The 115343-nt window shown below is 62.7% G+C and carries 96 protein-coding genes, 6 rRNA genes and 1 pseudogene (2 of these 103 running past the window's edge); 51 read left to right on the top strand and 52 right to left on the bottom strand.

Features of this window, described 5'->3' with window-relative positions; genetic code table 11:
• Positions 1-180, top strand: partial view of a PucR family transcriptional regulator gene (locus tag JMY29_RS18565; RefSeq protein ID WP_189076916.1) — the final stretch only. Its footprint begins 1287 nt before the window's first position; the window shows 180 of its 1467 coding nt (coding positions 1288-1467); its start codon lies off the left edge, out of view; it ends in the stop codon at positions 178-180.
• A gap of 92 nt (positions 181-272) precedes the next feature.
• Here JMY29_RS18565 and purU read toward each other — a convergent pair whose 3' ends face one another.
• The 7 genes from purU to glyA are packed head-to-tail and all read right to left on the bottom strand — an operon-like array spanning position 273 to position 9155.
• Positions 273-1169, bottom strand: coding sequence for a formyltetrahydrofolate deformylase (gene purU, locus JMY29_RS18560; protein ID WP_026267513.1), 897 nt, complete (start codon positions 1167-1169; stop codon positions 273-275).
• A 2-nt stretch (positions 1170-1171) separates the two neighbouring features.
• A complete protein-coding gene (locus JMY29_RS18555; protein ID WP_039243272.1) occupies positions 1172-2575 on the bottom strand; it encodes an L-serine ammonia-lyase in 1404 nt (467 codons plus the stop codon).
• A complete protein-coding gene (locus tag JMY29_RS18550; RefSeq protein ID WP_018780321.1) occupies positions 2575-3228 on the bottom strand; it encodes a sarcosine oxidase subunit gamma in 654 nt (217 codons plus the stop codon). Before JMY29_RS18550 ends, JMY29_RS18555 begins: the two co-directional genes overlap by 1 nt.
• Positions 3221-6166: a sarcosine oxidase subunit alpha family protein gene (locus JMY29_RS18545; protein ID WP_189076917.1), complete on the bottom strand. Its 2946-nt coding sequence runs from the start codon at positions 6164-6166 to the stop codon at positions 3221-3223. Before JMY29_RS18545 ends, JMY29_RS18550 begins: the two co-directional genes overlap by 8 nt.
• A 2-nt stretch (positions 6167-6168) precedes the next feature.
• On the bottom strand, positions 6169-6573 hold the full coding sequence (locus tag JMY29_RS18540) for a sarcosine oxidase subunit delta (protein ID WP_018780319.1): 405 nt from the start codon (positions 6571-6573) through the stop codon (positions 6169-6171).
• A 21-nt stretch (positions 6574-6594) separates the two neighbouring features.
• Positions 6595-7815 carry a sarcosine oxidase subunit beta family protein gene (locus JMY29_RS18535; RefSeq protein WP_039243264.1) on the bottom strand — a complete coding sequence of 407 codons (1221 nt, stop codon included), beginning with the start codon at positions 7813-7815 and terminating at the stop codon, positions 6595-6597.
• Complete coding sequence (gene glyA / locus JMY29_RS18530) at positions 7812-9155, bottom strand: serine hydroxymethyltransferase (protein ID WP_018780317.1); 1344 nt, start codon at positions 9153-9155, stop codon at positions 7812-7814. Before glyA ends, JMY29_RS18535 begins: the two co-directional genes overlap by 4 nt.
• Positions 9156-9305: 150 nt before the next feature.
• On the opposite strand from glyA, the gene JMY29_RS18525 reads away from it, so the two are divergent.
• The 4 genes from JMY29_RS18525 (at position 9306) to JMY29_RS18510 (ending at position 14454) form a co-directional block, all read left to right on the top strand.
• Complete coding sequence (locus JMY29_RS18525; protein ID WP_018780316.1) at positions 9306-9977, top strand: GntR family transcriptional regulator; 672 nt, start codon at positions 9306-9308, stop codon at positions 9975-9977.
• 915 nt (positions 9978-10892) lie between these two features.
• Complete coding sequence (locus JMY29_RS18520) at positions 10893-12266, top strand: MFS transporter (RefSeq protein WP_026267512.1); 1374 nt, start codon at positions 10893-10895, stop codon at positions 12264-12266.
• Positions 12267-12294: 28 nt separating this feature from the next.
• Positions 12295-13551 (top strand): aminopeptidase P family protein, encoded by a 1257-nt coding sequence (locus tag JMY29_RS18515; RefSeq protein ID WP_018780314.1) that lies wholly within the window; start codon positions 12295-12297, stop codon positions 13549-13551.
• An 87-nt stretch (positions 13552-13638) separates the two neighbouring features.
• Positions 13639-14454 (top strand): IclR family transcriptional regulator, encoded by an 816-nt coding sequence (locus JMY29_RS18510; RefSeq protein WP_189076918.1) that lies wholly within the window; start codon positions 13639-13641, stop codon positions 14452-14454.
• A 78-nt stretch (positions 14455-14532) separates the two neighbouring features.
• On the opposite strand, the gene JMY29_RS18505 is transcribed toward JMY29_RS18510, so the two are convergent.
• The gene (locus JMY29_RS18505; protein WP_374757942.1) at positions 14533-15717 is read right to left on the bottom strand and encodes an IS30 family transposase; all 1185 of its coding nucleotides are present in this window, start codon (positions 15715-15717) and stop codon (positions 14533-14535) included.
• A gap of 222 nt (positions 15718-15939) precedes the next feature.
• On the opposite strand from JMY29_RS18505, the gene JMY29_RS18500 reads away from it, so the two are divergent.
• On the top strand, positions 15940-17988 hold the full coding sequence (locus JMY29_RS18500; RefSeq protein ID WP_189076769.1) for a glycoside hydrolase family 28 protein: 2049 nt from the start codon (positions 15940-15942) through the stop codon (positions 17986-17988).
• 159 nt (positions 17989-18147) lie between these two features.
• Here the strand turns inward: JMY29_RS18500 and JMY29_RS18495 are convergent, their stop codons facing one another.
• The gene (locus JMY29_RS18495) at positions 18148-18627 is read right to left on the bottom strand and encodes a DUF4383 domain-containing protein (protein ID WP_018779978.1); all 480 of its coding nucleotides are present in this window, start codon (positions 18625-18627) and stop codon (positions 18148-18150) included.
• A gap of 157 nt (positions 18628-18784) precedes the next feature.
• On the opposite strand from JMY29_RS18495, the gene JMY29_RS18490 reads away from it, so the two are divergent.
• The 3 genes from JMY29_RS18490 to JMY29_RS18480 all read left to right on the top strand — a co-directional run bounded on the left by JMY29_RS18490 (position 18785) and on the right by JMY29_RS18480 (position 20686).
• Complete coding sequence (locus JMY29_RS18490) at positions 18785-19756, top strand: hypothetical protein (protein ID WP_189076768.1); 972 nt, start codon at positions 18785-18787, stop codon at positions 19754-19756.
• 94 nt (positions 19757-19850) lie between these two features.
• A complete protein-coding gene (locus JMY29_RS18485; protein ID WP_018779976.1) occupies positions 19851-20222 on the top strand; it encodes an ArsR/SmtB family transcription factor in 372 nt (123 codons plus the stop codon).
• On the top strand, positions 20219-20686 hold the full coding sequence (locus tag JMY29_RS18480; RefSeq protein ID WP_018779975.1) for an SRPBCC family protein: 468 nt from the start codon (positions 20219-20221) through the stop codon (positions 20684-20686). Before JMY29_RS18485 ends, JMY29_RS18480 begins: the two co-directional genes overlap by 4 nt.
• Here JMY29_RS18480 and JMY29_RS18475 read toward each other — a convergent pair.
• Complete coding sequence (locus tag JMY29_RS18475) at positions 20683-21333, bottom strand: LysE family translocator (protein WP_018779974.1); 651 nt, start codon at positions 21331-21333, stop codon at positions 20683-20685. The genes JMY29_RS18480 and JMY29_RS18475 overlap by 4 nt on opposite strands.
• A 101-nt stretch (positions 21334-21434) precedes the next feature.
• Between JMY29_RS18475 and JMY29_RS18470 the strand changes: the two genes are divergently transcribed.
• Positions 21435-21890 (top strand): Lrp/AsnC family transcriptional regulator, encoded by a 456-nt coding sequence (locus JMY29_RS18470; protein ID WP_082010247.1) that lies wholly within the window; start codon positions 21435-21437, stop codon positions 21888-21890.
• 16 nt (positions 21891-21906) lie between these two features.
• Here JMY29_RS18470 and JMY29_RS18465 read toward each other — a convergent pair whose 3' ends face one another.
• From JMY29_RS18465 to JMY29_RS18455, 3 genes are all read right to left on the bottom strand, one after another.
• Positions 21907-22542: a hypothetical protein gene (locus tag JMY29_RS18465; RefSeq protein ID WP_189076767.1), complete on the bottom strand. Its 636-nt coding sequence runs from the start codon at positions 22540-22542 to the stop codon at positions 21907-21909.
• Positions 22539-24026 carry a WXG100 family type VII secretion target gene (locus JMY29_RS18460; RefSeq protein ID WP_189076766.1) on the bottom strand — a complete coding sequence of 496 codons (1488 nt, stop codon included), beginning with the start codon at positions 24024-24026 and terminating at the stop codon, positions 22539-22541. The genes JMY29_RS18465 and JMY29_RS18460 overlap by 4 nt, the downstream gene beginning before the upstream one ends.
• A 91-nt stretch (positions 24027-24117) precedes the next feature.
• Entirely contained in the window at positions 24118-24576 is a 459-nt protein-coding gene (locus JMY29_RS18455) for an Lrp/AsnC family transcriptional regulator (protein WP_026267476.1), read from the bottom strand.
• A 362-nt stretch (positions 24577-24938) separates the two neighbouring features.
• Here JMY29_RS18455 and gluQRS point away from each other — a divergent pair, with 362 nt between their 5' ends.
• Both gluQRS and JMY29_RS18445 read left to right on the top strand, forming a co-directional pair.
• Complete coding sequence (gene gluQRS / locus JMY29_RS18450) at positions 24939-25826, top strand: tRNA glutamyl-Q(34) synthetase GluQRS (RefSeq protein ID WP_189076765.1); 888 nt, start codon at positions 24939-24941, stop codon at positions 25824-25826.
• A gap of 25 nt (positions 25827-25851) precedes the next feature.
• Positions 25852-27012 (top strand): serine hydrolase domain-containing protein, encoded by a 1161-nt coding sequence (locus tag JMY29_RS18445; RefSeq protein WP_079582908.1) that lies wholly within the window; start codon positions 25852-25854, stop codon positions 27010-27012.
• A gap of 26 nt (positions 27013-27038) precedes the next feature.
• Here JMY29_RS18445 and JMY29_RS18440 read toward each other — a convergent pair whose 3' ends face one another.
• The gene (locus JMY29_RS18440) at positions 27039-27677 is read right to left on the bottom strand and encodes a TetR/AcrR family transcriptional regulator (RefSeq protein WP_189076764.1); all 639 of its coding nucleotides are present in this window, start codon (positions 27675-27677) and stop codon (positions 27039-27041) included.
• Between the two features lie 117 nt (positions 27678-27794).
• Here JMY29_RS18440 and JMY29_RS18435 point away from each other — a divergent pair, with 117 nt between their 5' ends.
• Together JMY29_RS18435 and JMY29_RS18430 are read left to right on the top strand one after the other, a co-directional pair.
• Complete coding sequence (locus JMY29_RS18435) at positions 27795-28586, top strand: SDR family NAD(P)-dependent oxidoreductase (RefSeq protein ID WP_039243241.1); 792 nt, start codon at positions 27795-27797, stop codon at positions 28584-28586.
• Positions 28587-28670: 84 nt separating this feature from the next.
• Entirely contained in the window at positions 28671-29207 is a 537-nt protein-coding gene (locus tag JMY29_RS18430) for an HD domain-containing protein (protein ID WP_018779965.1), read from the top strand.
• A 63-nt stretch (positions 29208-29270) separates the two neighbouring features.
• Here the strand turns inward: JMY29_RS18430 and JMY29_RS18425 are convergent, their stop codons facing one another.
• Both JMY29_RS18425 and JMY29_RS18420 read right to left on the bottom strand, forming a co-directional pair.
• A complete protein-coding gene (locus JMY29_RS18425) occupies positions 29271-30515 on the bottom strand; it encodes a low temperature requirement protein A (RefSeq protein ID WP_189076763.1) in 1245 nt (414 codons plus the stop codon).
• Positions 30516-30666: 151 nt separating this feature from the next.
• A complete protein-coding gene (locus JMY29_RS18420) occupies positions 30667-31959 on the bottom strand; it encodes an ATP-binding protein (RefSeq protein ID WP_189076762.1) in 1293 nt (430 codons plus the stop codon).
• Between the two features lie 159 nt (positions 31960-32118).
• Between JMY29_RS18420 and JMY29_RS18415 the strand changes: the two genes are divergently transcribed.
• Positions 32119-33285 carry an FG-GAP repeat domain-containing protein gene (locus JMY29_RS18415; protein WP_189076761.1) on the top strand — a complete coding sequence of 389 codons (1167 nt, stop codon included), beginning with the start codon at positions 32119-32121 and terminating at the stop codon, positions 33283-33285.
• 15 nt (positions 33286-33300) lie between these two features.
• Here the strand turns inward: JMY29_RS18415 and JMY29_RS18410 are convergent, their stop codons facing one another.
• Positions 33301-34053 (bottom strand): SDR family NAD(P)-dependent oxidoreductase, encoded by a 753-nt coding sequence (locus JMY29_RS18410; protein ID WP_055975373.1) that lies wholly within the window; start codon positions 34051-34053, stop codon positions 33301-33303.
• A 10-nt stretch (positions 34054-34063) separates the two neighbouring features.
• The gene (locus JMY29_RS18405; protein WP_189076760.1) at positions 34064-34975 is read right to left on the bottom strand and encodes a fumarylacetoacetate hydrolase family protein; all 912 of its coding nucleotides are present in this window, start codon (positions 34973-34975) and stop codon (positions 34064-34066) included.
• Positions 34976-35114: 139 nt separating this feature from the next.
• Between JMY29_RS18405 and JMY29_RS18400 the strand changes: the two genes are divergently transcribed.
• From JMY29_RS18400 to JMY29_RS18380, 5 genes are read left to right on the top strand one after another with little or no spacing between them, the layout of a single operon-like run.
• Positions 35115-36419, top strand: a complete 1305-nt coding sequence (locus JMY29_RS18400) for an L-fuconate dehydratase (RefSeq protein ID WP_189076759.1) — start codon at positions 35115-35117, stop codon at positions 36417-36419.
• A complete protein-coding gene (locus tag JMY29_RS18395; protein ID WP_189076758.1) occupies positions 36416-37768 on the top strand; it encodes an alpha-L-fucosidase in 1353 nt (450 codons plus the stop codon). Before JMY29_RS18400 ends, JMY29_RS18395 begins: the two co-directional genes overlap by 4 nt.
• Positions 37761-38075 carry an L-rhamnose mutarotase gene (locus JMY29_RS18390; RefSeq protein ID WP_039243256.1) on the top strand — a complete coding sequence of 105 codons (315 nt, stop codon included), beginning with the start codon at positions 37761-37763 and terminating at the stop codon, positions 38073-38075. The genes JMY29_RS18395 and JMY29_RS18390 overlap by 8 nt, the downstream gene beginning before the upstream one ends.
• Positions 38072-39019, top strand: coding sequence for an aldo/keto reductase (locus tag JMY29_RS18385; protein WP_189076757.1), 948 nt, complete (start codon positions 38072-38074; stop codon positions 39017-39019). Before JMY29_RS18390 ends, JMY29_RS18385 begins: the two co-directional genes overlap by 4 nt.
• Positions 39016-39885, top strand: a complete 870-nt coding sequence (locus tag JMY29_RS18380) for an amidohydrolase family protein (protein WP_189076756.1) — start codon at positions 39016-39018, stop codon at positions 39883-39885. The genes JMY29_RS18385 and JMY29_RS18380 overlap by 4 nt, the downstream gene beginning before the upstream one ends.
• Here JMY29_RS18380 and JMY29_RS18375 read toward each other — a convergent pair.
• The 13 genes and pseudogenes from JMY29_RS18375 to JMY29_RS18315 all read right to left on the bottom strand — a co-directional run bounded on the left by JMY29_RS18375 (position 39882) and on the right by JMY29_RS18315 (position 56379).
• Positions 39882-40553, bottom strand: coding sequence for a FadR/GntR family transcriptional regulator (locus JMY29_RS18375; RefSeq protein ID WP_079582886.1), 672 nt, complete (start codon positions 40551-40553; stop codon positions 39882-39884). The two genes, JMY29_RS18380 and JMY29_RS18375, sit on opposite strands and share 4 nt — an antisense overlap.
• A 144-nt stretch (positions 40554-40697) precedes the next feature.
• Complete coding sequence (locus JMY29_RS18370; protein WP_018779954.1) at positions 40698-42206, bottom strand: amino acid permease; 1509 nt, start codon at positions 42204-42206, stop codon at positions 40698-40700.
• 147 nt (positions 42207-42353) lie between these two features.
• Positions 42354-43769: an aspartate ammonia-lyase gene (aspA, locus tag JMY29_RS18365; RefSeq protein ID WP_189076755.1), complete on the bottom strand. Its 1416-nt coding sequence runs from the start codon at positions 43767-43769 to the stop codon at positions 42354-42356.
• Between the two features lie 13 nt (positions 43770-43782).
• A complete protein-coding gene (locus JMY29_RS18360; protein ID WP_374757538.1) occupies positions 43783-44811 on the bottom strand; it encodes an asparaginase in 1029 nt (342 codons plus the stop codon).
• Positions 44808-45536, bottom strand: a pseudogene (locus JMY29_RS18355) (FadR/GntR family transcriptional regulator). The gene JMY29_RS18360 and the pseudogene JMY29_RS18355 overlap by 4 nt, the downstream one beginning before the upstream one ends.
• 81 nt (positions 45537-45617) lie before the next feature.
• The gene (locus JMY29_RS18350) at positions 45618-46496 is read right to left on the bottom strand and encodes a GIY-YIG nuclease family protein (protein WP_189076754.1); all 879 of its coding nucleotides are present in this window, start codon (positions 46494-46496) and stop codon (positions 45618-45620) included.
• Complete coding sequence (locus tag JMY29_RS18345; RefSeq protein ID WP_189076753.1) at positions 46496-49894, bottom strand: DEAD/DEAH box helicase family protein; 3399 nt, start codon at positions 49892-49894, stop codon at positions 46496-46498. The genes JMY29_RS18350 and JMY29_RS18345 overlap by 1 nt, the downstream gene beginning before the upstream one ends.
• Positions 49895-49964: 70 nt before the next feature.
• On the bottom strand, positions 49965-51230 hold the full coding sequence (locus JMY29_RS18340) for a HipA domain-containing protein (RefSeq protein WP_189076752.1): 1266 nt from the start codon (positions 51228-51230) through the stop codon (positions 49965-49967).
• Positions 51231-51253: 23 nt separating this feature from the next.
• On the bottom strand, positions 51254-51478 hold the full coding sequence (locus JMY29_RS18335) for a helix-turn-helix domain-containing protein (protein ID WP_167510528.1): 225 nt from the start codon (positions 51476-51478) through the stop codon (positions 51254-51256).
• A gap of 89 nt (positions 51479-51567) precedes the next feature.
• Positions 51568-52509 carry a restriction endonuclease gene (locus tag JMY29_RS18330; RefSeq protein WP_189076751.1) on the bottom strand — a complete coding sequence of 314 codons (942 nt, stop codon included), beginning with the start codon at positions 52507-52509 and terminating at the stop codon, positions 51568-51570.
• Entirely contained in the window at positions 52509-53666 is a 1158-nt protein-coding gene (locus JMY29_RS18325; RefSeq protein WP_209783748.1) for a restriction endonuclease subunit S, read from the bottom strand. Before JMY29_RS18325 ends, JMY29_RS18330 begins: the two co-directional genes overlap by 1 nt.
• A gap of 5 nt (positions 53667-53671) precedes the next feature.
• Positions 53672-55168: a type I restriction-modification system subunit M gene (locus JMY29_RS18320; protein WP_189076749.1), complete on the bottom strand. Its 1497-nt coding sequence runs from the start codon at positions 55166-55168 to the stop codon at positions 53672-53674.
• 95 nt (positions 55169-55263) lie between these two features.
• Positions 55264-56379: a thermonuclease family protein gene (locus JMY29_RS18315; RefSeq protein ID WP_189076748.1), complete on the bottom strand. Its 1116-nt coding sequence runs from the start codon at positions 56377-56379 to the stop codon at positions 55264-55266.
• Positions 56380-56587: 208 nt separating this feature from the next.
• Between JMY29_RS18315 and JMY29_RS18310 the strand changes: the two genes are divergently transcribed.
• From JMY29_RS18310 to JMY29_RS18300, 3 genes are all read left to right on the top strand, one after another.
• Entirely contained in the window at positions 56588-57094 is a 507-nt protein-coding gene (locus JMY29_RS18310; protein ID WP_079582882.1) for a hypothetical protein, read from the top strand.
• A 69-nt stretch (positions 57095-57163) separates the two neighbouring features.
• The gene (locus JMY29_RS18305; protein ID WP_055975336.1) at positions 57164-57781 is read left to right on the top strand and encodes a hypothetical protein; all 618 of its coding nucleotides are present in this window, start codon (positions 57164-57166) and stop codon (positions 57779-57781) included.
• A 65-nt stretch (positions 57782-57846) separates the two neighbouring features.
• Entirely contained in the window at positions 57847-58308 is a 462-nt protein-coding gene (locus JMY29_RS18300) for a DUF3817 domain-containing protein (protein ID WP_110506099.1), read from the top strand.
• 314 nt (positions 58309-58622) lie between these two features.
• On the opposite strand, the gene JMY29_RS18295 is transcribed toward JMY29_RS18300, so the two are convergent.
• The 5 genes from JMY29_RS18295 to JMY29_RS18275 form a co-directional block, all read right to left on the bottom strand.
• On the bottom strand, positions 58623-59441 hold the full coding sequence (locus JMY29_RS18295) for a hypothetical protein (RefSeq protein WP_229778702.1): 819 nt from the start codon (positions 59439-59441) through the stop codon (positions 58623-58625).
• Positions 59442-59593: 152 nt separating this feature from the next.
• Positions 59594-60232: a DUF6318 family protein gene (locus tag JMY29_RS18290; RefSeq protein WP_229778701.1), complete on the bottom strand. Its 639-nt coding sequence runs from the start codon at positions 60230-60232 to the stop codon at positions 59594-59596.
• Positions 60233-60445: 213 nt separating this feature from the next.
• Entirely contained in the window at positions 60446-60823 is a 378-nt protein-coding gene (locus tag JMY29_RS18285; protein ID WP_055975330.1) for an RNA-binding S4 domain-containing protein, read from the bottom strand.
• A 148-nt stretch (positions 60824-60971) separates the two neighbouring features.
• Positions 60972-62075, bottom strand: coding sequence for a sulfite oxidase (locus JMY29_RS18280; protein WP_189076747.1), 1104 nt, complete (start codon positions 62073-62075; stop codon positions 60972-60974).
• A 163-nt stretch (positions 62076-62238) separates the two neighbouring features.
• The gene (locus JMY29_RS18275; protein ID WP_018779943.1) at positions 62239-63273 is read right to left on the bottom strand and encodes an aldo/keto reductase; all 1035 of its coding nucleotides are present in this window, start codon (positions 63271-63273) and stop codon (positions 62239-62241) included.
• A 277-nt stretch (positions 63274-63550) separates the two neighbouring features.
• Between JMY29_RS18275 and JMY29_RS18270 the strand changes: the two genes are divergently transcribed.
• Entirely contained in the window at positions 63551-64042 is a 492-nt protein-coding gene (locus tag JMY29_RS18270; RefSeq protein ID WP_189076746.1) for a flavin reductase family protein, read from the top strand.
• A gap of 15 nt (positions 64043-64057) precedes the next feature.
• Here JMY29_RS18270 and JMY29_RS18265 read toward each other — a convergent pair whose 3' ends face one another.
• Entirely contained in the window at positions 64058-64831 is a 774-nt protein-coding gene (locus JMY29_RS18265; RefSeq protein WP_189076745.1) for a hypothetical protein, read from the bottom strand.
• 185 nt (positions 64832-65016) lie between these two features.
• Here JMY29_RS18265 and JMY29_RS18260 point away from each other — a divergent pair, with 185 nt between their 5' ends.
• Positions 65017-65424 (top strand): YchJ family protein, encoded by a 408-nt coding sequence (locus tag JMY29_RS18260; RefSeq protein ID WP_189076744.1) that lies wholly within the window; start codon positions 65017-65019, stop codon positions 65422-65424.
• A gap of 1 nt (position 65425) precedes the next feature.
• Here JMY29_RS18260 and JMY29_RS18255 read toward each other — a convergent pair whose 3' ends face one another.
• Positions 65426-67390: an acyl-CoA dehydrogenase family protein gene (locus JMY29_RS18255; RefSeq protein WP_189076743.1), complete on the bottom strand. Its 1965-nt coding sequence runs from the start codon at positions 67388-67390 to the stop codon at positions 65426-65428.
• 62 nt (positions 67391-67452) lie between these two features.
• Positions 67453-67755 (bottom strand): hypothetical protein, encoded by a 303-nt coding sequence (locus JMY29_RS18250; protein ID WP_018779938.1) that lies wholly within the window; start codon positions 67753-67755, stop codon positions 67453-67455.
• Between the two features lie 291 nt (positions 67756-68046).
• Here JMY29_RS18250 and JMY29_RS18245 point away from each other — a divergent pair, with 291 nt between their 5' ends.
• The 3 genes from JMY29_RS18245 to JMY29_RS18235 are packed head-to-tail and all read left to right on the top strand — an operon-like array spanning position 68047 to position 73866.
• The gene (locus JMY29_RS18245) at positions 68047-69504 is read left to right on the top strand and encodes a DUF3375 family protein (RefSeq protein WP_026267467.1); all 1458 of its coding nucleotides are present in this window, start codon (positions 68047-68049) and stop codon (positions 69502-69504) included.
• Positions 69497-70396, top strand: coding sequence for a DUF4194 domain-containing protein (locus JMY29_RS18240; protein WP_189076742.1), 900 nt, complete (start codon positions 69497-69499; stop codon positions 70394-70396). Before JMY29_RS18245 ends, JMY29_RS18240 begins: the two co-directional genes overlap by 8 nt.
• Complete coding sequence (locus JMY29_RS18235; protein ID WP_189076741.1) at positions 70393-73866, top strand: ATP-binding protein; 3474 nt, start codon at positions 70393-70395, stop codon at positions 73864-73866. The genes JMY29_RS18240 and JMY29_RS18235 overlap by 4 nt, the downstream gene beginning before the upstream one ends.
• Before the next feature lie 77 nt (positions 73867-73943).
• On the opposite strand, the gene JMY29_RS18230 is transcribed toward JMY29_RS18235, so the two are convergent.
• Positions 73944-74444 carry an FBP domain-containing protein gene (locus JMY29_RS18230; protein WP_079582523.1) on the bottom strand — a complete coding sequence of 167 codons (501 nt, stop codon included), beginning with the start codon at positions 74442-74444 and terminating at the stop codon, positions 73944-73946.
• 432 nt (positions 74445-74876) lie between these two features.
• Here JMY29_RS18230 and JMY29_RS18225 point away from each other — a divergent pair, with 432 nt between their 5' ends.
• The 7 genes from JMY29_RS18225 (at position 74877) to JMY29_RS18195 (ending at position 82037) form a co-directional block, all read left to right on the top strand.
• On the top strand, positions 74877-75947 hold the full coding sequence (locus JMY29_RS18225) for an iron-siderophore ABC transporter substrate-binding protein (protein WP_055975300.1): 1071 nt from the start codon (positions 74877-74879) through the stop codon (positions 75945-75947).
• A 5-nt stretch (positions 75948-75952) separates the two neighbouring features.
• The gene (locus JMY29_RS18220; RefSeq protein WP_189076740.1) at positions 75953-77068 is read left to right on the top strand and encodes a FecCD family ABC transporter permease; all 1116 of its coding nucleotides are present in this window, start codon (positions 75953-75955) and stop codon (positions 77066-77068) included.
• A gap of 122 nt (positions 77069-77190) precedes the next feature.
• Complete coding sequence (locus JMY29_RS18215; RefSeq protein WP_229778703.1) at positions 77191-78174, top strand: FecCD family ABC transporter permease; 984 nt, start codon at positions 77191-77193, stop codon at positions 78172-78174.
• 1 nt (position 78175) lies between these two features.
• Positions 78176-79000 (top strand): ABC transporter ATP-binding protein, encoded by an 825-nt coding sequence (locus tag JMY29_RS18210; RefSeq protein ID WP_189076738.1) that lies wholly within the window; start codon positions 78176-78178, stop codon positions 78998-79000.
• Positions 78997-80052 (top strand): siderophore-interacting protein, encoded by a 1056-nt coding sequence (locus tag JMY29_RS18205; RefSeq protein WP_018779928.1) that lies wholly within the window; start codon positions 78997-78999, stop codon positions 80050-80052. The genes JMY29_RS18210 and JMY29_RS18205 overlap by 4 nt, the downstream gene beginning before the upstream one ends.
• A gap of 321 nt (positions 80053-80373) precedes the next feature.
• Entirely contained in the window at positions 80374-81210 is an 837-nt protein-coding gene (locus JMY29_RS18200) for an SGNH/GDSL hydrolase family protein (protein WP_055975292.1), read from the top strand.
• Complete coding sequence (locus tag JMY29_RS18195; RefSeq protein WP_189076737.1) at positions 81207-82037, top strand: SGNH/GDSL hydrolase family protein; 831 nt, start codon at positions 81207-81209, stop codon at positions 82035-82037. The genes JMY29_RS18200 and JMY29_RS18195 overlap by 4 nt, the downstream gene beginning before the upstream one ends.
• Here the strand turns inward: JMY29_RS18195 and JMY29_RS18190 are convergent.
• Positions 82013-82300, bottom strand: coding sequence for a YciI family protein (locus JMY29_RS18190; RefSeq protein ID WP_018779925.1), 288 nt, complete (start codon positions 82298-82300; stop codon positions 82013-82015). The two genes, JMY29_RS18195 and JMY29_RS18190, sit on opposite strands and share 25 nt — an antisense overlap.
• Before the next feature lie 69 nt (positions 82301-82369).
• On the opposite strand from JMY29_RS18190, the gene JMY29_RS18185 reads away from it, so the two are divergent.
• Both JMY29_RS18185 and JMY29_RS18180 read left to right on the top strand, forming a co-directional pair.
• Positions 82370-82849 (top strand): MarR family winged helix-turn-helix transcriptional regulator, encoded by a 480-nt coding sequence (locus JMY29_RS18185; protein ID WP_018779924.1) that lies wholly within the window; start codon positions 82370-82372, stop codon positions 82847-82849.
• Positions 82850-82912: 63 nt separating this feature from the next.
• Positions 82913-83680 (top strand): SGNH/GDSL hydrolase family protein, encoded by a 768-nt coding sequence (locus tag JMY29_RS18180; RefSeq protein ID WP_189076736.1) that lies wholly within the window; start codon positions 82913-82915, stop codon positions 83678-83680.
• Here the strand turns inward: JMY29_RS18180 and JMY29_RS18175 are convergent, their stop codons facing one another.
• From JMY29_RS18175 to JMY29_RS18165, 3 genes are read right to left on the bottom strand one after another with little or no spacing between them, the layout of a single operon-like run.
• The gene (locus JMY29_RS18175; protein ID WP_189076735.1) at positions 83681-84472 is read right to left on the bottom strand and encodes an FAD:protein FMN transferase; all 792 of its coding nucleotides are present in this window, start codon (positions 84470-84472) and stop codon (positions 83681-83683) included. It lies immediately after the preceding gene.
• Positions 84456-84935 carry an FMN-binding protein gene (locus JMY29_RS18170; RefSeq protein ID WP_055975281.1) on the bottom strand — a complete coding sequence of 160 codons (480 nt, stop codon included), beginning with the start codon at positions 84933-84935 and terminating at the stop codon, positions 84456-84458. The genes JMY29_RS18175 and JMY29_RS18170 overlap by 17 nt, the downstream gene beginning before the upstream one ends.
• Positions 84932-86392, bottom strand: a complete 1461-nt coding sequence (locus JMY29_RS18165; RefSeq protein WP_189076734.1) for a ferredoxin reductase family protein — start codon at positions 86390-86392, stop codon at positions 84932-84934. The genes JMY29_RS18170 and JMY29_RS18165 overlap by 4 nt, the downstream gene beginning before the upstream one ends.
• A 383-nt stretch (positions 86393-86775) precedes the next feature.
• Between JMY29_RS18165 and rpmB the strand changes: the two genes are divergently transcribed.
• The 6 genes from rpmB (at position 86776) to rrf (JMY29_RS18135) (ending at position 94081) form a co-directional block, all read left to right on the top strand.
• On the top strand, positions 86776-87012 hold the full coding sequence (rpmB, locus tag JMY29_RS18160; protein WP_011776361.1) for a 50S ribosomal protein L28: 237 nt from the start codon (positions 86776-86778) through the stop codon (positions 87010-87012).
• On the top strand, positions 87012-87179 hold the full coding sequence (rpmG, locus tag JMY29_RS18155) for a 50S ribosomal protein L33 (RefSeq protein WP_003798558.1): 168 nt from the start codon (positions 87012-87014) through the stop codon (positions 87177-87179). Before rpmB ends, rpmG begins: the two co-directional genes overlap by 1 nt.
• Positions 87180-87183: 4 nt before the next feature.
• On the top strand, positions 87184-87489 hold the full coding sequence (rpsN, locus tag JMY29_RS18150; protein ID WP_011776360.1) for a 30S ribosomal protein S14: 306 nt from the start codon (positions 87184-87186) through the stop codon (positions 87487-87489).
• 1115 nt (positions 87490-88604) lie between these two features.
• A 16S ribosomal RNA gene (locus JMY29_RS18145) occupies positions 88605-90123 on the top strand.
• A 545-nt stretch (positions 90124-90668) separates the two neighbouring features.
• A 23S ribosomal RNA gene (locus JMY29_RS18140) occupies positions 90669-93812 on the top strand.
• A 152-nt stretch (positions 93813-93964) separates the two neighbouring features.
• A 5S ribosomal RNA gene (gene rrf, locus JMY29_RS18135) occupies positions 93965-94081 on the top strand.
• Together the 16S, 23S and 5S rRNA genes form the textbook arrangement of a ribosomal RNA operon.
• 94 nt (positions 94082-94175) lie before the next feature.
• Here rrf (JMY29_RS18135) and JMY29_RS18130 read toward each other — a convergent pair.
• Genes JMY29_RS18130 through JMY29_RS18120 form a run of 3 tightly spaced genes read right to left on the bottom strand, consistent with a single transcriptional unit; the run spans position 94176 to position 96257 of the window.
• Positions 94176-94949, bottom strand: coding sequence for an ABC transporter permease (locus tag JMY29_RS18130; protein WP_064723917.1), 774 nt, complete (start codon positions 94947-94949; stop codon positions 94176-94178).
• Positions 94946-95695 (bottom strand): ABC transporter ATP-binding protein, encoded by a 750-nt coding sequence (locus JMY29_RS18125; RefSeq protein ID WP_189076930.1) that lies wholly within the window; start codon positions 95693-95695, stop codon positions 94946-94948. The genes JMY29_RS18130 and JMY29_RS18125 overlap by 4 nt, the downstream gene beginning before the upstream one ends.
• Complete coding sequence (locus JMY29_RS18120; RefSeq protein WP_064723915.1) at positions 95688-96257, bottom strand: TetR/AcrR family transcriptional regulator; 570 nt, start codon at positions 96255-96257, stop codon at positions 95688-95690. The genes JMY29_RS18125 and JMY29_RS18120 overlap by 8 nt, the downstream gene beginning before the upstream one ends.
• Positions 96258-96836: 579 nt before the next feature.
• Between JMY29_RS18120 and JMY29_RS18115 the strand changes: the two genes are divergently transcribed.
• From JMY29_RS18115 to rrf (JMY29_RS18105), 3 genes are all read left to right on the top strand, one after another.
• A 16S ribosomal RNA gene (locus JMY29_RS18115) occupies positions 96837-98355 on the top strand.
• A gap of 545 nt (positions 98356-98900) precedes the next feature.
• Positions 98901-102044: ribosomal RNA gene (locus tag JMY29_RS18110) — 23S ribosomal RNA — on the top strand.
• 149 nt (positions 102045-102193) lie between these two features.
• Positions 102194-102310, top strand: a 5S ribosomal RNA gene (gene rrf / locus JMY29_RS18105).
• A gap of 62 nt (positions 102311-102372) precedes the next feature.
• Here rrf (JMY29_RS18105) and JMY29_RS18100 read toward each other — a convergent pair.
• Positions 102373-103425, bottom strand: coding sequence for a patatin-like phospholipase family protein (locus JMY29_RS18100; RefSeq protein WP_189076337.1), 1053 nt, complete (start codon positions 103423-103425; stop codon positions 102373-102375).
• Between the two features lie 201 nt (positions 103426-103626).
• On the opposite strand from JMY29_RS18100, the gene JMY29_RS18095 reads away from it, so the two are divergent.
• The 4 genes from JMY29_RS18095 to JMY29_RS18080 all read left to right on the top strand — a co-directional run bounded on the left by JMY29_RS18095 (position 103627) and on the right by JMY29_RS18080 (position 109007).
• Positions 103627-104187, top strand: coding sequence for a GNAT family N-acetyltransferase (locus JMY29_RS18095; RefSeq protein WP_189076336.1), 561 nt, complete (start codon positions 103627-103629; stop codon positions 104185-104187).
• Between the two features lie 214 nt (positions 104188-104401).
• On the top strand, positions 104402-104689 hold the full coding sequence (locus tag JMY29_RS18090) for an HU family DNA-binding protein (protein WP_011776355.1): 288 nt from the start codon (positions 104402-104404) through the stop codon (positions 104687-104689).
• Positions 104690-104811: 122 nt separating this feature from the next.
• On the top strand, positions 104812-107034 hold the full coding sequence (locus tag JMY29_RS18085) for a cytochrome c oxidase assembly protein (RefSeq protein WP_055972984.1): 2223 nt from the start codon (positions 104812-104814) through the stop codon (positions 107032-107034).
• Positions 107034-109007, top strand: a complete 1974-nt coding sequence (locus JMY29_RS18080) for an NHL domain-containing thioredoxin family protein (RefSeq protein WP_018778111.1) — start codon at positions 107034-107036, stop codon at positions 109005-109007. Before JMY29_RS18085 ends, JMY29_RS18080 begins: the two co-directional genes overlap by 1 nt.
• 181 nt (positions 109008-109188) lie before the next feature.
• On the opposite strand, the gene JMY29_RS18075 is transcribed toward JMY29_RS18080, so the two are convergent.
• From JMY29_RS18075 to JMY29_RS18060, 4 genes are all read right to left on the bottom strand, one after another.
• Positions 109189-110181, bottom strand: a complete 993-nt coding sequence (locus JMY29_RS18075; RefSeq protein WP_179128412.1) for a hypothetical protein — start codon at positions 110179-110181, stop codon at positions 109189-109191.
• 151 nt (positions 110182-110332) lie between these two features.
• On the bottom strand, positions 110333-112060 hold the full coding sequence (locus tag JMY29_RS18070; protein ID WP_055972978.1) for a helicase HerA-like domain-containing protein: 1728 nt from the start codon (positions 112058-112060) through the stop codon (positions 110333-110335).
• Positions 112061-112063: 3 nt separating this feature from the next.
• Positions 112064-112582: a GNAT family N-acetyltransferase gene (locus JMY29_RS18065; RefSeq protein WP_026267222.1), complete on the bottom strand. Its 519-nt coding sequence runs from the start codon at positions 112580-112582 to the stop codon at positions 112064-112066.
• Positions 112583-112661: 79 nt separating this feature from the next.
• Entirely contained in the window at positions 112662-114605 is a 1944-nt protein-coding gene (locus JMY29_RS18060; protein ID WP_189076335.1) for an FAD/NAD(P)-binding protein, read from the bottom strand.
• A gap of 288 nt (positions 114606-114893) precedes the next feature.
• Here JMY29_RS18060 and JMY29_RS18055 point away from each other — a divergent pair, with 288 nt between their 5' ends.
• Positions 114894-115343: the beginning of an amino acid ABC transporter permease gene (locus tag JMY29_RS18055; protein ID WP_018778116.1), read on the top strand. 516 nt of this gene lie beyond the right edge of the window; the window shows 450 of its 966 coding nt (coding positions 1-450); its start codon is at positions 114894-114896; the stop codon falls past the right edge of the window.

Genomic DNA, 115343 nt, shown 5'->3' with positions numbered 1-115343 from the left:
ACCTTGGCTGTCTGGTTGGATACGGGCTGCAACACGGCCCAGGCCGCCCGGGAATTGCACCTGGAGCGGCAGTCCTTGCACCACCGTCTTCAGCGGATCTTTGAGCTGTGCGGAGGAGATCCCCGGGGATCGGGGCGGCTTGCAGCGTTGCATTTGGCTACCCGGTTGGAGCGGCTGTAGCTCCTTAAACACCAATTCGCGGGTCCACTGACCACTTCGCCGTTGCGGAACGGCGAACGTGCAGCGGACCCGCGATCTCGGCGCAGCTTGGCTTACTTCAACACAATCGTCCTGTTCCCATTGAGGATGATCCGCCCTTCGCAGTGCCAACGAACGGCGTTGCTGAGGGCCTTGCATTCGGTGTCCCGACCGGCGGCTACGAGATCGTCCGGCCCGAACGTGTGGTCCACCTCCACTACCTGCTGGGCGATGATGGGTCCTTCATCCAGCTCGCCGTTCACGTAATGGGCGGTGGCACCCACGGTTTTCACGCCACGCGCGTATGCCTGGTGGTAGGGCTTGGCGCCCTTGAAGCTCGGCAGGAACGAGTGGTGGATGTTGATCGCCCGGCCGTCAAGCTTCCGGGCGAGGTCGTCGCTGAGGACCTGCATGTAGCGGGCCAGCACAATGAGTTCCACGTCGAGTTCGTCGATGATTTCCAGCAGGCGCCCCTCGGCAGCGGGCTTGGTGGCGGCCGTGACCGGAACGTGGAAGAACGGGATTCCGTGCCACTCGGCCAGACCCTGGTGGTCGGTGTGGTTTGAAACAACGCCCACCACGTCGATGGGCAGCTCACCGATCCGCGCCCTGAACAGGAGGTCGTTCAGGCAGTGCCCGAATTTGGAGACCATGATCAAAACCCGGCGCTTGGAACCCTGGCGCTCAAGCTGCCAGTTCATGGAGTATTTTTCTCCCACCGGGCAGAAAGCGGTACGCAGGGTGTCCAGCGTGGACTCGTCTCCGGAGGATGCGAAGTGCACCCGCATGAAGAAGTGGCCCTCGGCGCGATCACCGAACTGCTTGTTGTCGATGATGTCGCAGCCATTTTCCAGCAGGAAGCTTGATACCGCGTGGACGATCCCGGGTCCTTCGGGGCAGTCCAAGGTGAGGACGTGTTCAACGGTGGTCTCGGAAGAAACAGCGGCGGTTTCGGTTTGGATGGCAGTCATGGTCAGCACTCCACTACGTTGACGGCGAGGCCTCCACGGGAGGTCTCTTTGTACTTGGATTTCATGTCCGCGCCTGTCTCGCGCATGGTCTTGATGGCCTTGTCCAGCGATACCTTGTGGCTGCCGTCGCCATGCAGGGCAAGGCGGGCGGCGTTGATTGCCTTGACGCTGGCAATCGCGTTGCGTTCGATGCAGGGGATCTGCACCAGTCCGCCCACGGGGTCGCAGGTGAGGCCCAGGTTGTGCTCAATGCCCACTTCAGCGGCGTTTTCAACCTGCTCCGGTGTTCCGCCGAGGACTTCGCAGAGCCCGGCAGCAGCCATGGAGCAGGCAGAACCCACCTCGCCTTGGCAGCCCACTTCGGCGCCGGAAATGGATGCGTTGATTTTGAACAGGATCCCGACGGCGGCCGCCGCGAGCAGGAAGCGCACGACACCGTCGTCGTTCGCTCCCGGAACAAACTTTGTGTAATAGTGCAGCACCGCAGGCACAATGCCGGCCGCGCCGTTGGTGGGGGCGGTGACAATCCTGCCGCCCGCGGCGTTCTCCTCATTCACGGCCAGGGCGAACAGGTTCACCCATTCCATGGCGAGGAGGGGGTCCGAGGGATTGGATGCAGCCCCGTCGGCCTTGTTTGCGGCGTCGGTGGCCGCGAGCGTCTTGAACAACGACGGCGCCCGTCGCCTGACCTTCAAGCCTCCAGGCAGGATGCCCTCGGCGGAGCAGCCGTTGTCCACGCATTCCTGCATGACGGCCCAGATTCCCAGCAGCTTGTCGCGGAGTTCTTCCTCTGAGCGCCACACGAGCTCGTTGGCCAGCATGATGTCGGAGATGGACTTGCCTTCGCGCACGCAGATGGCCAGCAGTTCATCAGCGGTGGTGAAGGGGTACGGAAGCACGGTGTCGTCCGCTACGACTTTGTCGGCCCCGGAGGCGTCCCCGTCCACCACGAAGCCGCCGCCGATGGAGTAGTAGCTGCGCTCACGCAACACTGCCCCGGTGTGGTCAAGTGCGCGGAACGTCATGCCGTTGGGGTGGGCCGGAAGCGACTTACGGCGGTGCAGGACCACGTCCTCGTCCCAGTTGAAATCCACCCGGTGGTTCCCGCCCAGGCGCAGTTCGGCGTCGAGCGCGGCGGCGGCAACCTGGTCGTCAGCCGTGGCAGTGTCCACAGTTTCGGGGGAGTGGCCTTGCAGCCCAAGCACCACGGCCTTGTCGGAACCGTGGCCCCGGCCGGTGGCGCCCAGGGAGCCGAAAAGCTCAGCTTGGACGCGCACCGTGGCCGGGAGCTGGCCGGATGATTCAAGACCATCCGTGAACTGCTTCGCCGCACGCATCGGGCCCACCGTGTGTGACGATGACGGCCCGATGCCCACAGAAAACAGATCAAGCACACTCAGTGCCATTACGGGACCTCAGGAGAAGCGTATTCACGCATGGCATCCAGGAGCCAACGTCCCAGGAAATCGGCAAAGGACGCCCGGGGAAAGATCCGGTAGCTCTCATCCGAGGTCTTCCAGAGCATCACCGGAATGTGGGCAAGCTCGGTGGAGACAGCCGTGCCGGCCTTGAACACCCGGGGGTGCAGGTCCAGCGAGCACGTCTTCTCCAGCACTGCGCGGGCATGGCTGCCGGTGAGCTCAAACGTGGTGCGGTTGGCGGACAGATCCACCACCTGGCCGGCGTCGCTTCCCAGGGCCGTGGTCAGGTCGCTGACCAGGGAGCCGCCGAGGGAGTCGTGGGCTTCTTCCGGTGCGACCACCAGGAACTCGGTGGGCCCGAGCCACAAGGTGTTGACGGAACCCTTGTCCGCAACGGCGGCGACCGTCACCTCACCGCAAGCGGCGGGCAAGCCGCCGGTCACGGACGCAACGCGGGCACCGGCGTCGGACGTCCGGTCAACCCGGATCCCCACCATGGCCTGGTACGGGATTTCGGTGAGCGTCACCGTGCCCGGCACGGAGCCGGAGGTGAAGGCGTCAGCCAAGTGCTCGGCGGGGCTGCGGCGGGCGCCCCGTACGCGGTTGACGGTTTCTGATGGTGTTGCTGTTTCAGCCATCTTTGCGGGTCCCTTCAGCATCGAAAAGTACGGTTTCGCTAACAACCACGTCCACCAATTGGTCTCCCAGCGAGGCCACGAGGGTCTCGCCGATGCGGTTGCGGCCGTTCTGGATGAGCGCCAGGGCGAAGGAGCGGCCCAGGGCGGCGCTATGGTAGCTGGACGTCACGAAGCCTTCCATGGGGACAGGTCCGTTTGCCGGGTTGACCGGGATGCCCTTCTCCACCAGCTGCGTGCCTTCGGGCAACCGCAGCGCGTGGTCCACAGGGAGGACGCTCACCAGGTGTTTGCGGTCCTCGCGGCTGGCGTCTTCCCGGAGGTAGGAACGCTTGCCGATGAAGTCCTTGGCCTTGGAAACGATCCAGTCCATGCCGGCGTCCTGCGGGGTGACCGTGCCGTCGGTGTCCTGCCCGACGATCGGGTAGCCCTTCTCGGCGCGGAGCACGTGCATGGTTTCGGTGCCGTACGGGGTGATGTTGAACTCTGCACCTGCGGCAGCGACTGCTTCCCAGGTGTTGAGTCCGTACCAGGAGGGCACGTTGATTTCGTAGGCCAGTTCGCCGGAGAAGGAGATGCGGCAAACGCGTGCCTGCACTCCTGAGGCCAGCGTGGTCTCGCGGAAGGTCATGAACGGGAAGGCCTCAGCATCGAGGCCGCCATCCGCGGCCAGCTGCGGTGCAACCTTGGCGAGCACGGCGCGGGACTTCGGGCCGACGACGGCGATGGTGCTCCACTGCTCCGTGACGGAGGTGAAAACAACGTCAAGGTCCGGCCATTCAGTCTGGTGCCATTCCTCCAGCCAGTCGAGGACCTTCGCTGCGCCGCCCGTGGTGGTGGTCATGAAGTAGCGGTCATCGTCCAGGCGGAGGGTCACGCCGTCATCGAAGATCATGCCGTCGAGGGTGCACATGACGCCGTAGCGGGCCGAACCCGGGGCCAGCTTCTTGAACGCGTTGGTGTAGACGCGGTTCAGGAATTCGCCCGCGTCCTTGCCGCGGATCTCGATCTTGCCCAGCGTGGTGGCGTCCATGAACCCCACGGAATCGCGGACCGCCGCGCATTCGCGCAAGACTGCCGTATCCATGTCTTCACTGCCCTGCGGGTAGTACCAGGGGCGCTTCCACTGTCCAACGTCTTCGAACAGGGCGCCCTGGGCAACGTGCCAGGGGTGGATGGACGTGACCCGGGCGGGGTCGAAGAGCTCGCCGCGCTGGCGTCCGGCCAGGGCTGCGAAAGCCACGGGCGTGAACGGCGCACGATAGGCGGTGGTGCCGATTTCGCCGACTCCCGGAACGCTCTCCGCGCCGCCGAACTTCAACGCGGCGGCGATGACGCCGATTGCGTTGACGCCGGAGGTCTTGCCCTGATCGTTGGCGGTGCTGATGGACGTGTACCGCTTCACGTGCTCCACCGAGCGCATGCCGGCACCGGTGGAGCGGAGGACGTCCGCCACGGACTGGTCGCGCTGGAAATCGACGAAGTGGTGGTGCCATTCGCCGGGCTCACCGGACTGGCCGGGAACCAGCCACAGCTGGCGGCTCGGTGCGCTTGCCACAGGGGCCTGCAGTTCCACCGGGGTGGTTGCGGATTCGAAACCGGCGGCAATGGATGCTGCTGCTCCGGCCGAGATTCCTTCAGCCAGGCAATCCTGCAATTCGTAGCTGCCACGTCCTGCGCCGACAACCTGCTGGTCACGGACCGGGGCTGCGGGGATGAAGGCGGCAAGTTCGTCGTCCCAGCGCAGCTTGCCCTGGCGCTGGCTGTGGAGGTGGACCACCGGGCTCCAGCCGCCGGAAACGGCGAGCAGATCGGCAGCCAACTGTTCGACGCCCGAGGTGAGTTCGCCGTCGTCGTTGATGCTCCGGACGGTGACGCCGTTCAGGCGGCCGTTCTCATCCGCGGACGTGTCGGCCACGGCGCTGCCGATGAGGACCCGGATACCGGACTCGACGGCGGCGGCTGCTTTCGCGCTGATCTGCGGACGGGCGTCGACGACGGCGGCAACCGCCACGCCTGCTGCCTTCAGGTCCGCGGCGAGTGCGTAAGCGGAGTCGTTGGTGGTGCTGATGACGACGCGCGAACCGGCGGCCACAGCGTAGCGGTTCAGGTAGGTGCGGGCAGCAGAGGCGAGCATGATGCCGGGGCGGTCGTTGTTCTCGAAGACCAACGGACGCTCGTGGGCACCGGGGGCCAGGACAACCTGCTTGGCACGGATGTGCCAAATACGCTGGCGGGAGACGCCTGATGCGGCCGGGACGCTCAGGTGGTCCGTGCGGTTCTGGGCCGCGATGAAGTAGTTGGAGTCGTAGGAGCCGAAGGCGGTGGTGCGGTTCAGCACCGTGCACTCTGCTGCCGAAACCAGTTCAGCTTCAACATCGGCAACCCATTCGAGGGCCGGCTTGCCTTCGATCTGCTCGGCAAGCTCTGGCGTGGTGGAACCGGAGAGCAGCGAGCCCCCGAGTTCGGGCTGGTCGTCGATCAGGATGACGCGGGCGCCGGTGCGGACAGCCTCGCGGGCTGCTGCCAATCCGGCGATACCGCCGCCGACCACCAGGACATCCGTGTGGACGTACTTCTTGTCGTACTCGGCCTTGTCCTCGTTGGGGTCAAGTTTGCCCAGGCCGGAAAGGAGTTCGATGTTCATACCGTCCACCAGCGAAACCGCGGTGGCAGGGAGCATGGATTCGGCAACGTGGCCGGGGAAGCGCGGAGCGATCTTCACCAGGGCGTTGGACTCTTCCACGCCGGCGGCCATGATGCCGCGGGGGCGGTCCTCGTAAAGGGAGTTGCCTGCATTGATGTGGCCGTTGGCCAGCAGCGCGGAGGCGATGGTGTCACCCGGGTGGCCGGTGAATTCCCGGCCGTCCACGGTGAAGCGCCAAGCGATGCTGCGATCGATGCGTCCGCCGGTGGCGAGGCGTGCGTTCTTGCTGGTCACTTTCAGACTCCTTCCGAGGTGGTGGGGGCGGTGGCTGTGCCGGGGGCGAGGCCTGGTTCGCCGGCCTGGCCGTAAGCGCCGCTCTGGGTGAATTCGCCTGGCTTCTCCGGTGCGGCCTTGGGGCTCGACGCGGTGATATCGGGTCGGGGTTGGCCCATTGCGTAGATGGAGTGGATTTCGTAGCTCACGGTGTCGCGGAGCATGTTGAACCACTGCCGGCAGCCCGTGCTGTGCACCCAGCGTTCAGCGAAAGTGCCCTTGGTGTTCTCGCGGTAGAACAGGTACTCGGCCCATTCGCGGTCGCTGAGGTCGTTCGGGTTTTCGGGGTAGGCGATGTGCGCCTGGCCGCCGTAATGGAATTCGGTTTCATCGCGTGGCCCGCAGTTGGGGCATGAAATGAGGAGCATGTCTTTCCTGTCCTGTCCTGGCTAGTGGGCCACGGCTGCTGCGCCGTGTTCGTCGATGAGTGCACCGGTCTCGAAGCGTTCCAGCGCGAAAGGCTTGTTCAGCTGGTGCGGAGCACCCGTGGCGATGGTGTGGGCGAAAGTCAGGCCGGCAGCAGGGGTTCCCTTGAAGCCACCGGTTCCCCAGCCACAGTTGACGAACATGTTCTCTACCGGGGTGAGCCCGACGATCGGCGAAGCATCCAGTGTGGTGTCCACAATTCCGCCCCAGGTGCGGAGCACATGGGCCCGGGCGAAGATCGGGAAGAGCTCAACAGCTGCTGCCATCTGCTCCTCGATCACGTGGAACGAGCCGCGCTGGCCGTAGCCGTTGTAGGAGTCGACGCCGGCGCCCATCACCAGTTCGCCCTTGTGGGCCTGGGAGACGTAGACGTGGACGTGGTTGGACATGACCACCGTGGGGTGGACAGGCTCGTGCAGTTCCGACACCAGGGCCTGCAACGGGTGCGACTGGATCGGCAGGCGGAAACCGGCCATTTCGGCCAGCACGGAGCTGTGGCCGGCAGCGCAGAGGCCCACCTTTTCGGTGTTGATGGTGCCGCGCGTGGTCTGGACACCGGTGACCTTGTTGCCGTCCTTGATGAAGCCGGTGACTTCGCAGTTCTGGATGATGTCCACACCGAGTTCATCGCACTTCCGGGCGAAGGCCCAGGCGACGTGGTCGTGCTTCGCGATGCCTGCACGCGGCTGGTACGTGGCGCCCATGACCGGGTAGCGGATGTTGTCGCTGGTGTTAAGGATGGGGCAGAGTTCCTTGACCTGGTCCGGTTCAAGCCACTCGGCGTCCACGCCGTTGAGCCGGTTGGCACCCACGCGGCGCATGCTCTCGCGGACATCGCCCAAAGTGTGGGCGAGGTTCATGACGCCGCGCTGGCTGAACAGGAAGTCGTACTCCAGCTCTTCGGGCAGGATTTCCCAGAGCTTGAGGGCGTGCTCGTAGATGGCAGCGCTCTCGTCCCAGAGGTAGTTGGAACGGATGATCGTGGTGTTGCGGGCCATGTTGCCACCGGCCAGCCAGCCCTTTTCCAGGATGGCGATGTTGGTCATGCCGTGGTTCTTGGCCAGGAAGTACGCGGTGGCCAAGCCGTGTCCACCGCCGCCTACGATCACGGCGTCGTAGCTCTTCTTCGGATCCGGGTTGCGCCAGAGGAAGTCCGGGTGCTCGGGGAGGTGGTCTGCACTCACTGGGCTGCTCCAATCAGTTCTGCTTCGGTTCCGGCGCCGTTTCCGGCCGTGGAAAGGTTGGGGTAGAGGGGCAGCTTGTCTGCCAGTGCGGTCACGCGGTTGCGCAGTTCGACGGCGGTCGCGTCGTCCAGGGTGCCGGTCGCCGCTGCGGCGATCAACGCCGTTGCAATAATGTCCGAGACCTCCGTGAACTCTTCGGCTCCGAAGCCGCGGGCCGCGAGTGCCGGGGTGCCGATGCGGAGTCCGGAGGAGACCATCGGCGGGCGGGGGTCGAACGGGACGGCGTTGCGGTTGACCGTGATGCCGATCCGGTGGAGGGTGTCCTCGGCCTGCTGTCCGTTGAGTTCGGAGTTGCGGAGGTCGGCGAGGACCAGGTGAACATCGGTTCCGCCGCTGACGACGGAGATACCGGCCGCGGCGACGTCGTCCTGGAGGAGGCGCTGGGCCAGGATCTTGGAGCCTTCCAGCACGCGGGCCTGGCGCTCCTGGAATTCCGGTTCCGCAGCCATCTTGAAGGCCACAGCCTTGGCGGCGATGACGTGTTCCAGCGGGCCGCCCTGCTGGCCCGGGAAGACAGCCGAGTTGACCTTCTTGGCGATGTCGGCGTCGTTGGTCAGGATCACGCCGCCGCGCGGGCCGCCGAGGGTCTTGTGCGTGGTGCTGGTGACGATGTGCGCGTGCGGCACGGGGCTCGGGTGGAGCCCGGCTGCCACCAGGCCGGCGAAGTGGGCCATGTCCACCATGAGGTACGCGCCCACCAGGTCCGCGATGCGGCGGAACTCGGCGAAGTCGACGTGGCGGGAGTAGGCGGACCAGCCGGCGACGATGAGCTGGGGCTTGTTCTCAAGCGCGAGGCGCTCAACCTCTGCCATGTCGATGGTGTGGGTGTCCTCGCGGACGCCGTACGGGACCACGTTGTAGAGCTTGCCGGAGAAGTTGATGCGCATGCCGTGGGTCAGGTGGCCGCCGTGGGCGAGGTTCAGGCCCATGATGGTGTCGCCTGCGTTGATCAGGGCGTGCATTGCCGAAGCGTTGGCCTGCGCGCCGGAGTGCGGCTGGACATTGGCGAATCCGGCGCCAAAGAGGGACTTCAGGCGGTCGATGGCAAGCTGTTCGATCACATCAACGTGTTCGCAGCCGCCGTAGTAGCGCTTGCCCGGGTAGCCTTCGGCGTACTTGTTGGTCAGCACTGAGCCCTGGGCTTCCATGACAGCCGTAGGGGCGAAGTTTTCAGAGGCGATCATTTCCAGCGTGGACTGCTGGCGGATGAGTTCCTGGGCGATCGCCTGATCAACCTCCGGGTCCGCCTGTGCGAGCGGGCGGATCAGGGGTTCAACCATGGTGTTCTCCTTTGACGATTGTCTAGTGGCCGACTGTTGGGCAACTGATATATTAGAACTGTTGCCATAGTATGTTGAAGATCACATGGTCGTCAACAGGTCTGCGGCAACTCGTCCGACAGACTGGGATTGCGACAACGGGAGAGAGCCATGACCACAGCTTTGGAAGCACTGGAATCAGCTCCGCAGGGTACGTCCCTCGCGGAGAACGCCTACCTGCTGCTGCGTGACAGGCTCATCATGCTGGACATCAAGCCTGGCGATCCCATCAATGACGGCCAGATCGCGGCCGAACTCGGCATCGGCCGCACCCCTGTCCGCGAGGCCATCAAGCGCCTGGAGAGCGACCACCTTGTGGTTTCCTACCCCCGGCGCGGAACGTTCGCCACCGGAGTGGACATCACCCAACTCGCTGAAGTCTCCGAAATACGCGAACTCCTGGAGCCCCTGGCATCCCGCAAGGCCGCACGCATGGCAAGCCCCGCAATGCGCGACGAACTCCGCGCCGTAGCTGCCGCCATCCGGGACCTCGAGGGGCAGGATGCTTCCTCGACCGAACTTATGCGCTACGACATCCAGGTCCACCGGCTCATCTACAAAGCCTCGGCCAATGCGCACCTCGAGGACGTCCTCATCAGGTACGACAACCTCGCAACCCGCATCTGGTGCCACATGCTCGAGAAGATGCCCTCCGTCTCCGGCCACATCTCCGAGCACGCCGACCTCCTCACCGCCATCGCCGACGGCGACGAAAATCTCGCCGCCGAGCTGGCCCTGAATCACGTGGTCAGCTTCGAAGAGACCATCCGCAAGGTCCTCTGACCCTCACTCACATCCCGCGTGCTTGGCGCGGACGCTTGCTCACGTTCCGCGTGTTTGAGCTGGTCGCTTCCTCACGTTCCGCGTGCTTGAGCTGGTCGCTTGCTCGCGTTCCGCGTGCTTGGCGCGGACGCTTGCTCACATCCCACGTGCTTCCTTTCCGACGCTTGCTCACGTTCCGCGTGTTTGGTGCGGACGCTTGCTCTCGTTCCGCGTATTCCTTCCGACGCTTCCTCACATCCCACGTGTTTGAGCTGATCGCTTCCCCACATCCCGCGTGCTTCCTTTCCGACGCTTGCTCGCGTTCCGCGTGCTTCCTTTCCGACGCTTGCTCACGTTCCGCGTGTTTGAGCTGGGTGTGATCTGGGTTTGACCCAAATCGCCGGGAGTCTGATGCTGCCCGCTTGTCGGTGAGTCGCGAGGGCCGACGTCGGCACCCAGGCTGGGTGCCGACGTCGGGCTTTCCCTCTTGTGTGGCTGAGGGAGGGGTGGGTTGAAGGGCGTGGGGTGTGATGGAGCGTTGGGGTGAAGGGCGGGGGGTGTGAGGGAGGGGTGGGTTGAAGGGCGTGGGATGTGATGAAGCGTTGGGTTGAAGGGCGTGGGGTGTGAGGGAGGGTTGGGGTTGAAGGGCGTGGGGTGTGAGGGAGGGTTGGGGTTGAAGGGCGTGGGGTGTGATGAAGCGTTGGGGTGAAGGGCGGGGGGTGTGAGGGAGGGGTGGGCGAGCTTCAACGCTCAGTGCAACTTGAAATCACCCAGTGCAACAAATGCCAATCTCGGCCTCGCGTTCACTCTCCGCAACACTTCGCCAGAGAAGCCGCTCGAAATTTTGCAAATCACCCCTTGACCGTGATCCACAGCACACATACTCTGGTGCAACAGCGTTGCGTTGAATGCAACCCCAATGATTTTGGTGGACACATGAGCAATGAATCCTCTGTGGCAGCCGAGCAAGGCACCTCACCCGCCTCCGGCCACAACCACACACCCAGCCCCAAGAACACAGCCAGCAAGAACACAGTCAGCAAAGACACCCGACGGCGGGTTGTCACTGCCAGCTTCATCGGCAACTTTGTCGAATGGTTCGATTACGCCGTCTACGGTTATCTGGCCGGCATCATCTCCTCGGTCTTCTTCCCTGAGTCCGACCGGCAAACCGCCCTGCTCGCGACCTTCGGAGTCTTCGCCATCAGCTTCTTCGTGAGGCCGCTCGGCGGTTTCATTTGGGGCCACATCGGAGACAGGCTCGGCCGCAAGCAAGCACTCAGCCTCTCGATCGTCCTGATGTCGGTGGCCACTTTCTGCATCGCCCTGATCCCGGGCTACGCCACGATCGGCGTCATGGCGCCCATCCTTCTCCTCCTGGTCCGGGTAGTCCAAGGCTTCTCGGCCGCCGGCGAGTATGCAGGCGCGTCCGCCTTCCTGGTGGAGTACGCACCGGCCAATCGCCGCGGACTCTATGCCGCCGTCGTGCCTGCAAGTACGGCAGCGGGACTGCTGCTGGGATCCCTGCTGGCCGCCCTGCTGAGTTCGATCCTCACCGCAGAGCAGCTGAACGAATGGGGCTGGCGCCTGCCCTTCCTGCTCGCGGCACCCATGGGCCTGATTGGTCGGTACATCCGGACCAAGCTGGAGGACACGCCGGCATTCCGTGAACTGGCCGAGAAGGACACCGCAGTCAAAGCACCTGCCTTCGCCATGTTCAGGACCTACCGGAAGCAGCTCATCATCGCCACCGGTGCGGTGCTGCTCAACGCCGTCGGCTTCTATGTGATCCTCAGCTACATGCCCACCTACCTGTCGGAAGAGCTGGGCTTCGGAGCCACGGAATCGTTCCTGGCCACCACCATTGCCCTGGCCAGCTACATCGGCTTCATCTTCCTGACCGGTATTGCCTCCGACAAATTCGGCCGCAAGCGCATGCTCATGACGGCGTCAGTCCTCTTCATCCTGCTGACAGTCCCGGCCTTCATGCTCCTGGACACCCGCAACTTCCTGGTGATCGTGTTGGTGCAGATCCTGCTGGGCGGGATGCTCACCCTCAACGACGGTACCCTGCCCAGTTTCCTCGCCGAACTCTTCCCCACGAAGGTCCGCTACACCGGCTTTGCTGTCAGCTTCAACCTCTCCAACGCCCTGTTCGGCGGCACCGCACCGTTCATGGCAACACTCCTGATCGGCATGACCCACAGCAAGCTGGCCCCCGGCTGGTACCTCGTGGCCGCCGCCCTCGTTTCCCTCATCGCAGTCCTTTTCGCAGCAGAAACGTCAAAGAAGCCGCTGCAGCAGGACTAGTCAAACCAACCCATTGAAAGGAACCACCATGACCATCACCGAAAACGAGTCCGTCAACGATGTCGCAAAACTCGAGCGCACCAAGGTCCTTCACAACGGCGGAAAGGTTTCGCTGACCTTCTCCGACGCTGAGTTCGAACGCCGCCTCGCCGGCCTTCGCAGGATTATGGCCGAGAAGGACCTCGACGCCGTCGTCCTCACCAGCTACCACTCCATCAAGTACTACTCCGACTTCCTCTTCACCTACTTCGGCCGGTCCTACGGCATGGTGGTCACCAAGGATGACACGGTCACCATTACGGCCAATATCGACGCCGGTATGCCTTGGCGCCGCAGCTACGGCGACAACCTCGTGTACACGGACTGGCGCCGCGACAACTACATTCATGCCATCCAGGAAGTCCTGCGGACCCGCGGCATCAACCCGCGCCGCATCGGCGTCGAGGATGACTCGCTGCCCTTGGACAACCGGAACAAGATCCAGGCCGCGTTCTCCGGCGCGACGCTGGTGGACGTTGCGCAGGCGGCCATGCGCCAGCGCATGATCAAGTCCGACGAAGAGATCGCTGTCATCAAACACGGCGCGCGCATCGGCGACCTGGGCGGCGAAGCCATCCGCAACGCGATCACTGCGGGTATCACGGAGTACGAGGTTGCCCTGATCGGCACCGAGGCCATGGTCCACGAGATTGCCCGGACCTTCCCGGACTCGGAAATCCGCGATACTTGGGTGTGGTTCCAGTCGGGCATCAACACCGACGGCGCCCACAACTGGGCCACCACCCGCAAGATCCAGGAACACGACATCCTGTCCCTGAACTGCTTCCCGATGACCAGCGGCTACTACACCGCCCTGGAGCGCACCCTGTTCTACGGCGAACCGGATGCCCGCTCACTGGAACTGTGGAACATCAACGTTGAGGTCCACAAGCGCGGACTGGAACTCATCAAGCCGGGCGCTGTCTGCAAGGACATCGCTGCGGAGCTCAACGAGATCTACATCAGCCACGGCCTCCTGGCGAACCGGACCTTCGGCTACGGCCACTCGTTCGGTGTGCTCAGCCACTACTACGGACGAGAAGCCGGTCTTGAACTGCGAGAGGACATCGACACGGTCCTCGAGCCCGGCATGGTGGTTTCGATGGAGCCCATGATCACTGTGCTGGACGGCCAGCCGGGTGCCGGCGGATACCGGGAACACGACATCCTGGTGGTCGGCGAGGACGGTGCGGAGAACATCACCAAGTTCCCGTTCGGCCCCGAGTACAACATTATCGGAGCCTAGGGTGCAACGGCCGGCGGGCGCAGTGCACGGCGTCCGCCGGCCCCGGTCCGGAACTTCCGGACCGCCGCGGCGAAATATAGTGAACCCATGACTCCCACGGAAACCAGCGAGACTCCTGACGGCAACAACGGTAACGGCGACAGCAAGAGCACGTCCGTCATCGTCAACGCCATCGCGGTGCTGAGGAGCTTTACTGCAGACGAGCCGCTCCTGGGGGTCACCGAAATCGCGGGCCGGATCGGCCTGCACAAGAGTACGGTTTCTCGCATCCTGGCCACGCTTGAGCAGGAAAACCTGGTAGAGCGCGACGTCGATTCTCGCAGGTTCCGCTTGGGGTTGGGGATGATCGCGATGGCGGGCCCCCTCCTGGCGGAACTCGAAGAGCGACGCGTGGCCTACCCCGTCCTGCGGGAGTTGACCGAACGCACGGGCGAGACGAGCGCCCTCATGGTGTGGAACGGCGTCGAGTCCATGTGCGTGGAGCAGATCCCCAGCCGCCACCAGGTGAAACACCTGGCCCCGCTCGGAGCCCGCTACAACGAGGCGTTGAGTTCATCGGTGCAGGTGTTCCTTGCCAACGAAGACAAGGACAGGGTGCGGAACCTGCTGCGCAGTGGTTCCATCACCCTGCCGGGCCTGGACGAAGCTTCTGTGGAAAGTTACCTGGCTCGGCTTGAAGAAGCCGCTCAACGGGGCTGGGCCGCCAACTTCGGCGAAACCTCCATTGAAGAGGTCGGGGTTGCTTCGCCGGTCTACGACCACAGGGGCGACATCGTGGCCTCCGTCTTGATTCCTGCCCCCAAATTCCGGGTCTCACAGGACACCCTGGGCAGCCTCGGCGAAGCCTGCGCCGCAGCGGCGGCCAAGGTCACCTCACGCCTGGGTGGCCGCTCCCCGCGGTAGGCGCCCGTCCGCCGTCGAGGTGACAGTTGATGACAATCCGCCGCGGGCAAAGTCAATTGGTGGGAGCAACGCTGGGGGTTAGGCCGCTTGTAGCAGCTGGTTTAGCCGGTTGGCTGGGGTCTCGAGGTTCAGTGTTGGTCTGGGGCGGCGGTTGAGTTTCGCTGCGACCAGGCGGATGTCCTCGGGGGTGTGCACTGAAAAGTCAGTGCCTTTCTCGAACCAGAACCGCAGGAGCCGGTTGGTGTTTTCGTTGGTGCCGCGCTGCCAGGGCGAGTGCGGGTCGCAGAAGTACATCGTCGTATCGAGAGCGGTCTGGATTTTTGCGTAGTCGGCCAGTTCGGTGCCGCGGTCCCAGGTGATCGACCGGCGCAGGTGATCCGGGAGGGAGGCCATCTCCCGGATCATCGCGGCGGCAACGGTTTCCGCGGTGTGGTCCCCTGGCAGGTGCAGCAGGATCGTGAACCGGGTTGAGCGTTCCACCAAGGTTCCGATCGCTGTCCCGTTGGCGCCGATGATGAGGTCACCTTCCCAATGCCCGGGCACTGCCCGGTCCTGGACCTCGGCGGGACGTTGGCTGATCTTGAAGGCCTCTTTATAGGGGCTGTTGGCGCGCCGGTCAGTGCCGTGGGGGATGCGTTGTTTGCGTTTCAGGCTGAGCTTTTCGGCCAGGTCCGCCCGCAGGTTCCCGCGGGTTTGGACGTAAAGGGCCTGGTAGATCGTCTCGTGGCTCACCTGCATAGTCTGATCGTCACCGAAGTAATACGCCAACATCGAGGAGATCAGCTTCGGACTCCACCCGTCATCCATCCAGACGCCGACCAGCCGGCACAAACCCTCGTCCTTGGCCAGCCTGAAGGGTTTGGGACGGCGCCTGTCCTGATGCGCTTTGGCGTGAGCGACCGAGGCGTAGTACTTCCCGTCCGCGCTCGTGTGGCGTTTGACCTCCCGCCAAACTACGGACTTATCCCGCCCGATCAATGCGCCGATCTTCGCGTAACTGAGGCCCATCCGCACACCCATCTGGATCATGCCTCGCTCTTCCAGACCCAACGCACGGCCAGGGCCCCCGACTGAAGGAGCAGGATCGGCAAGACCTCCGGTAGCACCCCGGTTCACGGTCATCATTAGGCCAGACTGAACCCACCAATTGTGCCCGGTAGCGTGCACCGCCCCGACACGCCGGGCAGCAGTACGAACAGGCATCCCCGCACACACCAAATCAAGAAACTCAGTACGCGCAGCCTTGGGGAACAACTTGACCATAAAACGCTCCATCAATCAGAGCGTTGCAACGACCCTATGACTTTGCCGCGCGAACATTGTCATCAAATGGCATCTCGGCGCGCAACCAAGTGCTTGACCCCGCCCCCAAACCTTCCTAGGGTGTTCTGAGAAAACGTTTTCTTGCTGTTTCCCAAACATTCCCGGAGAGCCCTTAGCCTCCAAGTACTGGGGCACGCCGTTGTGCCCCGGGAAGGATCATCCATGCGATCGACCCGAAGAAAACCGGAAATACGCCAAAGCCTGGGCGGCCTCGCGTTGGCAGCAGTGATCGGGTTGGGCTGTGTTGTGGCCGCAGGCCCGCCGGCCACTGCGGCTCCCGCAGGCAAAGCCGACAGCCCGGCATGTTCCAGCTCCAGCATCCACCTTGATTCAGGCAACGGCAGGGCCCCACAAAACCTCTGTGTCCCGGCGCAAGCCACCGGCAGTGACAAGACGTTGCTGGTGTGGAACAAGCCGGACGTTTACGACGACGTCGTGGACTACCGCGTCTACATGAACAACAGGGCGCTGGGAACCGCGGAGGAGAATGCGCGGATCTTTTCACCGGCCCAGAAATACGTGGACGCGTTCCGGGCCGCCGACAAGGATGGATTCCACGTCCGGACTGTGGCCCACAACTTCACGGTGACCGGCTTGTCGCCGCGCACCAGCTACCAGTTCAGCGTGACCGCTGTGAGGAAAGACGGAACCGAGTCTCCGGCGAGTGGGCCAATCACCGTCACCACCACGCCCGAACGGCACCAAGTCACCATCACCAATCCCGCGTACAAGGCTGTGGGCGATGGAAAGACCCTCAACACCAAGGCAATCCAGAAGGCCATCGATACCTGTAGAACACCGGGCTGCACCGTGGTGGTTCCTGCAGGTACCTTCAAAACGGGGGCACTTTTCCTGCACTCGGACATGACCCTGGAACTCCAGGAGGGCGCACGCCTGCTCGGCTCCGACCAGGCGGAGGACTACCCCTTGGAGAAGGGCTATTACCTCTACCCGGTACCTGAGCCCCTCCCCGCCGAGGCCGAATACCGGAACTACCGTCGGCCGCCGTCGCTCCTTAATGTCCTTCCGGACGACAACGGCCGCTCGACGGCGGGACGCGAACCTGGCGCTGTGGCCAGCAATGTCCGCATCGTCGGTAAAGGCGTGGTGGACGGAAACGGGTGGAAGCGCACTGCCGAGGGGTCGGTAGTGGATGAGGCGGGGAACGAACTTCCGCAATACGCGGCAAGCTCCGCCGGCAAGGTCCTGGACGATGGCTTGTTGGCGGCTGACCAGTTCCGCAGGGCCAAGGAGCGCCCGGAATCCCTCATCGGGGTGATCAACAGGCCGGAAACCCTGGATGACTCCGTACTGTACGGCCAATACCGCTCCAGCTTGATGACCTTCATGGGAGTAAAAAACCTGTACATCGAGGGAGTCACAGCGGACAACCCCGCGTTCCACGGTGTGATGATCCTGGACACGGAAAACAGCACGGTGAACGGAATGCGGCACACCACGTTCAACGCCAACAACGGTGACGGTCTGGAGTTCGGCGGTGCAAACAATGGCATTGTCGTGAACAACTTCTTCGACACCGGAGACGACCAAGTCAACTTTGCGGCCGGGCAGGGCAAATACGGGGCGCAGGGCCGGCCGAGCGAGAACGTCTGGATCTTCAACAATTACATGCGCATGGGCCACGGGGGAGTCGCTGTCGGTTCCAACACGGCAGCCTGGGTGCAGCGGGTCCTCGCTGAGGACAACGTCATGTACAAAGTTGAAACCGGCGGCCTCCGGATGAAAAGTACCTCGGACATGGCCGGAGGCGGCCGGGACTTTCTCTTCCGCGACACCGCGATGGCCTGCATGGGCAGCAGTGCTTTCATCATGTCGCTCAGCTATAACCAGTCACCGTCCGGATATGTCGCCGCTGAATCGGCCACGTTCAAGGACGTGGTGATACGGAACATTTCCGTGGACGGCAACAACTCGCCCACCTGCGGCATGGCTGTATCCGACAGCAAACCGGTGATCGATATCCAGGCAGGGCCGTCCCTCGGCGAAGGAACGGCCACCCTCAGCGCCTTCACTTTCCAGGACGTGGTGTTCCGGAACGCCAACCCCGCCAACATCAAAGGCCTGCGGGACTCCACGTTTGACGGCGTGACGTTCCAGAGCGTGCGGAACAACGCCAATCCCTGGCGCCTGGACCAGTACTCCACGGGAAACACGTTCACGGATGTCCATCCCATGCCGGCGGCCCGGTAGCGCCCGCCGCTGCAGGCGCCAATCCGCCGTCGGGTCGGCATTTGATGACAATCCCGGGCGCAAACATTGCCATCGAATGGCATCCCGGGACAAGGAAAGGCGGCCGTCCCCGGGAAGGGGGCGGCCGCCGTCGTTGTTCTGCCAAGCGTCGTCGAAGGGTTACATCTTCCTTCGCGTAGCGCTGGTTTCGTCCATGACGTCCCTGCCGAGCCATGCACCAAGGCCGATCATGGCAACGCCAAGGATCAGGTGGAGCCAGTTATCGGCCGTGTTGAACGGGACAAAGTTGGCGCCCGTTTCCTGGTTGATGACCAGGCCGTAGATCCAAAGAACGATGTACACAGCACCGCCGCCCAGGAGGAACAGGCGGGCCATGCGGTCGTTCCTTGCCATGGCCAGTCCGGCCGCGCCGAACAGCAGGTGAACGATGTTGTGGAGTATGGACACTTGGAAGACTCCAAGCAGCATGGCGCCGGATTCATGTCCCGCAAAGGTCATGGCGCCGTAATTGGTGGTGATTCCCGGGATGAAGCCCAGGACGCCTACCAGCAGAAATACAATGCCAACGCCCATGGCGGTGTTGCGAAGTGTCAACCCCATCATGTGGTGGTGTTCGGCGGGGTGCGAAGCGGTGGTCATCAGTCCTCCCTTTCACGCGGTTATCCGGCTCTTCTCCTGGAGAGCCGACCTGCGGCAAGGGGTGTCGCCAAACCTTGCCGACGCCGCCATAATACTCCTGAATTGCTCTGGATAGCAGGGGGATGAGCGCAGTTCAGGCGGCGGTTAGCATGGATTCATGAGCCAAGTGCCGAATGGTCGGGTGCACACGATTTTTCATGACGTCCGGGACCTGACGCCCTTCCGGGAAGGGTACGTACGGACGCCGGTGCGCGGACTCGCCGACGGCGTAAATGGAGTCCTTTCCGGTGTCCTCAGCGGCCGGGACCACGCGCGCTTGTCCCTCGTGGGCAGTGTTCCCAGGCTGAAGATGCTGTCCTCCAAGCCCGCGAAGGCCATGCATGAGGCTGTGTTCTCCTCCACCGATCCGGACCGTCTCCTTGCGTTCGCCCGGATGAACCCGGGCTGGGCGGGCTTGTGCCACATCATGGCAGGCCTGCTTGTCTATAAGCACGGCGGGTTCTTGCGGGCGTCGGAACTGCTGCAGCGAGGGTTGACGACCAGGATCGACGACGACGCCAGCCAGTTCTCGGCCATGTACCTTGGTCAGGTGGTCACCCGGGTTGAGGTCGCCGAACGCATCGAGGTGCCGGTGCTGTTCAGCGAAGAGTCGGTGTTCCTGGCGCTGGCCCACTGTCTGCGGGAAATGGGGATGACCGAAGCCGCCCTCGAAGCTGTGGCAGCCTTGCCGCCGTCGTTGCCTTCGGCCTTGGCGCGGTGCACGGCTGCGTTCTCCTTGGAACGCCACCGCGATGTGGTGGTCTGGACAGAGGGACTGCTGAACACGGACGACCTCTCGGCCGCGTTGTTGCTGATCAGGGCGCGTTCCCAGCGGGCGCGGGGCGACTATGAGTCTGCCCAGGCGGCGTTGAGGGAAGTCCTTCGCCGCAGGAAAACCAACTTGGCATTGAAGAATGATGCCCTCACTGACAGGGCCCTCTTGGCGTTGGACCAGGGACGCCGGACGCTGACGCCGTGGTCCCGACGGGCTGCCCCGCCGGCGGAGCTTGAAGCGGTGGAGGTTATCCGCAAGGACGCCGAGATGCGGCGCTTGTGGGAGAACGACTTCAGGCAACTGGGCGGGGAGTAAAAAACCGTTGCACACGAAGGGGTGCAGGCGTATTCTCTTAATCAACCAATTGATTGATCAAGCGATTGGTTGATTATGGAAGGTTTGCTGGTAAATGACACAGGATGCTCCAGGCCAAGACGCCCTGGACAAGGCCTTCATGGCGCTGGCGGATCCGGTCCGGCGGGCCATCGTTGCCCGGCTTTCCCGGGGAGATGCCACTGTCAACGAGCTCGCGGAACCGTTCGCCATTTCCAAGCAGGCGGTTTCCAAGCACATCCAGGTCCTGGAACATGCAGGCCTGGTGACCCGCTCCCGGGATGCCCAGCGCAGGCCCGTCCACCTGGACGCCGCAGCACTGGAACGCCTGACGGCGTGGATTGATCAGTACCGCCTGATCGCCGAGTCCCGCTTCCGGCGGCTCGACCAGCTGCTCGCCACCCACACCTCCCCACAGGAACAAGCAAAGAAAGAGGAACTGCAATGAGCAACGAAACCACCATCACCGCAGACGACGGCGTCCCCTTCGTCGATACCGTGCGGGAATTCGACGCCCCCGTCAGTGCGGTTTTCAAAGCCCACGTTGATCCGGACCTCCTGGCCAAGTGGCTGGGGCCTCGGGACGCCAAGCTGAACGTCACAAAGTACGACGCGACCACCGGCGGCAGCTGGCACTACGAAAGCGGACATGGCGACGAGATGTTTGGCTTCCACGGCATCTTCCACACAGTGGACGCGGATGAGCTGATCATCATGACGTTCGAATTCGATGGAGCCCCCAACCAGGTCGGCATTAGCAGCACCACCTTCGAGGAAATCGACGGCCGCACCCGGATCGTGGCGCACGAGGTCTACCCAACGGTTGAAGCGCGCGACATGGCCTTGGCGACCGGAATGAACTACGGAGTGGTGGAGGGGTATGAGCGCCTGGACGAACTGCTCGCCACCTAGAACGCCTGGAAGTGCAGCACGAGTGGAAGAACCTGCTCCGACAACAGCACCGTCCCCAGCCCGATCATGACGATCCCGCTGGTCAGGGTGACGGCCCGTGCGGCGCCGGGCCGGGAGGCCAGCAGCTTCCTGGAGGTCAGGGCCACAGCGGTGTAGACCATTCCTGCAAGGATCACGAAGGTCAACCCCAGCAAGCCCGACTGCACCGGGACGGGCAGCGCCGCATCCGGGCTGACGAACTGCGGCACCAGGGCCACGAAGAACAGGAGCCCCTTGGGGTTGATGCCGCTGGTGCCCATGCCCTGGAAGAACGTGCGGATCTGGTTTCCGGAATTCACGACGCCGTCTTCCGCACTGAAGCTTGCGCCTCGCCACGAGCGGATGGTGCCGATGCCAAGCCACAGCAGGTAGGCCGCACCGGCGATGGTCAGCCACCCGAGGAGCCCGGGAACGCCGGCCAGAAGGGCAGCGAGTCCGGCAGCCATCAGGAGCGTGTGGATCACGTAACCGCTGCAGAGGCCAGCGACGGCGGGAACGAAGCTGCGCTGACGCAGGCCCGCCGAAATCGAGTACGCCCAGTCGACTCCCGGTGTGCAGGCCAGGGTGACTGCCACGAGGACGAAGGCGAGGAACAGCTGCGGGTTCACGATCTCTCCAGAGTTAGTTGATACGAAAACTCTAGGTAAAAAGCGCCCATAAGTGTTCCCGTTTTTAGCTCTGAAGAGCTGATTCTCGGTAAGATAATTGCGTGATTGACGGTATCGATAGAAGTATTTTGCGCCACCTCAAAGAGGATGGGCGGATGACGGCCACAGCGCTGGCTTCCAAAGTCGGTTTAACCGTCGCTCCTTGCCATCGAAGGCTCCGCGACCTGGAAGCGACAGGGGTCATCCGCGGATACCGCGCGGACATCGACCCCGCCGCCGTGGGGCTTGGTTTCGAAGCGATCGTCTTCGTGACTTTGCGCCAAGTGGACCGGGGAACGATGGCCGCCTTCGAGGCCAGGGTCACCGCCAGCCCCAACATCGTGGAGGCCCAGCGCCTGTTTGGTTCGCCCGATTACCTGTTGAAGGTCATTGCCGCGGACCTGCCCGCTTATCAGCGTTTCTACGACGACGAGCTTGCGGCCCTTCCAGCGGTTGAACGGCTGACGTCAACGTTGGTCATGAAGAACCTGAAGACCAACATCGGGCCGCCGGTTTAGCCTGCCCGCAGGCCGTTCAGCTGGCCGGGCTCACGTGCACGATGATGACTTGGGTGTCTTTGGAGCCGTCGAAGCGGAGGTCGTAATTGACCTCCAGCCCGGTGCTGGTCCCCGACGTCAATGAGTAGTCGCTCTTGGCAGAGGGGTCCTTGCTGGTGGAGGAAATCCAGCGTTCGGCGTCGTCGGCGTCGATGCCGTACTTGTCCACTCCCTCGCGGATCAGGGCGTTGAATTCCTCTGCGGAAGCTGCAGTGAGGAAGTACGTGACCTCGGTGAAATCAGGGCGTGAATCGGTGGTCTTGAACCGGATCCGGTCCGTTTGTGCGGTGATCTCTCCGCTGGGGCCGACAATGGCCAGGTTGATCTTCCCGGAGTCCTGGGTGTTGATTTCCGGGCCGTAGCTGTCCTCGGATACACGCACAGCCGATTTCTGCAGGCTGCCGCTGCTCATGTCCAGGCGCGCTTGCTTGTCGGTCCTGATCCGGTCGACACCTGCGGCATCAAGCGTGGAGAATTCCGAGGTAATCACTGTGCTCCCTTGGGAAGTTGATGGAGAAGCGGGGACGGATAACTGGCATGCGGTGGTGGTGAGGATTCCCAAGCCAGCCGCCACGGCGATTGCCAGCCGCGAAAGCCACTTGGTCCGGGTCATTGGTGAACCTCGGCATCGAAGCCGTCCAGGAAGCGGTCCATGATTCCCGGAATGTTGTTGGTGGGCCTGTACTGTTCAACGCGGTCGTTGAAATCCGAACCGATGATGTCCCGGGCCTGTTGGGGATTGTTGGCCAGCAGGTCCTGGTAAGCGGGGAGGGTGTCCTGCTTGATGAGGGCCCAGCGTTGCTCGGCGTCGGCGATGTTGCCGTCCGGGAAGCCGGTGGTGAAGTCCGTCCGGAACTGCGTCGGGTTGTCCCAGTTGGTGAAGGGCAGGTTCTCCGGGCCGGGGCTTTCCACGCTGAACTTGTAGGGGAAGACTTCCGGGTAGCTTTTCGCGCCGGGAATCGAAGGCTCTCCGGCGAGGGTGACCATGTACGTCACGGCTTCCCCTCCCGGATGGTTGCGCATGGCAGTGTAATCGTCGGCGATGATCTCGTTCTGCTCCCGGTACAACAGGGCCGTGTTGCCTTCCTTGACCTGTGCGGGATCGCCGGAATCAATCTGGGCCCATGCTTTCGCAGTTTCCGGGTCGATCGCACCAGAGTCCCTGAGGCGGTTGATTTCGTCGATTCCACCGTTCATGTAGGCCTCGTGCTGCCGGGCCTGGTCCAGGAAGATCTCTTTGTTCATGTCCAGCATGGACGTTTCGTAGAACTTGATCTCGGCGTCGGTCATGCCGGCAAGCTGCTCGATCTGGTCGAGAACCGGGATGGGGATGTCCGACGCCGGATTGTCGGCAATCTGCTGTGCCAGATCGCGGAGCATGGCCATGTCCTTGAACCCGCCGGCGAAGGAAGGGCCGATCATATTCGCCATGCCGGCCCACTGAAGGTCCGGGTTGGACAGGAAAGCCTGCCCGTAGAAGTCGTAGACCTTTTTGATGGTTTCCCAGTTGTACTCGGTACCCTTGCTGGTGTCCCACGTGGACGGGTCGATCCCCATCTCCCGCATGGCTTGTTGGTTCCAGTAATCGCTGAGGAACTGGGAGTACTCGGGCGATTTCTTCTCGATCAGGCCCGAGTCGGCTGCGGCATCCATGGCGGCCTTGGCGTCCTGGGGATGTTCGAGCGCCCACTTCTTGAATTCGTCGCTTCGAAGGTACTGTGCCCGCTCTTCGGGCGTCATTCCGTTCAGCAGATCCGTGAGCTCCTGGCCGGTTCCGCCGGAGCCGCCGGTTCCGCCAGCGCCGCCGGAGCCGGATCCGCCGGCCCCGCCATTGCTCGCGGCGGCCTGTTCGTCGGCGTTCTTCAACAGGCTCCGGGAAGCGGCCTTGATGCCGGAAGCCGCGCTCTGGAGGGCCCGCAAGTGCGAGCTGTTCCATTCGTGACGGAACCGGTCGCCGTCGTTCCCCCGCCAGGGACTGTTGGTGATGGACCCCGACAACTGTTGTCCCAAGGTGGTGAGGCTGTCCGCATTGCGGGCCAGTTCCTTGGCCAGCTGACGCAGCTGTGCGACGTCTGAGCCATAGAAGTTACCCGCCACGTCGCCCCCATTGTTGTGTGCTGATGATCTGGCCCCATCCTAGGCCGCCTGCGGAGCATGGCACATGGGGACAACTTCCCTATGTGCAGAACTACTCCAGAAGCAGGCCCGTTGTCCGGTACGGAATCACCTCACGGAGGAACATGCTGGTGGAGGTCCTGACGATGCCGGGGCACAGCCGGATTTCCTCCGACACCCGGTAGAGGTCGTCGGGGCTCTTGGCCACCACCCTGATGATGAGGTCGGTATCGCCGGCGGGTGCGTGGCATTCCAGGACTTCCGGGATTTCGCGCAAGGCCGCGATGGCCTCGTTCAGGTGGCTTTGGTCGAGCTCTGCGCTGACCGCCGCAGCCACGCCACGCCCCAGGGCGGATGGCAGGACGCGGCTGCTGTTGGCACGCAGGGCGCCGGAGGTTGTCATGCGTTCCAGGCGGGATTGGACCGTCCCTCGCGCGAGGTGCAGCTTCTGGGCCAGGACCATGATGGGAACGCGGGGATCGTCGTCGAGCGCAGCGAGGATTCTGCGGTCGGTCGCGTCGAGTTCCTGCAAAATGACCACTTCCTGTCGGATTTTTGTTTCTGGAGTAGTCAGATCGATCAAGGAAATGACTTCCTGTTGCACCTACTGTATGCCCCCTGTTGAAATGATGACAACGAAGCAGGACGAGGCTACCGCCGAAGCCCGCCGGCAACAGGCACCCGGAACACCACCCGGAGCCCTGTACAGGTTTCCCGCAAGGAAGCAGCCGCTGATTGACTCTTGTTCACAGCATTGTCATTCTGCACTCGTCCGCTGATGCGGACAGCACAGCAAGAGCCCCTGAGCCACCGGATCGTTGCGGTAGCTGAGGGGCTCTTGTGTTGCCCGGCTGTGTTGCCCGGCTGTGCAGGGATGGCACATAGGCTTGGTGCATGACTTCCGCAGGGCGATTTGCCCCCAGCCCGTCCGGCGAGCTGCACGTTGGCAACCTCCGCACGGCCATCCTGGCATGGTTGTTCGCGAAGTCCACTGGCCGTGATTTCCTGCTGCGCGTGGAAGATCTTGACCGTGCCAGGTCCGGCGCGGAAACCGGGCAGCTCCGTGATCTGCGGGCCATCGGCATCACGTGGGATGCGGATGTGGTGCGCCAGACTGAGCGCGCGGCACTTTACGGCGCTGCGATCCAGCGCCTGACGTCGGAGGGGCGCACCTACGAGTGTTTCTGCACCCGACGGGAGATCCAGGAAGCGCCTTCCGCCCCGCACGCTCCGCAGGGGGCTTACCCCGGGACGTGCCGGCGGTTGTCCCACGCCGAGCGGGAGATCAGGCGCGCCTCACGCCCGGCGTCGATCCGTCTGCGGTCCGGGGTTGGCGGGTGGCCTGTTGAGGACCAGTTGCACGGCACATTTGAGGGCGTGGTGGACGACTTTGTGCTGCGTCGCAATGACGGCGTCACTGCCTACAACCTGGCCGTGGTGGTGGACGACGCCGCCCAGGGAATCGACCAGGTGGTTCGCGGGGACGACCTCCTTCCCTCCACCCCGCGGCAGGCGTACTTGGCGACGCTGTTGGGCTTGCCGGTTCCCGTATATGCGCATGTTCCGTTGGTGGTGAACCACGACGGCGTCAGGCTGGCAAAGCGCGACGGTGCCGTAACGCTGGACGACCTCGCCGCCGTCGGGATCCCCGCCGCGCGCGTCCGCGGCCTAATGCTGGAATCGCTCGGCCTGCCCGGTGGAGCACTACAGGACGCCCTGGCGGAATTCGATCCGTCGAGGCTGCCCAAAGAGCCCTGGGTGTGGATAACTCCCCAGGTCTGAGGAGGGCACCACGTAGGCTGGCTGGATGCATTCACAGATGGTCGCCCCCGGTTTCGAATCCGTCGCCGAACTCTTCGGCCGTTTCCTGGAGCAGGATCCGGAGTATTCCGCCCAGGTGGCCGCGTATCATCGCGGTGTCAAAGTCCTGGACCTGAGTGGGGGACCGCATATCCGCCCCGACTCCGTCACGGGAGTGTTCTCCTGTTCCAAGGGCATGGCGGGCCTGGTCATGGCATTGCTGGTGCAGGACGGCCAGCTGGACCTTGACGCCGAGGTGGTCAAGTACTGGCCCGAATTCGGCGTCGATGGCAAAGCCTCGATCACGGTTGCGCAGCTCCTGTCCCATCAGGCCGGACTGTTGGGGCCCGAGGGAGGCCTGACCCTGGACGAGGTCAACAACTCTGCGCTGGCTGCGGCGAGGCTCGCCGCGTTGCCCCCGCTGTGGAAGCCCGGTGCAGCGTTCGGCTACCACGCGCTCAGCATCGGAATCTTCATGGAGGAGTTATGTCGTCGGATCACAGGCTCGACGCTCCAGGAGCTTTTCGAACGCCGTATCCGGGCCGTGACCGGTGCGCACTTTTACCTTGGGCTCCCCGAATCCGAGGAGTCCCGCTTTGCACCCTTCCGATGGGCAGCTGATCCTTCCTGGCCATGGGTGGACCCGGCAAGCCATTTCGGTCTTGCCGCCAATGCCGCCGTTGGCGACATCCTGGACCTGCCCAATATCCGCGAAGTCCGTGCCGCGGGACTGAGCTCGGCGGCAGGCGTGTCCAGTGCCGATGGCATGGCCAGGATTTATGCGGCGGCTTCAACGGGCCTGGCCGGCGAACCCGGGCAGGCCCTGGGCGGGCAGGCCCCGGCAGGCGGGCAAACCGCCGTCGCGCCCTTGCTGGCTGAAGAGACCATCCGCGCCGTGACCGCTGAGCAAGTCTTCGGCATTGACCGGGTTTTCGGTGAGACCGGCTGCTTCGGGACCGTTTTCATGAAGTCGCACAGCCGGATGCCGTTTGGCAGTTACCGGGCGTTCGGGCACGACGGCGCCAGCGCCTCTTTGGGGTTTGCGGACCCTGTGTATGAGCTCGGCTTTGGCTACGTGCCGCAGCAGGCCGAGCCAGGGGGAGTGGGCTGCCGTAACTTCCAGCTAAGCTCCGCGGTGCGGGAAGCCATTGCCGGCCTGACGCCGTAGATCCAGCGCAGGGCTGTTGCGCTGGGCTAGTTGCGCTGCCCTGCCTGGCTTGCCTGCGTGATTTTCGCGGCCGGCACACCCGCAGCCATGCCTGCCCAGAGGGTGTCGGTGGTGGCGGAGACCATGGCATCCACCGTCGTTCCCTCCAGATGCTTGCCGGCCGCGAGCAGCGCCGCGCCGTGAAGGCTGACGAAGCACACCATGGCCAACGTTTCGGGGTCGCCGGGGGCCAGTTCGCCGGCATCCTGGGCTTCGATGATCATTGCCTGGGCTATTTCGATTCCCTGCCCACCGGTGTTTCGAAGCTCGGCGCTGGAATCCGGGTGATGCTTGGTGGAGTACATGACGGTCAGCAGGGCGGGCCGGGAAACCGCGAATCCGACGTAGGCTTTCGCGACGCTGACAAAGCGCTCCTGGAGGGTGCCGCCGGACTCCGCGGCTGTGCGGATGCGGTGGTTCATCAATTCAAAGCCTGCCATCGCCAAGGCGTCGATCAACGCCTGCTTGTCACGGAAGTGCTTGGCTGGGGCCCCGTGGCTGACGTTCACGTCCCGGGCGAGTTGGCGGAGGGAAAGTCCCTCGACGCCGGCCTCCTCGATGGTTTCCATGGCGCGCTCCAAGAGGGCTTCCCGAAGTTTGCCGTGGTGGTATGGCTGTTCGATCATGGGTCAAGTCTAGGCCAATGTAGGCATTGACAACAATGTAGCCACTGCCTACCATGTAGACAGCGACTACATCAGTCCCCGCCCCAGCATTTCCCGCCCCGACGATTGGACCCCATCATGACCATGACCTACTCCGATACCACCGCGCTCATCACGGGAGCCAGTTCCGGGCTCGGCGCCGAATTCGCGCAGCGCTTCGCCGCCCGGGGTTCCAACCTCGTCCTGGTTGCCCGTCGTGTTGACCGTCTGGAAGATTTGGCGCAGCAACTGCGCAGCGAGCACGGCATCACCGTGACAGTGCTGCCCATGGATCTGGGCCGGGCAGGCGTAGGCGCAGAGCTCTTCAAGGAACTGGCCGGACGCGGCATCACCGTGGACACCTTGATCAACAATGCCGGCTTCGGCACCCATGGCCTGTTGGTGGAGGAAGACCCGGCCGTTATTGCCTCCGAAATCTCGCTCAATGTAGCTGCCCTGGTGGATATCACGCGGGCCTTCCTGCCCGGAATGCTCGAGTCGGGCAAGGGTGCGCTGGTGAATGTGGCCAGCACGGCTGCTTTCCAGCCGATTCCCGGAATGGCGGTCTACGGCGCAACCAAGGCCTTCGTGCTGAGCTTCACGGAAGCCGTCGCCCATGAAACCAAGGATTCGGGGCTCAATGTCCTGGCCCTCTGCCCGGGGGCCACACGCACGGAGTTCTTCGATGTCCTGGGCAGCCAATCCGCGGCGGTGGGCAGGATGCAGACCTCCGCCCAGGTGGTGGAGACGGCCATCAAGGCGCTGGACCGCAAGGTCACTCCCGGCAGCGTTGTCTCCGGGTGGATGAACCGGGTAGGCGCTGCCTTCGCCCAGCGGTTGCCCAGGGCCGTGACCGTTGCGATCGCCGCCCGGGCCGTCCAGGACTCCTAGGCCGGTACTTCCGGCGCGGCAACAGCGGATAGCCTGAGTAAAAGGACCTGTCCCCGCAGGTCCGTTGCCAAGCCGGAGGCCAGCATGACCGAACCACGCTTCACCGTAGAGACAGCCAAGGTCCTGGCGGAGGTGGCCCACAACCGCCAGAAGGACAAACTGAAGCGCCCGTACCGGGAGCATGTCCTGGCTGTCGGCGATGCCCTTGCCGATTTTGACGAGGATATCCGGATTGCGGGGTACCTTCACGACATCGCCGAGGACACGCCCATCACCCGGCAAGCGCTGCTGGAGATGGGCGTGTCAGAGCGGGCACTGGCCATTATCGAGCGCGTCACCCGCCGCTTCCACGACGATCCCGATGATTACGACGCCGGCATCCGTTACGTTGCGGAGGACCACGACGCCACGTTGGTAAAGATCGCGGACAACGCCCATAACTCCTTGCCGGAACGGGTCCGGGCCCTCGCGGAGAAGTGGCCGGACAAACCCCCGGTAACCCGCTACGCCGATGCCCGCCCGGTGCTGTATTCGGCAGTTCCGCGCGAGGAAGTCCAGCAGATCCTTGAGCGGATCAACCCGCACCTGCTTGCGGAACTGGACGAGATCGTTCCTGAGTAGCTGCGTGGCGGGGCGGGCCTGGGGCGCACCCGTGCCCGCCCTAAGCCCCCCAGGTAGCTTGCCCTAGCCGGCCGCAGCTTCCAGCCGGCGAAGTGCCGCGGCACGGCCCTTATGCCCACGCCGTTCGTCGTATGCGATGGACAGGCCCAGCACCAGCATCATTTCCAGCATGCACAGAGGCACGGATGCGCCTGCTGCGGCCATGGCGATACTTCCCGCCAGGCCAAGAACCACCACAGCTGTGCTCCAGAGCAGCTCCCGGCCCGGATTGAGCATGATGCCGTAGAGCGTGGTCAGGGAAACCTTGAACAAAATAATGGGAATGGCAATCGAGGCCGCGGCCGCTGCCCCGCTGATGTTGGCCTCGTGGTCGATGAAGTAGGCAGCGATGTGCAGCCCGGCACCCGTGGCGGCAATCGCAGCGAAAATGAACATGTGCCCGTAGCCGAACACCCAGGAGCGGTGCCTTTGGAAATGGAGCGCAGGGCCTGACGGCAGGATGAAGTAGATCCACCACATGGCGAACGCCAGCCCCGTGCCGCTGAAGCCGACCAGCGCGGCATCCAGCGTCCAGCCGTGCAGGGCAACGATGGCCCGGAGCGTCTCAATGGCGCCCACCAGGCATTCGCCCAGGGCGATGATCGCGAGCAGGCCATACCTTTCGGCAATGTGGTGCGCGTGCCAAGGCGTGCGGGCTTTGCGTTCGGCAAGCCCAGGGACGGACATCTCCAGGACGAACAAGGGTGCGGCCAAAAGGAACGTGGTGAGCACATCGGTTTCGATCACCAACGCTACGACCCAACCCACCTGCACCAGCGCCAGGTACTTGGCGTAGCGGAGGCAGGTCTCACGGCGTTCGGGGTCCTGGCGGGCCGCACGCAGCCATTGGAAGATCAGGGCAACGCGCATGATGATGTAGCCGATGAGGATGGCCACGTTATTGACGTGGTCACCCTCCACCAGTGAATGGAACATCGGTTCGATGCCCATGGCGAGGATGAGGACCCCCACCATCTGGACCATCGTGACCACCCTGAAGACCCAGTCGTCGGTGTCATAGGCGCTGGCAAACCACGTGAAGTTCACCCATGCCCAGATCACCGCGAACATGGCGTAGCAGAATCCGAGCAAACCCGGCCCAACATGGGCTTCAGCCACGGCATGCGCGAACTGGTTACCGGCGACGCCGAAAGCGATGACAAACGTCAGGTCGAAGAACAGCTCAAGCGGGGTGGCCGTTCGGTGCTTCTCGTGGGGATCACGGCCGCCCATCCGGGAGAGGGCATGGCGAAGGGGATTCGTGGACATGGCTCAAAGATTACCGGCGGATCGCCGGATTGCGTCCAGATCGCCGGTTCGCGTCCAGATCGCTGCACGGCTCCGGCGTTCCCGCACGGCTCCGGCGTTCCTGCACCGCTCCGGCGTTCCCGCACGGCTCCGGCGTTCCCGCGGCCAAAGCCTACACGCGGCCCAGGACGTCGATGTCTTCCAGGAAGTCCTGGTGCACTTCGGCGCTCACGGTCGTCCGGGTATCGGCGATCGCGTCGAGGTAGTCCTGCGTGACCGGACCCTTCCGTCCGTTGGGGGCGGCAGCACCGTCGTCGTACACGGCTTTCTCCAGGGCACGCTGGGAGGCGCTGCGCGCCGCGAACTCAATGTCCGCCGGCGAGAAACCTTCCGTCCGCTCCACCAGCTGGGCGATGTCCACGGCATCCACCACCGACGCCGGAACGAAGCGCTGCCACATGGCCTCACGGGCGTGGACGTCCGGCAGCCCGATGGGAATGACGTAGTCGAAGCGCCCGTGGCGAAGGAACGCGGTATCGAGTGCGCGGATGAAGTTGGTGGCGCAGACCAGCAAACGGCCGGGCTGTTCGCGGAAGGCGGGGATGATCTTGAGGAGTTCATTGGTGACGCCCTGCAACGGCGACGGCGGATCCCCGGCACGCTGGGAGGCAATCTCCTCCACCTCGTCGATGAACACCACAGCGTGCTCCAATTCGGCGATTTCCAGGAAGGTCTCCCGCAGTGCACCGGCCAGGCCCTTGGGATCCGAGGCCAGCCGGGATGGGAACACCTCAACAAACGGCCACTCCAAACGCGATGCGATGGCCTTGGCAAAGGTGGTCTTGCCCGTGCCCGGAGGACCGAACAGCACCACTGCCCGCGGAGGAACCACGCCGTATTCGTCCGCGAGGTCGGCCTCGGCCAAGGGGAGGACCAAGCGGCGCTCCAGCAGTTCCTTCTCGCGGCGCATGCCCGCCACGTTCTCCCACAAATCACGCGCCAGGATCCGCCCGCCGAGCAGTCCCAGTGCGCCGAGCTCCTGGCGCTGCACGGGAATGGTCCGCTCGAAGTAGCGCAGGTTCTTCTTCACCACGAAGCCGCGGCCCAGGAACGCTTCCACGCGCGTTTCGGTTTCCGGCATCAAAGCGGACAGCTTGTTCAGGCCGTGCGGGGCCATGCGGTTCTCGACGGCGGACAGCAGTGAGGTGCCGATGCCCCGCCCCCGGAACTCGGTGAGGGTGGCGAGGAAAACGATCCAGCCTTGGTCGTGCGCGGCACGTCCGACGGCGGCGCCCACCACCTGCTCGCCCTGCACCGCCACCACCGCGTGGTCCTTCTCGCAGGATGCAAGGACTTCCGATAACGCATAGACGGGCTCCACGCCGTCGGCCTTGAGCGACTCCCAGAGGTGCAGGATGCCGTCAAGATCGGACGAGTGAAAGTCCCGGATGCGCCAATTGGTCATGAGTTCTTCTCCTGGGCAGTAAGTGAGTCGCCGTTGATTCCTTGGAGTTGAGCATAGGCGAAGCACTGCTGCCGAACGTTGCGGCCCCGTTGCGTTACGGCGTCGGAGGGCGAACCTAAGATGGGCGCAGGAAACTGTCAGCATGTTCAAGGGAGCAACGTGGGTTCTGCATTGGGCGTCATAACCTCGCTGCGGCGGGCAGTAGCCGCAGGGGCCGCAACCCTGGCCGCGATCCTGGCCTCCACCGTCCCGGTTCCGGCTGCGAATGCCGTGGAACCGGACGATTTCAGCATCAATGGCCCCGCCTATGTCGGGAGCGGCTTGTCAGTCAGTGGCGCCCACGAGTACTTCTCCTCCTGTGACCCGGACCCGCAGCACGGCTACTCCGTCCAGTGGCTTCGCGACGGAGAGCCGGTGACGCCGGAGCCGGCATACTCGCAGTTCTACGACCTCGACATCGAGGACGTCGGAACCCGGATCTCTGCCGTGGTCACGGGCTCGCAGGCGTGCCACCCGGCGCAGGTGGTGGTGAAGGAATCCGAAGTGGTCAAAAGCCAACCCATGCGCGCGGAAGGATTCACGGACAGGGGAGTCTTCGATCTTCTGGGACGTCGGCAAGATGGCGCGCTCATGCTCTATGCGGGCCAGGACACAACGCAAGGATGGAAGCCGCCCCAGCTGATAGGCCCCGGCTGGGGCGCCTACACGAGGATCATTGGCGCCGGCGACCTCACCAGCGACGGCAAAACCGAGCTCCTCGCTACTGACGCAGTGGGGAGGCTCTGGATGTTCTGGGGCAGGGGAGACGGAACTTTCCCGGCGAACGCCTATCCGTCGGAGATCGGCTGGGGCTGGAACGCCATGGACAAGGTCGTTGGCCCCGGGGACTTCGACGGCGACGGGTACAACGACCTCCTGGCCGCTGAACCCAATGGCAATCTCTACCTCTATCCCAAAGCCGCCCGTGGTTGGACTCCCCGGGTCCATGTTGGCCAGGGCTGGGGCGTCATGGACCTGCTCATTACGCCAGGCGATTTCAATGGCGACGGCACGGTAGACGTCCTCGCCAAGGACAAGGCGGGACGTCTGTTCCTCTACGGCGGTAACGGGAGCGGCGGATGGTTGGCGCCACGGCAAGTAGGCCAAGGGTGGAACGTGCTGGGCAAGATCGGCAGTGCCGGGGACTTCAACCGTGACGGCTTCGCTGATATCCACGGCGTCAACAGCGCCGGCGAACTGCTGATGTACTACGGCGATGGGCGCGGCGGTTGGAAGGGCGTGGAGACTGTTGGCTGGGGGTGGAACATCTTCAACGGGCTCTACTGAAACAACCCCGGCCCGTTACTGAACCGGACGCAGCCGCAGACCCTGCATGCCGCCGTCGACCGCCAGCGAGGTGCCCGACGTCGAACCTGACAGCGGGCTCGCCAGATACGCGACGGCGCCGGCCACTTCAGCGGGGTCCACCATCCGGCCGTGCGGCTGGCGGGCATTGAGTGCGGCGCGCTCGCCGGCGGGGTCAGCGGCCGAATCCAACAGGCGGCCCACCCAGGGGGTATCAACGGTGCCCGGGTTGACGCAGTTCACGCGGATTCCTTCCCGGACGTGGTCCGCGGCCATGGCGAGGGTCAGCGACAGGACCGCGCCCTTTGACGCCGAGTACAGTGCACGTTGCGGCAAGCCGGCGGTCGCTGCGATGGAGCACGTATTTACGATCGCCGCGGCCGGTGATTGGCGCAGGTGCGGCAAGGCCGCGCGGCTGACGCGGGCAATGCCCACGACGTTGACATTGAGGACACGCAGCCATTCCTCGTCGTCGTTCGCGGCGATGTCACCCTGTGCGCCGATCCCGGCGTTGTTGATCACGATATCCAGGCGACCGAACTGTTGGGCGACACTCTCGACGGCGGTGCGCACCGAGGCGTCGTCGGCCACGTTGCAGTGCACGCCGAAGTGCGGGCTGGTTTCCGGAGCGAGGTCCAGGACCGCCACTTGGGCGCCGCCTGCGGCGAGGCGGTCCGCAATGGCCGCCCCGATACCCGAGGCACCGCCTGTGACGAGGGCTGCGAGGCCGTCGAATTCCTTGCCGGTCATGGCGCGGCGCTCAGGCGTTGGTGCCGGCGAAGGAAACAGGGCGGGCCGATCCTGCTTGTGCCCGGTAGAACTCCTGGCGCTGCCGGCCCAAGCCTTCAATCTCGAGTTCCACAACGTCACCCGGCTGGATGAAGGGGAAACGGCCGGACAGGGCGACGCCTTCGGGAGTGCCGGTGATGATCACATCGCCCGGTTCAAGGATCATGTACTGGCTGAGGTGGTGGACGATCGTGGCGGGGTCGAAGATCATGTCCGAGGTGGTTGAGTCCTGGCGGTCTTCGCCGTTGACCAGGGTGCGGAGCCGGAGGTTGGCGGCGTCGATGTCCGCAGCGGGTACCAGCCAGGGTCCCAGGGGAGTGGAGCCGGGGAGGGTCTTGCCCTTGGTCCACTGTCCGGCAGCGCCGGGAATCTGGTATTCGCGCTCCGAGAGGTCGTTGGCCACGGCGTAGCCGGCGATGCACATCTCCGCTTCTTCAACGGAGGAAAGGTATGACGCTTCCCGGCCGATTACGATGGCCAGCTCCACTTCCCAGTCGTATTTTTCGGACGACGGCGGGATGGGGGCGGCGTCGAACGGTCCCGCGATGGTGTTGCTCGGCTTCAGGAACACCACGGGAACTTCGGGCGGCGTGGCGCCGGATTCGGCAGCGTGCGCGGTGTAGTTCAGGCCGATGGCAACCACCGCGCCGGGGCGGGCGACGGGTGCGCCGATGCGCAGCCCCTCGGCCGAAATTTCCCCGAGTTCACCGTTTTCCAGGGCCGCACGGGTGCGTTCGATGCCATCAGAGGCGAGGAACTTGCCGTCGATGTCCTGGGTGAGGGTGGTGAGGCTGAAGTATTTTTCGAGGCCGTGGGCGTCCTGGGCGATGACGGCCGGTTGTTCGTTTCCGGCCGTACCCAGCCTGGCGAATTTCAAGGTCATGGCTTCCTCCGTGCGTTCGGGACTAACATCCGAACTCTAGTGTGATGTTTTCCCCCATAATACGGAAATGTGACCCATTGACAAGGCATACATCCGATGTTTAGCTGTCATCGAAGAATACGACGTAGCCAGGAGCCCAATGAGCATCATCACCGAAATCGAAACATTCGATATTCGCTTCCCGACGTCCCGGGACCTGGATGGTTCCGATGCCATGAACCCGGATCCGGATTACTCAGCCGCGTACCTGGTCATCCGCACCGACGCCACCGACAGGCATGAGGGCCACGGTTTCGTCTTCACCATCGGTCGCGGCAACGAGGTGGAAACGGCAGCCATCAACGCCCTGCGCGGACACATCCTTGGTGCCGATGTCGAAGCCTTGCTGGAGGACATGGGTGCGACGTGGAAGCTCCTGGCCCACGACTCCCAACTCCGCTGGCTCGGACCCGAAAAAGGCGTCATGCACATGGCCATCGGCGCGGTGGTCAACGCCCTTTGGGACTTGAAAGCCAAACGTGCGGGACTTCCCCTGTGGGAACTGCTTGCCGACATGGCCCCCGAAGAAATCGTGGCACTGGTCGACTTCAGGTACCTCACGGACGCACTCACCCCGGACGAAGCCCTGGCCATCCTCCGCGCCGCAGAACCGGGAAAGGAACAGCGGAAGGCCGCCCTTCGCGCTGAAGGCTACCCCGCGTACACCACGACGCCGGGATGGCTGGGTTACAGCGACGCGAAACTGACGCGGCTGGCCAAGGAAGCGGTGGCGGACGGATTCACACAGATCAAGCTGAAGGTGGGGGCGTCCTTGGACGACGACATCCGCCGCGTCCGGGCCGCCCGCGCCGCCGTGGGCCCGGACATCAGGATCGCTGTTGATGCCAACCAGCGCTGGGATGTCCAGGACGCCATCGACTGGATGGCCCACCTTGCCCCGTACGACATCGCCTGGATCGAAGAACCCACCAGCCCGGACGACATCCTCGGGCACGCCGCCATCGCCCGCGCAGTGGCACCCATTCCGGTGGCAACGGGGGAGCACGTCCAGAACCGGGTGGTGTTCAAACAGATGCTCCAGGCGGGCTCGCTGCAGGTCCTGCAGATCGACGCCGCCCGCGTAGCCGGGGTCAACGAGAACATCGCCATCCTGCTGCTGGCCGCGAAGTTCGGGGTCCCGGTATGCCCGCACGCAGGCGGAGTGGGGCTCTGTGAAGCCGTGCAGCATTTGTCCATGTTCGATTTCGTGGCGGTCACCGGGACCAAAGAGGGCAGGACCATAGAGTTCGTGGACCACCTCCACGAACACTTCGTCACACCCGTGGACGTCCACAGCGGCGCGTACTGGCCGCCGTCGTCCCCTGGTGCCGGCAACGAAATGCTCCGTGAAACACTGGCCGCATACAGCTTTCCGGGCGGCCCGGTATGGAAGGAAACCCATTGATCCAGCACGCCCCCTGGTTCGAAGAAGCACGTTTCGGCATGTTCGTGCACTGGGGCATCTACGCCCTGCCCGCACGACACGAATGGGTGATGAACCGGGAGGAGATCACGGTGGAGGAGTACTCAAAGTACTTCCGCCGCTTCGACCCGGACCTCTACGATCCCCGCGAGTGGGCCCGGGCCGCCCGCGAGGCAGGGATGAAGTACGTGGTCCTCACCACCAAACACCACGACGGTTTCTGCCTTTGGGATTCGGCGCTGACCGACTACAAGGCCACCAACACGCCCGCCGGCAGGGACCTGATCACGCCCTACGTCGAAGCACTCCGCGCCGAGGGGCTGAAGGTGGGCTTCTATCACTCGCTCGTTGACTGGCACCACCCCGACTTCACCATTGACGGGGTACATCCCCAACGCAACGCCGCCGACGTCGAAAGCCTCAACGCCGGTCGCGACATGGCCCGTTACCGTGACTACCTCCATGGCCAGGTGCGCGAGCTCCTGAGCAACTACGGCACCATCGACTATCTGTTCTTCGACTTCTCCTACGCCGGCCTCGGCCACGCAGAGTTCTGGGGCGGCAAGGGTCGTGACGACTGGGGCTCGGAGGCGCTGCTCGCCATGGTCCGTGAACTGCAGCCCGGGATCGTGGTCAACGACCGCCTGGACATCCCGGGAGACTTTGTCACGCCGGAGCAGTACCAGCCCGCCGGCCCCATGATGCTCGACGGCGAACCCGTCACCTGGGAGGCCTGCCAAACCCTGAACGGCAGCTGGGGGTACGACCGGGACAACCAAAACTACAAGTCCGTGGACCTGCTGATCCGGATGCTGGTGGATGGCGTCTCCAAAGGTGGCAACCTGCTGCTCAACGTTGGCCCCACCGGCAGGGGGTCCCTTGATCCGCGGGCGCTGGAGTCGTTGGAGGGAATCGGGAAGTGGATGCAGCTGCACTCCCGCTCCATCTACGGGGCGGGGACTTCGCCGTTCACCGCGCCCTCCGACGTCCGCTACACGCAGCGCGGGGACAGGCTGTACGTTCACCTGTTCAGCTGGCCCTTCGAATACGTGCACCTGCCGGACCTGGCAGGCAAAGTGGAATACGCCCAGCTGCTCAACGATGCCTCGGAGGTGTTCCTGCAGGAAGTGGACCCCGGGCAGCAACCAGCCAACATGACCCCCGGAGGCCAGCCGCCGGGCACGCTGACCATCAAGCTGCCGGTGCAGCGACCCGATGCCGCTGTTCCCGTGCTGGAATTGTTCCTCAAGCCCGGCTCCACAGGGGCAGGCTCCACAGAGGCCGTCTCCGCAGAGCCCGGTTCCACAGGGGCCGGTGAACGCGATGACTGAGAGCATCGCCCTGCACACCCGCCTCAAGCCCGGTGCCGAGGAGGAATACTCTGACGCCCATGCGAACATCCCTCCGGAACTCGTGGCGGCATTGAAGGAAGCGGGGGTGCGGAACTGGCGTATCTGGCGCAGCGGGCTCGACCTCTTCCACGTGGTGGACGTGGACGACTACCAGGCAATGCGGCATGCGCTCGCCGATCACCCCGCCAACGTCCCGTGGCAAGCCCGCATGGCTGAACTTTTGGAGGTCCAGGACGATTACTCCGGGGCTGATAGGGGTATCGGTAGAGTATGGGAACTGCCATGAATGCACCTGATCTGGGCAAGCTCGGTTTCGGCGGAGCGGGCATAGGGAATCTCTACCGGGCCCTTCCTGATGGGGAAGCCCTCGCCACGGCACTTGCGGCGTGGGACGCCGGGATCCGCTACTTCGATACCGCGCCGCATTACGGACTGGGCCTGTCCGAACAAAGGCTCGGTGCTGTCCTGAGGGACAAACCGCGGGAGGAATTCGTCATCTCCACCAAGGTGGGGCGCCTGCTGGAACCCAACGGGTCCGAAGGCCGGGATTCCGAAGGCTTCGACGTTCCTGCCACCAGCCGTCGTGTTTGGGACTTCTCCGAGGCAGGCATCCGTCGCAGTATTGAGGAGTCCTTGGAGCGGCTCGGCCTTAGCCATGTGGACATCGCGTACCTGCACGACCCCGACGTCCACGACCTGCAGGCCGGAATCGAACAAGGCTTGCCGGCCCTGGAAAAGCTGCGTTCCGAAGGCCTGGTCACGGCGATTGGCGTGGGCACCAACTCCGCCGAAGCCGCGCTGGAGTGCGTCGAAGCCGCCGACCTGGACCTCCTGATGCTTGCCGGGCGCTACACCCTGCTGGAGCAGCCAGACGTTCCGCTGCTTGACCGCTGTGTGGAGCGCCGCACCGGCGTCGTGAATGTGGGCGTCTTCAACTCGGGCCTCCTGGCCCGCCCGGACGTCCCCGACGACGCGCACTACAACTACGACCAAGCGCCGCCGGAAGTGCTGGAGCGGGCCCGGGCGCTAGCGTACGTCTGCCGCGACTTCGGCGTCGAACTCCCGACGGCGGCACTCCAGTTCCCGCTGCGGCATCCGGCCGTGGTGAACGTGACAGCAGGAGCGACTTCTCCTGAACAGGTCACCACCAACGCCGCCCGCATGGACGAGCCACTCCCCGAAGAGCTGTGGGAGGCTTTGGAGGGCTTGCGGAAAGGCGCCGGGCAGTGATTGATTCACACCTGCACCTGTGGACGCTGGACACTTTCGTCACCGGCGGTGAACGTCCCTACCCGTGGCTCGGTCCGCAGCACGGTGCGCTCTTCCGCAGCTTTGGCGAAGAAGAGGCGGGGGAGACCCTGGAGGCCGCGGGTGTCCGGGCTGCGGTGCTGGTCCAGGCCGACGACACCATAGCCGATACGGACAGCATGCTGGCCGTCGCAGCGCGGAATCCGTGGGTGCTGGGCGTGGTGGGCTGGGTGCGGTTGGACTCGCCGGCTGAGTGCGCTTCCCAGCTGGACAGCTTCAGTGCACAGCCTGTCTTCAAGGGCGTGCGCCACTTGGTGCACGACGATCCCCGGGCGGACTTCCTGGAGTTCCCTACCGTGCGCGAGTCCCTCGCTTTGGTGGCGCTACGTGGCCTGGTCTTTGATATTCCGGACGCATTCCCCCGTCATTTGGGCGCGGCCGTCCGGCTTGCCCGGGACCTCCCGGAGCTGACCGTGGTCCTTGACCATTTGGGGAAGCCGCCGCGGTCCGATGCCTCGCTCATGGACTCGTGGCGCACTGATTTCCTTGCCTTGGGCCGCGAGCCTAACACCGTAGCCAAGCTATCCGGGCTCCACGCTCCGGGGCTGCCGTACGCCAGCGCGGCACTGCGGCCGCTGTTCGAAACCGCGCTGGAAGCTTTCGGCGCCGGCCGCCTGATGATCGGTGGCGACTGGCCGGTCAGCATCCTCGGGGCGCCTTACGGCCGGACCCTCGACGTCCTGCTGGAACTGGTGTCCTCCCTGAGCCCCGCGGAGCAGGATTCCATCCTGGAGGGGACTGCGATCCGTACCTATGGGCTGGCGGCCAACCCGTTGGTGGATGCCTAGAGGGCCTGGCGCAGCCAGTTCTCCACGCCACTGATGTGCACCGTCACCAGAGCCCGCACCAGCTCCGCATCACCGCGCTCCAGCGCATCCGCGATGGCACGATGCTCCGCCAAAGTGTGGGACACGGCCTTTTCCTGCGTCAATCCACGCCAGATCCGGGCCCGCACCGTGCTGCTGGAAAGGGCCTCCAAGAGGCTGCCGAGGTAGTCGTTTCCCGCGGCTGCGGTGATGATGCTGTGGAACTCGAGGTCATGGGCCACGAGTTCTTCGACGTCGGTGTTTTCGTCGATCCCGTCCATGGTGGCCCGCAGGGACTGGAGCTCGTCCGCGGTAATCTTGCCCGCTGCCAGCTGGGCCGTGGCGGGTTCCAGGATTCGTCGGACCTCGAAGAGTTCAAGGATGGAACGGTCCTGGTGCAGGTCCACCACGAACGCCACGGCCTCGTTGAGCAGTTTCGCATCGAGGCTGGTCACGTACGTGCCGTCGCCGCGGCGCACGTCCAGCACCCGGATCAGCTCCAGGGCCTTCACTGCTTCACGCAGCGAACTCCTGGAAAGGCCAAGACGTTCGCTCAGTTCCTTTTCAGGGGGAAGCCGATCGCCCGCCTTGAGTTCGCCGCGGATCAGCATGTCCTTGATCTTGCTGATCGCTTCGTCTGTGACAGCCATGGACCAATAGTAGCCACGAATGATCGGATGTCTGCCCGCGCCGCGACCTCACCCAATTGGGGGGCGTTAACCAACGACGGCGGCACCCGGGTTCCGCTGTTACGGAACCCGGGCGCCGCCGTCGGGCGCTAACGGGTACTGCTGTTACTTATCGCCGCCAGGCAACGGGCGGTTGGCGATCACCGGGGCGCTGCCCGTGTAACCGTCACGCGTGGCGGCGAGCTCGTGGATCTGCTTGCGGCACAGGAACCAGCCCCAGACCATCAGCCCGCAAGCGATCGCGGTCACCAGCATGGTGAGCGGGGACTCGATGAACACCATCACCAGGACGCCGGCAAGGAAGACCAAGGACAACCAACCTGTGTAGGGTGCGCCGAACAAACGGAAGGACGGACGCTTCACCCAGCCCTTGTCGGACCAGCGCTTGAGCTGCATCTGGCACAGCACAATGGTTGCCCAGGTGACAATGATGCCCACGGAAGCCACGTTCAAAACGATCTCGAAGGCATCGGACGGGACGAGGTAGTTCAGCGGAACACCGAGCAGGGAAACACCTGCGGTGATCGCGATGCCGCCGTAAGGGACGCCGGCCTTGTTCATGCGCTGGGCGAACTTCGGAGCGGAACCCGCCACGGACATGGAACGGAGGATACGGCCCGTGGAGTAGAGCCCGGCGTTCAGCGAGGACAGTGCTGCCGTGAGGACCACGAGGTTCATGATCACGTCAACGCCCTGGACACCGATGGATCCGAAGAACGTCACGAACGGGCTGACACCCTTTTCGTAGGAGGTGTAGGGGAGCAGCAGGGCGAGCAGGATGACCGAGCCGACGTAGAAGACCGCGATGCGGAAGACCACGGAGTTGATGGCCTTGGGCATGATCTTTTCGGGGTTAGGAGTTTCGCCGGCCGCCGTGCCCACGAGTTCGATCGAGGCGTAGGCGAACAGCACACCCTGCATGAGGATGATCATGGGCAGGATGCCGTTCGGGAACACGCCGCCGTTGTCCGAGATCAGGCTGAAGCCGACTTCCTGGCCATCAACCGGGGTGCCGAAGATGACGAAGTACGTGCCAACCAGGAGGAAGGCCACCAGGGCAGCAACCTTGATCAGGGCGAACCAGAATTCCATCTCGCCGAAGACCTTCACGGAGACGAGGTTCAGGCTCAGCACCACCACCAGGGCGATGAGGGCCCACGCCCACTGCGGAACGGCGCCCATCCAGGGGATGTACTTGCCGAAGAAGTTCATGTAGAGAGCGGCCGCCGTGATGTCCACGATGGTGGTGGTGGCCCAGTTGATCCAGTAGAACCAGCCGGAGACGAACGCCGCCTTCTCGCCGTAGAACTCACGGGCGTAGGAGACGAACGAACCCGAGGACGGGCGGTGCAGCACCAGTTCACCCAGTGCGCGGAGAATCAGGAAGGCAAAAAAGCCGCAGACGGCGTACGCGATCACCAGGGACGGGCCGGCGGCGTTAAGACGGCCACCTGCGCCCAGGAACAGGCCGGTGCCGATTGCGCCACCGATCGCGATCATCTGGATCTGGCGGGGCTTGAGGTCCTTGTGGTAGCCGGAGTCCTCTTTGTGCAGGGCCTTCTCACTGGCGTGCGCTTGGGCCGGAACCGTGTGGTCAGTGATGGGATTGGTCATTGGAATCCTTAGGAGTGTCCTGTTGGGGTTGTCCTGGGTGGATCCGGTCGGGGATCCGGGCACACAGGACAGCGCCTCGTTGGGGGTATGCCTCATCGGGCGGGACGGCTGACTACAGCCGCTGGGATTTCTCTGGCCTGATCTGGCCTATTTGCTCAGGTTGGCCAGACGTTCCGGGCTGAGCAATTCCTCGAGCTGGGCAGCGGTCAGGAGACCGTGCTCCAACACGAGTTCTGCCACACCCTTGCCCGTCGCCAGCGCCTCCTGGGCGATAGCGGTGGCGGAGGCGTAACCGATGTGGGGGTTCAATGCCGTGACGAGACCGATCGACTGCTCCACGGTAAGCCGTAGCCGCTCGGTGTTTGCGGTGATGCCCCGGACGCAGCGTGCCGTAAGGGTGCGGCACGCTGCTTCCAGGTGGGAGATGCTCTTGTGCAGGCTGTGCACAATGATCGGTTCGAAGGCATTCAGCTGGAGCTGGCCTGCCTCCGCGGCCATGGTGACGGTGACATCGTTGCCGATGACTTCGTACGCCACCTGGCTGACCACTTCCGGGATCACCGGATTGATCTTGCCGGGCATGATCGACGAACCGGACTGCACTGCCGGAAGGTTGATCTCGCCCAATCCCGCACGCGGCCCGGAGGACAGCAGGCGGAGGTCGTTGCAAATCTTGGAGAGCTTCACTGCCACGCGCTTCAGCACACCGGACAGGTGGACAAACGCTCCCACATCCTGGGTGGCCTCAATGAGGTCCGCGGCGGTCAGCAGGGGAAGGCCGGTGATTTCGGCCAGGTGGCGGCAAGCTGCGTCCGCGTAGCCAACCGGGGCATTCAGGCCCGTACCGATGGCCGTGGCACCCAGGTTGATCTCATGGATGAGCATGTGGGACTCGTCCAGTCGGGCACGGTCCTCGCCGATGGTCACGGCGTAACCACCGAATTCCTGGCCCAGCGTCATGGGCACAGCGTCCTGGAGCTGGGTGCGGCCCATCTTCACGACGGTCCGGAACTCACGGCCCTTTTCGGCGAAGGCCTGCTCAAGCTCTTCGAGGGCCAGGAGGAGTTCCTTGACCGAGAAGATCGTGGCCAGGTTCACGGCAGTCGGGTAGACGTCGTTGGTGGACTGGCTCAGGTTCACGTGGTCATTCGGGTGCAGCTTGGCGTAGTCACCCTTCGGGTGCCCCAGGATTTCCAAGGCACGGTTGGCGATGACCTCGTTGGCGTTCATGTTGGAACTGGTTCCTGCGCCGCCCTGGATCACGTCCACCATGAACTGCTCCTGCAGCTTCCCGTCCAGGATGTCCTGGCAGGCCTGGTCGATGGCGTTCGCACGCTCAGCGTCCAGGAGGCCCAGCTCGTGGTTGGTGCGGGCGGCGGCCTGCTTGACCGCAGCCAGTCCACGGACCAGGTGCTTGTTGGTGGACAGCGGCTGCCCGGTGATGGGGAAGTTCTCGATAGCGCGGAGGGTGTGGACGCCCCAGTAGGCGTCCGCGGGTACATCGCGATCGCCCAGGAGGTCGTGTTCGGAACGGAGGGGGATCGCCTGATCGACGGTGGTCATAGCTGTCCTTGGTTTAGTTGCTGAAAATTCGGGCTGCACGGAGCTCGCCGACCGGAAGGCCGCCGCCCAGCACAGGTGGGCTTTGAAGCGTGTCCAGGCTGCCGCCGTCGACGCCCAAGCGGCGAAGCACCTCAACGGTGACGGGCATGCGGGCGCGATCGCCGCCGTCGGAAATCTTCACCGCCAGGCCGGTGCCGTCCGGAAGGCCAACCAACTGGAGGCCTTCGAAGCCGTCCTTGGCGAGCAAGCCGGGGACCGCACGCATGAGGGCGGTGACGTCGCGACCTTCGCCGGCCACCATCTCCGGGAAGCGGCGCATGGCGTGCGCAACTTTGCCTTCGAGAGTGTCCTGGTCTGCGGCGGCCAGGCGGCCATAGGCGCGGGCCATGCCATGCAGCGAGTGGGCGAACAGCGGAGTCCCGCAACCATCTGTGCTGACTGCGGCCGCTTCCTCGCCGGTCAGTTCGGTGATGGTGTCGCGGACCAGGACCTGCAGCGGGTGCTCCGGGTGCAGGTATCCCTCTACAGGCCAGCCGTTGATGACGCAGACGGCGGTCATGGACGCGTGCTTGCCGGAGCAGTTCTGCGCGATCCGGGTGGGGCCGTTTCCGGCGCGGAGCCAGTCCTCGCGTTCGGCGACGCCGTACGGAAGGTCCGTGCTGTTGGCCAGGGCTTGGTCGTTGAGGCCGTGCAGCCTCAGGATCTCAGTGGCGCCGTCGCGGTGCATCTTTGCGCCGGAGTGGCTGGCAGCCGTGAGCGCCAGGAGGTTTTCGGGGATGTCCAGGCCGGCCTTCAGGAGCGCGACAGCCTGCAGTGGCTTCAGGCTCGAACGCGGGTACATGGGGGCGTCCGGCTGGCCGGCCTCGATGAGGCTGCTGTCCTCTGCCGAGAGTGCGATCAGCGAGCCGTAGTGGATGCTCTCCACCAGTCCGTCGCGGGTCACTTCGACAAGCGGGACGTGGTTTGGCGCCTTGGTGTTCTGCGCCGCGGCCTGATGGGCCGGTGCTGTGGGGACGGGCATGGTGTCCTTTGGGTGGGTCATTTGTTGAGGATTGTGTCCAGCGCAACGCTGACGGCCTGGAGGTGGTCGGCCATCGCCCTGCTTGCGGCTTCGGAATCGCCGGCTTCAATCGCGTTCAGCACTGCGACGTGTTCCTCGTCCGAGCGGTGCTGCCTGTCAGCAACGAGGTTGAGGGTTTCCGACTGGTGGGCCAAGGCCTCGCGGATGTCAGAGACAACGCTGGCGAACACGCGGTTTCCGCTGGCCCGGGCCACGGCTGAGTGGAACGTGGCGTCCAGGTTCACCCATGATTCGGGGTCGGTCTCGTTGAGCATCTCCTGGACGATGTCCTTGAGGTGTTCGAGCTCTTCCTCGGTCCTTCTTTGCGCCGCGAGTCCCGCTGCCGGGATCTCGATGTGCGGACGTGCCTCGTTGAGATCGCGTGCACTGTACTGACCCAAGGTAAGGTCATTAGCAACCTTGTTGGCCACAATGAATGTGCCCTTGCCGGTTTTGGTGACTGTGAGGCCCAAGGTGTTGCACGACCGTAGCGCTTACCGGATGACTGAGCGGCTGACACCGTACTGGGCAGCCAGCGTCGCTTCGGAACTCAGCTTGGTCCCGATATCGAACTGGCCACCCTCGATGGCCCGCCGGAGCGCAGCAAAGACGGCCTCAGCTGCGGAAATGCGCGAAATAGGCATATGCGCTGATTGGCCGCTCACGGGCTCTTGCTGTCCGGCTGTCCGGCTGTCTGACAGGTTCACGCTTCGAATATGGCACGGGTCACAAGAGGCTGTCAACGCTGAAAGGCTTGCTTCACGGTTTGGGGACTGGTCAAACTTGGCTTAATTTCTGTTCAGGCCGAATTTTCGGGTCATGAGCGCCGCCTTGTAGTGGGACTCGGCTGTGTTCACTTCGGACGAGGGCGTGCTGGGGCCGAACACGCGGAGGAGGCTGAAAACGAAGTGCCGCGCGTGGTCTGTTTTGATGCTCGTTGTTTCGCCCACACTGTCATACGCCAGCTCACGGAGCGCCACGTTACCGCCATGTCCGTCGCGGGCGTAGCTCGTCCATCGGCCTAGGATCCGCTCGGAGCCGTCGGCTTTGCCGACATATTGCTTCCCGTTGCTGGAGTCAGTAATCAGGTAAATCCCCTGGACCTCGGAAAGTGCTGCGCGCCAGTCCCCGTAGCGTGGGTCATCCACCAGGTCCTGCAGTTGGGGGTAGCTAAGCAGCACACCGTCGAAGCCTGGAAAAGGAACCTTGTCCCGGTCAGCGATCTCGACTACCTGCATCCGCGCTGCGCTGGCGGAGCTGGCGCCACGGTGCCAGCTGCGGGGATTGTCCCAGTCAATTACGAGCCGATCCTTGAGGGGTGCAAGGAAATCCGTTGAATGGAGGTCGTAATACCGGCACGATCCAGTACGTTCGGTCGCCAATTCTCCACGATTTTCGAAGGTTCCCCAGAGGCGAGAGCGGTTCTTGCCATCGGCTATGAGTATCACCCAAAAGCGAGGAGGGGCTGCCGGGAAACGACGAGGCGAAATGTCCTGCTCCCGGGTGTACGCCAAGACTCGTTCCTCGGTCAGGTCTTCAGGTCCACGGAGCGCGGCAACGTCATTCGGCCTGAATGAGTGGCGTATTACGTGGATATCGTCCAAGGAAACCGGCGGGACCTGCTCAGCCCCCACGCCGGCCAGGACATGGGCGAGGGTGAGGGACATCAGCCAACCTTCGCGTGGTTCTCAATGGAGCGGAGGATGCTGATCAGCTGCCCGATTTTTTCATCGCCGAACAGCACATCCGGCCCGGACGGGGCCAGCTCGTTGTACGGGGAATTGAACAACGCCTTCGGGCTGACCTTTCCGTTTTCCATCAGGTGATTGGTCAGAACGTTGAGGAAGTTGAGCTGCTGGGCTGTGAGCGTAGTACCAGCTACAAACTCTGACAACGCTTCCTCGACGGCCTCGCGGTCCAAACCAACCAGGGAACGGACAAAGAGGCCGAGGCCATCGTTGGCGGCACGATTCAAGTCTTCAAGCGAACCCAAACCGCTTTCAAGAAGAATGCGTTCAAGCTCGGCAAGGTCCAACGCCGTCAGTTGCTTGTTACGCCGGAGCCGTTGAATGGTTGCATGCTCCTCGTATTGCGCCAGGTACGAACGCATTTTTTCTTTGTACCGAGGGAGGTCGACGAAGCCATTGGTTGTCCCCACCAGTTCGACTTCCTCAAGCACGCCGAGCTCGTCCTGGAAGTTTGTGTAGACCACTTTGCGCTTCCGCTTCTCGATCAGATGGACCAATCCGCGGAGCCGCTTGCGGATGTCCTCAAGCCATTCCAACGAAACGGATTCCCATTCGTCGTCGTGGAGAATGGTTTCCAGCAGGGGCAACTGAGCAGCGATGGCCGGGATGCTCTGCTGGTCCTGCAAGGCCGAGGCGATGGCTTGGATCTTTGTCCGGAACGGCCCAACCGCCGATCCCTGCAGCGACGCCAACTCTGCCTGAAGCATCAGGTAGTCGAACCGCCTGGCCTCTTCCGTATCCGCAGGCGCGCCGATGGTAGCGAGCCTGGCGATCTGGGTTTGCAAAGCCTGGAAGTCCTCGGCTGCCAACGATTTCCAGGCTGCTTCTTCGGCGAACCTGTCCACCCATTTGCGTGCCGGTTTAACGAGGAAGTTGTCCAGCGGAAGCCGGTCAACTGCGTGTTTCAGGGTTTGCCGGAGGTCGGCAACAACGGGCGCTTGGGGGTCCCATTGAAGGTCAGTGAAAGTTTGCAGGAGCTGGACGCGCGCAGCGAACGTAGTCTCCGCGAGTGACTTACCCACAGAGCCTTCATTGCTGGGCATTCCCGCATTGAAGAACTCGGCGTTGCGGCAGAGGTCGAAGATAAAGAAGTCCTTCTTGTCCTCGCCCGGCCCATACAGTTCCGGCCGGAGTCGCGTTCCGCGGCCCACCATCTGCCAGAATTTGGTCTTGGACCTGACCATCTTGAAAAAGACGAGGTTGACGACGTCCGGCACGTCAACGCCGGTGTCCAGCATGTCTACCGAAATAGCGATGTGGGGATCACTCTCGGTGGTCGAGAATTGGTCGATGAGAATCTGGGCGTAGTTCACCTGATAGGTGATGACGCGAGCAAACTGACCCTTGTAAGCCGGGTAGTTCTTGTCAAAGCGTTCAGCAATGTACTCCGCGTGTCTGTTGTTCTTCGCGAAGATGATGGTCTTGCCCAGGCGATCCCCGCCGGCGACTTTGTGGCCGCGGGTCATAAGGACTTCCAGTGCCTTATCCACTGTGTCGGCGTTAAACAGCCAGGTATTGATAACGCTTGAATCGACCGAGTCCGGGATCTCGCCGTCTTCGTCCCATTCGAGCTCGTCCCACTGCTCTTTTTCAGCCTCTGGGAGGTCCTCGTACGAGATGCCTTGGTCAGGAAACTTCAGCGGAACCGGAACGACCCGCGGTGGCACAAGATATCCGGCCTCGATGGCCTCGCTGAGCTCATAGGCAAACGTTGGAACGTTGTCCTCGATGCCGAAAAGGCTGTAGGTGTTGCGGTCCACCTCTGACTGTGGCGTGGCTGTCAGCCCGATGAGGAGTGAATCGAAGTACTGGAAGATGGCCCTGTATTTTTGGTAGACCGACCTGTGGGCTTCATCAACGATGATGAGGTCATAGTGGCCAATGCCAAAGGTCCGCTGGCCAAGCTTTCCCTCGGTCCGGTTGATGAGGTTCATCATCGTCGGATATGTAGCCACATGGATGCGGCTGTCTGCTTCATCGTCCGAGCCCAGAATGACAGGGCTGGAACCGGGAAGGTGGGCCTTGAAGGCGTTGGCCGCTTGCTTGACCAACGCAACCCGATCCGCGAGGAACAGAACGCGTTTGGCCCAGTTGGCTTCCTGCAGGAGCTTGGCGAGTGCGACGACGGTGCGCGTCTTGCCCGTGCCTGTCGCCATGACTACAAGCGCCTTGCGCTCGAAGTCCTTTTCGTAGGCTTCAGTGACGGCCCGGATGGCGTTGTGCTGGTAGGGGCGTTCGACGATGGAGTTGTCGATTGCCTGTTCAGCCAGAGGCTTTCGGCTCTGACGGCGGTTGATCAGCAGTTGAAGTTGATCCCTTGTGTGGAAGCCCTGCAACGAGCGCTCCGGGTACATGGTGTCGTCCCAGATCCATGTCTCGTAACCGGAGCTGTAGTAGATGATCGGTCGTCGACCATAGCGACGTTCCAGGCAGTCGGCGTACAGCTTGGCTTGTTGCTTCCCTACATGGGGATCCTTGGTTGTCCTTTTCGCCTCGACCACTGCGAGGGGCAGCCCGTCAGCGCCCCACAGCACGTAATCCACGTAGCCCACTCCGCTGAGCGTGCCGCTCGCCGTGGGCATGGTGTCTACCTTGAACTCGCGGTCTTCTGTATTGGTGAGCGGCCAGCCTGCCTCGTTCAGCTCAAGATCGATGAGGTGCCTGCGGGTCAGGGCTTCGTCATAGTCGTGGTGGTCAGGGACGGTCTGGTTCTGTTTTTTGGCCTCCGCGACTTCAGCCTGCAGAATCTCCAGCTGGGCCTTAAGGTCTGCCGAATCCGCTGCTGCTTGTGCAAGGGCCTCGTTTTGGGCTTTGAGTTGGCTCTCGAGTGCCTGGAGTTCTTCGGGCGACTGCTGCTGTGCCGGCGTCTTCGGCTTTGGGGCCAGGATACTGGCGTCGAAGACCAACGACGGCGGCAGCTGGCTACCGGTTTTGGCGTAGTTCCTCGCGAGCCAATAGCAAACGTGGTGCAGTTCGCGGAGCACGAGTTCAGCGCCCTGGATGGTGGGGCCAACGGAATTGTGGACCGCATTGTTACCGGCTTTGCGAATGATCGTGAGCTTGTTGGCAATAGGACCGCCCACAAGATTCTTAAAGGTGGGCTCGTTCAGTAACGCGTTGAGGTCATCTTTGTAGGGGGTCACCAACCCTGGCTCCACTTGATAAAGCCACTCAACAATGCGTTCGATGGTGTAACGGGCGTAGAACACGGAAGCGCGTGGATCGACCCGGGCGAATTGTTCGGCCCGGCGTGCTTGCTGGGCCAACTCGGGCCACTCGCCCAGCATGAACCCAAAGTTGCTGGTAACTGCCCCCATGCAGCCGTCTCCGATCCGTTGCTCCGATGTCCTGAAGGTAGTCAATCACGGGACTGCGACCGTTTATGCCTTATTTCAGATCCGTGGCCTCGACGAGTGGCAGCAGTCGTACCTTCGCAATAGTGTCATCGGTGATTTTCGGCAGGGATCCCAGCTGGGATTTCAGCTCTTCCCTGGCAGCTTCGAATGCTTCCACTATGCCGCGAGAATAGTGTTCGACCATTTCCCGGGCTGCTTCAGCATCAACGCCAAACTGAGTGCTTGTCGAGACCAGCATCTGCTTGCTGATCTTCTGAAGCCTGTATTCGGCTTTCACACTCATGGCCAAGTCGATACCTGAGTCCGCGTCCCAATACGGGGCATAGGTGGCGAGGTCGTAGAGGGGCGATAGCTGCGCTCTACTGCCATGGAGGAGGAGGGAGTAGTTTTTGGCGTGCGCGTCGGTGCAACCGGCCACGGTGTTGAAAACAAGGGCCCGGTACAGCCCTGCTCCTGCCGCCCGGCGGTCCGCTTCAAAAGGAAGCGATCGGATAAGGGCGGCCATATCGCTCGCGCCCGGCCCTCCGTCACGGTGCTGGTATTTCTTGGCTGGAGAAACGCTCAATGCCTGGCAAAAGTCTTCTTGATGGATGCGGCGCCAGGTTCCACCCACTTCCTGGCGGTCATAGCGACGTGTCACAAAGACGTCCCAGTTGCCGATGCGGCGGAGTTCGGACTTGGCCACCTCGAGCCCCAGAAAAGATGCTGCCCTCATGGTCAGCTGTTCCACAATATCCAAGCGACTGAATGTGCCGGCTGCCGGTTTGAGGATGTGCGTCGTGGGGGTAGCGTCTTCCGGTACCGCCCAGTCGCCGTTGGGAAGTTGGTGCAGGGCGATCTTTGGCTGAGCCCCGGCGAGGCTGAAGCGTCCTGCGGAGTCGTCGTAGGGCGTGCCGTCTTTGTACTCAGTCACGACGTGGTCCAGCATCTCGGCCACATCCCTGTCCGAAACTGGCTTCACCGCCGTTCTTGCGAGGGTGCCATCCGAAGATCCGGTGCCCGGCCGCATGAACTGGAGCGCACCCGCGACATCGGCACCGATATGTTCAAGGATGGCGAAGGGGTTGGACGGGGACACCCGGAACCGTCGGGCAATCGTCTGGAGGGCCCCTTCACTGTCGGGCAAGAGGCCCTGGAGAAAGGGCAGGACGTTGCGCTTCTTGTGGAGGGTGGCGGCCAAGGGCATGGACAGTGACAGCGGGGTCGCGTTGGGGGCTGCCTGGTATTCGGGGTAATAGCGGAACGTCAGATTCCCCGACGACGACTGTTCAACCCGGCCGCAAAGTGTCCCGTCCATGAACACTTCAAGAGCGCGCGCACTCACCACCGAACTGCGCCCGTCTCGCTGTCGCGTATGGCGATCTCGAAACCAAGGGCTTGAAAGACATCCATGAACTTGGACGTTTCCACCGATGCTTTACCGGATTCAAGATCGATGACAAAGGTGCGTGAGACGCTGGCGCGCCGGGCCAACTCTGCCTGTGACCAGGCTCGCTCTTCCCTGAGTTCCCGGACCAAGGGCCCTGCCTCTCGGACCGTACGCAATAGCTGCTCCTGTCGCCGTACGGCAACTTTGATGAATGTCGCCGTACGCCGACTTTAGCATTTGTTGCCGTACGGCGACAGTGGTCGAGTTATTCGAAGAAGTCCTCGTCCAGTTCTACGACGTCGTAGCTCTGCTTCACCTGCACTCCGACCCGGTATTTAATCATGAGGCTCACTAGACGAGCGCCGTCAATCAGGATTGTGCGGGTGCCGACACTGCCTGCATAATCTCTCGCACCTTGTGAAAACCTACTGGTGGTGATGAAAACGCCCTTGGAGGCAGAGAAGCCATGCAGCGCTCCTACGAATGCTTGGATGGCTTCGCGGCCAACGGCGTTGTCCGGGCTGTAACGTTTTGCCTGGATGTAGACCCGATCCAACCCAAGCGCGTCTTGGTCTATAACCCCGTCAACGCCACCGTCACCGGTGCCACCGATACGTCGCCCCCGTTGCTCAGCACCTCCGTAGCCCATCTTCAGCAGCAGCTTCACCACAGCGTCTTCGAAAAAGTCCGGATGTCCTTCGTGAAGCCGTTTAAGGAGCGATGCTCCTACTTCGCCTTGGATGCGGTTTATCGCGTCCTCGATCTGCTCCACTGGCTCCAGTTCTTCCGTAGCTGAGAGGCCGGTCTCTCGCGCAGCCTGAGTGGGTGCGGCTTGACCGTCGGCTTTCGGCCAGTACTGCGCAAAGATTGTGTGTGCCTGGCTGTAGTTGATCCCCTGAGGATTGTCCAGAAGCCACTGCCTGCCGGTATCGGTGATGCAGTAGTACCCCTTTACGGGACGGTCGATCCAGCCCGCCCGTGTCAGGTGGCTTAGGACCCAGCCCATGCGCTGCTCGTAACGCAGTCCGCCCGAGTTCAGGGTCTCCTCGCGAGCGCCCGCCGACAGTCCGGCTTGATCCGCCGCTTGATGGAAGAGCTCCTTCCGGTGGAGCGTCTGTCCATCAGACAGAGCTTGGAGAACCGGCACGATGAGCGCTGGCCAAATCGGTACCTCGGTCGAAGGTGCCTGAGCCGCTGATTCGGTCACTAGAGTTCTCCTTTGAACGCGCGGTTTTGGAGAGACGCGAAGAGCGCGTCCAGTTCCGCCAAGTGCTTGCGGTAAGTTTCCTTCAAACGCTCGACGGCGGCAATTCGGTTTGCGAAGGTCTGCTGCAGTTCGAGCGGGGGAACTGGAATGTGCATTCGCTTGAGCTTCTCACCGGTTAGGTGTGCGATCGTAGCAACCGTCACATGGTCTTTGAGGCCGCCGCCATGAGCCAGAGCCCAGAGCAGGTGAACTATGTATTGAGGATCTAAATCATCAGGATTCGGTCGCACACGGTGAAGTGCTTTCTGGAAGTAACAGTCGATTGCCTGGTCTTTCCAAATGGCTGCTCGGCCCGGTTCCCCACCTTCACACACCAGGATGTCTCCTCTGCGAAGTGCGAACTCGATTTGGTCTGAGGGGCTAAAGTCCATCTCGAGCAGATCATCCGTATTGATCTGAAACCATTGCACGTTGGCATTGCGCAGATACTTAAAGCCATGCTTTCCAGTCTGGGCCTTCTTGTCCAGCATCTTGCCCAGGCGGCTCGTAGTGACCCGGCCGAAGGCTTTGACTGGCCAGTTGAGGCTATTAGAGACCGTATCGCCGAACATGGAGTGGAAAATCGACTGGGTGAGGGTGTTCAGGTGGGCGATTGCTTGGCGGCGCTTGCCGCGGAGCTCATCGGCCTTGTCCAAAATCGCCGCAATCCGCCGCTGCTCCGCTAAGGATGGCAGAGGAAGTTCAATCCGCGAAACAGTGGCTTTTGAAACCTCCTTGAAAGTCGCACCAACACCAAGACTTTGTAGCCATTTCCGGTTGAATTCGAGCCAGCGGTAGAGATACCGGGCCTCAAGCTGGGTAGGGTCGGGAACAAAGCTTTTGAACCCTTGGTTTGTTGCCATGGGAACGCTGTTGATGGCCAACAGACCGATTGGCGCACGGGAACTGAACAAAACCGAATTAGCGGGTAGAACCTCGGCGCTGCTAGCATTCAAACCCGCCGGGGTCAGTCCCCGGGGAGTTGAGTGGATTTCTACAGCCCTGAGGCTGCTTAGGTCCTTGGGTGTTGCCCATGGAATGTCCCCGTCCCAGTACTCTGCGACGGCAGTCTTGGGCGTCCCGCCAGAGACGACACGAGCGACCTTGACGAGTGGCACAAGCTTCACTTCAGCAGCTCCCGCAGCTCGTTCATGCCCTCGGTGATTTCAGTCTCGAGCTGATCCAGTGCAGCCAGGATTTCCTCAGGGGCAGCATGCTCGACTTCTTCGTACTCGATCTCCTTGTACCGGTTCAGCGACAGGTCGTAGTCGTTCGCCACGATCTCTGAAAGCGGAACACAGAAGGACTGTTCCGTGCGCGCCCGCTCAAGTTCCGCCGTCGTGCGCTGATTCCAACGTGAGAGGACGTCCTCAAGGTCGGAAGAGGCAAGCGGCGTGCGCTTGTCGTCGAGGCTGAACCCGTCCGACTTTACGTCGTAGAACCAGACGTTATCCGTGCCGCCGGAGTTGGTTTTCGTGAAGAAGAGGATGGCGGTGGAGACACCGGCGTAGGGCTTGAAGACGCCGGACGGGAGTTTTACGACGGCGTCGAGCTTGTGGCCTTCGACCAGTGTCTTGCGGAGGGACTTGTGTGCGCCGGTGGAGCCGAAGAGGACGCCGTCGGGAACGATAACCGCAGCGCGTCCGCCTGGCTTAAGCAGCTTGATGAAAAGTGCCAGGAAGAGGAGTTCGGTCTTCTTCGTCTTGACGACGTTCAGCAACTCTTTCGACACATTCTCGTAGTCCAAGCTGCCAGCGAACGGCGGGTTGGCGAGGATGACGTTGTACTTCTCTTCCTCGACGGAGTGCAGGTCGGCAAGTGAATCGCGGTAGGAAACATCCGGGTTCTCGACCCCGTGGAGCAGCATGTTCATTGAACCGATGCGGAGCATGGTGGAGTCGAAGTCGAAGCCATGGAACTGCTCGTGATGGAAGAACTTACTGGTCTCGTCATTGGTGAGGAGATTGCTGTTGTTCTTACGGAGGTATTCGCCGGCCTGAACCAGGAAGCCGCAGGTGCCAGCGGCCGGATCACAGATGGCTTCGAGTGGCTGGGGTGCTGTCATCGCGACCATGAGGTCGATGATGTGCCGTGGGGTTCGGAACTGTCCGTTGGTACCCGCCGATGCCAGCTTCGACAACATGTACTCGTAGAGATCGCCCTTGGTGTCGCGGCCCTCCATGTTGATGGAGTCGATGACATCCACCACCTGCTTCAAGACACCCGCGTTCGGGATCTTGAACTGCGCATCCTTCATGTGGTGGCTATAAGTGGAGTCTTCGCCGTTGGACTGCTTGGTCAGCTCAGTTCGGAGGAACGGGAAGATGTTCTGCTGGAAGACCGTGAACATCTCAATCTGACCAAAGTCCTTGAAGTTCGACCAGCGGAGGTCCGAATAGGGGCGGCCCTGGGGGTCAACACCCTCGGGAAACACCGCGTTCTCGATCGGCTCGCCCAAGATGTTGGCCTGCTTCTCCGCCCGAGTCTGGTTCTCGTCCAGGCGCTTGAGGAACAGAAGGTACGTGATCTGCTCGATGACTTCCAGCGGGTTCGAGATACCGCCGCTCCAGAACGTATTCCAGACTTTGTCTACTTGGGACTTGATTTCACCTGTGATCACTCATGCGAGTTTAGTGCGTTCTCATGTGAGCCACGCCCATCGGTGAGAAGGCCTGGCGTCCCTAAGGGACACCAGGCCTTCAGCCAAGCCGGTTGTCAGCAGGGACGCCAGGACTTGCCGCCGGGAGCGTAACAGCGGGGGCCCGTGTACCCCGGGTAGGGATTCGATTGGGCCGGTGGCGCCGGCGGTACGTAATTCTGAGCTGGCGGAACATACGGCTGGACTGGCGGAACATAGGGAGCTGGTACGGGTAAGTTGCGTATCCGTTCAGCCTCGGCAGCCGCTGCTGCTGCCCGAGCCTGTTCTGCCGCGGCGGCCTCATCGGCAGCCTTCTTTGCTGCCGCCTCTGCTTCCGCAGCAGCCTTTCGTTCTGCCTCCGCTCGCGCCACAGCGGCTACTCGTTCTTCCTCTGCCTTCTTCTCGGCCGCGGCAAGTGTCTTCTCTTGTTCCTTGAGCTGATTGTGTGCAGACTCAGCCCGGGTTATTACTGCGGTCAGGGCGGTCAACTTGGCGGTTGATTCGCTGGCAGAGTATGCCGCCCAAAGGATGGAGTTCTCTGTTTCTCTCGCTGCGGACAGGAGGTCTTTCGCTGCCTTGGCAGCAACGATGGCTGTCGCCAGCCCAGTAGCCGATGCTCCCGCTCCGGCCGACGTCGTTGCCGGCGCCGCACTCTGTGCCGCTGTCAGTGCTTCGTTGGCAGCTGCCAGTTGCGCAGGGAGGGTGCATTCGATGCCCTCTGCGAAGAGCCCGGACTTGGCAGTACGCGCTTCCTCAAAGGCGGCTTCGACAGGAGGCAGGAACTTTCGGTTTTCTCCGACGACCATTGGAACCCCCAGTCCCCGGCGTGCGATCTCTGCGTTGACCAGCTGGTTGCTGGCATTGAAGACCCCCGCCAAGGTTCTGCCGTATTTGTCATGGCGTTCGACGTCGAACTCCAACCTGACCTTGCTGCCCACCGGCAGTACTCCCTCAAGATGATCTGTCGCCTCCGGCCCAAGGCATTCGGTGGGCTTGTTCGGATCCTTAGTTTCCGGAGTATTGATGTTCAGCAGGCGAACTGTCTGATCGATGTTGTTGATGGATACAACTACCGTGTCGCCGTCGACCACCCTGACGACGGTCCCGCTGTCGGCGTTTGCGGCAGCCGCCGCTACCAGGGAGCCAGTCACGATCGCGACTGCTGCCGTAGCTCCAATGATTAGCTTCCGCATGATGTATGGCCTCCCACAACTGGGGCTTGAAGTGGAGGGTGGCTGTGGGACAGCCGGTTCTGGGTGCGCAAATAGTCCCCCTATTTATGCGAATGGAGTGATGAGTCGGCTGCTCAGCAGCCGTGAACACTTTAAGCTACAAGTGGTCATGAGGAGGCTTCGGGCCGGTGGCAGCGGGATGTGTGACGGGTGCTTGACACAATGGATCATGCTCTTCACCAAAAAGACCCTCACCGAGGACGGATTCACCGGATTCCGACCACTCGACGAACTCGATCCCATGCGGATCCCACAAGGACCCGGGATATTCGTGGTCCTTCGCCCGGCCGGATTTGAACCGGTCTTTCTGAACAAGAGCACCGCCGGGACCTTCAAGAAGAAGGACCCATCATTGAAGCGCGAAGCACTCGCGTCCGAGTGGCTTACAGACGCCTCAGTGCTCTACATCGGCAAAGCCAGCGCGGGCAGTCAAGGCAACCGGGGGCTACGCAAGCAAATCCAGGAGTTCATGGATTACGGCCGCGGGCGACCAACCGTCGTGTGGGATGCGCGCCTCATTTGGCAGCTGCGCGACGCCCTGGACCTGGTCATCGCTTGGAAGGAACTGCCGCCGGAGGGGCTGAGTGCAGCCGAAGCCGATTATCACGCCGCGTTCGTTGCCGCTCACGGACGCCTCCCGTTCGCCAATCTGGTCCAGGCGCGCGCCAGGAAATAGCCCAAGGAGGCCGACGGCGGCAGGTGCCTTTCGCCGTCGGCCTCCCGCTGCGTGGGTGATCGGCGGATAATGGCGTCCATGACGGCCGGCAGCCCCACTGGAAGCACCGCGGGTCAACCCCGCATCACGGTAGAGGTTCCTGTCCTTCGGATCGGTGGCGGGCAGGCCGATTACGAGGGCCTCAAGCGATTCGTTGATTCGCTGCGCAAGCCGCAAGGGCTGCACATGACGCTGCTGCACGTGGGGATCCTCCACGAACTCGCAGATGATATTGCCGCGTGGACCAAAGGAAGGGCGACGCCGGAGAGGGTTCTGCCCGAGATTACGAGCTGGTTGACGGAACTGCCGGTGCTGCAGGGGTTTCTGGGTAAGTCGGACAAAGTGGTCCCGCTGGGTGGCGGTCGGCTGATGGGGCTTGAGGTGGACGTTCCCCAGGAAGTTCACGACTACCAAGCGCTTCTGGTGCAGGGCTTGCACGTGCTTCTTGATGATCTTGGCCTCGACAACATCGATGACTTCATCCTGGGCTCACCCGCTTTGGGCTACAGGTCTCCGCGCTGGTTGCCGCACATTGCCGTGGGAAGGGCGCGGTCGCGACACGAGCCGCCCGTGGAGATCGCTCCGGTGGCCATTGAATTCGGCGACTCGCGCATCCGGAACAGACTGGCGCTCCCTGGGCAGGGGTGATTCTGACGGAGCCCGGCCGCCACGGTAAATTGGACGTGACTCCAGATCTCAACCAGAGGACTTCCATGCAGCCCCGTGCCCTGTTCCGTACCGTCGCTTTTGCCGAGGCCGTGACATGGACGCTGCTGCTGATCGGGCTGTTCCTTAAATACGTCACGAAGACCACTGACCTCGGCGTGAGTATCGCCGGAGGCATCCACGGCTTCGTGTTCCTTTGCTACGCAGCGACGGCCGCCTTCACCTGGATCAACCAGAAGTGGACAACGCGGACTGGCCTGCTCGCCATCGGCTCCGCTGTGATTCCCTATGCCACCATCCCGATGGAGAAGTCGCTGGATCGCCGGGGTCTCCTGGCCGGTGGGTGGCGTTTGGCCGCTGGGGGAGATACGCCGCGTGGGGGCTTTGAAAAGGCTCAAGCCTGGGTCCTTCGCAATCCAATCCTCGCGGTTGTGGTGACCCTGGTGGCTGTGGGTGCAGTGTTCAGCTTCCTTCTGTTCATGGGCCCTCCGGGTACCTGGTTCTCCTAGGATCCAGCCGGCGGGAAGCATCGGTTCTTCGGAACTGGTGCTTTCTTGCTTTAACACCTGGTTCTCGCCTTTGCGTGTGCCGCTCCGACCTACTTTGGATCTGTGTTGGGTCTGACACGCCGTCTGTGCGGTGTGTCGCCCGGGGTTTGGCGGTCAAAGTGGGTGGTGGCGGCACGGGTCTTTCCCAAAACTTCGACGTCGGCACCCGTTTGGTGTGGCTTTGTGACCTTGTTTGAGGCCGTTGAGCGCGCTTTTCCCGCGGTTTCGAGCTGTTTCGGGTTCAAAACGGGTCAGGAAGCTACTGTTCCGAGGCCTTAGTGCGTTGGTTCGGTGGTGGGGCAGCCCCAGGAGTTGGGGTTTTGTTGGCAGGTGTCGGCGACGAGTGCTCTTTGTGTTTTCCAGACGTGGATGGTTGTGGCTGGTGTGGTCAGGTCCAGAGTTCCGTTGATGGGTAGTGGTGGGCCGTTGTTGACGGAGTAGGTGCCGGTGAAGCTGGTGGTGATGGTGGCGGGGTAGTTGCCGGTTTCGGTGTAGCTGTGGCTGGTGCGGGTTTCGGTGGTGAGCCATTCGGCTTCGGGGAGGGGGTAGCCGGCGGCGGGGGTGGGGCCCAGGGTGGTGCCGTCTCCGAAGGTGTAGGTGTGGTTGGCGGGGGTGGCGGTGAGGTGGATGGCTTGGCCGAGGATGGTGACGTCGAAGGTTTGTTCGGTGGCGGTGGTGTAGAAGTTGGTGGGTCCGCCTTTGAGGGTGTGGGGGAAGGGTTGGGCTTGGAGGTTTCCTGGGTTGATGGGGAGTTGGCGGAAGTCGTTGAGGATGCGGGCGGCGATGCTGGCCAGGACGTTTTGCGGCTCTGCGTCATAGAGGCAGGTGGGGCCGGTGATGGGGATCCAGTTGGTCCAGCCGGGGTTGGTGATGGCTTTGGGGGCTTCTTTCCAGATGACGGGGGTGCCTTCTGGGCCACCGGGTGTGGTGGCGGGGCAGTCGAGGGCGTCGCAGCCGGGGTCTTTGGTGTCGGGTCCGTCGGCACGGCAGTGGGTATCGGCCATGTACTGGTTGGGGTCCTCGGCGGCCGGGGACGCGCCAGGCAGGGGTGTGGATTTACCAGTTTCGGGATGAAACTCCCAGACAGCGCCCACGAATGCTGAACCTTCTTGAAAACCGGCGTCAGGAGGAGCAGCCGTATTCGAGTTCACTGTCCCCAGCCCAGTCAAGATCGTCGAAGCCGGCCAGTTCAGGGGCATCAGAAATATGTAGGCTGCCCAAGCCGTGTACCTGGCCCAACGGGTCGTCATCGAATAATGCCCACGTCAGTGATGAGCCAAGCTCCCTGGCGGTATTCAGCAAAGAAAGCGGCGGCGTCATTCGTAGCTGCAGTGAATTCCCGACTTTCGGATCCGGTCTCTTCGAAGTAGCGAATCTCTTGCTGAATCACTTGCAACTTGCCTTGCTGGGTCGATACGGCGGGATCCCACGCGACTTCTATGACAGGGGTTCGAATTGTTCCCCCGGTAAGCCAGTGCTCCTCCGCGTAATTGGCTTCGATGGACTCTGCCAGGTGCTGGCAGAGCGCACAGGCACTGGACGACAGCTCCAAGGACTTCGTGGAATTACCGGTCTCGTATGCGTAGCTAAGTTCCTGAAACCAGTACCTAATAAACACCTCCAACCCCGCCTTCGAGTTCTCCTTGGCCAGCTCGGGCATCACCGGAACCGGAACGTTCTGTGCCTTCCCCTGCGCATCAGCGGGTTTGTAGGCCCCGGAAGAAGACGGAGTAGCCGAAGCAGCGGGTGACGAAGCGCTTGAGGTGGGCGACGCCGTCGTCGTGTGTGTTTCCGAAGAGCCCGTACCTGGCGACCCGCCCTGGCAACCGCTCAGAAGCACCGCCGCCAGAATGGACGACAATGTGGCAGACGAAAGGCGTGACATGACAAGCTCCCCAACAGCTGTTCGACGGTGTGGCGGCCAGTCTAAGCAGCGTGCGCGGGGGATTCACGTCAGAAGTATGGCCCTGTGGATAAGTGCCAGGAATATTCTGCTGAATGATCCGCATGGGCATGCCTTGAAATCACACGGATTCCACGGTTTCTGGCCGGCGCCCAGCCTGATGATCCAGCAAAATTTGCGTGGTACACCGCAAGGTCAGCCCCGCAGCTTCTCCATGTCCCGGCGGTCCTTCTTGGTGGGCCGGCCGGCTCCGCGGTCGCGCTGGGGGAGTCCAAGCTTGGGAGCCACGGGCCTCGGCGGAGTGTGGTCGGTGAAACAGTGCGACGCGGCCTCGGCTCCTACGCGTTTGGCGATGAGTCGTCGCACTTCGAGGATCCGTTCCCAGCCGGATTCCCGGACCCGGATGGTGTCGCCGATGATCACGCTTTGCGATGCCTTGGCCGGGTTCCCGTTGATCCGGATGTGCCCGGCACGGCAGGCGGCTGTGGCGGCGGAGCGGGTTTTGTAGGCTCGGATCGCCCACAACCAGGCATCAACGCGGACGTTTGCTGGGGATGACGACGGAATACTCATGATCTGAACGAGTCTAACCGGGCGTCACGTGCACGACGAGAACGCTGGAAGAAGTCCGGAACGCGGGAAAGGTGCGAGTTCGCTGGAACGCTCCGGCGAACTCGCACCGTCGCGGCGTTCTCAGGGGGCGCCAGGGAACCCAGGGAAACTACCGCACCGTCACCTCAACCCGCTGCGCCATGTTGTTCCCGATACCCTGGTAGTTCCACACCTGCTCGGTAGGCTGCAGCGCGCCCGAGGTATCCATGGCCCGGCACCGCAACAGGTGTTCCCCTGGGCTCGCGACCCACACCATGGACCACGACCGCCACGCGAAGTCCCCCAGCGCCGGATCCAAGTGCGCAGGCATCCATTCGCCGTCGATCCCCACTTCCACCCGCTCCACTTCACCGTGTCCGGACCATGCACGGCCGTGCAGCATCACCGGGCCGGCGTCCACGATCCGTCGCCGGGTGAAGAATTCCGGGATCCCCGGCGGCACCATCAGGGACCGCACACGGATATGGGTGACAGGAATGCCGGGCCCATCCGGACCCTGCAGATAGTGATAGGCCACGGACTGCTGCCATCCCATGAACCGCGACGTCACTGCTTCGATCGACGTCAACCACTTCACACTCGCCATCCCGTACCAACCAGGGACCAGGAGCCTCAACGGGAATCCATGCTGCAGCGGCAAAGGCTGGCCATTCATGGCATAGACCAGCATCACTTCGGGGTGCATGGCCTCGGCGACGGAAAGACTGCGGGCATACGGCTCTTCGACGCCGCCTTGGACACCGTTGTCGGCACCGGTAAAAACAAGTTCGACGACGTCACCCGCCAACCCTGCCTCCTCCAGCAGGGGCGCCAAGGGAGTTCCGGTCCACTCGGCTGTGCCCACCGCGCCAAGCACCCAGGGCTGGCTCAAGGGGCGGGGTTCCAGAAGCGAGCGGCCGTTTCCCGCGCATTCGAGAGTGACGGGCATGGTGACAGCCGGCCGCGCTTTGATGTCCTCGAGGCTGAGTTCAAGCGTGTGGTCGACAGCCCCGCCCAGTCGCAACCGCCACGTCTCAGGTGACAGATGCGGGATGTCGAAGTGGATCAGCAGGTAGTGCAGGCCGGCCGGAGTGATGTCGTCGTGCAGGGCCTCCAGCGGCATCGAATGGTTCCGCCCGGAAAGCTGCAACTCTTCGTGGGTCAGGGGTCCATCGGTGGGCTGCCCGGTGACGACGGCTTTCGTGGCCCGTTGTTGGAGGTGATCATTGGACATGGGACGGCGGCGTTCTACTGGAAGCTAAACGCTGCGGAGTGCCGCAGCACTTAGGACAAGGATCACGCCGGGGCGAACCTGCGTCAATACCTCGTTGCGAGGCCCGCTCTGCGCGCTAAAACAGGCGCAAAGAACGCAGAGCAGGCCCCACAACGGAAGACGGCTACCGGCGTCGTAGTTCCGGGTACTCGAGGTGCGGGGCAACGGTGCCGGCGTCGCGTTCGAGGAAGTTGACTGCGGGCGCCACGATGTCGTCGATTTCATCCAGGACGGACTCGCTCAGCACCACGTCCGCGGCTTTCAGGTAATCGGTCAGGTGCTCCTCGGTGCGGGGGCCGATGATCACGCTGGTCACTGCCGGGTGGTTCAGGGCAAAGGCGACTGCCAACTGGATGAGCGTCAATCCGTGGCGTGCCGCGAGTTGGGCCAGGGCGTCCGCGGCGTGCAGTTTGCCTTGGTTGAACGGCGCGTTCACATCGAAGCGGCCGGGAAGTGCGGAAAAACGCGAACTCTCGGGCTGCCCGGCCCCGACCCGGTAACCGCCTGCCAGCCACCCGCCGTCGAGCGGTCCGTAGCTCAAGACCCCGACGCCGTACTGCTGGGTGATGGGGAAGACGTCGCGTTCGTTGGCACGCACCAGAAGCGAATAGGGCACTTGGTCCACGACCGGAGGGGTCAAGTGGTTGGTGTTGGCGATCCACTGGGCCTCAACGAGTTGGGCCGGGCTGAACACGGACGTGCCGTAGTAGAGGATCTTGCCCTGGCGGATGAGGTCGTTGAGGGCAGTGATGGTTTCCAGGAGGTCGGTGTTGTAGTCCGGGCGGTGTGCCTGGTAGAGGTCGATCCTGTCCGTGTTCAGACGCCGCAAGCTGTCCTCGACAGCCCGGACAATCCAGCGGCGGGAGTTGCCGGCGTGCGCGGGGTTGGATCCCATTTGCCCGTGGAACTTGGTGGCGAGGAAGACGTCGTCGCGCCGGCTGTGGATCGCCTGGCCCACCACGGTTTCGGATTCCCCTTGTGAGTAGATGTCTGCAGTGTCGATGCTGGTGATACCGGCGTCGAGCGCGGCCTTGATGATCCGGATGCTCTCTGCGGGACCTGTGGGCGCGGCGCCGGTGCCGAAGTTCAGGGTGCCCAGGGTGAGCGGGCTGATCAGGGCGCCAGTGCGTCCAAGCGTTCGTAGCTCGTTGAGGCTCATGTCGGCTTCCTGTGGATGGATAGTGCTGGGTCGACGCCTGGGTCAGCGGCGTGGACGGGATGTTCAATCGAGGCTACACACGGCCGCCGGAGGCATAAACGCAAATGGTAGAAGTTCTTCGTTTTTCGTCTTGCGGGGTAATGGAAGAGGCCTTACTTCGCGACATTTCTTGACACACGGCAACACAAATGTCTTGCGGATCAACAAATATTGCCGTTCTTCCAAGCGGGTGAATTATGGGAAAGGAACTTAGGAAACGCACGAAAGGGACAGCGGGATGACACAGACCACAGTGGAAGAAACGGCGGCCATCAAGGCGGCTTTTGCGCAGTTCCCCTCCGGAGTTGCCGCCTTCAGCGCGATGGTGGATTTCACGCCGGAAGCGCTGGTGGCGTCGTCCTTCACCGTGGGCGTTTCACTGGAGCCGCCGCTGGTCATGTTCGCAGTGCAGAACTCGTCCACAACGTGGCCCAAACTGCGCCAGGCCCAGCGGCTTGGCGTCTCGGTCCTGGCTGAGGGGCAGGAAGCTGCCTGCCTCCAGCTCTCGTCCAAAACGAGGGACCGCTTCGCCGGGCTGGACACGAGTGTCAGGGACTCGGGCGCGGTGCTGATCGATGGGGCCGTGTTGGGTTTCGAATGCGAAATAGTTTCAGAAACGCCCGCCGGGGATCACGCGATCGTGGTTCTTGAGGTCAAGGCAACCACCGTCAACCTCGAGTCCAAGCCGCTGATCTACCATGGCGCAGCGTTCCGTCAGTTGGCCGCTTAGCCCGGCACGCCCGAGCTAGGAGTTTCGGGCAGCGCCGCTGAGGGATCCCTTTTTGGTGGGGCCTTGGGATTTCCCCTTCGGGGACGTCACAGGGCCCTGCTTCTTTGGCGGGTTGGCCGGTGCCGGGCTCTTTGACGACGGCGTGGGCTCGTCGAGGTCGCGGACCGTCACTTTGATGGGCGGTGGCTGCTGGGCCTTGGCCCGTTCGGCCTCGCGTCGGTCGGCTTCAGCAACCGCATCCGCCCAGTCCTTCGACAGGACCGGCGGTTCCTTGGCAGCGGCCACGACGATCGGGTGGTGCGCAGTTTGGTGCTCGACGGCGGACTTGACCTCGGCCGGTTTGGGCAGCTTCCGGGGGTCCACCTTTGATTTCCACGCGCCGTCCTTGACGGCGGCCGACGCACCTGAGATCCGGCGACGGGTCACTCCGAGCAAGTCCCGCTTGGGCGCGGCAGGCACCGCAGCGGAAGATGGCGCGGCAACCGGCGTCGCGATCGGCGCCGATTCCTCAGCTGCGCCGTCAACTGCGTCCGCGCCGCCAACTGCGTCCGCGCCGACTACCCGTTCCGGCACGTACCCGGGCCGAGCGGGAAGGTGCACGATGGGAGTGGTGTCCTTCTTGGGGAAGACGCCAATCAACGCCAGGAGGATGACAGACACCAGCCGTCCCACTCCGGCAACCACCAGAGTGATGATGACAATCAACCCGAGGCCGAGGAACATCAGCAGAGCCAGGCCCAGCGTCCCCAAATACGTCAGGTTGATGGCGAGTGTTGTCGGATCCTCCACGTAGCCTCCCCTGGCTGTCGTTTTGTGATGCGCGCATTGCCCACCCAGCTTGCTTATCTAGCGTAAGGTCCCGCACCGACGGAATCACGCGCCGCAGCCCACTCTGGCAGGGTTGTTTCGAACCTGTTATCTCGCATGCGAAAATATGTTGCCCAGCTCTCATTTACAGCCCAGATTGGCGCGTCGTGACCCCTGACCACACCCGGCTCCGCAACGGTGCCTGTCCCTGCCTTTCCGGCGAGCAGTACGACGAATGCTGCGGCCGGTTCCATCGCGGGGAGGCCGAGGCGCCCACCGCAGAGCAACTCATGCGGTCCCGGTATTCGGCCTTCGTGGTCCTAGAGCCCGGGTATCTGTTGCGGACGTGGCATTCCTCCACCCGGCCCGCCTCCATGGACCTGGACCCGGACCTGCAGTGGCGCAGGTTGGACATCCTTTCCACGAGCAACGGCGGCCCGCTCGACTCGGCGGGCACCGTTGAGTTCGCGGCGCACTACAGGTCCGACGGCGAACGCGGCGTCCAGCGTGAACTCTCCCGTTTCGTGCGGGAAGGCAAGCGTTGGTACTACGTGGACGGGGACGTGCTCCAGTAGCTCACCGGTATCTGCGGTGGAGGTTTTCCTTGGTCGAGGGGCCGGGGGAGGCGTCGCCGATCCAGGGGCCTGTTCCTTCGGATTGGTCCAGGATTCCGGCCTCCAGCCAGGCGTAGTCGCCGTCGAGGACTTTCCGCGAGAGGTCGTGGTCGCCGTCGTCGGTGTTGCGCCAAAGCTGGTCGAAGTACTCATCCACCCGAACACGGGCCTGTTCGCAGAAGGCTTCAGCCAGCTCGAAGGCAGCCGCGCCTTGTTCCGGGTGGGTCCGCAGCAGCGACTCGGCGCGTGAACAGCACGCGGCCATGGCGAACAGCTCGGCCCCGATGTCCACGATCCTGCCCAGGAACGCCTGCTTGTGCTCAAGCTTGGCCTGCCAGCGTCCCATCCCGTAGAAGGTCTGCCGGGCGAGGCGGCGCGAGGAGCGTTCAACAAAGCGCAACTGCTTGGCGAGCCGCCCGAATTCGGCGTACGACCGAGGGTCCATCCCGGCGCCCGCAACCAGTTTGGGCAACCAGCGGGCGTAGAAGCCGGAGGCCCCGACGGCGGCCTTCGCCTTGTCCTGCAGGCTTGCGTCCGCCGAGGCGAGGTCGCCGGCGGCGGCGAGGTGTGCGTCCACTGCCTCGCGCGCGATCAGGAGTTTCATGATTTCGCTGGAACCCTCGAAGATCCTGTTGATGCGAAGATCCCGGAGGAGTTGCTCGGCCGGGACTGCCCGTTCCCCACGGGCTTCGAGGGAATCGGCGGTTTCGAAGCCGCGGCCGCCACGGATCTGCACCAGTTCATCGGCGATCCTGCAGCTCAGTTCGGTGGACCACAGTTTGGCCAGCGCGGCCTCGATGCGGACGTCCTTCTGGCCGGCGTCGGCCATCTCGGCGGAGAGCTCAAACACGGCCTCCAACGCAAAAGTGGTGGCTGCGATGAAGGCGATCTTCTTGCCCACGGCCTCGTGCTTGCCCACTGGGCGGCCCCACTGCGTCCGGGCGTTGGACCACTCCCGGGAAATCTTCAGGCTCCACTTTCCAGCAGCGACGCAGAGGCCGGGGATGGAAAGCCGCCCGGTGTTCAGGGTCGTGAGGGCGATCTTCAGCCCCTGCCCCTCCCGCCCGAGCCGGTTGGCGGCAGGCACCCGCACCTGGTGGAAGCGCGTCACGCCATTCTCGATGCCACGCAGGCCCATGAAGGCATTCCGGTTCTCCACCGTGATGCCGGGCGAGTCCATCTCCACCACAAAAGCGGAAATGCCGCCCTTGTGCTCGGTTCCATCAGGATCGGTGTGGGCCGGAACCCTGGCCATGACCACAACGAGTTCAGCGATCACGCCGTTGGTGGTCCAGAGTTTCACGCCGTCCAGAAGGTAAGAACCGCCGTCGTCGGAAAGTACGGCAGTGGCGCCCATGCGGGCGGGGTCGCTGCCGACGTCGGGTTCTGTCAGGAGGAACGCCGTGATGGCGCCGGCGGCGCAGCGCGGCAGGTATTCCTTCTTCTGCTCCGGCGTGCCGAACTCCTTGACGGGCTCGGGGACGCCGATTGATTGGTGGGCGGAAATCAGCGCACCCAGGCTCGGATGGACTGAACCCAGGAGGGCGAGGGCCCGGCCGTAGTACACCAGGGAAAGGCCCAGTCCGCCGTATTCGCGTGGGATCTTCATGCCGAACACGCCAAGCTCAGCGAGCCCGGCCAGATACTCGTCCGGAATCCTGGCGTCGCGTTCGATCTGCCGGCCGGACATTGTTTTGGCAAACGCCAGCAACCGGGCCATGAACTCCTCGCCCCGTTCCACGTCGTCCGCTTTGGCTTGTGGCCAGGGGTGGATCAGGCTGAGGTCGAAGCTGCCCAGATACAGGCCTTTGGCGAAGCTTGGCCGGTTCCATTCAGTTTCGCGGGCAGCCTCGGCGACGGCGCGGGCTTCCTCTGCTGTGGCATTGACGCTTGCGGCGGTGAGACTGCTGTCTGTAGCGGACGTCATGGGAAAACTCCTCTAGCCGGTTGTGCCGGATGGAGCCAGGGTCCGCCGTGGGTGGGAACCCTTCAGCTGTCCCTCAATGCTACCCGCGGGTAGCTACCCGTGCCAGAGGAAACCTGGGGCTGGAATTCCGCCGGAATTTCCACCTGTCCGGCGTGGTGGACCAGGCTGTCCCAGGCAAAATTAATGCCGTGGACAAGGCCACCAAGGACGGCTTTGACGATGTACCAGGCCGTCCCCATGGCTCCGATCAGGACGATCGTTGCCATTGCTGCGGCCGCAATGAATGCGGCCAGGATTACAGCGAAGAACAGCGTTCCAATAACTACGTATGTGCCTGTTTCCAGCGCAGTGAAATCGAAATCCATGGTTCCCCCCGGAGCGACATTGCGTGAGTCGACGCGGCGTGGCGGCGTCGATGATCTGACATTAGGGGCGGGGGTGCTTTCCGGCCAGTGCTGACGCGTGACTTTGCGGCGTTGATATCCGATCGAAACCGTACCGGAGGGTAAGTCACGGAATGGTTGCGGCCGGCCTGCGCTGAAGCCCCCGACGGCGGTACTTCCGGCCCGCTCGACGCCTCCGCGACGCTCTGCGTTAACCTTGTACGGGGCAGTTTCCGCTGCCAGCCAGGTTTCGCAGCAGCTGAAGGAGAGTAGTTGTCCCGTTCAGCCATGTCCTCCGCCGACGCAATCGGCGCGAGGCTCCGCGACCTCGAACAGCTGACCAAGGGTCCCGCGTGGGCCCTGACGCGCTCGGCGCCGTGGGTCATCGCCGTCCTCCAGGCCTCCTTTACCCGCACCAGGCCGCAGCTTCCGCTCGAAGAGTTCCACGCCGACGTCGACGCTTTCCTTGAGCAGCTCCGGCGCCAGGATCCTGCGCTTGGCGGCCAGCAGAACGGCAAGTTGTTCGGTGACGAATGGACGCGCAAGCAGTTCCTGACGCGACGCAACCAGTCGGGCCGGATCGTGTACGAGGTCACCGAGCCCGCAGCGCGTGTGCTCGCTTTCCTCGACAGCCTCTCCAGCGAACGTTCCACACTGAACGGCTCGAGGCTCGGCACGCTGCTCGGCGATGTGGAGAAGCTGGCCAACGAAACAAACCCGGACCAGAGCGCGCGCCTGGAGGCCCTGGAAGAGGAAATCCACGAGCGCCAGCAGCTGGTGGAGGACATCAGTTCCGGCGAATTCGACGGCCTCCTTGACGACGAAGAAGCCGTTGAAGCTGCCGGTAACATCCTTGACCTCGCCGCAAGCCTGCCCGCGGACTACAAGAAAATGCGTGACCGTATCGAGGAACTGGTGGGGGAGCTCCGCAACCAGATCATCGAAGAGTCGTTGAGCAAGGGCGCAACCATGGCCCAGGTTCTGGAGGCCGACAAACGGCTTCGGCAAAGCCCCGAAGGACGTACTTTCCGCTCCTTCACCGCCTTCCTTGAGGATCCGCAACAGCAGCTGCGTTTCCGCTCGGCCATCGGCGAGGTGCTGAGCAGGCAGTTTGCGGACGATCTCTCCCACGAGGACCGCGAAACGCTGAAAAACCTCGTCGCGGAACTGCGGTACCAGCACAGCCAGATCCAGCGGATTTACGGAAAGCTCTCGGAAAGCCTCAACACCTATATCCAGAGCGACGACGTCCGGCAGTCGGTTAGTCTCCGCAAAGTGCTGGCCGAAGCCGAACAGGCCATCCGTTCCCTGCCCTACGAACGCGACCGGCCCGGCCTGGTGCCTGGACCTGTGCTCTTCAACGCCGGGTTCGAGTCCTTGGCCATGGTCAAGCTGTTCGACCCGGACGAGTTCGCCACGCCCCCGCGCCTGGCCGACCCCATAGCGTTCAGCGACTCGGACAGGGTCCGTTCGGCCCGCACCGGCAAAGCGCGCCCCGATGTTGTGCGGGCGGCCATGGCAGGCTCGGCCACGTTGGGTGAGGCCTGGGAAAACCTGCCCGCGGAAGAACGGCACATCAACAGCGTCCGGACCCTCCTGTCCATGGCATTGCAGACCGGCGCGGCTTTCGACCGCGCCGCCTGGGAACACATCGACTTCGAACAAATTGACGGCAGCATCCGCACCGCGTACCTGCCTGTCGTCACGCTGAATGAGGATTCCAATGACTGAGGACATCACGACGACGGACATCACCGAAGCGGAGGACGTCACCGCTGCGGAGGACGTCACCGTTGCGGAGGACGTCACCGAAGCGGAGCAGGACACCGTTGAGGTGCCAGATGAGACCGCCCAGCACCCGGACCCGTTCCGGATCACGCCTCGGGACACTTTCGTGGACGGTGCCGCGCTCTTCCCCGGCGACACCGGCGTGCTCCCGATGAAAGTCCGCCATGCCCTGGTGAAGCTCCTTAAAGGTCCCTACGTTGACGGTGCCCGCGACGAGAAGCTGTGGACGACCCTCCTGGACAACCAGCTGATTCTCCGGAGCCGCCTCTCTGAACTCTTCCTGACGCTCCAGTTGGACCACGACCGCAAGATCGCTGTCCTGCGACCCGTTGATCCGGAAATCATCGGGGCGAGCTCCCGGTCCAGCATCCTCCGCCAACAACGTGCTTTGAGCCGCGTCGAAACCATCGTGCTGCTCCGGCTGCGCCTCCTCCTGGACCGCCACGTCACAGCCCAGACCGACCCCACGATCACCCGCGAAGAGATCTCCGACCTCGTAGCGAATTACACCCCCGCCGGCCAACAGGATGCCCTGCGCGACTCCGACGTGGTCACCCGCACCATCACCAAACTCCTCGCCCGGCAACTTCTCCTCCCCACCCCGCTGGATGACACGTACACCATCAGCAACGCCCTCCCATTGGCCCTCCCCTTCGAAAACATCGGCGACATCCCGGCCCACATAGAGGCCCTCGTGGCAGTAGCAGCGGACGAATCCGGCACGGAGCCTTTGCTGGATATGGAAGCTGACTCCAGCCCCACTTCCGAAGACGGGGACGACGACGCCGGTACCGCCGCGGACAGTGACCCAGCAGCAGAGGAGGCAGCCAAGTGACCATCGCAAGCATGCTCCCGCTCGGCGAGCTCACGAATCCGGGCCAGATGCGTTTGGCCCTCGTCCAGGTGGTCAACTGGGGCACCTTCCATGGCGCCCACACCATGCACGTGGACCGCAAGGGCACGCTGCTGACCGGCAATTCCGGTGTCGGCAAGTCCACACTCTTTGATGCCATGCTCCGCGTTTTCGATGCCCGCCCGCGGTCGAACGAGGCTGCTGCCCAGCGGTCCGGCGGGGCTGTGGAGGACAAGAGGACCACGTTCACCTACATGCGCGGCAAGGTCGGTGACAAGGCGGTCGGGGATAGTTCGGCCAGTGCCTTCCAGCGCCCCGGTGCCACCTGGTCCGCCGTCGCGCTGACGTTTGATAACGCAGCCGGCACGAAAGTGACGGTGTCGGCGCTGTTCGACCTGCCGAAAAACGGCACGGAGTCGAGCGTTGGGCGTTTCTATGTGATCGACAGCAAGCCCCTGGACCTCGAAGCGATCGAGGGGATCGCACAGAAGCGGTTTACCAGGAGTGCCTTGGAATCGATCTTCCCGGACGGTCAGGTGTTCGACGTCCACAAGGCGTTCGCCGAGCGGTTCCGGCGGCTCCTGGGTATCAACTCGGACCAGGCGCTTCCGCTGCTGCGCGTTATCCAGGCCGGCAAGGGCTTGGGCGGCAGCGTCAACACGTTCTTCCGGGACCAGGTGCTGGATGCCCCGGCCACGCTGGCTGCGGCGGACGACGTCGTGGAGGAATTCAGCAACCTGATGTCGATCCGGCAGCGGCTGGAGGATGTCCGGCTGCAGCGCGACCAATTGGCTCCGGTGCCGGGCCTGAACAAGGAATACGCCCAGGCCTTGCTGGACGCCAACCGCCTCCGTGAGTTGGCCGGCGAAGAGTTTGAAGCTTACAAGCAGCAGCTCGCTGTCACGGTGCACGCCAAGACGTTGGCCCGTTTCAAGGAGTTGGCGCAGTCCAAGGCGCAGGAACTCGCCGCCGAGCGTGTGGTCCGCGATGCCCTGGCCAAGGAGTTGCGGGACCTTGAGCTGGACTACAACAACCGCGGTGGCAACGCCATTTCGGCCATTGAGCAGTCGTTGGAGAACGCCAAGGTTGGCCTGAAGCTGCGCCAGCAGGTTGAGGACTCGGCCAGGAAGGCGCTGGCCGACGCCGGGCTGAACCTGGAATGGTCAGCCGAGGGCTGGGACCAGGCGCACGAGCAGGCCGCCGCCCGTTCGATCGAGTTGAAAGACGATTCGGAGGCCTTGAAGGAACTCCGTTTCGAGGCGTTCGATGGCCACGCGACCAAGAAGCGTGAGCTGGCTGCGGCCCAGCAGGAACTGTTGTCGCTGCGGTCGCGCAAGTCCCTGCTGCCGCCGTCGAGCATTGAAAACCGGGCCGCCATCGCGGCCGCGACGGGCGTACCGGAAGAACGGATGCCGTTTGGCGGCGAGCTGATCGACCTCGCGGAGGGGCAGGACCAGTGGCGGCCCGCGGCGGAGCGGGCCCTGCGCAACCTGGCCACCACCTTGCTGGTTCCGGGGGAGCACTTTGCTGCCGTCACGCGATACCTGAACGACAACACTGTTCGGGGCGCGCTGCGCGCGGTGGACGTCTCCAAGCCGCTTGCCGGTGGGGCGCTGGCTGTGGAGGACGTGTCCGACGGCGACCTCTTGACGAAGTTGAGCATCCTCACCTCGGGCGCAAACGCCGACGCCGGGGAATGGATCCGTGAGCGGATCGCCCTGGACTTTGCGTATCCGTGTGTCGAGGACCCGGACGAGCTCGCCTCGATGGACAAAGGCCTGAGCCTGGGCGGCGTGGTGAAGCGGAACCGGCACACCGTTGAGAAGGACGACCGGTTCACCAGCCGGCAGGATTACGTCCTCGGCTTCGATAACGCTTCCAAGCTTGAACTCGTCGCTGCCCGCGTGGGCGAGCTGGAGAATGAGCTGGCCAAGGCAGCCGAACTGGCCCAAAGCCGTGAGGATTCACACCAAGGCATGGCCCGCCAACTGGAAGCCCTGCGGCGCGTGGCTGAAGACGAGCGGCCGTGGGAGCAGGTTTCGGCTGCCGTTGCCGCGGACGAGCTGGCACGGATAGAGCAACGGCTGGTGGATGCTTTGGCCGCCCAGGCGGACCTCGAGCCGTTGCGTGCCAACATCGAAGCCGTCAGGGAAAAGCACCAGTCCTCCACAGGGGTGGCGGCTGTGCTGCAGAGCGAATACAAAGCGCTCGACCACAAGATGACCACGGCTGACGGGCTGCTGGACGCGGCGAGGCTCAAGCTTGAGCAGTCACCGCCGTCGGCCTCTACCGTCACCGCGCTGGAACCGTACTTCGACGGCGTCGCGGACGTCTCCGAACTGTATGAGCTGGACAACCTGGCCAACAGCGTCCGGAACAAACTCCTGGACGAGTTGCACGCGGCCGAATCCCGGAGCCAGGCGACAGCCGAACGCCTGACGCGCATGTTCGAAGCGTTCGTCCGCGACTGGGGGAGCGCCATCAGCGCCGACCACGGCACCTCAATCGGTGCCGCAGGCGACTTCGAAGCCCGCTACCACGCGATCGTGAGCGACGGCCTGCCCGCACAGGAGGCCGAGTTCAGGCTGTTCTTCAACCAACGCACGCACGAGTCGTTCAGTACGCTCCTGCACCTTCTCGATGAGGAACGGCGCAGCATCACGAGCCGCATCCTCCCCCTCAACGGCATCTTGTCCGAGGTCAATTTCCACGAGGGAAGCTTCCTGGAACTGGACATCAAGCAGACGCTGCCGGCAACGGCCAAGGTCTTCAAGGACGCCATCCAGAACGCTTTGAAAACCAAACACACACGGCCCTCGCGCGGCGCTTCCGCCGCTGGTTCCGCCGAAACGGACGACGACGCCGAGCTCACCGCCCGGTATAAATCGCTGGAAACGCTGGTGAAGCGGCTCGGATCGCAAACGCCGGAGGATCGACGTTGGCGTGCCGAGGTGCTGGACGTCCGTGGACACGTCTTCATCCAGTGCAAGGAACACCGCGAGGTGGCAAAGCAAGGGAAGGCCGGCGCCTCCAAAACCGGCAAGAAGAAAACCGAAGTCTTCATGCACGCCGACACCGGCTCCATGTCGGGCGGTGAGCGCCAACGGTTCACGGCCTTCATCATGGCTGCTGCATTGAGCTACCAGTTGGGCATCGCCGAGCAGGGCTTCACCACCTACGGCACCGTGATGATGGACGAAGCGTTCGTGCTGGCCTCGGAGGAGTTCGCGGGTGCGGGCATCAAGGCACTCCACGAATTCGGCTTCCAGCTGTTGCTGGCCGCGCCCGAAAACGTCATTGACCTGTCACGGCACCTCGGCTCCGTCACGGAGATCCTGCGGGACAAGCGGACCAACCGCTCGGGCGTCCTCACGGCTCCCGTTATCGCAGGGCCGGGTGAGCCCGGCGCATGGCGATCCGAAGCCAACCCGGTGGACATCGTCCTCCGCTAGAAAGCAACGCGGGGTCACTTATGGCCCTTTGGGAGGCCCTTTATGGGCCAAAAGTGACCCCGCGTTGCTCCAGGGCGCTACTTTGACACGTCGCGGACCCGGTCCAGGAACTGTTCCGTCCTGGACTCCAGGCCTGCGATTTGCCGAACCACGACGACGGCCGGGTCCGGGTTGATCTCATTGGCCGGTGGTTCCTTGCGCACGTTGGCGCTGCAACCGAACTCGGCGCAGATCAGGGTGCCCACGGTGTTCCCGTCCTTGCCGGACTGTCCAGCTTTCTTGGCAACCCACAGGTAGACGTCGTCTTTGGAGAAGACGTCCCGGCACAGTTCGCACAGCACCACACGCTTCTTGCCGGAGCCTCCCTCGGGGGCGCGGAGCATGACCCCCGTGAGTTTGCCCCGGTGGGGGACCACCAGGTACCCGCGCTGGGGCATCTTCTCATCGCGCCATCCCAGGAATTCGAGCTTGTCCCAGTCGATGGTGTCGAAATCGCGGGGAAGATTGGCCTTTGCTGCCTCGGAGCGGCTGGCGTTGATGAAGGATGAACGGATCTGTTGGGCAGTGATTTTCTGCATGGCAAAGCTTCTTTCGAAAAATGGTCGACGTCCGCGTGCCTGGGCGTGCCTCTGCCGGCACGGCCACGGGCAGTGTTGCGGGATGGCAGGAGTCGTCGGTCACCAAACGAGGAAATGGCAAGGCAAGGAAAGCGCCCTGCGGCCGGGTTTTTGCTGTGCCCGGAAACCTAGAGAGATGCCGACGTGCAGGGGAGTGCCAAGCAGGCCAAAACGGCCACCTCGCCAACCATGGCTGCAGCAACTGAAACAGTGCGCACGCTCATCCCCTCGTCGTTTTCCAGGAAGCGGTTGTTCCGCCATCGACCATCCTAACCCCAATCAAAAGCAGCCCGCATTGCCCAGGCCTGGAGATTAGGTGACGCAAACGTTTCGTAATTATCGGGAGGGTAGGCTAGCCTTACTTAGGTTCGCATCACTTACCTAAGGAGTATCGTGGCATCCCTTCTCCCACGCCGCGCCCTGCTGAAAACAGCAGGAACCGCGACGGCCGCCCTGGCCGCCGTCGCCCTTTCCCTCACTGGCTGCTCCACAGGACCGGCCACGTCGACGCCGGCAACCGAGCAGGCCGAGTCCGCCGCGTTCCCCGTGACCATCAAGAACGTCTTCGGTGAGACCACCATCAAGGAACAGCCCAAGCGCGTAGTCACCGTCTCGTGGGTCAACGACGACGTCGCACTCGCCCTGGGTGTTGTTCCGGTTGGCGTTCCCAAGAACGAGTGGGGCAACAACGACAAGGGCTCCACCCCGTGGAAGGACGCAGCGCTGGAGAAGCTCGGCGCCGGCTTCGGCACCGACAAGGCTCCCGTGCAGTACTCCGAGGCAGACGGCATCAACTTCACCGAGATCGCCAAGCTCAACCCGGACGTCATCCTGGCTGCCTACTCGGGCCTGGAAGAGGCTGACTACAAGAAGCTCAGCGAAATCGCCCCCGTCGTGGCGCAGCCGGAACTGGCCTACGGTACGCCGTGGCAGGAAAGCACCACCATCATCGGCAAGGCGCTGGGCAAGGAAGCCGAAGCCAAGAAACTGGTCGAAGACACCGAAGCCACCATCAAGGACAAGGTTTCCAAGTACCCGCAGATCAAGGACAAGACCTTCATCTACGGCAACCTCGAGCCCGCCAAGGGTGACGGCGCCAACGTCTACACCGCCATCGACAACCGCCCCCGGTTCCTCTCCGAAATCGGCATGAAGCTGGCCCCCGTCGTTACGGAAAACACCAAGTCGAACACGGAATTCTTCATCCCGTGGTCCGCGGAAAAGGCCAACGAGCTTGATTCCGACATCTTCGTGACCTGGGTTCCCGAGGCTGCAACGGCCGACGCCATCAAGGCCGACCCGCTGCTGGGCCAGATCCCGGCCATCAAGAAGGGCGCCCTGGTTGCCGATTCGGACCAGACCCTGACGCTCTCCATCTCCGCTTCCTCGCCGCTGAGCCTGCCGTGGGCACTGGATACGTTCCTGCCGCAGCTGGGTAAGGCCGCAGAAGCCGCAGGCAAGTAACTGCAATGAAACTGAGTACGACGACGGCCGTCCAGGGGCGGGGCAGCGGCAGCATGGTGCCGGCTGGCCCGGGAGGCATCTCCCCTGACGCTTCGGCATCCGGTAGGGGAACCGGGGCCCGGAGCGCAGCAGGCAAGCGCACCGCCTGGCTGCTGCTGGCCGTCGTCGTACTCGCCGCAGTAAGTGCCGCATCGTTGGCGATCGGCGCGCGCGGCCTTCCCCTCACCACTGTGTGGGAGGCTCTCACCAACTTCAATCCGGCTGACGGCAACCACGCTGTGGTGATCGCCCGGATTCCCCGCACCGTCCTGGGCCTCCTCGCCGGCGCTGCACTTGGCCTCGCCGGGGCTGCCATGCAGGGCGTCGCCCGCAACCCGCTGGCCGACCCGGGGATCCTTGGTCTCAACGCCGGCGCGGCCTTGTCCGTGGTTGTTGGCATCTACGTCTTCGGCATCGGCTCACTGACCGGCTACATCTGGTTCGCTTTCATCGGAGCCGCGGCAGCCGCCGTCGTCGTTTATGCCATAGCGTCCCGGGGGCGCGACGGTGCGACGCCGGTCAAGCTCGCCTTGGCGGGTGCGGCGCTGAGCGCGGGTCTGTTCTCCCTGATGAACGTCATTCTTGTCTCCAGCCAGGACACCCTGGACCGTTTCCGTTTCTGGCAGGTGGGCAGCATCGGCGGGCGGGACTGGTCCGTGCTGCTGCCTGCGCTGCCGTTCCTGGCTGTTGGCGCGGTCATCGTCCTGGGCGGCGGGCGCGTTCTGAACAGCCTGGCCCTGGGCGATGACATTGCCCGCGGCCTGGGCCAGAACGTCGGACTGGCACGCGGGATCACGGCACTGGGCATCGTGCTGTTGTGTGGTTCGGCGACTGCGTTGGCCGGCCCCATCGGCTTCCTTGGCCTGGTGATCCCCCACGCCGTCCGGCTGCTGACCGGCCCGGATTACCGGTGGATCCTGCCGTTTTCCCTGGTCTCGGCTCCCATCCTGCTCATCTCTGCCGACATCATCGGCCGCGTGATCCTCCTCCCGGGCGAAGTTCCGGCAGGCATCATGACCGCGATCGTTGGAGCGCCGGTGTTCGTTTGGCTGATTCGCCGTGGAAAGGGGGCCGGACTGTGACGGTCCTTAAATCCGCGCCCGAGACGGCACTTAATGCCAATAATTCCCCCAAACACCCTCATCATCTGCCACTTCGGCGCGTGCTGAGCCCCACCTTCTTCCTGGGCCTCGCGCTGCTGGTGATGTTCGCCGTGTACGTGCTCCTGGGCAGCTACACCGTGACCATCCCCGACTTCTTCACCATCGTCATCAACCATCTGACCGGCGGCGAAAAGATCCCGGGCGCCAGCTTCATCGTGATGGAACACAAACTGCCCCGCGCTGTGGTGGGAACGATGATCGGCCTCGCTTTCGGGCTCGCCGGCGCGCTGTTCCAGACCATGCTGCGCAACCCGCTGGCCAGCCCGGACATCATCGGCATCAGCTACGGTGCCAGCGCCGCGGCAGTGACCGCCATCGTGATCTTCGGCGCATCCGGGGCTGTCGTTTCCGGGGCGGCCCTCGGCGGCGCACTGGGTGTCGCGGCCATCATCTACGCGATCTCCCGCGGCACCGGCTCCGGCGCGGGCGGGGGCAGCCGGGGCAACGCTGCAGGCAACCGCCTCATCCTGGCCGGCGTGGGCATCGCCGCAGCACTCCACGCGGTGGTCAACTTCCTCATGACCCGTGCGGATATCCGGACTGCCGCCGACGCCCTCATCTGGCTCAACGGCTCGCTGAACTCAGCCACCTGGGACCGGGCCGGTGTTCTGGGGGTCTCCTTGCTTGTCTTGCTGCCGGCCGTCGTGGTCCTCGCCGGACCGTTGCGCATCCTTGAACTGGGCGACGACGCTGCCGCCGGCCTCGGAATCAGGGTCAACGCCGCGCGGCTGGGACTCGTGCTGACCGCCGTCGGACTTGCCGCCGTCGCCACTGCCGCCGCCGGACCGGTAGCTTTCGTCGCGTTCCTCGCCGGGCCGATCGCCCGCCGCATCGTGCGCAAACCCAGCCTTCCGGCGTCGGCCCTCACTGGCGCGCTGATCGTGCTGGTTGCCGACTTCTTCGCCTCCAACATTGCTCCGGTCGTCCTGGACGGAACCGTCCTCCCGGTCGGCGTCATCACCGGTGCGCTCGGTGCACCCTTCCTGCTGTGGCTTCTGGTCACGTCCAACCGAAAGGAAGCCTGACATGGCCATCCTTAATGCCAAGGACCTCACGCTCCAGTACGAGCAGCGCAAGGTGGTGGAGGGGCTCTCCACCGAGATTCCCGAGGGCAAAGTGACCATGATCGTCGGCGCCAACGCCTGCGGCAAATCCACGCTCCTGCGCGGCTTGTCGCGGTTGCTGAAGCCGGCCAGCGGTGCCGTGACGCTGGACGGAAAGGACATCCATACCCGTCCTGCCCGCGAACTGGCCCGCACGCTGGGCCTCCTGCCGCAGCACCCGGCCGCGCCGGACGGGATCACCGTGCGCGACCTCGTGGGCCGCGGCCGCTACCCGCACCAAGGTTTCTTCCGCAGCTGGAGCGCCGCCGACGACGCCGCGGTGCAGCGCGCGCTCGAAGCCACCGATACCCTTGGGCTCGCTGAGCGGAGCATCGACGAACTGTCCGGCGGCCAGCGCCAGCGGGTCTGGATTGCCATGGCTTTGGCGCAGGAAACCGACGTCCTGCTGCTGGACGAGCCCACCACCTACCTGGACCTCGCGCATCAGGTGGAAGTCCTCGACCTCATCACGGACCTCAACCGCCGCCGCGCGACCACTGTGGCGATCGTGCTCCACGACTTGAACCTGGCAGCGCGCTACGCAGATCACGTCATCGCCATGAAGGGCGGGTGCATCGTGGCTGAAGGGCCCTCCATCGACGTGGTCACGGAAGAACTCGTCTTCAACGTTTTCGGCCTGGAGTCCCGGGTGGTTCCGGACCCCATCTCAGGCACACCACTGATCGTTCCCATTGGACGGCACCACGCAAGCCCCGCTGTAAGCAACGAATTGGAGATCGCCTCATGAGTGCACAACCGACACAGGCCAAAGCAAGCGCCGCCGTGGAGCCCATGACCCTCGCCTTCGACGTCACCGTGACGGCAGTGCAGGAACTGAGCCCCAATTTCCGCCGGATCACGTTCGGCGGTTACTCGCTGCGCGACTTCGGCGTCGCGGGCGACACCCTGGACTTGCGCGTGAAGCTGATGATTCCGTCCTTTGACGCAGACGGCAACGTCATTCCGTTGCCCCCCTTCAAAATGGAAGAGGCCGGCTGGTACCAGGAATGGCTGGCGATGGACCCGTCCGTCCGTGGGGACATGCGGACTTACACCGTCCGCTCCGAACGGCTCGACGCCGTGTACCCCGAAATCGACATCGACTTCGTCATGCACTTCGACGACGCCGGGCACGGCGGACCTGCGGCCAACTGGGCGCTTGCTGCGAAACCGGGCGACGCACTGACCATCATCGGTCCCAACAACAGGGCTGCACAGTGCGCCACCGCCGGCGCCTACGGTGGCATTGAATGGCGGCCGGGGCTGGCGCAGCGCGTACTCCTGGCCGGCGACGAAACCGCAGTGCCCGCCATCAGCGCCATCCTGGAAAGCCTGCCCGCCGACATGACCGGACATGCCTTCCTCGAGGTGCCCGAAGCCGGCGATTTCCAGGACATCAGCACCGCCGCCGACATCGAAATCACCTGGCTTGCCCGCGGCGCAGCCATCGGACGCTCCCGTCCCCACGGCGAACTCCTCAAGGAAGCCGTGGCCAAGGCAGTTCCCGTCCCGGGGTGGGTGGGCATCAAGGGTTCCGGAACCGCAGCAGGTCCTGAGCCCGAAGACGTCAACGTAGACCAGGACATTCTTTGGGAAACCCCGCAGCGCATGGACGCGGCAGCCATCGAAGCCACCAAGAACCCGACACTGCCCGCAGGTGCCCTGCCGTTCTACGCCTGGATTGCCGGCGAAGCGTTCGTGATCAAGGAAATGCGGCGCTACCTGGTGCGGGACGTTGGCATTGACCGCAAGCAGGTTGCGTTCATGGGCTACTGGCGTCGCGGCAAGGCGGAGGGCTAAGCCTTTTACGTGGGCGGCCGATTGGCGGCCATCCTCGGCGTGCTGCTCCTTCGTCGCTTTGACGCACGCTGCCGGATGCCCGACAACCGGCCCTGCAGTGCCGGACGCTTGCTCACTTCCCGCGTGCTTGGGCCGGACGCTTGCTCACATCCCGCGTGCTTGAGCCGGACGCTTGCTCACATCCCGCGTGCTTGAGCCGGACGCTTGCTCACATCCCGCGTGCTTGGGTCCGACGCTTGCTCACATCCCGCGTGCTTGGGTCGGACGCTTGTTCACTTGGGGTTGGCTCGGGCTTAACCGGGGGCGGGTAGCTTCGGTGGGGTGCGGGACGACTTCGGTGACGGGAACAGCGCTCGACGGCGGTATGTCGCCATCGGGGATTCCTTCACCGAGGGTGTTGGGGACCCGAGCAAGGTCCTGCCGAACGGGGTGCGCGGCTGGGCCGACCGGGTGGCCGAAAGGCTGGCGAAGGCGCAACCGGGGTGGGAGTACGCCAATCTGGCAGTTCGCAGCAAGAGGCTCCGGCACATCATCGATGAACAGCTCGAACCCGCGCTCGCCATGGAGCCCACGCTCATCACGCTGTACGCCGGCGGCAATGACATCCTGGACTTCGGCACGGACATGGACGCCCTTCTTGCCGACTACGAACTCCTGGTCGCGCGGCTGAGTGGAACCGGGGCCACGGTGGTGCTCTTCACGGGGTTCGACGTCAAGGTTTCCGCGGTCCTGGAGCCGTTCAAGAAACGCAATACCCTGTACAACCACAGAGTCCGGGAGATAGCGGCCAAGTACGGCGCCGTTCTGGTGGATTATTGGTGCTTCGATGCTTACAAGGACCCGCGGATGTGGTCCCCGGACCGGCTTCACATGTCCAAGGCCGGCCACAAGTACTTGGCCGGACAGGTCCTGGACCATCTCAATGTCCCGCACAAGATCCCGGCCAAGGAATGGGAACCGCCTACCCGTTTGACCTTGCGTGAATGGGAGCGCCGCCAACGCCGCTGGGTCAACGACTGGGTGGTGCCGTTGTTCGGGCGCAAACTGCGCGGTGTCACCCTGGGCGATTCGCTGCAACCCCGCTGGCCGCATCCGGTCAAAGTCCCCCGCAAGGGTGGTTTGAAGAAGCTCATGGAAAACCGGGAGGCAGCACAATGACCATGCCGCGGAGATTCGTCGCGTTGGGAGACTCCTTCACTGAGGGCGTGGGAGACGTTGACCGCAGGCTACCCAACAACTGCCGTGGCTGGGCTGACCGTGTGGCCGAGGATTTCGCCCGGCACGATGACCGCACGCTCTACGCCAACCTGGCCGTTCGGGGCCGCCGCCTCCAAAGGATCGTCGACGAGCAGCTCGAACCCGCACTGGCCCTGAATCCCACACTCATCAGCTTTTACGCCGGCGGCAACGACCTCCTCATGGCCCGGCTCAACCTGGGCCGGCTCATGAGGGATTACGAAAATGCCGTGATGCGCCTCAAAGCCAGCGGTGCTACCATCGTGCTCTTCACCGGCTACAACGTCCCGCTGTCCCCCTTGCTGGAGCCCTTGAAGGTCCGTACTGCCATTTACAACCGCCACATCCGGCGGATTGCCGCGAAGTACCAGACGCTCCTGGTGGATTATTGGTGCTTCGAAAGGTTCCAGGACCCCCGCATGTGGGCTCCCGACCGGCTGCACATGTCCACGCCGGGCCACAGGTACATGGCCAGGAAAGTCCTGGAGGTCCTGGGAGCGCCCCATTCGCTCTCTGAGCCGGTTATGGCGCCGTGGCGTTCGAAGTCCCTCACCGAAAACATCGCCGACGACGTCGCCTGGCTGAGGCGCGACGTCGGGCCTTGGTTTTCACGCCGGGTCCGCGGCGTTTCGAGCGGTGACCACCTGGGTGCCCGCTGGCCGGAACTCATGCCGGTGGTGCTGCCCGAACGGCTCGGAACCAGCGCGGCGAAAACCTTGAAAACTCAGCTGTCCAGCAGGTTTTCGTAGCCTTCGGCCACGCTGGTGGCGGTGAATTCGATGATTTCGAAGTCGGCCACCCCGTTGCTGTAGAACGGATCCTCGGCCAGCGAGGCATCCAACGTTGCCCTGTCCACTTTGGACAGCAGCACGCCTCCCGTGGCCGGGACGCGACGTCCGGACGCAAGGAAGATCCCGCCGTCGAACGCGTCCTTGAGCCAGGCCATATGGCCCGGGCGGTGAAAGTCGACGATTTCGTCCGGAACTTTGTAGGTCAAAGAGACTACGAACATGCAGCCAGCCTATCGCCAGGGCAGCAGGCCTGGACCCGGGAAGCCGACGGATTCTCATAAGATGGACCCATGAATCAACCCCGGTGGCTGAACGCCGACGAACGCCGTGCCTGGCTTGCCCTGCTGAGCATCAATACTTTGCTCCCCTCGGCGTTGGACACCCAGCTTCAGGCGGCCGGGAAACTGTCCCTGTTCGATTACAACGTGCTCGCCATGCTCTCCGAAACGGAGGGCCGGTACCTGCCTATGAGCGAGCTCGCTGCCCGGACAAGCGCCTCCCTGTCACGGCTTTCGCACGTGGTCACCAAACTGCAGAAACGCGGCTGGGTGGAACGGCAGGCCCACCCCGGTGACGCCCGCGTCACGGTGGCGCACCTGACCGACGCCGGCATGTCCACCATTGTTTCCCTGGCGCCTGCCCATGTGGAATCAGTGCGGACGTTGATGCTCGACTCGCTCAGCCCCGACGACGTCGCCGACCTCGCACGGATCGGCGAGAAAATCGTTGCCCGGTTGGACAACAACCACTGGATTCTCCGCGATTCCTAGTGCTTTCTCCGGCGCAGAACAGCGGCTTTGTGGCTGTGAGCGCTGAAGTGGCAGACTGGCGGCATGGATTTTTCTGCCCGATATGTTGCCCTGGGGGATTCGTTCACTGAGGGCGTCGGCGACGACGATCCCAGCCGCCCCAACGGGGTGCGCGGCTGGGCTGACATCGTGGCAGGGCAATTGGCCCAAAGCAACCCCGGTTTCGGCTACGCCAACCTGGCCATCCGTGGCCGGAAACTCCGCCAGATCATGGCCGAGCAGGTGGATGCCGCCGCCGCAATGAAACCCACCCTGGTGACCCTTTACGCCGGGGCGAACGACATCCTGCGGCCCAAGATCGACATCGACTCGCTGTTGGAGGAGTACGACGCCGGCATCGCCAAGTTGAGTGCGACCGGTGCCACGGTCCTCCTCTTCACGGGCTTCGACGCGAAGGGCTCGAAAGTGTTCAGCGCGATGCGTGGCCGCACTGCGATCTACAACGAACTCGTGCGGGAGATCGCCGAGGACCACGGCGCCTTGCTGGTGGATTACTGGCGCTTCGACGAATACGACGACTGGCGGCTGTGGGGCGAGGACCGGATGCACATGTCCACAGCCGGCCACATCAACATGGCCAAGCGCGTCCTGGACGTCCTGGAACACGAGCATGTGATCGACGTTCCCGAGCTCGCGCCCGCGCGGCTTTTGGGGAGGGTGGAGGCCCTGAAGGCAAACGCGCGCTGGTTCCGGGAGTCGGCAGCGCCGTGGGTGTCCCGTCGTCTCCGGGGCGTGTCTTCCGGCGATGGCCTCAGTCCCAAGTACGCAGAACTGATCAGGCCGGTTTCTTGATCAGGCCGGTTTCCTGAACCCGGGGGTAGCCAGCAGCGTCCCGTCGCGACGTACCGCGAGGACTTCCACCTTCCATTTTTCAACAGCCTGATCGAGGGTCCTTGTCCCGCCGGCGACGATGGCGGTTGCAAGGACGTCGGCGGTAACGATGTCGGCGGCGGCCACGGAAACCTGGTCGAACTCCGTTGCCGCACCTCCAATGGCCCAAATGTGCTGGCCGCGTTCAGCCGTGCCCGACGTCGCGAGTGCCCGCAGGGCCGACATCGGATACGCGCCCAGCAAGGCTTGCCGATCCTGCGGGTCAACGATGCCGGCGAGCCACGGCTCCTCCGTCCCCGGTTCGGGGGACCCGCTCACCAGGACATCGCCGCCGGCGTTCAAGCACCAGTCCCGCAAACCCAGGGCTTCGAGGGACAACGCCGCCTCACGCACCGCGTGTGCTTTCACGATCCCGGAAAGATCCAACGTGCCATCCGGCCGCTCAGCCGTGAAAGCCCCGCCGGTTGCCAACCGCCATTCGGACGCTTCTGCGTACAGGGCCTGCATGGACTCGGAGGCGTAGGCCAGGGTCAGCTCACCGCGGGCCAGCCTGCTCGCTTCGGAGCCGTTCCGGTACAGGCTGAAGCTAAGGTCCAGTTCAGAGAATTTATCCTCGACGACGGCGGCTGCTGACTCGAGCTCGTCAACGGCTGTTTGGGCGTAGTGTCCGCTCGCCACCGTCAGGCTCACTACGGTGCCCATGGTGCGGAATGTCCGGGCCCGCAGCTGCGTGGTGCTAGAAGTGTGCGGCATCGAGGGCTGCCTGGAGTGAGGTGAGGTAGGCGTCGCTGGTGACCGTTGCGCCGCCGACGGTTTGCACGTCCGCGGATTGCGCCTGGAGGACTTCTGACCGCAACACGGGTGCTGCCCGGCTGCTTATCTGGGCCGACTTGCGTTCGGCGTCAGTGAGCTGGAGGGCCGTGACTTCGGTGATCTTGCCGCCCTGGATGGTCACCCGGACCTGGACTGTACCGAAGCGGGTCTGGACGGCCGTGCCGTCGTAAGTTGCCGCCGTCGTTGTTGTCTTGGTTCCGCTGCTGGTGGCGCTGCTGCTTCCGCTGGTGCCCGTGGTGGTGCCGCCGGCGGCACTGGCGCTGCTGCCCAGGCTTGTGGTGGTTGCCGTGCCGGTGTCGGCGATGTGCGCGCCCGACTGCCAGCCCGCCAACAGGATGCCCGCCGACGCCAGCGCGGTTGCCATGGCTGCTCGAATTCTCACCAGTCAAACCTTTCGTAGTGGACTTGTTCCGAGGGGACACCCGCTGCGCGGACTTCCCTGATCACGGAGGCGGCCCAGGGGGTGGGGCCGCAAACGTAAACGTCGGCGTCTGCGATGCCGGGTGCGTAGGAGGCGCTGGTGAACCCGGCAGTCGTCGCGGATTCGGGGAGCCAGGAGCGGACGCCGGCCGAGCGGGGCCCCGTGAGGTGGAAGAGGGTGGCGCCTCGTGCCTGGCACAACGCCATGATTTCCTTGCCGAGGAAAAGCTCCGACTCATCGTGTCCCCGCAGCAGGACCGTGGCCTGTCCGGGTTCGAAAGGGGTGGATTCCAGGAGCGACCGCAACGGCGTGATGCCGATCCCCGCGCCGATCATCACCACGTTGTTCCGGGTGCGTGCCGCCGTGCTGAACATGCCGTAGGGGCCCTCAAGGGCGACCTTGGTGCCGGGCTTGATCCGGGCAAGCCGGGCAGAGCCTTCACCCAGGTTTCGCACTGTGATGCGCAAGCTCCCTGGTTTGCTTCCGACGCCGGACACGGGTTCCGCCGACAAGCTGAACGGGTGCGGCTGCCACCAGTGTCCCGGAGCGAGGAACCGCCAGAAGAAGAAACGGCCCCCGGCGCCGGCCAGGCGTTCCAGCTGAAGGCCCGTCATTTCGATGCTGAAAACGTCCGGCGCGACCCGGACCACGCGGCTGACGGTGAGCTGGTGCCGGAATGTCGCTGCCAACGGCAGGTACACCCTGTAGAGGAGAAGTGCGGCGCCGGTCGCAATGCAAATAGCCAGCCAGTACCAGCGTTGCCACGTCCCTTCGGCGAACAACCCGCCCACACTGAACTGGTGCGGGATGGCGGTGCCAACGGCCACATAGGTCAGCAGGTGGATCGCGTACCAGAATTCGTACGGGAACTTCCGGCGGACGGCCACCAGCGACGTCACCACCACGGCAACGAACAGTGCCATGGAGACGAACGCGAGCCACATGTCCGGGACGTTGACCCAGAGCGAGACCGACTCACTGACCGGATCCAGGCCCTCCGCCGCTCCGTAGCCGATCGCGAGCAGGAGACCATGCGCCAGCAGCAGGTAAAGAGCCGGTTTGCCCAGCTTCTTGTGCACCTCCAAGGCGCGGTCATGGCCGATTGTGTTGTCCACGAACGGGATCCTGGCCGCGAGCAACAGCATCAACAACACCAGGTCCATGCCGATCAAGCCGGCTACGATCCCCAGCGATGTCATGGTGGCCGCGAACGACGAGAACCCGTTGGCGCCGCCGTCAGCAAGCCGCAGCGTCACCGCCGCAACCGGCGACAACCACCCGACGAAAGCCAGGACATCGGACCGGGCCAGCCGCCGTCGTGCTTGCGGGCGGAAGCGCTCGACGGCGGCAGGTGCTGTCCGCGGGCCGGGCGACGACGGGTTGTCCACCGGAGAATCAGGGGCCAGTAACGAGGTCATATCCCAAGACTCGCCCGGCTTCCTTTCATTCTGCTGTGAAAGAGCTTTTGAGGGCGTATGATGCCGGATTGGTCTTAATTTGGCCTGGCCCGTAGAATAGTTAGGCGCTAGGTAGTGCGGATCGTGTGCAATTGCTCCGGTTGGTGGTGAAGTCAGTCTGACTGACATCCCGTTGGCCGGTAGTTAGGGGCTCAAGTTGCGTGCATTCCTGTATTCGCCCGGTATCCCAGGACCTGAATCATTGCGGTCCTGAGGCCAGCCTTCTTCGCCGCACTTGCTGCGGAAACTACCGAAATGGTGTGGACCCGGATGCGAACACTGCCTGTCGCACGGCAACGCAGGAACATCTGCACGCCGTTACATTCAATCTTTGGAGGAGAGTCATGGCAGCACACTGCCAAGTGACCGGAGCCGAGCCGGGCTTTGGACACAGCATTTCGCACTCGCACCGTCGCAACAAGCGACGGTTCGACCCGAACATTCAGAAGAAGCGCTACTGGGTTCCGTCCCTGCGCCGTAATGTCACGCTGACCCTGTCAGCCCGTGGCATCAAGACCATCGACGTACGCGGCATCGACTCAGTCGTCGCCGACATCCTGGCACGAGGAGTAAAGCTCTAATGGCAAAGGACAAGGACGTACGTCCGATCATCAAGCTGAAGTCCACTGCGGGCACCGGTTACACCTACGTAACCCGCAAGAACCGTCGTAACGACCCGGACCGCCTGGTCCTGAAGAAGTACGACCCCAAGATCCGCCAGCACGTCGAATTCCGAGAGGAGCGCTAAACACATGGCAAAGAAGTCCAAGATTGCTCGCAACGAGCAGCGCAAGGTCATTGTTGAGCGTTACGCTGCCAAGCGTCTCGAACTGAAGAAGACCCTGGTTGACCCCAACGCGACTGACGAAGCACGCGAAGCTGCACGCCTCGGCCTGCAGAAGCTGCCCCGCAACGCCTCCCCGATCCGTCTGCGTAACCGCGACCAGATCGACGGCCGTCCCCGCGGCACGCTCCAGAAGTTCGGTATCTCCCGTGTTCGCTTCCGCGACATGGCTCACCGCGGTGAGCTCCCGGGCATCACCAAGTCTTCCTGGTAATCACGAAGCTCTGAAAGGGCCGGCGACCGTTATGGTTGCCGGCCCTTTTTGTGTTTAAGCGCGGGTTGTTCAGTTTCTCAGGCCGGTGGGCTTGTCGCGGAGAGGCGGCTGTCGGGGAGGCGGCGGTCTCGGAAGGGTGGCTGTCGGGGAGGGGTGGCCGGCGGGGAGGGGGCGGTCATCCTCTGCGCGCTCGGTCGTTCCTCCCTTGGACGCGCGCTGCCGGATAACCGCCCCCTCTTTCCGACGCTCGCTCACATCCCTAGGGCTTGAATCGGACGCTTGCTCACGTTCCACGGGTTTGGTTGTGACGCTTGCTCACGTTCCACGGGTTTGGTTGTGACGCTTGCTCACATCCCTAGGGTTTCAGGCCGACGCTCGCTCACGTTCCAGGGGTTTGGTTGTGACGCTTGCTCACGTTCCACGGGTTTGGTTGTGACGCTTGCTCACTTCCCCAAGGGTTTGGGCCGGTCGCTTGGTCGCGTTCCGCTGGGATGGGGTTCGACGGCGGTTGTTGGGTTGGGTGTGTGGGTGTCGGGGGGGTGTGGGTGGTTGTGATGGGGTTCACGGTGGTTGTTTTGGTGGGTTTGGGGGTGGTTTGTTGGGTTGGTGGGGTTGTTTGGGTTGTGTTTGCGGGGTTTTTGGGTGGTGTGGTGGTGGATTTGTGTGGGGGCTTGTGGGCGTGTAATGTCTTCTGAGTCGCCGCGAGTGAGACAGCCTGGAGCTGAGAACTGCGGGGGCCGACCCCCTTGATAACAGCCTGAGAAATGGTTCGCTTTTGAGCGTGCTGTGTGGGTGGGGCCGGATGCTTGATCGGAGAATCGCGGGAACGTTGATTTGCCAAGATCGGGTGGTTCGGGTAACTTTGGAAAGTTGCTCCGGAGCGATCCTGGACCCTGTGGGGTGTGGGTGGTGCCGGTTGTGTCTGTTGTTTGAGAACTCAATAGTGTGCCAAGTTTGTTGATACCGATTGTTTTATTGATTGGTTGAAATTTTGCCAGGTTGCTGCGCACCCCCGTGTGTGGTGGTCTGGTTTTCAGCTGGTTTCGAATTTTGTGCAGCCGTGTTTGCCGTTATTTCCGGTGGGTGTGGTTGTGTCTGTTTGATTTTGTTTTACTTCAACGGAGAGTTTGATCCTGGCTCAGGATGAACGCTGGCGGCGTGCTTAACACATGCAAGTCGAACGATGATCCCAGCTTGCTGGGGGATTAGTGGCGAACGGGTGAGTAACACGTGAGTAACCTGCCCTTGACTCTGGGATAAGCCTGGGAAACTGGGTCTAATACCGGATATGACTCCTCATCGCATGGTGGGGGGTGGAAAGCTTTTGTGGTTTTGGATGGACTCGCGGCCTATCAGCTTGTTGGTGGGGTAATGGCCTACCAAGGCGACGACGGGTAGCCGGCCTGAGAGGGTGACCGGCCACACTGGGACTGAGACACGGCCCAGACTCCTACGGGAGGCAGCAGTGGGGAATATTGCACAATGGGCGCAAGCCTGATGCAGCGACGCCGCGTGAGGGATGACGGCCTTCGGGTTGTAAACCTCTTTCAGTAGGGAAGAAGCGTAAGTGACGGTACCTGCAGAAGAAGCGCCGGCTAACTACGTGCCAGCAGCCGCGGTAATACGTAGGGCGCAAGCGTTATCCGGAATTATTGGGCGTAAAGAGCTCGTAGGCGGTTTGTCGCGTCTGCTGTGAAAGACCGGGGCTCAACTCCGGTTCTGCAGTGGGTACGGGCAGACTAGAGTGCAGTAGGGGAGACTGGAATTCCTGGTGTAGCGGTGAAATGCGCAGATATCAGGAGGAACACCGATGGCGAAGGCAGGTCTCTGGGCTGTAACTGACGCTGAGGAGCGAAAGCATGGGGAGCGAACAGGATTAGATACCCTGGTAGTCCATGCCGTAAACGTTGGGCACTAGGTGTGGGGGACATTCCACGTTTTCCGCGCCGTAGCTAACGCATTAAGTGCCCCGCCTGGGGAGTACGGCCGCAAGGCTAAAACTCAAAGGAATTGACGGGGGCCCGCACAAGCGGCGGAGCATGCGGATTAATTCGATGCAACGCGAAGAACCTTACCAAGGCTTGACATGAACCGGAAAGACCTGGAAACAGGTGCCCCGCTTGCGGTCGGTTTACAGGTGGTGCATGGTTGTCGTCAGCTCGTGTCGTGAGATGTTGGGTTAAGTCCCGCAACGAGCGCAACCCTCGTTCTATGTTGCCAGCGGTTCGGCCGGGGACTCATAGGAGACTGCCGGGGTCAACTCGGAGGAAGGTGGGGACGACGTCAAATCATCATGCCCCTTATGTCTTGGGCTTCACGCATGCTACAATGGCCGGTACAAAGGGTTGCGATACTGTGAGGTGGAGCTAATCCCAAAAAGCCGGTCTCAGTTCGGATTGGGGTCTGCAACTCGACCCCATGAAGTCGGAGTCGCTAGTAATCGCAGATCAGCAACGCTGCGGTGAATACGTTCCCGGGCCTTGTACACACCGCCCGTCAAGTCACGAAAGTTGGTAACACCCGAAGCCGGTGGCCTAACCCTTGTGGGGGGAGCCGTCGAAGGTGGGACCGGCGATTGGGACTAAGTCGTAACAAGGTAGCCGTACCGGAAGGTGCGGCTGGATCACCTCCTTTCTAAGGAGCTGCTTGCAATGATTGGTGCCCTGCATGGGGTGTCTGGTTGTTGTCAGTGTTGCCCATTGCGCAGGCGTTTGTTCTGCGGTGGGTGCTCATGGGTGGAATATCAACGAATCATTTTTTTGGCATGGCTTTCGTGGTTGTGTCCTGGTGCTAGTACGGCGGTTCGTGCTCCTGCTTTGTGTGGGGGTGTGGGTTGTTGGGAACGTGTCCGGGGTGCGGCTGGTGGGGGTTGTGTTTGGCGCACTGTTGGGTCCTGAGGCAACAGGACCTTTTTGCAGCAATGCAGGGGGGCACTTCTGGTGTTTCTTTTGTTCCTGCAGCCGGTTCCTCCGGTCTTTGTGTTGCGGCCTGCGTGTGTGGGTTGTGGCGGGTTGGGGGGTTGGTTGATGGGGTTGTTGTTTGAGAACTACATAGTGGACGCGAGCATCTGGGACATACACGCTTTGGTGTGTGTGTTCCATACAGCAATTTCTTATGAATGAACCTTGGGCCGTAGTGGCTCGTGGTTCTCTCGAGTAAGTTTTTGATCATGTTTGTGTGGTCAAGTTTTTAAGGGCACACGGTGGATGCCTTGGCATTAGGAGCCGAAGAAGGACGTAGGAATCTGCGATAAGCCTGGGGGAGTTGATAACCGAGCGTTGATCCCAGGATGTCCGAATGGGGAAACCCCGCACAACGCTGTCATGGTGATTGTGTGACCCGCATCTGAACACATAGGGTGCGTGGGGGGAACGCGGGGAAGTGAAACATCTCAGTACCCGCAGGAAGAGAAAACAAGAGTGATTCCGTTAGTAGTGGCGAGCGAACGCGGATCAGGCTAAACCGTTTCCATGTGTGATAGCCGGCGGGCGTTGCATGGGCGGGGTTGTGGGACTTTCCGTTCTGGTTCTGCCGGGCCAGTGAGGTGAGAGTGCGTGCATAGGTGAACGGTCTTGAAAGGCCGGCCAGAGAGGGTGTGAGCCCCGTAACCGTAATGTTGTGTGCCGCCTGGAGAGTATCCCAAGTAGCACGGGGCCCGAGAAATCCCGTGCGAATCTGTCAGGACCACCTGATAAGCCTAAATACTTCCTAATGACCGATAGCGGACCAGTACCGTGAGGGAAAGGTGAAAAGTACCCCGGGAGGGGAGTGAAACAGTACCTGAAACCGTGTGCTTACAATCCGTCGGAGCAGTCTTGTTACTGTGACGGCGTGCCTTTTGAAGAATGAGCCTGCGAGTTAGTGTTACGTCGCGAGGTTAACCCGTGTGGGGTAGCCGTAGCGAAAGCGAGTCTGAATAGGGCGAGTGTAGTGGCGTGATCTAGACCCGAAGCGGAGTGATCTACCCATGGCCAGGTTGAAGCGACGGTAAGACGTCGTGGAGGACCGAACCCACTTCAGTTGAAAATGGAGGGGATGAGCTGTGGGTAGGGGTGAAAGGCCAATCAAACTCCGTGATAGCTGGTTCTCCCCGAAATGCATTTAGGTGCAGCGTTGCGTGTTTCTTGCCGGAGGTAGAGCTACTGGATGGCCGATGGGCCCTACAAGGTTACTGACGTCAGCCAAACTCCGAATGCCGGTAAGTCAGAGCGCAGCAGTGAGACTGTGGGGGATAAGCTTCATAGTCGAGAGGGAAACAGCCCAGACCACCAACTAAGGCCCCTAAGCGTGTGCTAAGTGGGAAAGGATGTGGAGTTGCGAAGACAACCAGGAGGTTGGCTTAGAAGCAGCCATCCTTGAAAGAGTGCGTAATAGCTCACTGGTCAAGTGATTCCGCGCCGACAATGTAGCGGGGCTCAAGTACACCGCCGAAGTTGTGGATTTCACACAGTACCCTAGCCTTCGTGGTTCAGGGGTGTGGAGTGGTAGGGGAGCGTCGTGTGGGCAGTGAAGTCGCGGTGGAAACCAGCGGTGGAGCCTACACGAGTGAGAATGCAGGCATGAGTAGCGAAAGACGGGTGAGAAACCCGTCCGCCGAATGATCAAGGGTTCCAGGGTCAAGCTAATCTGCCCTGGGTAAGTCGGGACCTAAGGCGAGGCCGACAGGCGTAGTCGATGGACAACGGGTTGATATTCCCGTACCGGCGAAAAACCGCCCATGCCAAGCGGGGGATACTAACCGCCCGGAGCCTGCCCGCTCACCCTTGTGGTGTTGTGGGTTTTGGCCGAGCGCGGGACCTGATCCCGGGAGGTAAGCGTATTAACAGGTGTGACGCAGGAAGGTAGCCGGGCCGGGCGATGGTTGCCCCGGTCTAAGGATGTAGGGTCAGGGATAGGCAAATCCGTTCCTGTGTGCTTCGAGCACGTTCCTGAGATCTGATGGGACTCCCGTAAGGGGGGATCCGGTGATCCTATGCTGCCAAGAAAAGCATCGACGCGAGGTTTTAGCCGCCCGTACCCCAAACCGACACAGGTGATCAGGTAGAGAATACCAAGGCGATCGAGAGAATTATGGTTAAGGAACTCGGCAAAATGCCCCCGTAACTTCGGGAGAAGGGGGGCCTGCCCCGTGATGGAGACTTGCTCTCCGTGAGCGGGTGTGGGCCGCAGAGACCAGGGGGAAGCGACTGTTTACTAAAAACACAGGTCCGTGCGAAGTCGCAAGACGATGTATACGGACTGACTCCTGCCCGGTGCTGGAAGGTTAAGAGGACCGGTTAGCCACTTGTGGCGAAGCTGAGAATTTAAGCCCCAGTAAACGGCGGTGGTAACTATAACCATCCTAAGGTAGCGAAATTCCTTGTCGGGTAAGTTCCGACCTGCACGAATGGAGTAACGACTTCCCCGCTGTCTCAACCATAAACTCGGCGAAATTGCAGTACGAGTAAAGATGCTCGTTACGCGCAGCAGGACGGAAAGACCCCGAGACCTTTACTATAGTTTGGTATTGGTGTTCGGAGTGGCTTGTGTAGGATAGGTGGGAGACGTTGAAACCCGGACGCCAGTTCGGGTGGAGTCATCGTTGAAATACCACTCTGGTCACTTTGGACATCTAACTTCGGCCCGTGATCCGGGTCAGGGACAGTGCCTGATGGGTAGTTTAACTGGGGCGGTTGCCTCCTAAAAAGTAACGGAGGCGCCCAAAGGTTCCCTCAGCCTGGTTGGCAATCAGGTGTCGAGTGTAAGTGCACAAGGGAGCTTGACTGTGAGAGAGACATCTCGAGCAGGGACGAAAGTCGGGACTAGTGATCCGGCGGTACATTGTGGAATGGCCGTCGCTCAACGGATAAAAGGTACCTCGGGGATAACAGGCTGATCTTGCCCAAGAGTCCATATCGACGGCATGGTTTGGCACCTCGATGTCGGCTCGTCGCATCCTGGGGCTGGAGTAGGTCCCAAGGGTTGGGCTGTTCGCCCATTAAAGCGGTACGCGAGCTGGGTTTAGAACGTCGTGAGACAGTTCGGTCCCTATCCGCTGCGCGCGCAGGAAATTTGAGAAGGGCTGTCCTTAGTACGAGAGGACCGGGACGGACGAACCTCTGGTGTGTCAGTTGTACTGCCAAGTGCATCGCTGATTAGCTACGTTCGGATGGGATAACCGCTGAAAGCATCTAAGCGGGAAGCTCGCTTCAAGATGAGATTTCCATACACATTATGTGTGAGAGGCCCCCAGCCAGACCACTGGGTTGATAGGCCGGATGTGGAAGCGAGGACTAAAGACTCGTGAAGCTGACCGGTACTAATAGGCCAACAACTTACACCACACACAAAACACTGCACGCGTCCACTATGTGGTTCCCGAACAACAACCGTTCCAGGAACCAACAACAACAACAACTACATAACACCACAGTTGTAACCACAAAGCTTCCCACCCACCCCCACACCAACGCGGGGTTGGGACGGGTAACAGAGTTACGGCGGTCATAGCGTGGGGGAAACGCCCGGTCCCATTCCGAACCCGGAAGCTAAGACCCACAGCGCCGATGGTACTGCACCCGGGAGGGTGTGGGAGAGTAGGACACCGCCGGACAACCATTAACGAAGAGCCCCAACCACGGTTGGGGCTCTTCCATTTAAGCAAGCCAGCCACGTAACGCTAACGCGCGGCTCTATGGCAGCACGATTCATCGGTCCAGCTGAAGCCGCGACCAAGCCCAGAGGGTAAGCGCGCCGAAGGTGAGCGGTATCCCAAGTGTGAGAGCTAGGGCTGCCGGCGGTACGGTATCGGGCGCTATCGCCCAGAGTGCGGGGGCTGCGATAGGAAACCAGGGGCCTGCGCCCACGAGGACCGCCACCTGCGTGCCTGCCATGACACCCACGGTTAGGCCAATTCCGCTGAGCACACCACGTCCCAAAGTCGCCGACCAGGCTGCGGGCGTAGCGACCAAGGCGGAAAGGACGATGAGAGGGTGAATTCGACCCAGCCCTGCTAGTTCAGTGGAGTTGGGCCATCCGAAGCCCAGGATCAGTCCAAGTGCCACTAACGTGGCGGTCAGAAGGACAGCGACGGCGAACGACCAGCCAGCGAAGACGATGAGCTTGGCTAGTGCGACCGTAGGTCGGCGCACGGGCAAGGCAAAGAGGCCGGAGATCGTACCGTCGGTGAATTCCCGACCATACATCCAGGCCAAGACAATGCCGAAGGCCAGTACGCTGCCTGCGGCGGTGATTTGCTGTGCCGAGGCAAGGTACCCGGTCCAGCCACCCTGGGAGGCGAGCGGTCCGAGCTTGGCGAGTGCAGCCTGGTTGCCGGACCGCGCAGCCAGTGCGAATCCGGAAGCAAGTGCGTTGACACCGAGGATCAGGATGGATCCGGCCCCGAGGACCGTACGGGACAGTCGCATCTTGCGGGCTTCGACGACGACTGCGGCCGTAAGTCCTTCGAATGGTTTGCTCATGTCGGTACCTCCGGTGTTTCCAGCTCTTGGCCGGTGTCGTCGCTGTGGACAAGGGCAAAGAATTCACGTTCTATATCCGTGCCCTTCGGATCGATGGTTCCAATAACGCGGCCGGCGTTGATTACCGTCACCCTGCTTGCCACTCGCGCTACCTCATCCAGGTGGTGACTGGAGACAAGTACACCGGCCCCATGCGCTGCGCGCCGCAAGAGACTCTCGCGCAGAAGGATGACTCCGGCGGGATCCAAGGCGTTTGTGGGCTCGTCGAGCACTATCAACTCTGGATGGTGCTGGAGCGCGGACGCGAGTCCCAATCGTTGGCGGTTACCGAGCGAAAGCGACCGAGCCGCAATGGGCGCGTATCGGCGCAGAGCCAGCTCGTCGAGCACGGCCTCTACGGCGGCGCTGATGTCCCCGTATGGAACACCGTGGAGGAGAGCGCCAATCTCAAGATTGGCCTGGCCGGTCAACTCACCGTAAGCGAGTGGGCATTCGATAAGGTGCCCTACCCGACGCCATATGTCTGGCCCGGCTGCGTTCAACCCTTGCCCGAAAATAGTCACGTCGCCTGAGTCGGGTCTGATCTGCCCCAGCAGCAGTCTCATGAGTGTTGATTTTCCTGCACCGTTCAATCCGACCAAGGCATGAATCTCGCCTGCAGAGACGCTGAGGTCAATGCCATGCACACCCTCGCCGGATCCGTAGGACCGCGAAACGGAGCGGGCTGCTAAGAGAGTCTCAGCCATGGGATGCCTCCAGAACGTCCAGGGCGCTCTCGATGGTGCCACTCAGGGTTGCCTCCTCCTGCAGCGACCACTCGATCAGGGCCACGGACATTGCGGCGATGACGGCTGCGGCCGCCACGCGCGACTCGAGGGGATCGGCGCCGTCCGCGATCAGGGCATCGGCTATGACTGTTTCCGTCCGGGCGTTGTTTCTGGCCACGGCGGCACGTAGCCCGGGTGTGGCGGCCACTATGCGGATGCGTCTCCTTGTGAAGTCGCTCGCGGGTTCGGGAAGATCTCGCCAGACTGCGCGGATTCCATTGATAATGCGACGGAGACTGCGTGCCGCCGGCTGTTCCAGAACAGCAGCTGCGAGAAGCGGATCGTAGGGATCATCGAGAAGCAGCTGATCCTTGGTGCTGAAATGCCGGAAAAATGTCATCTCGGTGACCCCGGCCGCGGCAGCGATCTCAGCCGCAGTGGTCTGGTCGTAGCCGTTGCGTTCGAAAAGTTCCAGGCCAGCATCAATAAGGCGCGCCCGTGTGCGCGACGCCCGTGCACTTGGTTGGCTTTGTAGGTCCATAGCAAAATGTTAGTGACTAACAATTGAATCGCGCAAGAGCCTGTTTCACACCGCACCCCCGCCTCGCGCACTGACTGCCTCCATGGCCCTGATGGGGGCTGCCTCAGCAATGAAGCCTCGCTTGGCCCCGCTCCACGCGGAGTCCTTGTAGGTGGTGTTCGACGGGGGTTTGGTGGGGTTTTGGGGGTTGGTGTGGGGGTGTTGGGTGGTGGATTTGCGTTGGGGTTGTGGGGCGTGTATTGTTTTCTGAGTCGCCGGGTGCGAAACGGAAAGCCGGAAGGTGTGTACGGTTCGGTAGGCGGCCAAAAATAACTCTTCTTTTCCAATGGCCCTGTTGTGGTGCGCTGCTTTGTGTGGTGTTCCGGTGGGGTGATGTTTTGGGGGGTCTGTTGTTTGAGAACTCAATAGTGTGCCAAGTTTGTTGATACCGATTGTTTTATTGATTGGTTGAAATTTTGCCAGGTTGCTGCGCACCCCCGTGTGTGGTGGTCTGGTTTTCAGCTGGTTTCGAATTTTGTGCAGCCGTGTTTGCCGTTATTTCCGGTGGGTGTGGTTGTGTCTGTTTGATTTTGTTTTACTTCAACGGAGAGTTTGATCCTGGCTCAGGATGAACGCTGGCGGCGTGCTTAACACATGCAAGTCGAACGATGATCCCAGCTTGCTGGGGGATTAGTGGCGAACGGGTGAGTAACACGTGAGTAACCTGCCCTTGACTCTGGGATAAGCCTGGGAAACTGGGTCTAATACCGGATATGACTCCTCATCGCATGGTGGGGGGTGGAAAGCTTTTGTGGTTTTGGATGGACTCGCGGCCTATCAGCTTGTTGGTGGGGTAATGGCCTACCAAGGCGACGACGGGTAGCCGGCCTGAGAGGGTGACCGGCCACACTGGGACTGAGACACGGCCCAGACTCCTACGGGAGGCAGCAGTGGGGAATATTGCACAATGGGCGCAAGCCTGATGCAGCGACGCCGCGTGAGGGATGACGGCCTTCGGGTTGTAAACCTCTTTCAGTAGGGAAGAAGCGTAAGTGACGGTACCTGCAGAAGAAGCGCCGGCTAACTACGTGCCAGCAGCCGCGGTAATACGTAGGGCGCAAGCGTTATCCGGAATTATTGGGCGTAAAGAGCTCGTAGGCGGTTTGTCGCGTCTGCTGTGAAAGACCGGGGCTCAACTCCGGTTCTGCAGTGGGTACGGGCAGACTAGAGTGCAGTAGGGGAGACTGGAATTCCTGGTGTAGCGGTGAAATGCGCAGATATCAGGAGGAACACCGATGGCGAAGGCAGGTCTCTGGGCTGTAACTGACGCTGAGGAGCGAAAGCATGGGGAGCGAACAGGATTAGATACCCTGGTAGTCCATGCCGTAAACGTTGGGCACTAGGTGTGGGGGACATTCCACGTTTTCCGCGCCGTAGCTAACGCATTAAGTGCCCCGCCTGGGGAGTACGGCCGCAAGGCTAAAACTCAAAGGAATTGACGGGGGCCCGCACAAGCGGCGGAGCATGCGGATTAATTCGATGCAACGCGAAGAACCTTACCAAGGCTTGACATGAACCGGAAAGACCTGGAAACAGGTGCCCCGCTTGCGGTCGGTTTACAGGTGGTGCATGGTTGTCGTCAGCTCGTGTCGTGAGATGTTGGGTTAAGTCCCGCAACGAGCGCAACCCTCGTTCTATGTTGCCAGCGGTTCGGCCGGGGACTCATAGGAGACTGCCGGGGTCAACTCGGAGGAAGGTGGGGACGACGTCAAATCATCATGCCCCTTATGTCTTGGGCTTCACGCATGCTACAATGGCCGGTACAAAGGGTTGCGATACTGTGAGGTGGAGCTAATCCCAAAAAGCCGGTCTCAGTTCGGATTGGGGTCTGCAACTCGACCCCATGAAGTCGGAGTCGCTAGTAATCGCAGATCAGCAACGCTGCGGTGAATACGTTCCCGGGCCTTGTACACACCGCCCGTCAAGTCACGAAAGTTGGTAACACCCGAAGCCGGTGGCCTAACCCTTGTGGGGGGAGCCGTCGAAGGTGGGACCGGCGATTGGGACTAAGTCGTAACAAGGTAGCCGTACCGGAAGGTGCGGCTGGATCACCTCCTTTCTAAGGAGCTGCTTGCAATGATTGGTGCCCTGCATGGGGTGTCTGGTTGTTGTCAGTGTTGCCCATTGCGCAGGCGTTTGTTCTGCGGTGGGTGCTCATGGGTGGAATATCAACGAATCATTTTTTTGGCATGGCTTTCGTGGTTGTGTCCTGGTGCTAGTACGGCGGTTCGTGCTCCTGCTTTGTGTGGGGGTGTGGGTTGTTGGGAACGTGTCCGGGGTGCGGCTGGTGGGGGTTGTGTTTGGCGCACTGTTGGGTCCTGAGGCAACAGGACCTTTTTGCAGCAATGCAGGGGGGCACTTCTGGTGTTTCTTTTGTTCCTGCAGCCGGTTCCTCCGGTCTTTGTGTTGCGGCCTGCGTGTGTGGGTTGTGGCGGGTTGGGGGGTTGGTTGATGGGGTTGTTGTTTGAGAACTACATAGTGGACGCGAGCATCTGGGACATACACGCTTTGGTGTGTGTGTTCCATACAGCAATTTCTTATGAATGAACCTTGGGCCGTAGTGGCTCGTGGTTCTCTCGAGTAAGTTTTTGATCATGTTTGTGTGGTCAAGTTTTTAAGGGCACACGGTGGATGCCTTGGCATTAGGAGCCGAAGAAGGACGTAGGAATCTGCGATAAGCCTGGGGGAGTTGATAACCGAGCGTTGATCCCAGGATGTCCGAATGGGGAAACCCCGCACAACGCTGTCATGGTGATTGTGTGACCCGCATCTGAACACATAGGGTGCGTGGGGGGAACGCGGGGAAGTGAAACATCTCAGTACCCGCAGGAAGAGAAAACAAGAGTGATTCCGTTAGTAGTGGCGAGCGAACGCGGATCAGGCTAAACCGTTTCCATGTGTGATAGCCGGCGGGCGTTGCATGGGCGGGGTTGTGGGACTTTCCGTTCTGGTTCTGCCGGGCCAGTGAGGTGAGAGTGCGTGCATAGGTGAACGGTCTTGAAAGGCCGGCCAGAGAGGGTGTGAGCCCCGTAACCGTAATGTTGTGTGCCGCCTGGAGAGTATCCCAAGTAGCACGGGGCCCGAGAAATCCCGTGCGAATCTGTCAGGACCACCTGATAAGCCTAAATACTTCCTAATGACCGATAGCGGACCAGTACCGTGAGGGAAAGGTGAAAAGTACCCCGGGAGGGGAGTGAAACAGTACCTGAAACCGTGTGCTTACAATCCGTCGGAGCAGTCTTGTTACTGTGACGGCGTGCCTTTTGAAGAATGAGCCTGCGAGTTAGTGTTACGTCGCGAGGTTAACCCGTGTGGGGTAGCCGTAGCGAAAGCGAGTCTGAATAGGGCGAGTGTAGTGGCGTGATCTAGACCCGAAGCGGAGTGATCTACCCATGGCCAGGTTGAAGCGACGGTAAGACGTCGTGGAGGACCGAACCCACTTCAGTTGAAAATGGAGGGGATGAGCTGTGGGTAGGGGTGAAAGGCCAATCAAACTCCGTGATAGCTGGTTCTCCCCGAAATGCATTTAGGTGCAGCGTTGCGTGTTTCTTGCCGGAGGTAGAGCTACTGGATGGCCGATGGGCCCTACAAGGTTACTGACGTCAGCCAAACTCCGAATGCCGGTAAGTCAGAGCGCAGCAGTGAGACTGTGGGGGATAAGCTTCATAGTCGAGAGGGAAACAGCCCAGACCACCAACTAAGGCCCCTAAGCGTGTGCTAAGTGGGAAAGGATGTGGAGTTGCGAAGACAACCAGGAGGTTGGCTTAGAAGCAGCCATCCTTGAAAGAGTGCGTAATAGCTCACTGGTCAAGTGATTCCGCGCCGACAATGTAGCGGGGCTCAAGTACACCGCCGAAGTTGTGGATTTCACACAGTACCCTAGCCTTCGTGGTTCAGGGGTGTGGAGTGGTAGGGGAGCGTCGTGTGGGCAGTGAAGTCGCGGTGGAAACCAGCGGTGGAGCCTACACGAGTGAGAATGCAGGCATGAGTAGCGAAAGACGGGTGAGAAACCCGTCCGCCGAATGATCAAGGGTTCCAGGGTCAAGCTAATCTGCCCTGGGTAAGTCGGGACCTAAGGCGAGGCCGACAGGCGTAGTCGATGGACAACGGGTTGATATTCCCGTACCGGCGAAAAACCGCCCATGCCAAGCGGGGGATACTAACCGCCCGGAGCCTGCCCGCTCACCCTTGTGGTGTTGTGGGTTTTGGCCGAGCGCGGGACCTGATCCCGGGAGGTAAGCGTATTAACAGGTGTGACGCAGGAAGGTAGCCGGGCCGGGCGATGGTTGCCCCGGTCTAAGGATGTAGGGTCAGGGATAGGCAAATCCGTTCCTGTGTGCTTCGAGCACGTTCCTGAGATCTGATGGGACTCCCGTAAGGGGGGATCCGGTGATCCTATGCTGCCAAGAAAAGCATCGACGCGAGGTTTTAGCCGCCCGTACCCCAAACCGACACAGGTGATCAGGTAGAGAATACCAAGGCGATCGAGAGAATTATGGTTAAGGAACTCGGCAAAATGCCCCCGTAACTTCGGGAGAAGGGGGGCCTGCCCCGTGATGGAGACTTGCTCTCCGTGAGCGGGTGTGGGCCGCAGAGACCAGGGGGAAGCGACTGTTTACTAAAAACACAGGTCCGTGCGAAGTCGCAAGACGATGTATACGGACTGACTCCTGCCCGGTGCTGGAAGGTTAAGAGGACCGGTTAGCCACTTGTGGCGAAGCTGAGAATTTAAGCCCCAGTAAACGGCGGTGGTAACTATAACCATCCTAAGGTAGCGAAATTCCTTGTCGGGTAAGTTCCGACCTGCACGAATGGAGTAACGACTTCCCCGCTGTCTCAACCATAAACTCGGCGAAATTGCAGTACGAGTAAAGATGCTCGTTACGCGCAGCAGGACGGAAAGACCCCGAGACCTTTACTATAGTTTGGTATTGGTGTTCGGAGTGGCTTGTGTAGGATAGGTGGGAGACGTTGAAACCCGGACGCCAGTTCGGGTGGAGTCATCGTTGAAATACCACTCTGGTCACTTTGGACATCTAACTTCGGCCCGTGATCCGGGTCAGGGACAGTGCCTGATGGGTAGTTTAACTGGGGCGGTTGCCTCCTAAAAAGTAACGGAGGCGCCCAAAGGTTCCCTCAGCCTGGTTGGCAATCAGGTGTCGAGTGTAAGTGCACAAGGGAGCTTGACTGTGAGAGAGACATCTCGAGCAGGGACGAAAGTCGGGACTAGTGATCCGGCGGTACATTGTGGAATGGCCGTCGCTCAACGGATAAAAGGTACCTCGGGGATAACAGGCTGATCTTGCCCAAGAGTCCATATCGACGGCATGGTTTGGCACCTCGATGTCGGCTCGTCGCATCCTGGGGCTGGAGTAGGTCCCAAGGGTTGGGCTGTTCGCCCATTAAAGCGGTACGCGAGCTGGGTTTAGAACGTCGTGAGACAGTTCGGTCCCTATCCGCTGCGCGCGCAGGAAATTTGAGAAGGGCTGTCCTTAGTACGAGAGGACCGGGACGGACGAACCTCTGGTGTGTCAGTTGTACTGCCAAGTGCATCGCTGATTAGCTACGTTCGGATGGGATAACCGCTGAAAGCATCTAAGCGGGAAGCTCGCTTCAAGATGAGATTTCCATACACATTATGTGTGAGAGGCCCCCAGCCAGACCACTGGGTTGATAGGCCGGATGTGGAAGCGAGGACTAAAGACTCGTGAAGCTGACCGGTACTAATAGGCCAACAACTTACACCACACACAAAACACTGCACGCGTCCACTATGTGGTTCCCGAACAACAACCGTTCCAGGAACCAACAACAACAACAACTACATAACACCACAGTTGTAACCACAAAGCTTCCCACCCACCCCCACACCAAGGGGTCGGGACGGGTAACAGAGTTACGGCGGTCATAGCGTGGGGGAAACGCCCGGTCCCATTCCGAACCCGGAAGCTAAGACCCACAGCGCCGATGGTACTGCACCCGGGAGGGTGTGGGAGAGTAGGACACCGCCGGACAACCATTAACGAAGAGCCCCAACCACGGTTGGGGCTCTTCCATTTAAGCAAGCCACGTAACGCTAACGCGCAGCCCAGAAGCCGGCCAACCGGGAAGCCAGGACCCGGCCCTGTTCAAAGCCGACACGAGCCGCGGCCGGCCTTAGGGAAAAGTCCATCGCATTGACGCCGAACATATGCTCGGCTTCGCTGTCCGGGATGACTGTTTCCACCTGGCTGCCGCCGGCGCGCAGGGCGTCCACTTGGCAAGCGAGATGCATGCCCCATTCAGCAGGAGTCCGGGTTCGCCCACCGAAGGGTGACAACACCAGCACGCTTCCGTATCCGACCGCCAGGTCCGCATTCTCGGCGTTGGTACGGTAGCCGCCGTCGATGTATTGCTCGTCGCCGATGCTGTAGGCGAAACCGCTGGCGCAGCTGGCAGCCACTGCGTCCACGAGATCCACGCCGCTCTCCCGGTCGAACACCACCGGTTCACCCGTCCGGGCATTGACGGCTGTCAGGAGTATCGCTCTTTCCGGCCACTGGGCTTGCGGCAAGCGGGTTGCCACTGTGTCCCGCCAGCGCGCGCTGGCACCTTCCATGGAAGCGGCGATCTCTACGGCGGCCGCTCCAAGCCGCCGGCGCATGTCCGCCATGTCGGAGGAGGCCTTCATGATATTGCCGGTTCGCTCCATGTGATCCACCACGGGTCTTGTGGCAGTGCGTTCCGTTTCCATATTTGGTCCGGGCACGGAACGAACGGGCACGGCGGCAGCTTGGCGGGGTGCGGACTTATCAGCGCCTGCGGGTTTCTGTGGGACCGAACTGAGGATGGCTTCAAAGAGCTCGACAGGGCTGGCTCCGGCCAGTTGGGCCGCCGCGGTGGACCCCGCTGATGTGCCAATGGTGAGCTCGGGGGTGGCGACATCCAGTCCGGCGTCGAAAAGGCCAGCGACGACGCCGATGAGCCATGCGTTGCCTGTGGAGCCGCCGCCGCCAAGGACCAATGCCCGCTGCCTGGTGGACGGTTGCTGGACGGCGGAGCCGGACTCAACCTGGGACTGGACGGTGCCCGCGCGGCCGGATGCCGCCGTCGAACTGTTGTTAAAAGGTGAAGAAGAGGAAGTGTTCAAGTGAACGCCTTTCGCGATGTGCGTGACGGGCGCTCCTGATAGCGACCAGCTTAGTCGCGGGATCGTGGAATGCAGGGAGCGCCCACGGTGGATACTGCGTACATGGGTCTCACCTCCTGCCGATTGTTCACGATCACCCGAAAGCTATCACTCTGCGGCCACCTGCGCAATTGGCCAAGGAGCCGGCGGTAGAGTCTGGGGATGAATCTCGTGCGAAGTGTGCCCATCGGCCAAGGCCATAGTGGCGACCAGTTGCTTCTTCGTCCACTTGAGCTTTCAGACGCCGCGGATTTGGCTGGCGCGTACCTGCGTAATCGCGGACATCTGGAGCCTTGGGAGCCCACCCGCGACGACGGATTCTTCACCGAGCATGGCCAGGAAGCCGTCATTCGCGCCAAGATCGACCAGTACGCGGCCGGCAGCGAAGTGCCCTGGGTCGTCACCGGCGACCAGGGCGTTTACGGGATGATTACATTGACCGGCATCGTCCGAGGTCCCTTCCGGAATGCCAACCTTGGCTATTGGATCGACCAGGACTGTACAGGCAGGGGCGCCGCGTCAGGTGCGGTAGCCGCCGTCGTCGATATGGCCACGCAGGAACTTGACCTCCACAGGATCCAGGCCGCAACCCTGCTCCACAACGCCCCGTCGCAGGCTGTCCTGGGGCGCTGCGGCTTTGACAGGATCGGCGTAGCGCCGTCCTACCTTCAGATCGCTGGCGAGTGGCAGGACCACGTTTTGTTCCAGCGCATCCTGTTCTGACCGGCACGGCGCAGGAGCAGCGGCAAGGACGCAGGGTACGCCAAGGGCTTAAATGGCTCCAAAAAACCCCGAAATTCCGGTGATTTTGGTCAAAAAGGCGCGGAAACACGCGGAATTTGCTGGCCATGGCATCGCAAGCTGGTAAGTTTTCGAACAGTGGCTTGCTCGCATTCCGCTTGAAAGCTCAAAAACGTATGAGTCCAGGAGGACGTAAATGGCTAAGAACCGTAGTGAACTCGTTGCAGAGGTAGCAGGCAAGGCTGGCACCAGCCAGGCAGCAGTCAACTCCGTGCTCGATGCACTGTTCGAAGTTTTCGAGACTTCTGTCGCCGCCGGCGAGAAGATCACCATCCCGGGCTGGCTCGCCGTTGAGCGCACCGACCGTGCAGCTCGCACCGGCCGCAACCCGCAGACCGGCGAAACCATCCAGATCGCAGCCGGCCACAGCGTCAAGCTGACCGCTGGCTCCAAGCTGAAGGCAGCTGTCGCCAAGAAGAAGTAACTTCTTCGGCATAGGCCTTGAAGGGGCGGCAACCTGATGGTTGCCGCCCCTTCTTCTTTGGGTTAATGCACATAGCGCCCTGTCGATTCGCAGCCCGGCGACAGGTAGCGGACAATGGATAAGTGCCATCAGCAAGAAATTCCGCAACTGTCCCTTCGACTCCTCCCAAGCCGGGAGCGCGTGGAGGGTCCACAGTCGCGGGGATTTCCCTTCCTTGGCAATTGGCGGGCCTGGCGGTCCTGATCGTCGCCCTTGCGGGGGCATTGATCTTCTCCGGCGCGTCGGCGGCCCGCCAGGTTTCAGATCCCGGCGCCCTGGTCAGGTGGGGCCTTCCGTTTGCCAAAGCCATCCACAACGTGTCGGTGGCCACGGTGATTGGCGGCCTGATCTTTGCCGTGGGCATCCTGCCGAAGAACCTCGGCGGCTCCCGGTCCCGCGAGAAAGACGCCGACGCCGTCGAGCATCCGGCATTTGCCCGGGCCCTCGCGGTGGCCGCCGCCGCTGGCGCTGCGTGGACACTGTCCGCAGTCGCCGTCCTGGTCCTGACCTATTCGGACGTCGCCGGACAGCCGCTTTCCGGGGACGCGGAGTTCACCCGTTCGCTGGTCTACTTCATGACGGACATCGAAACCGGCAAAGCCTGGCTGGCCGTCACCATTATTGCCGCCGTGGTCACTACAGCGCTGTTCGGGGTCCGGTCCCTGACGGGCCTGGCGTTCACGCTTGTGCTCGCGCTGATCGGGCTGATTCCAACGGCGCTCATCGGCCACTCCTCCAGTTCAAGCGATCACGAGGGCGCCATCAACTCCCTTGGCCTCCACCTGGTGGGCGTCTCCACCTGGGTTGGCGGCATCATCATGCTGGCGGTCCTGTCCGGAATCCTCACCGGTTCCCGGACGAAGGGGACCCCGGACATTACGGAGCAGACCCTTCGGCGATTCTCGTCCCTGGCAGGTTTCGCTTTCGTCCTGGTGTTCGCTTCCGGTGTCATCAACGCTGCCATCCGGGTCACCAACCCGGCCGACCTCTTCGGCTCCTCTTACGGTCAACTCATTGTGGCCAAGGCCCTCGCAACGTTGGTGCTGGGCGGTATCGGCTTCATGCACCGCCAATGGGTTATCCCGCAGCTCGGCAAGAACGGCTCCATGTCTGCGCGCCGGGTGCTGTGGCAGCTGGTTCTGGTTGAGCTGCTGGTGATGGGCGCGACGTCGGGACTCGCCGTCGCGTTGGGTCGCTCGGCTCCGCCGCAGCCCACCACCTACGCCCCGGACGCGTCGCCGTCGTTCATCCTTTCCGGATACGAGCTGCCACCGGAACTCACCCCTTCGCGCTGGCTGACCGAATGGCGCTTTGACTGGCTGTGGGTAGGCGTGGCGTTGTTTGGAGCCGTCTCCTACATCATGGGCATCGTCAAGGTCCGGCGCCGTGGCGACCAGTGGTCCGTTTTCCGGACGGTGAACTGGATGATCGGCCTGGTGGTCCTGACCTACATCACGTCCGGCCCGCCCGCTGTCTACGGCCGGGTGTTGTTCTCTGCGCACATGGTGGACCACATGGCCCTCACTATGGTGGCTCCCATCTTCCTGGTTCTCGGCGCTCCGGTGACGCTGGCCCTTCGGGCCCTGCCGTCCCGGGGTGAAGGTACCCATGGCTCCCGTGGCTTGCGGGAATGGCTGCTCCTGTTTGTACACTCCAGGTTCTCCCAGGTGGTCACGCACCCCCTGTTCGCGGCGGCAAACTTCGCGGGCTCCATCGTCTTGTTCTACTACTCGGACCTCTTTGGTCTGGCCATGCGTGAGCACGTGGGCCATGAGTTGATGAACCTCCACTTCCTGCTGACCGGGTACATCTTTGTCCTGAGCATGATCGGCAGCGATCCTTTGCCACGCCGTGCACCGTATCCGATGCGGCTGCTGCTCCTTCTGGCAACCATGGGCTTCCACGCGTTCTTTGGCGTATCCATCATGGGTGGCACCGGCCTGCTCGCTGCGGACTACTTCGGCAACCTCGGCCGCGCCTGGGGCCCCTCGGCCTTGGGAGACCAACAATTGGGCGGCGCCGTTGCCTGGGGCATCGGCGAAATCCCCACGCTGCTGGTGGCCATCGGCGTGGCAGTGATGTGGTCCCGGTCCGACGAACGGGAGAAGCGCCGGGTGGATCGTGCGGCCGACAGGAATAACGACGCCGATCTCAGTGCTTACAACGATATGTTTGCCCGGCTGGCAGAGCGTGATGCCAAGCTTGCAAGCCGCACTGCCAGGGCAACCACAACAGCCCCGGCCGAGCGCCCCACGAACGACAATTCCGGGCACACCGACCCGAACACCAAGCTGGAAGGACGCTGATGAGCGAAACCGTACGTACCCAACACCGGGTCCGGGCCTCCGAACTCGAGGGCCGCGGCTGGCTCAACACCGGTGGGAAGTCCTTGGACCTCGAGTCCCTGCGCGGCAAGATCGTGCTTCTCGACTTCTGGACCTTCTGCTGCATCAACTGCCTGCACGTTCTCGACGAGCTGCGTCCGTTGGAAGAAAAGTACTCGGACGTCCTGGTAACCGTTGGCGTGCATTCGCCCAAGTTCGAGCACGAAGCAGATCCTGTCGCTTTGGCATCAGCCGTCGAACGCTACGAGATCCACCACCCTGTGCTGGATGACCCCGAACTGGCCACCTGGAAGGCGTACACCGCCCGTGCCTGGCCCACGCTGGTGGTAGTGGACCCCGAGGGCTACATTGTGGCCCACCTTTCCGGCGAGGGCCACGCAGACGGCCTCGCCGTCCTGCTCGAAGAACTCGTCGCTGAACATGAAGCCAAGGGGACACTCCACCGCGGTGACGGTCCGTACGTAGCTCCTGTGCCGACGTCGGGCACTCTGCGGTTCCCCGGTAAGGCGACCCAGCTCGCCAACGGAAACTACCTGGTGGTGGATTCCGGCCATCACCGTTTGGTGGAGTTGCGCCCGGATCTGGAGACCGTGGAGCGGATCATCGGGTCCGGCACCAAGGGCTACCTGGACGGGCAATCTGAAATTGCCCGGTTCAACGAACCCCAGGGCGTCACCCTTTTGCCGTCGGAGCTGGCTTGGAAGCTCGGCTACGATGCCGTGGTGGCCGACACCGTCAACCACCGCCTCCGAGGCGTGACCCTCAGCTCGGGATACGTCCAGACGATCGCAGGCAACGGCGTGCAGCGGCTCCTGGACACCGGGCCCGCCCGTGTCACCGACTCCGGCGCCGGTACCTGGTCTGAACACCACGACGACGGTCCGGCTGACTTCGCCGGGGACGCCCTGGACGTTGGAGCGCTCGGGCGCGGCACGGAAGTGTCCCTTTCCTCGCCATGGGATGTGGTCTGGAGCGAAAAGCTGCAGAAGGTGGTCATCGCCATGGCCGGCACACACCAGATTTTCGCTTTTGACCCCCTGGCCAATGAGGTCTCCATCCTGGCCGGCTCCGGTCTTGAAGGTTTGCTGGACGGCAAAGCCGAGGAAGCCTGGTTCGCACAATCCTCCGGCCTGGCAATCGACGGCGAAGACAACATCTGGGTAGCTGACTCGGAGACATCGTCCTTGCGCCGCCTGGTGGTCAGCGATTCCGGCGTGACCGTGGAAACCGCAGTAGGCAAGGGCCTGTTCGATTTCGGCTTCCGTGATGGGGAAGCTGCCGAAGCCCGCTTGCAGCACCCTTTGGGCGTGACTGTGCTTCCGGACAACTCGGTGGCCATCGCCGATACCTACAACGGGGCTGTGCGCCGCTACGACCCCGCCACCAAGTCCGTCTCCACCCTGGCCCGGGGCCTCGCTGAGCCGAGCGACGTCGTGGTGGTCCAGGTGGAAGGCAGCGATCCGTTGCTGGTAGTGGTGGAATCGAACAAGCACCAGCTGGTCCTGGTACCGATCCCCAAGGAAGCCCAACAGGTGGACGAGGGCGCATCGCAGACGCACCGCCCCAAGAGCCCGGTCACGCCCGGTACCCTTGAGCTGGCCGTGCGCTTCAAGGCTCCCACCGGTCAAAAGCTTGATGACCGCTGGGGCGATCCCACCCAGATGAAGATTTCCTCCACACCGCCCGAGCTCCTGGTTTCCGGCGGCGGGACCTCGGTGGGTCTCCTGCGCACGCTTGAATTGTCGGCGGATGTCCCCGAAGGAATCCTGCACATCACCGCCCGCGCGGCCGCCTGTGATGGACCGGAGACCGAAGACGGCGAAATCCCGGACCACGCCGCTTGCCACCTGTACCAGCAGGATTGGGGCATTCCGGTGGTCCTGCAGGCCGACGGGGAGTCTGAGCTCGTGCTGGACCTCCGCGGCATGGACTAAACCCCACGCAGCTGGCCCGTCTCCTCCCACACCGGGCAGGAGGCGGGCCGTTGTGCTTTCACCGGGACCTGATCCCCAAAGGCCGCGTGCCACTACGCTGGCGGCGCCAGCCCTGCAGTACCAAAAACCAGCCCCTGCAGTACCAAAAAGCACTACAAAACCGCCGGGTTTTTCCCGCGGGCTAGAACGTCAGCAGGGGTGTAACCGTCACAGTGTCGCCGCTGACATCCAACTGGGTGGTGAAGCTGAAGTCGTGCTCCACGTTGAGGTCGTTCACTAGTCCCGTGAACAGGTTGACCTCCCGGGCGGTCAACGTAGCCTTGCCGTTCAACGGAGCAACAACCCATTTGCCGCTGAACGGTTCAATGGTGATCTTGGGATACTCCGTGATGGCCCACTTGATGGTGCCGTCCACTACCCGGGCATTGCTGACGTGGTAGAACGGGCAGTCGGGCTGCAGGCGCTGCTGTTCGGTGGCCTGGGCTGCGCAGGTGTCCAGGAATTCGCGCACTTTCCCGGCCACGGCGTCGTTCATGGCTTTGGTGGACCGGGTCTGCAGGTTCAGGGGTGCCTGTCCGCCGTCGCGCGTTGTGACGAGCGCGGAGGTTGCGGGAGCTTCGAAATAAGTACCGTTAAGGCTGGCCTCGTATTTGCCCGGGAAGAACACGGCAAACGTGTTGCGGCCGTTGGGCATGTTGACGGGAACGCCGTTGAGGGTGGCTTCGCTGGAGTTCACCACAGTCACATCAATGGTGGGCAGGGTGGTGGGCACGAACGCCCACTTCCCGAAGAACAGCCACTGCGTACCGGTTCGTTCCATGAGGAATTCCGTGTGGAGCCGGCTGCCGTCCAAGGTGTAGTCCACGGGAACGGCTACCCGGTTTGCACTGCGGGATTCGGGATTCCCCACATGGACGTCCGAAAGCTTGGAAGCGGCGGTTTGGAGGGCCGTGCCGTCGAGCATGGCCGCGTTGGCGCTGGGCACTTTGGCCCGCAGGAGGCCCAGGGCTTCTTCGCCTTTGCCGTCCTGGAGCGCCTGCAGATACTCCTTGACGGGCTGCTGCGGACTGGCCACGGAAGAGCCCACCAGGTTGATGCAGACGATCGCGCCGACGACAGCAAGCATCAGACCGAGCAGCCATCCGGCTGCGGTCTTGACGAACGCTTGACTCAACTGCACGCCCTTTACGTTACCTGCCGCAACAGCCCACGCCGTGCAGGAGGTACCCGTTATGACGTTTTATCAGCCGTCTGGAGAAGCCCGACGGCGGGCGGCAGCAGGCGTCGCTGCCACCCGGCGTCGTGGTTCAACCAGGCTGGCGAAGCTAGCGCCGGCGACGTGAGGACGTGCCAAAAACTCCGCGCATGAGGTCCCGGCCCAGCTGCGTTCCCATGGATCGGACCATGCTCTTGAGGCCACCGCCCAGTGCGCCGCCAAGGGCTCCGGCGATGTCGCCGAACATGCCGCTGTCCTGTGGTGGTGCTTGCTGGGGGACAGGCTGGGGAGCGGGTGGCGCCGGGTAGGAGTCGGTGGTTGAAGTGGACGGCCGTGAACTGGGCCGTCCCAGGATCTCTTCCTCGATGCGGCGGGCTTCGGCGTCTATGTCCGCTTGGGATGTTCCAACGGGCGTGCCGGAAGATGGCACGGGCGGCAGCCCCGGTGCGGCATCGCCTGTCGGTGCGGCTGCCCGGCCATTGAGTTTCTCGTAGGCCGAGAGGTTGTCTACGGCTGTCCCGTACTTCGCCAGGAGCGGGGACGCGGCGACGGTGCTCTTGATGAGATCGTCGGCGCTGGGGCCCATGACCGACTCGGGGGCACGGAGCCGGGTCAGCGCCACAGGCGTGGGGGCGCCCTTTTCGTTCATGACGGTGATGACGGCCTCGCCAATGCCGGCTGACGTCAGGGTCTCTTCGAGATCGTAGTCACTGACAGGGAAGGTGGACACGGTGGCCTTCAAGGCTTTGGCGTCCTCGGGGGTGAAGGCGCGCAGGGCGTGCTGCACGCGGTTGGCCAGCTGGCCCAGGACATCGGCCGGGACATCCTTGGGGGTCTGGGTGACGAAGAAGATACCCACGCCCTTGGAACGGATCAGCCGCACGGTGGTGGTGATGGCGTCGAGGAAGGCTTTGGAGGCGTCGTTGAACAGCAGGTGGGCCTCGTCCAGGAAGAACACGAGCTTGGGTTTGTCGAGGTCTCCGGCTTCGGGGAGGTCCTCGAACAGGTCCGCCAAGAGCCACATGAGGAACGTGGAAAACAGGAGGGGCTTGGTCTGGAGCGTGGGCAGTTCCAGGCAGCTGATGACACCGCGGCCGTCCGGTGCTGTGCGGAGCAGTTCGGCGGTGTCGAACTCGGGTTCGCCGAAGAACTTCTCCATGCCCTGCGCTTCCAAGCCGACCAGCTCGCGGAGGATGACACCGGCGGTGGCCTTCGACAACCCGCCCAGTTCGGCGAGTTCGGCCTTTCCTTCGTCCGAGGTCAGGAACTGGATCACGGCGCGGAGGTCCTTGAGGTCGATCAGTTCAAGGTTCTTCTGGTCCGCGAAGTGGAAGATCAGCTGGAGGCTGGACTCCTGGGTGTCGTTGAGGTCCATGATGCGGGAAAGCAGGATGGGCCCGAACGAGGTAATGGTGGCCCGGACCGGAATGCCGTTGCCGTCTCCGCCGAGCGAAAGGAACTCGACCGGGAAGTTTTTGGCCTGCCAGTCCTGGCCGAGCGAGGACGTACGTGCCGTCAGCTTTTCACTGCCGGTGGCCGGCGTCGCCAATCCGGACAGATCACCCTTGATGTCCGCGAGGAAAACCGGGACGCCCGCCGTCGAGAGTTGTTCGGCGATCATGTGCAGCGTCACCGTCTTGCCGGTGCCGGTGGCGCCTGCCACAAGGCCGTGGCGGTTCATCATGGCGAGGGGCAGGCGGACCTGGGCTTCCTTGTAGACTTCACCGTCCACGATCGCGGCACCCAGCTCGATGGTGGCACCTTGCAGGGTGTACCCCTGCTGGATGGTGGCGAGTTTTTCAGCAGTTGTTGCTTTGGGTTCGTTGGCCATGCGCATAGCTTAGCTGGGCTTGGCAAGATCCTTGCTGAAGGCCAAATGCTTGATGTCTTCGGGGTCCGCGGCGAGGTCGAACAGGGCTTTGTAACCCGTGGCGAGGTACAGATTCTTCGCCTCGGGCTGGCGTGGACCGGTGGTCAGGTACAGCTTCCGGTAGCCGCGCCGACGCGCTTCGTTTTCGAGTTCGGCCAGGACCAGGCGAGCCAGTCCGCGCCTGCGGTGGGCGGAGTGGGTCCAGATCCGCTTGAGCTCGGCCGTGTGCTCGTCGTAGCGGCGGAAGGCGCCACCGGCCACGGATTCACCGTTTTCCTGGATGATGATGAGCGCTCCGTGTGGCGGCGCGAATTCCTCGGCGGGGTAGCGGTTCAATTCTTCGGCCGCGCCCTCGCTGCTGAACAGGTCACCGTATCGGGTGTTGTATTCGACGGCGAGCTCGTCCAGGAGCGGGCGGACGCGGGGATCGCGCATGGGCAGGCTGAGGACGGTAAGGCCCGACGTCGGCAGGGTTGGCGTTGTTGTCATGTCTGGCCTTTCGTAGGTGGAACCCGAGTGGGGGACAGCAACTGCTGTCATGGCGGTTCAGTGCGACGTTTGCTGTCCCCTAGTTGGGATGGGGCGCTGGAGCCGAGGCCGGGGCACTCGCGCCGGCTCCCTCCAACGTGGCAGCAACCGTGGCCAGGATCCTGCGCGCGAGGGCGTCGTTCTCCCGGAACGGGGCTGCGTTGGTGTTGGGGCGTGCGAAGGCTCCGGCACCCCAGCCCGAGGTCCACGGCCCCACGGCAAACAAACCATTCTGTGGTGTACCAACAGGGGACAATACCTCGTAATTCCCGGAGATCAGGAGTTTCCCGGTGGAGTGTGGGCCCTCGGAAGTGAGCAGCCGCTGCTCGGTGCCCCATCCGGCGTCGTGCAGGTCCGCCAAAGCGGGATTCGCCGAACGTTCCACGGAAGCGGAAGGCAGGCGCGCCTCGATGTAGGCGGATGCATCTACAACCACGGGCGACTGGAAGGACCCCGCCACGAAGCGGCCCACGGAATCATCGGCCCGTACCCACATGCCGGGGCCCAGGAATTTCAAGTACCCGGCCCTGTGCAGGGCGAGCATCTCCCGGAGCCGGTGCGACGGCGGCCCTGAGTCCACGAAGCTGAAGAAGCCGTGCCACCACCCATGGATGGACTGCTGGGAGCGTGCGTTCAGCCGCTCCTGCGGGACCAGCCGGCCGAGGTCCATGTAGACGAACAATAATGCGGTGAACAGGGCCAGGGTCTCGGAATGGTCCGGGCCGGTCCGAAGGTCCAGGTCCCGCTGGATATAGGCGGCGACTGAACGCTGTACCGAGTCGTGATCGGCGAACGCGCAGCCACTGAGCGGGTGGTCCAGTTTTTCGAAGTCGAGGTGCAGGGCAGCGTCCGGCACGGAGACCGCCACCAGTTCTTCGCGCTGCGGGCTGTACCAGTCGAGAGCATCGAACCGGGCTTCAAAGGCGGCCCAGGTGCCCAGGACCCGCTCAGGGTAGCCGGTGAAGAGCTCGCGGTAGTAGGCGTAACCTGCGTCCTTGGCGATCAGCGGCCACAGCTGGGTACGGAAATCCAGCTCGTGATGCCCGGCCAGCAGGGCGCCGACGGCTTCGGCGGTGAAGTACCGCGGACGCTCCACAGGACTGCGCAGGGTCGAGGAGATCTTGGAGTGGTAGGGCACGCCGCGTCGCGACCCCGCCCAGAGACGCGGTTCGGCGCCGGAAGGCACGTAGTCGAGTTCGCCGTCGGACCGTTCTTCAAAGCGGCCCCCGCGGCCCTCGAACAGCAGCACCAGCAGGTCCACGAACGCCAGTCCCATGCCGGAGACGATCACGTCCTGACCGGCCTCGATCCCGGAGTAGTCGACATCCGTGGTGTACGACGGCGGGGCGTGGAAGCCGCCGTACCGGGCAGCGAAGTCGCTGTGGCGGGCGGACTCGCGGTCAACAAGGGAATCCGTGTGGCCCAGCGAGTACACCACGACGTCGGCAACAACCTCGCCGCCGGAGGCCAGCCGCACGCTGTGCCTGTCAGCGCCGGAACGTTCGACGCCGGTGGCTGTGTCGCGGTGCACCGTCACCGTTGTTTCGGGGCCCAGTGCGCTGACGGCGCGGCCGAAGAACCACTCCAGATATTTGCTCTGGAGCTGCCGGGTGGGGAACGACGCCGGGGTCAGCGAGCGCAGCTGGGCGAGCAGGTGCGGTTCCAAAGGAGGAACATCACGGATGCTGCCATCAAGTACTCCGGCGGCCCAGGCGGACAGTCCCGGTCCTTGTACGGACGGCCCCTCGCACGTCACGGACTCGTCAGTGAACATGGTGACATCGGCTGCGGTGGAGTTCAGCAGCAACCCCGGACTCTGGTCATAGCGCCAGATCCGCCCGGAGCCTGGCTGGTAGGGCTCAATGACGTGGAGGTGAAGGGGACCCTCGAACAGGCCGGGCCGGTTGGCGGCCAACCGTTCCAGGACGCCGGCCGTGCGCGGGCCGCCGCCAATGAAGGCGATGGCGGGAACTCGTGACGGCATGGGATCTCCTGGAATGCGGTGGTTGGTGATGCCCAATCTAGGGAGCTTTGGGTGCGTGGGTCGAGGCGCCGGTAACCGCCGTTCACCATGCGTCACGCACCGTCAACCCACGCAACGAAGCGACTCATATGGCCCTGCATGACGATGATTGTGACGCCGTGAGAACCCCGGCGAAGCCCCGCGAAGTCCAGTGAAGAAGTGCAAATTCCCGCCTTGCTGCGGGGTTTCGCACGCCCATAGATTGGCAGCCATCCGATAGACAACAACCGATCTGAAATGAGGTGGCGCATGAGTGCAATCGCACCGCCTGCCACGGCGGACACTGCACCGCCCACCCCGGATTATTCCGAGTACAAGCTGGTTCCTGCCCGTCATCCCTGGCGTTGGGTGGGCACAGTGGTGGTGGCCGCCGGCGTGGCCGCCATCGCATGGTCCCTTGTGACCAACCCCCGCTGGGAGTGGGGGGTGGTGGCCGAATGGTTCACGGCACAATCCGTAGTCAACGGCCTGGTGGAAACCCTCAAGCTCACGGCCATCTCAGGCGTCCTGGGATTCGTCCTAGGGTTCATCCTCGCCCTGATGCGGTTGTCGGCGTCCCCGCTGTTGGTTTCCGTCTCGTGGACCTTTTCGTGGATCTTCAGGTCGACTCCGCTGCTGGTCCAACTGCTGCTCTGGTACAACCTTGGCTACCTTTACGAGAAGATCAGCCTGGGCATCCCGTTCACGGACGTCCGCTTT

This window comes from Paenarthrobacter nicotinovorans, from assembly GCF_021919345.1.
Taxonomy (GTDB): Bacteria; Actinomycetota; Actinomycetes; order Actinomycetales; family Micrococcaceae; genus Arthrobacter; species Arthrobacter nicotinovorans.
Note: the sequence above shows the minus strand (reverse complement) of the source record. Positions and strands in the feature narration are given on the sequence as shown.

What these genes read in the sequence shown, in the direction of transcription:
- JMY29_RS18120 (WP_064723915.1), bottom strand. Translation starts at nt 96,257, where the DNA reads ATGGACCTACAAAGCCAACCAAGTGCACGGGCGTCGCGCACACGGGCG.
- aspA (WP_189076755.1), bottom strand. Translation starts at nt 43,769, where the DNA reads ATGACCACCGTCGATCAGGCGATCCCCCTCCGTTCCGAACACGACCTC.
- JMY29_RS18385 (WP_189076757.1), top strand. Translation starts at nt 38,072, where the DNA reads ATGAATGCACCTGATCTGGGCAAGCTCGGTTTCGGCGGAGCGGGCATA.
- rpmB (WP_011776361.1), top strand. Translation starts at nt 86,776, where the DNA reads ATGGCAGCACACTGCCAAGTGACCGGAGCCGAGCCGGGCTTTGGACAC.
- JMY29_RS18070 (WP_055972978.1), bottom strand. Translation starts at nt 112,060, where the DNA reads ATGCGCATGGCCAACGAACCCAAAGCAACAACTGCTGAAAAACTCGCC.
- JMY29_RS18555 (WP_039243272.1), bottom strand. Translation starts at nt 2,575, where the DNA reads ATGGCACTGAGTGTGCTTGATCTGTTTTCTGTGGGCATCGGGCCGTCA.
- JMY29_RS18525 (WP_018780316.1), top strand. Translation starts at nt 9,306, where the DNA reads ATGACCACAGCTTTGGAAGCACTGGAATCAGCTCCGCAGGGTACGTCC.
- JMY29_RS18080 (WP_018778111.1), top strand. Translation starts at nt 107,034, where the DNA reads ATGAGCGAAACCGTACGTACCCAACACCGGGTCCGGGCCTCCGAACTC.
- JMY29_RS18275 (WP_018779943.1), bottom strand. Translation starts at nt 63,273, where the DNA reads ATGAGCCTCAACGAGCTACGAACGCTTGGACGCACTGGCGCCCTGATC.
- JMY29_RS18280 (WP_189076747.1), bottom strand. Translation starts at nt 62,075, where the DNA reads ATGTCCAATGATCACCTCCAACAACGGGCCACGAAAGCCGTCGTCACC.
- JMY29_RS18255 (WP_189076743.1), bottom strand. Translation starts at nt 67,390, where the DNA reads ATGACGTCCGCTACAGACAGCAGTCTCACCGCCGCAAGCGTCAATGCC.
- gluQRS (WP_189076765.1), top strand. Translation starts at nt 24,939, where the DNA reads ATGACTTCCGCAGGGCGATTTGCCCCCAGCCCGTCCGGCGAGCTGCAC.
- JMY29_RS18285 (WP_055975330.1), bottom strand. Translation starts at nt 60,823, where the DNA reads ATGAGTATTCCGTCGTCATCCCCAGCAAACGTCCGCGTTGATGCCTGG.
- JMY29_RS18495 (WP_018779978.1), bottom strand. Translation starts at nt 18,627, where the DNA reads ATGACCACCGCTTCGCACCCCGCCGAACACCACCACATGATGGGGTTG.
- JMY29_RS18505 (WP_374757942.1), bottom strand. Translation starts at nt 15,717, where the DNA reads ATGGTCAAGTTGTTCCCCAAGGCTGCGCGTACTGAGTTTCTTGATTTG.
- JMY29_RS18180 (WP_189076736.1), top strand. Translation starts at nt 82,913, where the DNA reads ATGGATTTTTCTGCCCGATATGTTGCCCTGGGGGATTCGTTCACTGAG.
- JMY29_RS18390 (WP_039243256.1), top strand. Translation starts at nt 37,761, where the DNA reads ATGACTGAGAGCATCGCCCTGCACACCCGCCTCAAGCCCGGTGCCGAG.
- JMY29_RS18165 (WP_189076734.1), bottom strand. Translation starts at nt 86,392, where the DNA reads ATGACCTCGTTACTGGCCCCTGATTCTCCGGTGGACAACCCGTCGTCG.
- JMY29_RS18290 (WP_229778701.1), bottom strand. Translation starts at nt 60,232, where the DNA reads ATGTCACGCCTTTCGTCTGCCACATTGTCGTCCATTCTGGCGGCGGTG.
- JMY29_RS18240 (WP_189076742.1), top strand. Translation starts at nt 69,497, where the DNA reads ATGACTGAGGACATCACGACGACGGACATCACCGAAGCGGAGGACGTC.
- JMY29_RS18400 (WP_189076759.1), top strand. Translation starts at nt 35,115, where the DNA reads ATGAGCATCATCACCGAAATCGAAACATTCGATATTCGCTTCCCGACG.
- JMY29_RS18095 (WP_189076336.1), top strand. Translation starts at nt 103,627, where the DNA reads ATGAATCTCGTGCGAAGTGTGCCCATCGGCCAAGGCCATAGTGGCGAC.
- JMY29_RS18360 (WP_374757538.1), bottom strand. Translation starts at nt 44,811, where the DNA reads ATGACCCACCCAAAGGACACCATGCCCGTCCCCACAGCACCGGCCCAT.
- JMY29_RS18520 (WP_026267512.1), top strand. Translation starts at nt 10,893, where the DNA reads ATGAGCAATGAATCCTCTGTGGCAGCCGAGCAAGGCACCTCACCCGCC.
- JMY29_RS18435 (WP_039243241.1), top strand. Translation starts at nt 27,795, where the DNA reads ATGACCATGACCTACTCCGATACCACCGCGCTCATCACGGGAGCCAGT.
- JMY29_RS18510 (WP_189076918.1), top strand. Translation starts at nt 13,639, where the DNA reads ATGACTCCCACGGAAACCAGCGAGACTCCTGACGGCAACAACGGTAAC.
- JMY29_RS18220 (WP_189076740.1), top strand. Translation starts at nt 75,953, where the DNA reads ATGAAACTGAGTACGACGACGGCCGTCCAGGGGCGGGGCAGCGGCAGC.
- JMY29_RS18350 (WP_189076754.1), bottom strand. Translation starts at nt 46,496, where the DNA reads ATGTCCCTCACCCTCGCCCATGTCCTGGCCGGCGTGGGGGCTGAGCAG.
- JMY29_RS18485 (WP_018779976.1), top strand. Translation starts at nt 19,851, where the DNA reads ATGACACAGGATGCTCCAGGCCAAGACGCCCTGGACAAGGCCTTCATG.
- JMY29_RS18210 (WP_189076738.1), top strand. Translation starts at nt 78,176, where the DNA reads ATGGCCATCCTTAATGCCAAGGACCTCACGCTCCAGTACGAGCAGCGC.
- JMY29_RS18370 (WP_018779954.1), bottom strand. Translation starts at nt 42,206, where the DNA reads ATGACCAATCCCATCACTGACCACACGGTTCCGGCCCAAGCGCACGCC.
- JMY29_RS18480 (WP_018779975.1), top strand. Translation starts at nt 20,219, where the DNA reads ATGAGCAACGAAACCACCATCACCGCAGACGACGGCGTCCCCTTCGTC.
- JMY29_RS18490 (WP_189076768.1), top strand. Translation starts at nt 18,785, where the DNA reads ATGAGCCAAGTGCCGAATGGTCGGGTGCACACGATTTTTCATGACGTC.
- JMY29_RS18410 (WP_055975373.1), bottom strand. Translation starts at nt 34,053, where the DNA reads ATGACCGGCAAGGAATTCGACGGCCTCGCAGCCCTCGTCACAGGCGGT.
- rpmG (WP_003798558.1), top strand. Translation starts at nt 87,012, where the DNA reads ATGGCAAAGGACAAGGACGTACGTCCGATCATCAAGCTGAAGTCCACT.
- JMY29_RS18345 (WP_189076753.1), bottom strand. Translation starts at nt 49,894, where the DNA reads ATGGGGGCAGTTACCAGCAACTTTGGGTTCATGCTGGGCGAGTGGCCC.
- rpsN (WP_011776360.1), top strand. Translation starts at nt 87,184, where the DNA reads ATGGCAAAGAAGTCCAAGATTGCTCGCAACGAGCAGCGCAAGGTCATT.
- JMY29_RS18065 (WP_026267222.1), bottom strand. Translation starts at nt 112,582, where the DNA reads ATGACAACAACGCCAACCCTGCCGACGTCGGGCCTTACCGTCCTCAGC.
- JMY29_RS18440 (WP_189076764.1), bottom strand. Translation starts at nt 27,677, where the DNA reads ATGATCGAACAGCCATACCACCACGGCAAACTTCGGGAAGCCCTCTTG.
- JMY29_RS18195 (WP_189076737.1), top strand. Translation starts at nt 81,207, where the DNA reads ATGACCATGCCGCGGAGATTCGTCGCGTTGGGAGACTCCTTCACTGAG.
- JMY29_RS18215 (WP_229778703.1), top strand. Translation starts at nt 77,191, where the DNA reads ATGTTCGCCGTGTACGTGCTCCTGGGCAGCTACACCGTGACCATCCCC.
- JMY29_RS18425 (WP_189076763.1), bottom strand. Translation starts at nt 30,515, where the DNA reads ATGTCCACGAATCCCCTTCGCCATGCCCTCTCCCGGATGGGCGGCCGT.
- JMY29_RS18465 (WP_189076767.1), bottom strand. Translation starts at nt 22,542, where the DNA reads ATGACCCGGACCAAGTGGCTTTCGCGGCTGGCAATCGCCGTGGCGGCT.
- JMY29_RS18175 (WP_189076735.1), bottom strand. Translation starts at nt 84,472, where the DNA reads ATGCCGCACACTTCTAGCACCACGCAGCTGCGGGCCCGGACATTCCGC.
- JMY29_RS18430 (WP_018779965.1), top strand. Translation starts at nt 28,671, where the DNA reads ATGACCGAACCACGCTTCACCGTAGAGACAGCCAAGGTCCTGGCGGAG.
- JMY29_RS18250 (WP_018779938.1), bottom strand. Translation starts at nt 67,755, where the DNA reads ATGGATTTCGATTTCACTGCGCTGGAAACAGGCACATACGTAGTTATT.
- JMY29_RS18090 (WP_011776355.1), top strand. Translation starts at nt 104,402, where the DNA reads ATGGCTAAGAACCGTAGTGAACTCGTTGCAGAGGTAGCAGGCAAGGCT.
- JMY29_RS18420 (WP_189076762.1), bottom strand. Translation starts at nt 31,959, where the DNA reads ATGACCAATTGGCGCATCCGGGACTTTCACTCGTCCGATCTTGACGGC.
- JMY29_RS18405 (WP_189076760.1), bottom strand. Translation starts at nt 34,975, where the DNA reads ATGACCTTGAAATTCGCCAGGCTGGGTACGGCCGGAAACGAACAACCG.
- JMY29_RS18205 (WP_018779928.1), top strand. Translation starts at nt 78,997, where the DNA reads ATGAGTGCACAACCGACACAGGCCAAAGCAAGCGCCGCCGTGGAGCCC.
- JMY29_RS18130 (WP_064723917.1), bottom strand. Translation starts at nt 94,949, where the DNA reads ATGAGCAAACCATTCGAAGGACTTACGGCCGCAGTCGTCGTCGAAGCC.
- JMY29_RS18550 (WP_018780321.1), bottom strand. Translation starts at nt 3,228, where the DNA reads ATGGCTGAAACAGCAACACCATCAGAAACCGTCAACCGCGTACGGGGC.
- JMY29_RS18125 (WP_189076930.1), bottom strand. Translation starts at nt 95,695, where the DNA reads ATGGCTGAGACTCTCTTAGCAGCCCGCTCCGTTTCGCGGTCCTACGGA.
- JMY29_RS18375 (WP_079582886.1), bottom strand. Translation starts at nt 40,553, where the DNA reads ATGGCTGTCACAGACGAAGCGATCAGCAAGATCAAGGACATGCTGATC.
- JMY29_RS18305 (WP_055975336.1), top strand. Translation starts at nt 57,164, where the DNA reads ATGGCGTCCATGACGGCCGGCAGCCCCACTGGAAGCACCGCGGGTCAA.
- JMY29_RS18500 (WP_189076769.1), top strand. Translation starts at nt 15,940, where the DNA reads ATGCGATCGACCCGAAGAAAACCGGAAATACGCCAAAGCCTGGGCGGC.
- purU (WP_026267513.1), bottom strand. Translation starts at nt 1,169, where the DNA reads ATGACTGCCATCCAAACCGAAACCGCCGCTGTTTCTTCCGAGACCACC.
- JMY29_RS18310 (WP_079582882.1), top strand. Translation starts at nt 56,588, where the DNA reads ATGCTCTTCACCAAAAAGACCCTCACCGAGGACGGATTCACCGGATTC.
- JMY29_RS18300 (WP_110506099.1), top strand. Translation starts at nt 57,847, where the DNA reads ATGCAGCCCCGTGCCCTGTTCCGTACCGTCGCTTTTGCCGAGGCCGTG.
- JMY29_RS18230 (WP_079582523.1), bottom strand. Translation starts at nt 74,444, where the DNA reads ATGCAGAAAATCACTGCCCAACAGATCCGTTCATCCTTCATCAACGCC.
- glyA (WP_018780317.1), bottom strand. Translation starts at nt 9,155, where the DNA reads ATGGTTGAACCCCTGATCCGCCCGCTCGCACAGGCGGACCCGGAGGTT.
- JMY29_RS18185 (WP_018779924.1), top strand. Translation starts at nt 82,370, where the DNA reads ATGAATCAACCCCGGTGGCTGAACGCCGACGAACGCCGTGCCTGGCTT.
- JMY29_RS18445 (WP_079582908.1), top strand. Translation starts at nt 25,852, where the DNA reads ATGCATTCACAGATGGTCGCCCCCGGTTTCGAATCCGTCGCCGAACTC.
- JMY29_RS18190 (WP_018779925.1), bottom strand. Translation starts at nt 82,300, where the DNA reads ATGTTCGTAGTCTCTTTGACCTACAAAGTTCCGGACGAAATCGTCGAC.
- JMY29_RS18515 (WP_018780314.1), top strand. Translation starts at nt 12,295, where the DNA reads ATGACCATCACCGAAAACGAGTCCGTCAACGATGTCGCAAAACTCGAG.
- JMY29_RS18060 (WP_189076335.1), bottom strand. Translation starts at nt 114,605, where the DNA reads ATGCCGTCACGAGTTCCCGCCATCGCCTTCATTGGCGGCGGCCCGCGC.
- JMY29_RS18540 (WP_018780319.1), bottom strand. Translation starts at nt 6,573, where the DNA reads ATGCTCCTCATTTCATGCCCCAACTGCGGGCCACGCGATGAAACCGAA.
- JMY29_RS18270 (WP_189076746.1), top strand. Translation starts at nt 63,551, where the DNA reads ATGACACAGACCACAGTGGAAGAAACGGCGGCCATCAAGGCGGCTTTT.
- JMY29_RS18315 (WP_189076748.1), bottom strand. Translation starts at nt 56,379, where the DNA reads ATGCGGAAGCTAATCATTGGAGCTACGGCAGCAGTCGCGATCGTGACT.
- JMY29_RS18340 (WP_189076752.1), bottom strand. Translation starts at nt 51,230, where the DNA reads ATGGACGGGACACTTTGCGGCCGGGTTGAACAGTCGTCGTCGGGGAAT.